The organism is Vreelandella zhaodongensis (genome assembly GCF_013415115.1).
GTDB lineage: Bacteria > Pseudomonadota > Gammaproteobacteria > Pseudomonadales > Halomonadaceae > Vreelandella > Vreelandella zhaodongensis.
On sequence record NZ_JACCDD010000007.1, the window covers coordinates 1 to 115,343 of the forward strand.

The window sequence follows — 115,343 nt, forward strand, 5'->3', positions numbered from 1 at the left end:
AGCGAGATAACGTTGCTTTCTTTTAAACTCTCTTAACTTCCTGACAAACCGAAGGTTTTTACCTTCAATCACCGCTGGTAACGCTGTGCGTCCCCGGCAGCGGATGCGTACTTTACGGATTCGCCGCCGTCTTGGCAAGGGCTATTTGAAAATAACTGTGAATAAAAATTCAAACAAGCGTCACGCGAGCGTAGCGCTTCTTACCCGCCTGGATAACATAGGCGTTACCCGTTGCCAGCATCGTGTCCTGGGCAACGACGTCGCCATCTACTTTTACGCTACCGTTTTTCAGCATGTCTTTGGCTTGGGCACTGTTCTTGGTAAGACCAGAGCGGTTGAGCACTGCCGCAATGGGCGCCTGATCATTACCTTCGAAATCCACCTCCACTTCAGGCAGGTCTTCCGGCAGTTCGCCTTCCGCTAGCTGATTACCCGCAGACTTGTGCGCATTAGCGGCCGCTTCATCACCGTGGTAACGAGCAATCAGCTCACGAGCCAATTCCATTTTGACGTCGCGCGGGTTCGCTCCCTGCTCAACGCCCTGCTTAAGCGCATCGATCTCTTCGTTGGATTTCAAAGAGAGTAGCTCAAAGTAACGCCACATTAAGCTATCCGGCATAGACACCAGCTTATTGAACATAGAGCCCGGCGCTTCATCGACACCAACATAGTTGCCCAACGACTTGGACATCTTCTGCACGCCGTCAAGACCTTCGAGCAACGGCATGGTAATCACGACCTGAGGCTCTTGACCGAAATGCTTTTGAATTTCGCGGCCCATTAACAGATTGAATTTCTGATCGGTGCCACCCAGCTCAACATCTGCCTCCAGCGCTACTGAGTCGTAACCTTGCACAAGCGGGTAAAGGAATTCGTGAATCGCGATGGACTGGTTGGCTTTATAACGCTTTTCAAAGTCATCGCGCTCCAACATACGAGCCACCGTACTTTGCGCGGCTAACTCAATCATTTTGGCCGCAGTGAGCTCACCAAACCACTCAGCGTTAAAGCGCACCTCAGTCTTCTCAGGATCGAGGATTTTAAACACCTGCTCTTTATAGGTTTCGGCGTTGGCTTTTACATCAGCCTCAGTGAGCGGCTTGCGTGTAACGTTTTTGCCGGTCGGGTCACCAATTCTCCCTGTAAAATCCCCAATCAGAAAAATAACCGTATGGCCAAGATCCTGAAACTGACGCATTTTCGTTAGCAATACACTATGGCCGAGGTGCAAATCAGGTGCTGTCGGGTCAAACCCTGCTTTAATACGCAGCTTACGGCCAGACGCCAGCTTTTTCTTTAGCTCATCCTCTACCAGGATTTCATGCGTGCCTCGCGACAGTAGTGCTAACGCCTGATCTACCTCACTCATTGCCACTCTCTCCATGTAATATATGCCGTTATAGGCGTCAGATATTGAATAGCGGGGATGTTACCATGCCCTATCGCCTTGGTTGAGCCTTCAACACGTTTTGGATGAGTCGCTTTATGAAAACATCCCCCCCTATGTCACCGTCGTATTATGTTGGCTTAATGTCGGGCACCAGCCTGGACGGCATCGATGCCGCTCTGGTTGCTATAGCGCCCCACTCGCCACCTGAGCTAATTGCCACTCATGTATCGCCGATGCCCCAGTCGCTTCATAACCTACTGCTGAACCTGTGTCACGCCGAGCAGGTCAACTTTGCAGAGCTTGCAGAAGCCGAAAGCGCGTTTTGCCAGCTACAAGCAAACGCCGTGAAAGCACTACTGATCCAAGAGGGTGTCACCGCCGAGCAAATTCACGCTATCGGTAGCCACGGGCAGACCATAGAGCATGCTCCTGACGGCCATAATGGAGGCCCCGCCTATACACTGCAGCTTGACAACCCGAGCCTACTAGCCGAGTTAACCGGCTGCACCGTGGTCGCCGACTTTCGTCGACGGGACTTAGCCGCAGGCGGCCAAGCAGCACCGCTAGCACCGGCATTTCATCAGGCATTGTTTGGCCATCAAGGCGGCGAGCAGCTTGTGTTAAACCTAGGGGGCTTTGCGAATGTAACGTGGCTACCCAGTAACGCTGTGGCTCAGGTAATCGGTTTTGATACAGGGCCCGCCAATGTACTGTTAGATGCTTGGTTTTCAAAACACCACAACGGACGCTTTGACCAAAATGGCACATGGGCTGCTGGTGGGCAGATCGATCAAACACTTTTACAACAACTACTTAACGAGCCGTTTTTCCATCAACCACCGCCGCGCAGTACGGGGCGCGAGCTATTTCATTTGGCGTGGTTAGAAAACAAGCTAACGGGTGATGAGTCAGCTGAAGATGTGCAAGCAACATTAGTAGAGCTAACAGCCATCAGCGTTGCCCAAGGAATTCAGCAGCTACCATCAAGACACAACGAAGTGACCTTAATTGTCTGTGGCGGCGGTGCCCATAACACTTATTTAATGGCGAGGCTCGCTGTGCAGCTACCCAAGGCGATATTTAAATCTCCTGCCGACCTAGGGTGGCCCGAAGACTGGATTGAAGCAGGTGCTTTTGCCTGGCTTGCCCATCAGCGCTTACACAACCTGCCCGGCAACCTACCTTCAGTTACCGGCGCCAGCGGGCTGCGAGTGCTTGGAGGTATTTACGCCCCTTAATTTATATTAGCAGCACGCATGGTAGGTAGATTAAGCCAACCACCAGCAACATCAGCACGTATTATGGATGGAAAACCGGCAGAATAAGGGGCATATCATATGCATTCTACTTTGCCGAGCATACCGGCAGTTCGGTAATATCCATCTCTCATTTTCCAGCTGCAGCAAGGTGCTTGAGCATGACAGACATCGCACTTGAGGAGTCACTCGTCCAGGCTCGCGAACGCCTGATGAATGCGCTAGAAAGGGCGAAACGCCCATTTGATAGCGCTGCGCTGCTGGCGGTTAGCAAAACCAAACCTGCGTCGATGGTTCGTCAAGCCTGGCAGCATGGGCAGCGTGAATTCGGCGAGAACTATCTTCAGGAAGCCCTGGAAAAACAAGCCGAACTGGCCGACCTAGACGGTATTGTTTGGCATTTCATTGGCCCACTACAGTCGAACAAAACCCGTGCGGCAGCGGAGAACTTTGCTTGGGTACATAGCGTTGACCGCTTAAAAATAGCCACGCGACTCAGCGAGCAGCGCCCAACGCACTTACCACCGCTCAATATTTGTTTGCAGGTCAATATTAGCCGCGAGGCCTCCAAGTCGGGCGTTCTACCTGAAGAGGCCGTGACGCTGGCAAAAGAGGTAGCCGCTATGCCACACCTAGTGCTGCGCGGACTGATGGCAATCCCTGCCCCTGCTAACAACCTTGAAGAACAGCGAACACCATTTGCAGCTCTGCGCCAGCTTCTAGCAGATCTCCAAGCAGCTTTACCTGATGCGCCTCTTGATACGCTGTCTATGGGGATGAGTGACGATTTAGAAGCAGCTGTTTTAGAAGGTGCCACACTGGTACGTTTAGGCACCGCCATTTTTGGCGCACGCACGACTCGCTAACGCTTCGAACTGCGTTTTAACGCTAAACGTTATTGAAGAGTGCAACGACAACTTACATCACGCGCTGCCACACGCAGCTATTTGCAAAAAAGGATGCCCTCATGGCGAGCAAGATCACCTTCATTGGCGCCGGAAATATGGCCAGCGCCATTATCGGCGGCCTCATCGATAGCGGTGTTTCCCCCAGCGATATCACTGCCACCGCACCGAACGAAAACGAGCTAGCGCCACTCAATGCACGCTTAGGCATTAATACCCATACCGATAACAATGAAGCGGTAGCCAACGCCGATGTAGTAGTGCTGGCTGTCAAACCACAGATTATGCGCGGCGTGTGCGAAGCAATGCGGGATAACGTGCAACAGCAGTCACCGCTTATTATTTCCATTGCGGCGGGCCTCGATGCTGCCACCATTGATCAATGGCTAGGCGGTAATAACGCCCTGGTGCGCTGCATGCCTAATACACCTTCATTGGTCGGTATCGGTGCTAGCGGCTTATATGCCAACAGCGCGGTTAGCGATGAACAACGCACACTAGCAACACAGCTTATGGAAGCGGTTGGCATTGTAGAGTGGGTTGAAGAAGAGGGGCTATTAGATGCGATCACCGCTGTATCAGGTAGCGCACCGGCTTACTTCTTTTTAATGTTTGAAGCGATGGAAGAAGCTGCGGTTAAGCTCGGCCTGCCTGCGGCTACCGCCCGCCGCCTTGCCATTCAAACGGCATTAGGTGCTGCCACCATGGCTCAGCGAAGCGACAAAGACCCCGCCACGCTCAAGAAAAATGTCATGTCGCCAGGGGGAACAACAGAGCGAGCCATTCAGCACATGGAAGATGCGCAGCTTCGCGCTACCATTGCAGACGCCATGCAAGCCTGCGCCCAGCGCGCAGAAGCAATGTCCAAAGAACTTAGCGCAAACTAATTACGTAATTTCGCAACGGAGACGCAGAAATGGGCAGTCAAGTGGGCAGCGCCGGATTAATGTTAGTTAACACATTGATCAACATTTACTTATTCTTATTGATGCTGCGCTTCTTGCTGCAGGCGTCAAGGGCCGATTATTACAATCCGCTTAGTCAATCGGTCGTTAAAATCACCCAACCTGTGGTCGGGCTCTTCCAAGGCTTCTTAGGCCCAGTCGCTGGGCGCTTTGACCTTGCTACGTTAGCAGCAGGTTTTGTGCTTAAAGTCGTCAGCATGGTCGCTATTTTTATGGTCGTTGGCGTTGGCATACCGCCGATGACAGGGCTGCTGATTGCCGGTGTTGCCGCCCTAGCCAACGCTATTCTCAAGATTTACTTCTTTGCTCTGATCGTGATGATCATTTTGAGCTGGGTCGCTCCGAACGCTAGCCACCCCGGCGCTCTGCTAGTCATGCAATTGGTCGAGCCTATCATGGCACCTGTGCGGAAAGTTATTCCGCCACTTGGCATGATCGATCTATCGCCCATCGTCGTATTCATTGCCATTAACGTGGTGGATGGATTAGTTGTGGGATCGTTGATCCGCGCTGCGGGCATCTCCGGCGCACTCGTTGGCCTGTAGCTTCGCTGCTTTTCCAGGGCTTATTCTTAGCAGGACTTATTCTTAGCAGGACGCGCGCTTTCGATGCCAGATTCAGACACGCTTGCTTTTGCTGATCGACCGACGGACTCCGTTGGCTTGGTCACGCCTCACATTACTAAGTTTGACACGCCGCTCCCACTTGCCTGCGGCAAGGTGCTGCCTGAGTACGAGCTTATCTACGAAACCTACGGCACGTTGAACGCAGATCGTAGCAATGCCGTACTGATTTGCCATGCACTATCTGGGCACCATCATGCGGCGGGCTACCACGGAGCCGAAGACCGCAAACCTGGGTGGTGGGATGCTCACATTGGCCCTGGAAAATCCATCGACACCAACCGTTTTTTTGTGGTGTCGCTGAATAACCTGGGCGGCTGCCATGGAAGCACAGGGCCGGTGAGCCATAACCCTGAAACAGGCCGCCAGTGGGGCCCTGACTTCCCAATGGTGACCGTCAGTGACTGGGTAGTTAGCCAAGCGCGCCTCGCTGATCACTTAGGCATTGAACGCTGGGCAGCAGCGGTAGGTGGCAGCCTGGGGGGTATGCAGGTACTGCAGTGGACCATGGTCTATCCTGAGCGCGTTGCCAATGCGGTAGTCATTGCAGCCACTCCCCGGCTTTCCGCACAGAACATTGCCTTTAACGAGGTCGCTCGTCAGGCGATCCGTTCGGATCCTGAGTTCTTCGATGGCTGGTACGCCGAACACGATACCGTACCTAAACGTGGGCTGAAGCTAGCGCGGATGGTGGGCCATATCACCTACCTGTCAGAAGATGCGATGGGCAGTAAGTTTGGTCGTGACTTACGTAGTAACGATCTAAATTTTGGTTTTGATGTCGAATTCCAAGTGGAGTCTTACCTGCGCTATCAAGGTGACACGTTCTCTACCGCCTTCGACGCCAACACCTATCTGCTAATGACCAAGGCGCTTGATTATTTCGACCCAGCAGCCGCCCACGCAGGTGACCTAGCCAGCGCACTTGCGCCAGCCCAGTGCCCCTTTTTAATTGTTAGCTTTACGACCGACTGGCGCTTTCCTCCATCTCGTTCACGAGAACTTGTCGACGCGCTCACGCGTGCGGGAAAATCCGTTAGCTATGCCAACATCGACTCCCCTCACGGACACGATGCGTTCTTACTACCTGAACCGCGCTACAAAGCACTGTTTGGCGCATTTATGCGTCGCGTTGCCCGCGAGTTGAGGATCGATGAAAAGGGTAAGGAGGAAACACCGGATGCGCGCTGACCTTGAATTAATTTACGACTGGGTGCCACAGGGGGCTCATATACTCGACCTAGCGTGTGGTGACGGCGCACTGCTAGAGCGCCTTGCTCAGGAAAAAAATGTCTCTGGATATGGTTTAGAAATCGACCCTGAAGGTATCACCCAATGTGTTGCGCGTGGCGTTAATGTGATTGAGCATAACCTGGATGACGGGCTGGGCAGTTTTTGTGACAACAGCTACGACCAAGTCATTATGACACAGGCGCTACAAGCCCTGCGCCGACCCGATAAAATGCTCGATGAAATGCTCCGCGTCGCCGAAGAGGGCATTATTACGTTCCCCAATTTCGCTTACTGGCGTCATCGTGTCCATCTTGGGCTGCGAGGCTATATGCCGGTATCTAAATCCCTGCCCCATGCGTGGTATGACACACCGAATATTCACCTATCAACCTTTAACGACTTCGAACACTTGTGCCGTGAGAAAGGCCTAGTGATCGTTGATCGGGCAGTAGGTGTTGGCGATCACAAAGGGCACTGGACATCAAAATGGTGGCCCAACTTATTTGGCGAAATTGCTATTTTTAGAGTTCGTCGCCGCTAGAATAGCGGCATAGACCAAGCACCAGGAGGAGCACCTCATGTTACGTCGCCTGCTTTTTAGCCTGCCCCTAATAGCAACACTGCTTGGCATCACTAGCGCTAAGGCTGAGCAGTTTGTCCGCGTTGACAACTACGAGATTCATTACAGCGCGGTGAGCACAGGGTTCTTAACGCCCGAGGTGGCCCAAGCACATAACATTCAGCGTAGCGCCAACCGTGGCTTGGTCAATGTCAGCGTGCGCGAGCGCATGGAGGACGATAGCACTCGCCCCGTGAACGCAGGCATACAAGGCTATGTTAGCGGCCTTACCGGCACCCAAGAGCCGCTTGCCTTTCGCACCGTGCATGATGGAGACGCTACCTACCACTTAGCACCGTTCACCCTGCGCCATGACGAAGCAATGCGCTTTGAGCTCGACGTTCGCTATGATCGAAATGAGGCGCCTGAATCGGTTAACTTCATGCAACGCTTCTACATCGAGCACTAAACCCGCACCGGTAGCGCTCGCGCCAATCGCACCGCTACCGGCGCATCGGCCCGCCACTCAAGAATAATGCCATAAGCCAGCACCTCCACCCCCGCGGTGACCGCCTCAGCTAGCGCGGCCGCATATACTGGATCGATATGGGCCGCGGGGGCCACATCGTCGATTCCTTCATGAGCCACGCAAAACAGCAGCACTGCCCTTTCCCCCTGCTGGGCGAGCGCTGTTAACGCCTGTAGGTGCTTTGTCCCTCTCGCACTCACCGAGTCTGGAAAATAGCCGCGTCCGTCAGCCTCTTTCAAGGTGGCCTGCTTTACTTCGATATAGGCTGCGCCCTTATCAGGATCATCGAGACGGAAATCAAGCCGAGCGGCGCTAACGCTCACCTCCCTCTTGAGGGTTTGGTAGCCTGCCAGCGGCGCAATATCGCCCGCCAAGATAGCGGCCTCTACGATACGATTGGCCCGCCCAGTGTTAACCGAGGCCAATGCTTGAGACCCATCCGGCTGCGGTAGCTCAATCCACTCCCACGTCCAGGCCAGCTTGCGCTTAGGGTTGTCACTGGGAGAGAGCCATACTCGACAACCAGGGACGTTGACCGCTTTCATTGACCCCGTATTAGGACAGTGGGCAACGACTTCCTCACCACTATCTAGCCGCACATCTGCCAAAAAGCGTTTATAACGACGCAGCAGCACGCCTGGCACCAGGCTGGGATAGCTTGTCATTGTCGGCTCACGAAGCGGGCAATACGCGTGACGGCTTCTTGCAGCCGTTCTACGTCGTTGGTGAAGGCAATGCGTACGTGATGCTCGCCGCCTACAACGGCAAAATCAATACCGGGGGTAATCGCTACATTCTCTTCAATCAGCAATCGTTCACAGAACGCCTGGCTGTCACGGCTGTAGCGAGAAATATCCAGCCAAAGATAAAACGCCCCCTGGGGCGGCAGGTCCGGCGCAAGCCCTAGCTGTGCTAACCCATCTAGCAGTACTTGGCGGCGCTGTTTGAGCGTCGCTCGGCGGGTTTCAAGGATATCTCGACACTCGGGGGTGAAAGCGGCCAGCGCTGCGTACTGAGAGGGGGTAGGAGCCGCCAAAAAGACGTTTTGCGCCAGTCTGGTTAAGGGTTCAACCGCATGCTCCGGTGCAACCAGCCAACCCAAGCGCCAGCCAGTCATGCCAAAATACTTAGAGAAGCTGTTGACCACAAAGGCTTGGTCGGAAAGCGATGTCGCCGATAACGGTACATCGTCATAATTTAGGCCTTGGTAGATCTCATCGACAATCACCTCACCACCTTTGGATGATACGGTGTTGAAGACAGCCTGCAGGGCATCTGCACTCAGCGTATGCCCTGTCGGATTAGAGGGGGACGCCAACATGGCTAATCGTGTACGGGCCTGCCAGTGCTGCTCTATCAATGGTGCGGTTAACTGCCAGCCACTGTGGCGCCCCACAGGAACAGCATCGACGTCTGCGCCAGCTAAAGCCATAAAGTGACGATTGCAGGGGTAGTTAGGATCCGCCATCAGCACCCGGTCGCCGGTTTCTACCAAAAGCTGACTGGCCAGTAGCAATGCGCCAGAAGCCCCTGGGGTTACCAGAATCCGTGCAGGGTCAACAGAGGCATTAAAATGCTCAGCGTAGTGGCACGAAATTGCTTCTCGCAGCGAAGCCAAACCTGCCGCTGGCGTATAGCGTGTTTTTCCCGTGGCCAGGGCTTGCTGCCCAGCCGCCACAATCGGCGCTGGCGTCGCAAAATCAGGCTCACCGACCTCCAGATGAATCACATCGTGACCTTCCGCCTCGCGGGCCTGGGCCATTTCTAACAAATGCATTACGCGAAAAGGCGCAACGTGACTCACACGCGAATTCCAGGCCATAACGGCTCCTTCAAACCTAGCGGTAACAAAAACATGACGCAGGTCGCATAAGCGGCAAGACCATGGTCGAAAAAACACTATTATGCTTGCAACGCACCTAATTTTCAGCTAAACAAGCATCCCTTTAGCGTGGCATTTTGAGACACGCTCATGGTCGATCTGCAGTCACATACGTAAGGGGCACTCCCATGCCAGTAGCGGAAAAGAAATCGGAAGCGTCCAAATCCTTCACCCCGTATGAAGCGGCACCGGGTGAAGAGTATATGAACGAGAAGCAGCTAGCGCACTTCCGCCAGCTGCTTCTGGACTGGAAACAAGACCTCATGGAAGAGGTGGATCGTACCGTACGCCACCTACAGGAAGACGCTAATAACTACGCTGACCCCGCCGACCGCGCCACCCAGGAGGAGGGCTTCAGCCTCGAGCTGCGCACACGGGATCGAGAGCGTAAATTGCTGAAAAAAATTAATGAAACCATCGAAAAAATCGATGACGACGACTACGGTTTTTGCGAAGCGTGTGGCGTCGAGATAGGCATCCGTCGCCTCGAGGCGCGCCCTACCGCCACGCTGTGCGTTGACTGCAAAACGCTGGCAGAACTGAAAGAGAAACAGCTCGGCGGCTAATCGTTGGCGCTAGTGCGCTGTACGCAATGGCGACATCCGGGCACCCTTGAGGTGCCCGTTTTTGTTTGCTATGTCACTGCATTAAGCCGCGCGACTTAACCAACTTTTCTTGCAACATTGACTCATCGTTACTGGTTGCCATGACCCATACCCTTCGCTACCGAGGACGCTTTGCCCCCACCCCCTCAGGCCCGTTGCACCTTGGCTCACTGGTTGCCGCCTTGGGCAGCTTTGTCGATGCCCATGCCGCTGGTGGCCAATGGCTGGTGCGCATTGAAGATATCGACCCACCCCGCTGCCCTGAAGGCGCAGCCGATACGATTCTGCGCCAACTAGAAGCGTTTGGGCTTCACTGGGATGAAGAGATTCGCTGGCAGCATCACCGCCATGAGGCTTATCAGCAAGCCCTGGACCAATTAGCTGCCAAAGGGTTAGCGTATCCGTGTAGCTGTTCGCGCAAACAGTGGCAGGCATTTTCGGTCTACCCTGGCTGGTGCCGCGATGGGCTAAGTGATACCACAAAGCCGGTTGCCTGGCGGCTGCGCAGCGACTTGGCCAAGCGCCCCATTGACTGGCAAGACAGGCTTTTTGGGTTTCAGCAGTTCGACCCCGAGGTACTCGGCGATGTTGTCTTGAAACGCAAAGACAACCTCTGGGCCTACCAGCTTGCGGTGGTGGTCGATGATGCCGAGCAAGGCATTACCGACATCGTACGCGGCTTTGATTTACTGGATAACACGCCTTGGCAGTGCCAGTTACAAACAGCGCTTGACCTACCCACTCCCCGCTACCTGCACCTGCCACTGGTAGTCTCCAATGACGGACAAAAACTCTCCAAGCAAAACAAGGCACCCGCATTGAAGGAAAACGCTGACGGCATTCGTCACCAACTGTTTCAAGCACTGCAACTGCTTGACCTAGCGCCACCCGATGCACTTGCCCAAGAGCCGCCCGAAACACAGCTAAACTGGGCAATTGCACACTGGTCGGTTGAACACCTCGTCGCCACCTCCCACCGCACCTTTCAGCCAGAGCCTTAATATGTACGTTTATCGAATTATGCTGTTTCTGGTATTTGGGGGTTACCTGCTCTCGCCCCTGTTGATGAACGGCTGGGGCGACCCTAACGTTGCTTGGTATCGCCCATTTGCTATTTGGGGTGGCCTGATTGCCCTCACGCTTTGGCTTGAGCAGAAGAGGAAATTGGATGAGCGTTGAGCTTTTTGGGGTGCTCCTGCTAGGTTTGGGCTACCTAGCCTTATTGTTTGGCTGCGGCACGGCGGTAGAACGTGGCTGGGTGCCCGTACGCATAACACGCCACCCTATTGTGTACACCCTGGCACTGGGCGTCTATGCCAGCGCCTGGGCTATTTATGGAAGCATTGAACTCGCCGCCCAGGCAGGGTTTGGGTATTTAGCTTACTACCTTGGCGCAGCAGGTGCCTTTTTACTGGCACCGGTACTGCTCGTGCCTATTCAACGCATCACTCGCACCTATCAGCTCTCCTCATTAGCGGATCTCTTTGCGTTTCGCTACCGCTCTCGCTGGGCCGGCACACTCGTCACGCTGATCAGCCTACTAGCCGTGATGCCGCTGCTCGGCATTCAAGTGCAAACCTTAAGCGATGCCATATATCTGCTCACTGGCAGCCGCTATAGCGCCGGTGTCGCTTTACTGTTTTGCGCCGTCATTGCCGCCTGCGCGGTGCATTTTGGGGCACGCCACAACCACCGGTACCGACACGATACGCTGCTTAGCGTGATTGCCTTTGAGTCAATCATCAAACTGCTTGCCATGCTGGGGCTTGGTGCCATTGCTTTATGGTGGGTGTTTGACGGCCCCCAAGACCTACAGCGTTGGCTGGAGGGTCCTGGAGCTGTCGCCCAGGCTGCCACACCTAAGCTGGAAGCCCCTCAGTGGCGCACACTGCTACTGTTATTTTTTGCCGCCGCCTTCATGATGCCGCACCTGTTTCAAATTACCTTTGCTGAGAACCTCTCTCGCCACACCCTCCTTCAAGCCAGTTGGACGCTACCGCTTTTTTTATTGCTGATGGCACTGCCGGTACCGCTGATTTGGTGGGCTACCCAATCAACCAACGATTCTATCCCTGTGGCCGCTTATGCTGCTTTTCTCATGTCGGAACATTGGTGGGTAGGTGCCCTGGCCTTCATCGGCGGGCTGGCAGCAGCAAGCGGCACAATGATGATGATCGCGTTAGCCCTCTCTGGCATGGTACTGAACCACGTGGTCTTGGTGGCCCATCCACCAGAAGCACGCAGCGACCTCTACGGGTGGTTACTGTGGCTAAGGCGTGGCTTGGTGGTCGCTGTGGTTGCCAGCGGATGGCTATTTGCTGAAAGCGTTGGCCGCTACCATTCGCTGACAAGCCTAGGGCTCGCCGCGTTTGTCGGTATGGCGCAGTGCCTACCCGGCATGCTCGCACTACTCTACTGGCCAGGCGCGAACCGCAAGGGCATGGTGACAGGGCTAATAGGCGGCATCATCATCTGGCTGTGGGGATTGTGGTTACCCCTGCTGTTCGACATTACAATGCCCAGGTTACCGTTTATTCCGTTAATGCCCGCGGATTCACCAACCTGGTACAACATCACACTGATTTCTCTCGCAGTGAATATTGTGCTGCTGATTGTGGTGTCACTGTTCACCCGACTTTCGGAAGGCGAACGATCCGCTGCGGAAGCCTGTTCTGTCGATGCGGTTATCCGCTCAAAGCGTTTACCCCTGGAAGCCGCGACCGCTGGAGATTTTCCGGCGTATCTCGCCCAAGCACTTGGGGAGGAAGCCGCCAGCCGTGAAGTCGACCGAGCGCTGCAGGCCATGAACCTGACCCCACAAGAACGCCGCCCCTATGCACTGCGCCGTCTACGTGACCGCATTCAGGCTAATTTATCCGGTTTAATGGGGCCGTCCGTTGCACGGGATATTGTCGATCGTTACTTGCCCTACCGCCATGATGATGCGCCAGTCACAGACGATATTCATTTTGTTGAAAGCCGCCTTGAAGCTTATCGCTCTCGGCTCACGGGGCTTGCACGTGAACTAGACGGATTACGGCGCCACCACCGACAAACGCTTGCTTACTTACCGGTAGGCCTGTGTGTGTTAGGCGATGACGACGAACTATTAATGTGGAACCAAGCGCTATCACAGCTTTCGGGCATTAGTGGCGAAAGCGTGATTGGTTCGCGTCGTGACAGCCTGCCAGCCCCGTGGCCCGGTTTACTAGGTAGCGTACTGAATGCCACGCACACACCACTGTACAAACAAGCGGTATCGCTGCATGGCAAAGACTACTTTCTCACCCTTCACCAAGCAGTGCTAAGCGGCCATGACAGCCGAGGTGGTAGCGTAATTTTGGTGGAAGACCACACTGAAATGAAGTGGCTAGAAGATGAGTTGGTACATGCCGCTCGCTTAGCTTCTATTGGCCAGCTCGCCGCAGGAGTTGCCCATGAAATCGGCAACCCGATTACAGGCATCTCATCACTGGCGCAAAACTTACGCTACGATACCGATGACCCAGCGCTGCTGGAAACGGCCGACCAGATTCAACAACTGACCCAGCGTGTCACCAAGATTGTTAACTCACTGGTCGGCTTTGCCCATGGCGGCCGACAGACCCTGCCACTGCCAACGTCACCGGCCGCACTTAAGACGATTAGCGAAGACGCCTTACACTTGATCCATTTAGCGCGTTCGGGGGAGGATGTAAGCTTTACCAATGACTGTCCGGATGACATCGTAGTGCTTGGCGACGCTCAGCGATTAACCCAAGTCATGGTCAACTTACTGAGCAACGCCAAAGATGCCTGTGACGCTCAGGGCACGGTTCAGATTGAGGCAGGCAAGCAAGCAAGCCACGCTTGGTGGCGAGTTATCGATGATGGTCACGGCATTGATCCAAGCGTGAAACACCGTCTTTTCGAGCCGTTCACCACGACTAAGCCCGCGGGTCAAGGAACGGGGCTTGGGCTCTCGTTGGCCTACCAAATTATCAATGAGCACCACGGCAAGATAGAGGTTGCGTCACCGCCTCCAGGAAAGCCTCGCGGCACTGCCATTACGCTTTGGCTACCGCTTTACCAACAGGATGATCACCTACCTCATGCCCAGGATACTGATTGTTGAAGATGAAGCGATTATTCGCAGCGCTTTAAAGCGTTTACTCGAACGTCACAACTACACGGTAAGTGAAGCGGCCAGCGCAGAGGAGGCGCGCGCGCTGACCCCTAGCGAGTTTGATCTAGTGATTAGCGACCTGCGATTGCCTGGCGATCCTGGCACTGCCCTAATTGAGGCCGCAGCCCCCGCGCCCGTGCTGATTATGACGAGCTATGCCAGCATGCGCTCGGCCGTCGACGCGCTTAAGCAAGGGGCTGTGGACTATGTCGCCAAGCCATTTGATCACACTGAGCTTTTAGAAACCGTCGAGCGCATCCTGCACAAACAGTCGATGCAGCAAGGCACACCGCCGGACATCACCGATGAGGGGGGTGGACGCCAAACCATGATCGGCGACTGCACCGCCATGCAACAGGTTTATACCCGCATTCGCAAAACAGCACCGGCCGACGTTACCGTTCTGATTCAAGGAGAGTCCGGCACAGGTAAAGAGCTCGTCGCCCGAGCCATTCATCAGCAAAGCAAGCGCGCAAAAGCACCTCTGATTTGTGTGAACTGCGCGGCAATACCGGAAACGCTGATTGAATCAGAACTTTTCGGCCACGAAAAAGGCGCGTTTACCGGCGCTAGCGCTGCTCGAACAGGGTTAGTCGAAGCAGCCGACGGTGGCACTCTGTTTCTAGATGAAATTGGCGAATTACCCTTGGATGCCCAGGCGCGGCTACTACGCGTGCTACAGGAAGGCGAAATCCGCAAAATTGGTTCCGTCGAAACACGTCATGTGGACGTCCGGCTCATCGCCGCCACCCATAGGGACTTGCGCGCACTGTCAAAAAGCGGGGAGTTCCGATTAGACCTCTACTATCGTCTCAACGTTATGCAGATTGAACTGCCACCGCTGCGCGACCGTGAAGAAGACGTATTGAAAATAGCCGACATCCTGCTAGATAAAGCCTGCAAACGCCATGACCGCCAAGGACTTCGCTTGTCACGAGCCTCCCGCCAAGATCTACGCGACTATCCATGGCCAGGTAACGTGCGGGAGCTTGAGAATGCCCTTGAGAGAGGTGTGATTCTCGCCGAAGGACATTTGATTCACCCAGATGACCTAGGCCTTGGCCCTGTTACCAACCGGCCCCACACTCCGGCAGGTAACAGCACCGTGTTAGCCAATGAAGCGTCAGCACCAACAGGAGATGACGACGACCTTTCTCTTGAAGATTATTTCCAGCATTTTGTGTTAGAGCACCAAGACCAAATGAGTGAAACAGAACTGGCTCAAAAGCTGGGAATCAGCCGCAAAAACCTGTGGGAACGCCGCCAACGCCTGGGAATTCCTCGCAAAAAAACGGCCCGCCGCCCAGGCTAGGCGGTAGCGCTACTAGCAGCACAATCTATTTATACACACATTGATAGCAGCGCCTACGACCAACGTCTAATATATTGATTTACATAATAAATATTCAAAAAACGTCACCCAGGCACTGTTACCTTCCCACACAAATCCTCTTAAAAACCGGCCAAAAACGGGTAACACTTTTTATTGACGTTAGTTCCAACACCTATCTCAAAAATCACAACCCACTGAAATTAATAAATTATTAAATGGGTGGCACGGCAGGTGCACTATATCTTGGTAAGAAGAATAAACTGGGCAGCGCGGAAGTCACCAACAAAAACAATATGACACCGCCCCGAACTGAGCCAAAACAAAAACAACACGGCCAGGCAGAGATCATAGTACTAACAAGAACAATAGGCTTGAGTCTCACACCTTGCTAGCGCAAAGCAGAATAAGCGCAGCGAACAATAACAACAGACAGCAAGAGCCCAAAAAGGACGCGACGTACACAAAGAATCTGCTTCCAAATAAAAATAATAGCAGCATATGTGTACACCCCGGATTCAATAACAACTCGCCGGGAGAAAAAGTTCGCGGTTGGATTATTGTTTTGAATACGAGGCGGTCGGAATCAGACTGGTTCTCACGCCTACCGACTGCGGTGCGTATTCAGGGCGATGTGCCATCATGAATAAAAACAGCAGCATGGACGCTGATTGTCTGCTTTATAGGGGAGGCTAATTTAGCCTCCCCTTTCTGCGTCTAAAGCAGTCGATTCTTACAAACCCGCTCTAGGTGCTTTGCAAGCTTGAAGGGGTCGGCTACACTCAGCGACTTACCGCCACCTTGCGGTTATTTTTTCGCTACGTTTTTCGATTCTGTTTTCGATACCCTGCGAGTCGATATCGCCGCATGTTTAAAGGATTTACCCGTTTATTACACAGCCCGGGAGAGCACTTGAAATCCCTGCTCGATTCCTCAGAGAGCACCACCAATGCTCTATGCCCCCGTATTATTCCGCGCTCCGAGCATCCTGTTTCTCGTCAGCAGATCAGTGAGGCCGCTTTAAAGGTACTCTATCGCCTGAATGGCGCTGGGTTTGATGCCTACTTAGTCGGCGGCTGCATTCGTGATGCATTACTGGGCAAAATGCCCAAAGATTTTGACGTCGCCACGAATGCTACGCCGGAACAAGTACGGGATCTTTTTCGCAATTCACGGCTCATTGGTCGGCGCTTTCGCATTGTGCATGTGCGCTTTGGCCGCGAAGTCATTGAAGTCACCACCTTCCGTGGCAAGCCCCAGGACGAGCACGGCGATCACATCGCTCAGCAGTCTGATGACGGCCTGCTGTTGCGTGATAATGTGTGGGGCAACATCGAAGAAGACGCCTTACGCCGTGACTTCACCGTAAATGCGCTGTACTACAACATCGCTGACTTTACGATTCACGACTTTGCTAACGGCGCACAGGACATTAAGTCGCGTACGCTGCGCCTCATTGGCGACCCAGTTACCCGTTATCGGGAAGATCCAGTGCGCATGTTGCGTGCCGTGCGTTTTGCAGCCAAGCTTGGTTTCACCATCGAGCCAGCGACTGAAGAGCCAATGTATGATCTGGCGCCGCTATTACTGCAAATTCCTCCCGCCCGCTTGTTTGATGAAGTACTCAAACTGTTTATGTCGGGACATGGTCTTATTACCTTCCGTCTGCTAAGCCATTACAACTTATTTGGCATGCTATTCCCTGAAGCAGAAGAAGCGATGGCAGATGCCGCCTGGGCTGAAGACCTGATTGAGCAAGCACTCGCCAACACCGACAAGCGCATTGCGGAAGATCGTCCGGTGACGCCCGCTTTCCTCCTCGCCGCCTTCTTATGGGCACCGGTAGCGCATCGTCAAGCAGAGCTTGAGAAAGATGGTATGCCTGCGATTCCCGCGCTACAGACCGCCGCACAGCAGGTCGTAACACGCCAGTTGCAGCATATTTCAATTCCCAAACGCTTTGGCATGCCGATGCGTGATATCTGGGAGCTGCAAGCTCGCCTCCCCTTGCGTCGAGGCAAACGGGCATTTCAAACCCGCGAGCATCCGCGCTTTCGCGCCGCTTATGACCTTCTGCTACTACGCGAACAGGCAGGTGAAATTCCACGCGGCCTAGGCGATTGGTGGGATGCTTTCCAGCAGGGTGACGAACATGAGCAGCGACGCCTGTTACAAAAGGTAGGCAGCGATCCAGCCAGCCAAGGCGACCGCCGTCGCAAAAAGCGCCGCAAACCACGCAAAACAGAGCAGTAATCAGTGAGCGATGCGATGACACTTGCTTACATCGGGCTAGGCAGCAATTTGGACGATCCTATTAGCCAGATACGCCACGCGCTGAGCGAGCTTGGCGAGCTGCCGCTTTGTCAGTTGGTAGCAACGTCATCCTTGTACACAACAAGACCTGTAGGGCCGCAAGATCAGCCCGACTTTATTAATGCGGTGGCCGCCCTCGAGACCAAGCTCTCACCGCTTGCACTGCTTGACCAACTTCAAGCACTAGAGCAGCGACACCGCCGTCGGCGACTGCAACACTGGGGGCCGCGCACGCTGGATTTAGACCTTCTGCTTTACGATCAAGAGATGATTAAGCGCCCTAGACTGCAGGTTCCGCACCCTTACATGCACGAACGCGCCTTTGTACTCGTTCCCCTTGAGGAACTGGTGTCTACTGCAAAACACAAGCCAATTATGCTTCACCATCAACCACTTACCTATTGGCTCACGCACCTGGATCAACATGAGATACAGCGATTAGACGACGCAGATGTTTCCACCAGTGCTACCGTCTGACACAAATCTCGACACCACGCCCTCATTCAGGTAACAATTGCCGGTTACGCCACTTAGCGCAAGCAAGGATGCAGCGTTAACAATGGCCGGCTGCCTATGTTGCATCGGCCCCACGTAGAAAATGAGAGCACGCCATGAAAACCGTCACCCTGAGCACTCTGCAGGCGTATAAACGCGCCGGCGAAACGTTCAGCTGTCTGACCGCTTACGACGCATCCTTTGCCCATGCTGCCAGCGATGCTGGCATTGATGTTCTGTTAGTAGGCGATTCCTTAGGCATGGTCTTACAAGGCCATAGCAGCACGCTTCCTGTGACCATTGATGACATTTGCTATCACACACGCTGCGCGGCACGTGGTAAAAGCCATAGCCTGCTAATGGTGGACTTGCCGTTTATGAGCAACGCCACCACGGAGCGCATGCTAGAGGACTCTGCCGCATTAATGCGCGCTGGAGCAGAGCTAGTAAAAGTTGAAGGCGAAGCGTGGATGGCTGACGGCATTCGAGAACTGACTCGCCGCGGCGTTCCGGTATGCGCACACTTGGGGCTAACACCGCAAACCGTTTACCAGATAGGCGGCTATAAAGTTCAGGGCCGTGAAGCAGCGCAGGCGGAGCAAATTATTAACGATGCCAAAGTGCTCGTTGAAGCAGGTGCCTCAGTGATTCTGCTTGAGTGCGTACCGGCAAGCCTTGGAAAGGCGGTTACTGACGCCTTAGACGTGCCAGTCATCGGCATTGGCGCTGGCCCTGATACTGATGGCCAAATCCTAGTGATGCATGACGTATTGGGCGTCACCCATGGCCGTACACCGCGCTTCGTCAAAAACTTCATGGCTGACGCTGACAGTATCCAGAGCGCCTTTGAGCACTATCATACGGCAGTCAAAACCCGCGCATTCCCTGCCCCTGAGCACTGCTTTTAAGCATGGCTTTCAAATTCAAAGCACTGTTTAAAGGTTAATGTAACGTCTGTGAGCAATAAAGAACCCTCTATGCGCACTTTGCGAGATATTAACGACCTCCGCAGTATGCTCCATGAGCACCGCCAGCAAGGCAAACGCATTGCCCTGGTGCCCACCATGGGCAACCTGCATAAGGGGCACTTGGCACTTGTCGCCAGTGCCCGACAGCACGCGGATATCATCGTTTCCAGCTTATTCGTGAACCCGATGCAGTTTGGTCCAGATGAAGACCTCGATGCCTACCCGCGCACGTTTGAAGCGGATCAAGCGCAGTTGAAAGACGCGGGCTGCGATATCCTGTTCGCCCCCACGGTGAGTGCGTTGTACCCTAATGGCTTGTCTGCTCAGACCCGCGTACATGTCCCCGAAGTAGGCGAAGGCTTATGCGGCGGTTCGCGCCCTGGACATTTTGACGGCGTATCGACCGTGGTCAGCATGCTGTTTAACCTGGTACAGCCGGATGTCGCCTGTTTTGGCGAAAAGGATTATCAGCAGCTTGCGGTCATTCGTAAGCTAGTAAGTGACCTGCACCTGCCAATTAACATCGTCGGTGTGCCCATTGTGCGTGCCGATGACGGGTTAGCGCTCTCCTCTCGCAATGGTTATCTAAGTGAGCATGAGCGCGCTATCGCACCGGTGCTTTATCGCACCCTGTGCGAACTACGCGATGCACTTGAGCAAGGCGCATCCGCCGAACAGGTACTACAACAGGGCAAGGCAGCGCTGTATGATGCCGGCTTTACGCCAGACTACCTGGAACTGCGTGACACAACGCTTGAGCCGTTAAGCAGCTCGACACGCAGTGCGGTGCTGTTAGCAGCGGCTAAGCTTGGCCCTGCTCGGCTAATTGACAACCTCAGCGTGCAGCTGCCAAACACTGCCTCTGACGCTAGCAAATAGGCTAGTCTCGTTATTTAGGAGCTTCTATGCACACCATCATGCTCAAAGCCAAGCTACATATGGCGCGCGTTACCCACGCGGTACTTAACTATGAGGGCTCTTGTGCCATCGACGGCGACCTGTTGGATATGGCAGGTATCCGTGAAAACGAACAGATCCAAATTTATAATGTGGAAAACGGAGAACGATTCACTACCTACGCGATTCGTGGCGAGGAAGGCTCTCGGTTAATTTCCATCAATGGTGCAGCGGCTCATTTAGCCTCACCGGGCCATCGCATTATTATTTGCAGCTACGCTCACTACTCAGAGGCAGAGCTAGAAAATCACCAACCTGCGCTGGTCTACCTGCAAGAAGGCAATCACGTTAGCCACACCAGCAATGCGATTCCTGTACAGTTAGCTTAAGCCAAGCAGTTGAGTAAGCAGCTATTTAACGGGCCGTTGATCGGCCCGTTTTTATTTGCCTAAAAAAGCGTATTGCCGCAACGCACAACCTTCCCCTATGCTGATAGGTAAGTTTGACACAACATGCTAATAATAATGGATAGGCAACTCCCTGCTGGAGCTTCTATCCTCACTAGGAACGTTGCGTTACTTACCCAAGGAGTCATCATATGCAAGACGTGGTTATTGTCGCAGCTCGCCGCACCGCCGTAGGAAGCTTTGGAGGATCACTCGCTGGCATTCCGGCAAGCGATTTAGGTGCATTGGTTATTAAAGACATTCTCGCCTCTACCGGCGTTGCCCCAGAGCAAATTGATGAAGTATTGCTCGGCCAAGTACTCACCGCAGGTGTCGGCCAAAACCCCGCCCGTCAGGCGGTTATCAAGGCTGGCTTACCAGAGTCAGTGCCAGCCATGACCATCAACAAAGTGTGTGGCTCAGGCCTCAAAGCTCTGCATTTAGCCACGCAAGCCATTCGCTGTGGCGACGCAGAGGTTATCCTGGCCGGGGGCCAGGAAAATATGTCCGCTTCCCCCCACATCCTGCCTAACTCGCGTAACGGCCAGCGCATGGGTGACTGGAAAGCGATTGACTCCATGGTTCATGACGGCCTGTGGGATGCGTTCAACAACTACCACATGGGTATTACTGCTGAAAATCTGGCGGAAAAATACAGCATTACCCGCGAAGCAATGGACGAATTTGCCGCTGCCTCACAGCAAAAAGCAGCACAGGCTATCCGCGATGGCAAGTTCAAAGGCCAGATCGTCCCCGTGGAGATTCCGCAGCGCAAAGGCGACCCAGTCGTGTTTGATACTGACGAGAATCCGCGCGAAGTAACAGCGGAGAAACTCGGTGGTATGCGCCCTGCCTTCAAAAAAGACGGCACTGTTACCGCCGGTAACGCCTCCTCATTAAACGATGGCGCGGCTGTGGTGATGCTTTGCTCAGCAGAAAAAGCCAAAGAACTTGGCCTAGAGCCACTGGCGCGTATTGCTGCTTATTCTAATGCTGGCGTTGACCCAGCCATCATGGGTATTGGCCCGGCACCGGCCACTCGCCGCTGCCTCGAAAAAGCTGGCTGGAGCTTGGACGACCTCGACCTAGTAGAGGCTAACGAAGCCTTTGCTGCTCAGGCACTTTCAGTCAATAAAGAGCTAGGCTGGGATGTTAGCAAAGTGAATGTTAATGGCGGTGCTATTGCACTAGGTCACCCGATCGGCGCTTCTGGCTGTCGTATCTTGGTTAGCCTACTGCATGAGATGATTGCGCGTGATGCCAAGAAAGGCCTCGCTACCCTGTGTATCGGCGGCGGCCAAGGCGTTGCGCTGGCGATTGAGCGCCCTTAACCACCCTTTCAATACGCTTAAACGTCATGCCCCCGCTAAAGAGCGGGGGCATTTTCTTAACGCCTCACCGCGATTTTTCACCAACCACACTGGCTGGCGTGCGTAGCACCAACAACGCGCCCAACATGAATAGCCCCGATGCGGCCCACATGGCAATCGGCAGGCTAGTGCCATCGACAACACGCCCACCCAGCATTGCCCCAAGACCAATCGACATATTGAAGGTAAACGCCATCAAGGCCGTGGCGGCCTCGGTATTCGGTGCTGTACGTAGAATCCAGGTCTGAATACTCACCGACACACTGCCAAAAACAGCCCCCCACATCATTAATAGCAGCACGCCACTGGTGGGCTGGACACCTAATAACGGAAACGCCGCAACGACCAGTAATAAAAGACTAGGAATAGCCAACACCGCGCGGTAAGGATGTCGTCCTGCAAACGCACCTGCCGCTATATTGCCCATGATGCCCGCTGCCCCGTATAGCAGTAGCAAGCTGCCAACATGGCGTTGAGCAACACCGCTAATATCCTGCAGAATGGGGCTAATAAAGGTGTAAGCAGCAAAGTGCCCCACGACAACAAATCCCGTAGTTAGCACCGCGACCCGCACACCACGATTGCTAAACTGCTGCGCTAGCACCCTCAACCTCACTGGCTCTCTTGGCGGCAATGGTGGTAACCAACACCACAGCGCAATGGCAGTTAAAAGGCTTAGCCCACCCAGCGCACCGAACGCCACACGCCAGTTGCTCAGGTCCCCTAGCAGGGTGCCTAAGGGCACTCCCAATACCGAGGCGGCGGCCACACCCCCGAAAATAATGGTCATGGCCTTGGCAACTTGATCGCTGGGCACCAGCCGCGGGGCAATACTGCCCGCAATGGCCCAAAATCCGCCAATGCTAATCCCCACCAATACGCGAGCTGCCAATAACAATCCAAAGCTACCCGCCACTGCTGAAAGCGCGCTCCCAATCACCATGACTATCATCATTAGCGTGAGCATGATGCGTCTATCTAACCGTCCTACCGCTACCGGTAACAGCGGTGCTGAAAAGGCTGCGACCACCCCTGGGACAGTGACCATCAGGCCGGCCACACCAGGTGTGACGTCCATCGATAACGCCACCTGGGACAGTAGCCCGATAGGGAGTTGCTCAGCAGTCACCAATAAAAAAATGCCGATCATCACGGCCACCACCGCCCACCAGCGCGGCGCTTGCTCCTGCTCCATGCTCTTTTCTCTTTTTTGGTTTACTGCCTACCAAACGACACCGCCCCCGCAACAAGAAGCTGCGGGGGCGGTTACTACGTCTGGATCACTAACTAGTCAGCGACATCCGCCTCGGCAGCGGCAAACGCTGCTTTCTCTTCCTCGGTGATCTCTTTGATTGAGAGCTTCACTCGGTTGCGGTTGTCGATATCCAATACCTTCACAATCACATCATCACCTTCATTTAAGAAGTCGCGCACGTTGTTAACGCGCTCGGCAACAATTTGCGATATGTGAACCAAGCCATCGGTACCCGGCATGATGTTGACGAAAGCACCGAAGTCCGCAATGCGCACGACTTTACCGTTGTAAAGCTTACCAATTTCCGCCTCTGCGGTAATTGCCAGCACGGTATCGATCGCTTTTTTGGCTGCGGCTTTATCTTCAGCGTAGATGCGAACGGTGCCATCATCATCCAGATCAATAGAGGCGCCAGTATCTTCGCAAATTTTACGAATCGTCGCGCCGCCTTTACCAATCACATCACGAATCTTATCCGGATCGATTTTGATCGTAGCCATGGACGGCGCATTTTCCGATACATCGGTACGGCTTTGACTGATCACATCGTTCATCTGAGCTAGGATACTAAGGCGAGCATCATGAGCCTGCTGCAGCGCCTTTTCCATGATCTCTTCATTGATGCCTTCAATCTTAATGTCCATCTGCAGGGCGGTCACACCCTCTTCAGAACCGGCAACTTTGAAGTCCATATCGCCCAGGTGATCTTCGTCACCCAGGATATCGGTCAATACTGCATAGCCGTCTTCATCTTTCACCAAGCCCATGGCAATGCCTGCCACCGGTGCTTTTAATGGTACACCAGCATCCATCAGTGCAAGCGAGGAACCACATACCGACGCCATGGAGCTAGAACCGTTAGATTCAGTGATTTCCGATACCACACGGATGGTATAGGGGAAAACGTCTTCTGACGGCAGCATCGCTTGAACGCCACGGCGAGCTAGACGGCCATGGCCAATCTCGCGACGCTTTGGACCACCCATAAAGCCTGCTTCACCAACGCAGTAGGGAGGGAAGTTGTAGTGCAGCATAAAGCGGTCTTTACGCTCGCCTTCCAGAGACTCGATCAGCTGCGAGTCACGCAGAGTGCCCAAAGTAGCAATGGCAATGGCCTGGGTTTCTCCACGGGTAAACACTGCCGAACCGTGTGTCTTAGGCAGTACGCCCACCTCAATCGCCAGAGGACGCACAGTGGCGTTGTCGCGGCCATCAATACGAGGCTCGCCTTTGACGACACGAGAGCGTACAACGCGCTTTTCAAGGCCAGCAAAGGCACCTTTCACGTCATCTTTGCTGAACTTACCTTCTACTTCTTCGCCTTCAGCGGCGGCCAACTGTGCAACCGCTTCATCTTTCAGCGCTGACAGCGCATCTTGACGAGCCATTTTGTCAGTAATGCGATAAGCATCGCCTACCTTGGCTTCAAAGGCATCGGCCATGGCGGTTTTCAGCGCTACATTTTCTTGAGCTGGCTGCCAATCCCAGCGCGGTTTGCCAGCTTCCGCGACCAGCTCTTTAATCGCGCTAACAGCTACCTGCATTTCCTGATGACCAAACAGCACGGCACCCAGCATTTCATCTTCAAGCAGCTCCTGAGCTTCCGACTCCACCATCAACACGGCGTTTTCGGTACCGGCAACCACCATGTCTAGCTCTGAGGTAGTCAGCTCTTCAACCGTTGGGTTTAGGAAGTAGCCCTGCTCTTCATTAAAGCCCACACGTGCCGCGCCAATCGGGCCGTTAAACGGCACACCGGCAATACCCAGCGCTGCTGAGGTGCCCAATAGGGCTGCGATATCGGGGTCATGATTACGGTCAGTCGACAGAACAGTACAGATCACCTGCACTTCGTTCATAAACCCTTTAGGAAATAGCGGACGGATCGGACGATCAATCAAACGCGAGGTAAGGGTTTCTTTCTCTGTAGGACGCCCTTCGCGCTTAAAGAAGCCACCAGGGATCTTGCCCACTGCGTAGGTTTTCTCTTGATAATGTACTGAGAGCGGGAAGAAAGGCTGGTTTGGATTCGCTTCTTTTTTCGCCACAACCGTACACAATACAACGGTTTCATCCATGGTCACCATAACGGCGCCCGTGGCTTGGCGAGCGATACGCCCAGTTTCTAGGGTGACGGTGCTACGACCGTATTGAAACGTTTTTTTTACCGGATTCACGGCGACTTCCTTTAACATTAATATCTACTTGTCTTTTCGCTTGGGTCGTTTTGACTCGCCACCATTCTAGGCGCTGTAGCGTCATACGGCTACCAGAAACAAAAAAACGGGCAGCCCACAAGGGGCTGCCCGTTTTTGATCGTTGCCGTTAACGATTAACGACGCAGGCCTAAACGCTGAATCAGAGACTGATAGCGTTCAAAATCTTTGCGCTTCAGGTAATCCAACAGCTTACGACGCTGGTTTACCATGCGGATCAGACCACGACGAGAGTGGTGATCCTGCTTGTTGGTTTTGAAGTGGTCCTGCAGGCCATTAATGTTGGCGCTTAGCAGTGCAACCTGAACTTCAGGGGAACCGGTATCGTTATCGCCGCGGCCGTATTCGTTGACGATCTCGGCCTTCTTCTCAGCGGTTAATGCCATCTGTCTCTCCAGTAAGCAATATGCCTAAAATTGAATGGGTGAGACCACGCATATTTGCAGTCTCATGCAACTATCTTCACGTACAATTTTCGCGCAAATCGCTACATCCTTGCAACGTTTTACGAGATAGCGACGGTACTTAACAATCGCTTAGGTGCCACTTCCTGGGCACTTTTTACAACGCCAAGGCCGATAAACGTCTCAGCGTAATAAAGTCTTGCCAGCGTATCGGGCGCGAGCGCACCGATCGTTAAGCTCGCCGACTGACCATGAGCAAGACGCCCATAAGCCGTTTCATCCACCGTCAGCGCGGGCAAATGATCGACCAGCACATCCGCGGGCATCAGTTCAGCCTCACGGTTGGCTTGACTTGCCAGTGCCTCAAGGCCTTCCAGTGTCCACATACTGTCGCCGCTAAAAGGTCCCGTTTTGAGTCTCCTTAACTGGCTAATGTGGGCACCACAACCTAACGCCTGGCCAATATCTTCAGCCAAGGTACGAATGTACGTGCCTTTGCTACAGCTGACCTCAAGTTCGAAAGCTGTGCCCTCGAAGGCAAGCAGCCGCGCATCATACACGCTTACTCGCCGCGCTGCACGCTCAACGTGCTTACCTTCGCGGGCCAGCTCATAGAGCTTTTTCCCCTGGTGCTTCAATGCCGAATACATTGGCGGCACTTGATCGATCTCGCCGCGAAAGCCGGTTAAGACTGACTCAACATCCTCGGCCGTTAAGCTAGGGACCTTGCGCTGCTCAATCACCGTGCCCTCAGCATCGCCGGTGTCGGTGATCACACCCAGCTCTACGCGGGTGTGATACATCTTGTCGGCTTCCAGCAGGTGCGCGGAAAACTTAGTAGCTTCACCCAGGCAAATCGGTAACAAACCTGTTGCCATGGGATCCAGCGTGCCAGTATGACCGGCTTTTTGCGCCTCAAACAAACGACGCACACGCTGCAGCGCATGGTTGCTGGAAATGCCCTTCGGCTTATCCAGCAGCAGTACGCCGTTAACCGGTAATCCACGGCGGCGACGTGCCATTAACGCGTCCCCTCACCATTTTCGTTTTCGCTACCCTCCTCATCATCCTGCTGACGAGCGCGGTCAGTTGATACCGCTTCCTCAATCAATGATGAGAGGTGCTGGCCGCGCACGACGCTTTCATCGTAATGAAAGCGTAGTTCGGGTACGTGACGCAGCTTAATACGTTTGGCAATTTGGCTTCTTAGAAAACCTGCAGCGCGCTTTAGCACTTGTAGATTTTCCTTGATACGCGCGGGATCTTGCTCACCCAATAAAGTGACATAGATATCGGCGTAGCCAAGATCACGGCTGACGGTTGCACCGCTTACCGTAATCATCCCCAAACGCGGGTCTTTCACTTCGCGTTGGATCAGTACCGCCAGCTCCTTTTGGAGCTGGTCAGCTACTCGGTCGGTACGCTTAAATTCGCGCATGATTGCTCCTCGCGGCCTTACAGGCTGCGCTCGACCTTCACTTGGTCGAAGACTTCGATCTTGTCGTTGACCTGAACATCGTTGTAGTTCTTCACGCCGATGCCACACTCCATACCGTTACGCACTTCTTGAACATCATCTTTGAAGCGGCGTAGCGATTCGAGCTCACCTTCGTAAATCACCACGTTGTCACGCAGTACGCGGATACGCTTGCTGCGCGATACGGTGCCTTCGACAACCATACAACCAGCCACCGCACCAATTTTCGGCGCACGGAATACGTCGCGCACTTCGGCCACGCCCACGATCTCTTCTTTCCACTCGGGAGCAAGCATACCGCTCATCGCCTGCTTGACCTCATCGATCAGCTGGTAGATGACGCTGTAGTAGCGCAGATCCAGACCTTCACGTTCGATGATTTCACGAGCAGCAGCGTCAGCACGGACGTTGAAGCCGACAACAATCGCTTCAGAAGCAAGCGCCAAGTTGGCATCGGTACCAGTGATACCACCAACACCCGAGGAGACCACGGCAACTTCAACTTCACCCGTGGAGAGTTCTTCCAAGGCACCTTTGATCGCTTCCAGCGAACCTTGAACGTCGGCTTTCAGAACAATGTTGACCTTGGCCACTTCATCTTGGCCCATCTGGCTGAACATGTTCTCCAGCTTGGCCTTCTGCTGACGCGCCAGGCGTACTTCGCGGTATTTACCTTGACGGAAGTTAGCCACTTCACGTGCTTTCTTCTCGTCGGCGACAACCATGAAGTCATCACCCGCATCCGGCGTACCATCCAAACCTTGGATTTCTACCGGCATCGCGGGGCCAGCGGTGTCCACTTGCTTGCCCAGTTCGTTGGTAAGTGCACGAACGCGACCATAATGCAGGCCAGCCAGAACGATATCGCCTTTCTTCAGCGTTCCGTTTTGTACGAGTACAGTGGCTACCGGACCGCGGCCTTTATCAAGACGCGATTCGACAACAACACCTTTACCGGGCGCCGAGGGCACCGCCGTTAGTTCAAGTACTTCAGACACTAGCTGAATGGCTTCCAGCAGCTCTTCGATACCTTCGCCGGTATGTGCGGAGACATGCACAAACTGAGTATCGCCACCCCACTCTTCGGAGATCACGCCGTGCTGAGAAAGCTCGTTCTTAATACGATCCAGATCGATGCCCTGCTTGTCGATCTTGTTCACCGCCACCACCATGGGTACTTCAGCAGCTTTGGAGTGCTCGATAGCCTCAATGGTCTGGGGCATCACGCCGTCGTCCGCAGCAACGACCAGGATAACGACGTCTGTCGCTTTAGCACCACGGGCACGCATCGCGGTAAACGCCGCGTGGCCGGGGGTATCCAGGAAGGTAACACCGCCGTGGTTGTCTTCCACGTGGTAAGCACCGATGTGCTGGGTAATACCGCCCGCTTCGCCAGTGGCGACTTTGGCGCGACGGATGTAATCCAGCAACGATGTTTTACCGTGGTCAACGTGACCCATTACGGTGACGACCGGTGAACGGGTGATCTCTTCGCCTTCATAGGAGATGCCTTCCAGCATTTCCGTTTCCAGCGCATCATCTTTCACCAGTTTGACCTTGTGGCCCATCTCTTCCGCTACGATCGCCGCTGTATCCTGGTCAATCGTTTGGTTGATGGTCACTGCCGCGCCCATGTTGAACATGGCCTTAATCACTTCATTGGCCTTGATCGACATTTTGTCGGCCAGATCAGCAACGCTGATCGACTCAGGGATCGACACTTCACGCACGATCGGCTGAGTCGGCTTCTGGAAAGCGTGCTTGCCGTTGCCACTCTGGTTGGCACCACCACGGCGACCACCACGGCGTTCGGCACGCTTCACTTTCTTACCGCCGCCACCGCGTTTACGCTCTTCGCGATCGCCACGGTCCTCATCGTCATTACGGCCTTTCTTCTTCGCCGCTGCTTTTTTAGGCGGCGCGGTACGACGATCAGTACGGCCTTCTTTCGGTGGTGCAGGCGGTAAGTCGTCAGGAGCCGGTGTGTCGTCGATCTGAAGTTCAGGCACGGCAATATTCGGCACTTCAGCCGCTTTTGCCTTGGCTTTTTCTTCCTCAGCTTTGCGTGCAGCGTCTTCTGCCGCTTTCGCTTTCGCCGCCGCAACCTTCTCTTCTGCTTCGCGGACATCACGAGCTTTACGCTCGGCTTCCGCTTCCGCCATGTCGCCTACCAGCTGACGTGGACCCGAATGCTTGGGCTCAGGAGCTTTCGGCTTTTCGTCTTCAGCACTCTTGACGTACGTTTTCTTCTTGCGCACCTGCACTTCGATGGTTTTACCACGTTCGCCGGTTTTAATACGGCTACGGGTTTTGCGGGTCAGTGTGATGCGGTTTTTGCTTGCATCACTGTCACCGCCGCCATGGCTTTTCTTCAAAAAGCTGAGCAATATTTGTTTGTCTTCTTCAGACACTGCGTCGCCTTCTGACGCGTGCTTTAAACCAGCATCTTTCATCTGTTCCAATAGGCGGGGCACATCACGGCCCACCTTTACTGCAAAATCTTTAACTGTCATATCTGACATAGTGACCCTCCTCAGCCCGTGACCTGTTTACTGTGTGTTCGAATCCGATACGCCATCGTCTTCAAACCAGGGCGCACGGGCAGTCATGATCAGTGCCGCTGCGCGCGCTTCGTCCAACTCCTCGATATCGACCAGATCGTCGACAGACTGCTCGGCGAGATCTTCCATGGTGACAATGCCCCGGCTAGCCAGAATGAAGGCCAGGTGGCGCTCCATACCGTCCATATCCAGCAAGTCTTGTGCTGGCTGAGCACCATCTAGCGCTTCCTCCGAGGCAATAGCCATCGTCAGCAGCTCGTCTTTCGCTCGTGCACGCAGCTCTTCCACCAAATCTTCATCGAACTCTTCGATTTCGAGCATTTCTTCCAGCGGCACGTAGGCAACTTCTTCCAGGGTGGTAAACCCTTCTTCTACTAATAGGCGGGCAACATCTTCGTCCACTTCTAGGTGCTGAACGAAGGAATCCACCAGGCTATCAATTTCCTGCTCACGCTTAGACTCAGCTTCATCTTCAGTCATCACGTTGATACGCCAGCCGGTTAGCTCAGAGGCCAAGCGCACGTTCTGACCACTACGGCCAATGGCCTGAGCCAGATTATCCTGAGCAACGGCGACGTCCATTGCATGAGCATCTTCGTCAACTAGGATAGACGCCACATCGGCAGGAGCCATGGCATTAATCACCAACTGAGCGGGGTTGTCGTCCCACAGCACGATATCAACACGCTCATTCTGCAGCTCTGACGACACCGCCTGCACGCGAGACCCACGCATACCGACACATGCCCCAACAGGGTCAATACGGCGGTCGTTGGTCTTAACGGCGATTTTGGCCCGTGAGCCCGGATCGCGCGCCGCGCCTTTAATTTCAATTAGCTGTTCGGCAATTTCCGGCACTTCAATTTTGAACAGTTCAATGATGAACTCAGGACAGGTACGTGACAGCTGTAGCTGTGCACCGCGCGCCTCTGGATCAACCTTCACCAACAATGCGCGTACCCGCTCATTCATACGGTAGCGCTCACCGTGGATCATTTCGTTACGCGGCAAGAACGCTTCGGCGTTTTCACCTAGGTCAATGATCAGGCCATCACGTGTCGTCTTTTTGACAATACCCGCAACCAATTCGCCTTCACGGTCGGCGTACTGACGAACGACTTCAGCACGTTCGGCTTCACGCACCTTTTGGACGATGACCTGCTTTGCCGTTTGCGCAGCAATACGGCCAAACACAGCGTTTTCAATTTTGTGCTCAACCACATCGCCAAGCTTAAGCGGCGGATCACGCTGCTCGGCAATGGTCTCTTTAATTTCGTAATCTGGCGTTTCGAATTCGTCGTCTTCGACCACGGTCCAATAACGAAACGTGTCATAATCGCCAGTACGACGATCAATATGCACGCGCACGTTGGCTTCTTCTTGATCAAAGCGCTTACGTGATGCGCTCGCCAATGCGGCTTCTACCGCTTCAAAAATAACATCGCGGGGGACGCCTTTTTCGTTAGAGATCGCGTCCACGACCATTAAAATTTCTTTACTCATGCGTTTGCCTCGCCAGAAAACCTGTCCTTTTGTGCATCATCCCGGCAGCCTGCCGGAAGGCGCCACCCGTTTATTCGTCGAACTGCGGGACAACATGCGCAGAATCGATGCTTTCAATAGGAAAGCAGTACTCTTCGCCATCCAGTTGTAGCAGTACTTCATCCCCTTCAACACCAGCGAGAAGACCTTGGTACTTACGCCGTCCGTCAAAAGCCGTGCGCAACTTGAGCGCAACATGATGGCCTTGATAACGAATAAAGTGATCCAGGGTATATAAGGGGCGCGCCATGCCGGGCGATGAAACTTCCAGTCGGTATTCACCGGGAATGGGGTCTTCGACGTCCATGATGGCACTGACTTGGCGACTAATATCAGCGCAGTCTTCCACGCTGACGCCGCTTTCGCGTTCGATATAGATCACCAGCCGCGAATGCTTGCCCTGGGAAATATGGTCGACACCCCACAGTTCAAACCCCATGGCGGCTACGACAGGTTCAATCAGCGCGTGAAGCGCAGCGTGTTTTGTGGCCACAGACAAAGCTCCTATAGCCGTTGCATCAGGCACCTGGCCAGGAGTTGAGTGAAAAGCTAGGTGGCTGATTGGCGTTACCCGGAAATGTGTCTCTGGCAACTCGGAAGACATCCGCTCTTGAGACACTCTTGGCTCGCGAAAAGCTACTAACAAAAAGCCCCTTCACAGGAAGGGGCTTTTCGAAAGAAACCTGTAATACCACTTTAGCAACATGCTGCGAGCGTATCGCTGGATGAATATAGGAAACAACGGTATATTCAATCACTTTCATGCTACTAGAAGATGGTAGCGGGGACCGGATTTGAACCGATGACCTTCGGGTTATGAGCCCGACGAGCTACCAGACTGCTCCACCCCGCATCAATCTAGGTCGACGATAATAGACACTTGAACCACTTTAGTCAAGGACTCTTTTTTCGTCTCAGGTGCCAACCCCTACTTTCTTTTACAAAAGCTTCTTTGGCTAAAACTCTGGGAAGCTGGCGAGCCAGCGAAACAGATGGTGCCGAAGGCGGGACTTGAACCCGCACGACCATACGGTCACTACCCCCTCAAGATAGCGTGTCTACCAATTCCACCACTTCGGCATCAGGGGAGACTAAAGGAAGCGACATCAATATGTTACTCGCTGCTTTCCTCTAGCACTGGCGCGGTATTATCCATACTTGCAGGACTGTCGTCAAGCGTTGGAATGTTGCGCTGCTGCTCGATAAGGAGAGAGTCTGGGATACCTGCTTCTGGGGCTTGGCCCGCCTGGGTTGCAAAGTACGCTAACGCCATTGAGGTAACGAAAAAGCTCGCCGCCAAAAATGCTGTCGTACGGGATAAAAAATTACCGCTGCCCCGCGACCCAAAGACCGTTTGCGATGCGCCGCCACCAAAGGCAGCACCTGCATCGGCTCCTTTCCCCTGCTGTAGCAGAATGAGCACAACCAAGGCGACCGCAATCACCACGTGAACCATAAGAATTGCAACTTGCATGGAATTATCCTGCTGACTGACAAATGGCGTAAAATTCATCGGTTTTGAGCGAAGCACCGCCCACTAAACCGCCGTCGATATCCGGCTGGGCGAGTAGCTCAGCCGCATTGCTTGCATTCATACTGCCGCCGTAAAGCAGCTTAAGCTGTTCGGCCAGCGTTTTATCAAACCCTGCTTGGTAGGCACGAATACCAGCCATGACTTCCTGGGCCTGCTCAGGAGTAGCGGTTCGCCCCGTACCAATTGCCCATACGGGCTCATAGGCAATGACCACCTTCAATCGTTGCGCTGGCTCTAAGCGCGCCATCGCATACCCCACCTGACGAAGCACGACATCCATGGTGCTGCCCGCATCTCGCTCTTCTAGGGTTTCGCCAACGCAAAGAATAGGCGTTAGGCCAACATCAAGAGCCGCTACCAAACGGTCAAACACCTGCTCATCACGTTCTTGATAAAGCTGACGACGCTCGGAGTGACCTGCCAACACATAGGACACACCAAACTCTTTAAGCATACGCCCACTAATTTCGCCCGTGTGTGCGCCCGAGTGTTGCGGATTGAGCGTTTGCGCCCCCAACTGCAGCGGCGTGTTTTGGAAGGCATTGCGTGCAGCTTCCAAATAGGGAAACGGCGGAATCACCACAACATCAACATTAGCAGGCAGCTTAGCCGCCTCGAAGGCGTCTCCAAATGCTTCAATCAACGCTGCGGAACCGTTCATCTTCCAGTTACCGGCAATTAATGGCGTACGCATCGATTATCCTCACTCAAGGTGGAGCGAAATGGTATAGGAGCGGCCTTGTCAAGACAACCGCTGTGATATACACAACGTCATTTGCAAGCCGCTTTATTAGACAGACTAGCCAAGCAGCTCTTTTACCTGCTCCGCAAGTTTACTGGCTAAGCGATCCACATCGAGGTGGGCGCGACCCTCGACCATCACACGAATAAGCGGCTCGGTACCTGATGGACGAAGCAGAACGCGCCCCTGATCACCCAGCTCTGCTTCAAGTGCTGCGACCGCTTCTTGTAGTGGCTGAGCCCCCATCACGTCCTTAGCATTCGTACCTGCAGGCAACCTTACATTAATTAATGACTGCGGCACTTTTTCCAGACCTTTGAGCAACGTAAGTAGCGGCTTTCGCTCACGCACCATCAGCGCCAATACCTGCAACGCTGACACAACGCCATCACCCGTCGTTTGAACATGCCCACAAACAATATGGCCTGACGATTCACCACCCAGCTCCCAGCCATTGGCAGCCATCATTTCCATCACAAAGCGATCACCTACCTTGGCGCGCTGAAAAGGAATCCCCAGCCTTTCTAGCGCCATGGCAAGACCAAAGTTACTCATCAACGTACCGACGACGCCACCCTGCAGCAGACCGCGCTCATGACGGTCTCTGGCAATCAAATATAAAATATCGTCGCCATCTACCTCTCGGCCATCGGCATCTACCAACAGAACCCGATCACCATCACCATCAAAGGCAATGCCTAGATCAGCACCCTGCTGAATTACTGCCGCACGTAGCGCGGCCGGATGAGTAGAGCCTACGTGGTGGTTGATATTTAACCCGTCTGGGGCCGCACCAATAACGCTAACATCAGCACCCAGCTCACGAAAAACGTTAGGCGCAATGTGATAGGTCGCTCCATGGGCACAATCCAGTACAACTTTTAACCCATGCAGACTCAAGCGATCAGGCAGTGTGGACTTACAAAATTCTATATAGCGCCCAGCCGCATCATCAATACGTGTTGCCTTACCCAACTGAGCGGCGCTGGCCGTGGTCAGCGGCGCATCGAGCATCGCCTCGATACGATCCTCAATTTCATCGGGTAGCTTTTTGCCCTCAGCAGAAAAGAACTTAATGCCATTATCGTCAAAAGCGTTATGAGACGCCGAGATAACAATACCGGCGTCTGCCCGAAAGGTGCGGGTTAAATAAGCAATGCCCGGGGTCGGCATTGGCCCCAAAAGCGAAACATCAACGCCTGCGGCGGAAAGACCTGCCTCAAGCGCGGACTCAAACATATAGCCTGAGATCCGTGTGTCTTTACCAATCAGAACCCGTGTACGGCCTTTTTCACGGCGCAGCACCTGACCTGCTGCCCACCCAAGCTTGAGCATAAAATCAGCGGTAATCGGCGATTGACCCACTGTGCCACGAATACCATCAGTACCAAAATAACGTCTTGTCATGAAGTGATTTCCTTATTCATTGGCGTTTCACAGCCTTCTTGAAGCACCGCCCAGGCCATATTAACGGCATCTACCGTAGGGCCAACATCATGGACACGCAAAATATTCGCACCGCGCTCTACGGCCATGGCCGCCAACGCCAGCCCGCCTGACAAACGCTCTTCTACAGGGCGGCCAAGCACTTTACCTATCATGCTTTTGCGCGACATACCAACCAATAACGGAAGCTCTAGCGCTTGTAAAGCATCCATATATTTCAGTAAGCGCAAATTGTGCTCTATGGTTTTACCAAAGCCAAAACCAGGATCGATAAGCAAACGGTGGCGACGAAGTCCCGCTGCGTCACAAGCTGCCACACGCTCTGCCAGGTAAGCGGCAACAGCATTTTCTACTGGCTGGTCGTAACTGGGCGACTGCTGCATATCTTGCGGCTCCCCCTGCCGATGCATCAAACACACCGGCAAACCACTGTTGGCCGCTGCACCAAGTGCGCCTTCGCGCTCGAGCGCGCGCACATCATTAATCATACCAGCACCTAACGCGCATGCTTCTCGCATCACCTCAGGACTACTGGTGTCGACCGAAACAAGCGCATCCAATTCGCGCACCAACGCCTCAATCACGGGCGCCACGCGATCTAACTCCTCTTGCGCAGACACAGGGCTGGCACCAGGGCGAGTCGATTCCCCCCCCACATCGATCATTGCGGCACCTTCAGCCAGCATACGCTCAGCATGACGCAGCGCGCTATCCAGCCCAATATGCTGCCCACCATCAGAAAAAGAGTCAGGGGTAACATTGAGGATACCCATTACCCTGGGGAACGAGAGATCTAGCGAGTGACGTCCACAACGCAAATGAAATGCGCTATCCGCGTCCCGCAATGAGGGTGAAAATTCATCGATCGGTTTCATGTTGCGGCCTGATAAAAAAGAAAACATGACGGCTTAATTTATACACAGCATAACAAAAAGGCGCCCCGTAATGGGGCGCCTGCAACGATGCGACTAGAGAAACTGCTAGCACGATTACGTCACCTCTAAGGTGGGTCATAAAGGTAGCAAGCCACCTCATGCTCCTTGGCAATCAACTGCCGCGTTGGCGATTGTTGAGCATCGAACTGTACAAGCAGGCACCTGTCTTGCGCATCGACTCGCGCCGCCTCCCAAAGAGAGGCATGCTTGGCCGAAAGCACCGCCTGTAACTCATCACGCGCGGCGGCTTCCGTGGCCTCTTCCGTCAGCGCCAACTGGGCCGACAACCCTGTCACACTGACACCCGCCAACTGGTGAAGCTCACCTCCTCGAATGCGCCACTCACTCATTGCCGTTGCCACATCACGTCCCTCCCAGCCACAGCAGGGCATCGCTTTGGGGCAGCGCGTATGAAAATGGCAGCCATTTGGCGGTTCTACGGCGCTTGGAATCTCACCGGCACTCTCTAGCGGGGCTTTGAATACCGAGGGGTCTGGCTCAGGACTAGCGTCCAGCAACAATTGTGTGTAGGGGTGTTTACGCTCACGAATCAGTGTATCCGTAGGGCCTACTTCTACGATTTCACCGAGGTACATGATGGCCGTTCGATCCGCCACATAACGAATCGTGGGCAAGTCATGGCTAACGTAGACAAATGAAATTCCCAGTTCATTGCGGAAGCGCCGCATCAGGTTGAGCACCCCGGCTCGAATCGACACATCCAGCATTGAGACCGGTTCGTCGGCCACCATAAAGCGCGGCTCCAGGACAATGCCTCGCGCAATGGCTACCCGCTGCCGCTGCCCGCCAGAGAGTTCGTGGGGGAAGCGTTCCTGATAGGCACTAGCCGGCTTTAGACCCGCGCGCTCCAGCGACTCAACCACACGTTTTTCTAACTCGTCACCCTCGGCAAGCTTATGAATAATCAGCGGCTCGGCGACAATATCGTAGATTGTAAAACGCGGATTAAGCGTTTGGTACGGGTCCTGAAAGATCATCTGGGCGCTGCGCCGGAAGGCTTTCAGCTCACTCCCTTTTAGCGTTGCGATGTTCTTACCATCAAAACGAATTTCGCCTGCGGTGGCATCCTGGAGACGAACCAGCATCTCACCCGCGGTCGTTTTACCTGACCCAGATTCACCCGCAAGCCCTAGGATTTCGCCTTCACGTAGCTCGAAGTCGATATCATCAACGGCATGCACCTTGCGCTCTTGGCGCTTGCGACCAAAGCCTTCAAAAAAGCCCTGCTCCACGGGAAAGTGCTTCTTTAACCCCTGCACTTCAAGCAGCGGTATCTCGCTCATACGCCGTTCAAGACTACCCGCGCCCTGCACCTGTTCGCCTAGACGCTCACCGGCGATTTGCCAAGTATCATTCTTGGCCGCCTGCTGACGAAACTCCGACGCCTGCTCAGGGTAATGGCAAGCAGCCTGCCGCCCCTCTCCTACATGCGTTAACACCGGGGTTTCCTCGCTGCAGTGCTGGGTGGCAAACGGGCAGCGCTCAGCAAAGCGACAGCCCGCAGGCGGGTTGAGCAAATCTGGTGGGCTACCCGGAATCGAGATCAACTCTTTCTGCGCCCCCTCCAATGTAGGAAAGGCATTTGTCAGCCCCATGGTGTAGGGATGAAAAGGTGACGCAAATACCTCTCGTACCGGCCCTGTCTCCATAATGTGCCCCCCATACATCACCGCCACTCGGTCACAGGTCTGAACGACCACGGAGATGTCGTGGGTAATAAAGATCAGCGCCAAGCCGCGCTCACGGCGTAGCTTCGTCAGGCGAGATAAAATCTGCGCTTGAGTCACCACGTCCAGTGCCGTCGTTGGCTCATCCGCCACGATCAGCTGAGGGTCCAGTGCTAGTGCCATGGCAATCACGGCACGCTGCTTCATACCACCACTCATTTCGTGTGGATAGGCAGAAAGCCGTCCAGGGTCAATCCCGACATCACGGAATAACTGCTCGGCGTGAGCCCAGGCTTCTTTGCGGTTAATCTTGCGGTGCGCGCTCATGGCCTCAAGAATCTGGTCACCCACAGTATAAACTGGGTCCAGGGCATTCATAGCGGCCTGAGAGATCCAGGCAATCTCATCCCAACGCACCTTGCGCATGGCCTCGGGGTCGAGATTCAACAGATCCCGGCCCGCAAAATCAATCCGCCCTTTGGGCACTAGGCCATTCGGTGGCAATAGGCGCAGCATCGCCTTGGCGGCGGTGGTTTTACCACACCCCGACTCACCCACCAGCCCCAGGGCTTCACCAGGTGCCAGATCAAAGCTTACGCCATCGACGGCCTGCACCGGGCCGGCCCCTGTTTGGTAGTGAATGGCCAGGTCATCGATGGTCAATAGTGGTTTTGTGGTCATCGACGTGCCCTCAATCGTGGATTAGCGACTAACTCGAGCGAGCGAGAGATGAAAAACACAGAGAGCACTGTGATCATAATCAGTAGACCTGGCGGTAGATTCCACCACCACGCGTCGCGCCAGGCACCAGATAAGCGGGCGTTATGTAAAATACCACCCCAGGAGATCGACTGCGGCGGCCCTAGCCCCAAGAAGGACAGCGTGGCTTCCGCAATAATCGATACGCCAACAATAATTGCCAGCTCAAGGAATACCAGCGGCATCACGTTGGGGAAGATATGCAGATACATAATGCGCAGATCGGACGCCCCTGCCACACGCGCCGCTTTCACAAAAGGCCTTTCACGCAGACTCAGCACCTGGGAGCGGATCAGCCGCGCGACAGTTCGCCAAGTAAGCAGCGACACCGCAAGAATCACAATGAAAAGACTAGGCTCAAACAGCAGCACTAAAATGAGCGCAAAAGGCTCGAAGGGGATACCGTACATGACATCCACTGTGCGCATTAACACTGTCTCAGTTCGGCCACGGAAGTACCCAGCCACTAACCCAACATTGGCACCAATCAAAACGACCAACGCCGCACCCAAAAAACCTACCAGCAGAGCAATCTGAGAGCCGTGGATGTTCTGGCTAAATAGGTCGCGCCCCAGGTGATCGGTACCAAACCAGTGCTCACCGCTCGGCGGTGCCAAGCGATTCACAAACCGATCGGAGCCGATAGCAAAGAAGCTATCTTCGGTGACCATTAATGCCCTTAAGTGGCGCTCTTCGTCACTGGGCACCAGCTGCCATTCGCCTCCTGGTTCACGCTCGAAGACAATACCGCTGCGGCCCACCGCGAACGCATGGCCCTCGTCGGTTATCCAACCAGCGCGCATGGCGCGGGAGTCCGGAGCACTCTGGCTCTGCCAGCGAGCCTGGGCACCCTCACGTACCAGCAAGGTTCCCCGCTCGCCAACAATCAGCCCCGCCCCGCTATCCGCAATATGGATATGATTGAGTTCACGATTGCCGGGCAGCCTCTCCAGGCTCAGGCTATCGTCCTGGGGGTCAAGGCGGAGCGCTATACCACGGTCGCCGACCAGCCAGGCGCTTCCGTCTGTGTCCAGCGCCACCGAATTGAGTTCGAAGCCGCGACCCACTGGGCTCTCCAACGATGTCACCTCTCCGCTGACCAAGTTCAATAGCCAGACCGTTTCGCCACCGCCCACCAACAGTGCTGTGTTGTCATCGCGCCAGGCGATGTCATTGACACTTAGCGGTTCGGGCATCTCAAAAGTCTGCCAGGTGTCGTCTGGGCTCCACAGCGCCACCGTACCTTGAGCGCCAGCCACCAGGGTTGCACCGTCTTCACGAATATTGACAGCGTTAAGCGTCGTGGTGATAGGTGTATCGAGAGGCGACCAACCATCACCCGCATAGCGCCACACCACACCGTCGCGGCCTACTGCCATGCCTAGCCCATCACGGTAGTCGGCAGCATTAAGGGTGACTTCGCCGAGCGGTGAAGATGCCAACCAATGTACTTGGTCACCGTCGACGCTACGCATGAACAGCGAGCCCTCCTCGCGCTCGTTAACCGCCAGCGGCTCATGGGTGGATAGAAACGGCGCAAATAGCGCCATAGCGATAATCGACAGCAGCACGAAGAGACCCACGAGCGCCAGCCGATCGCCCAGGATGGCCTTTACAGGCTCCTGAGCACTTTTCAGAAATCGAGATCGGTTCATTTGAAGCTCACCCTTGGATCCAACATGGTGTAAAGAATGTCGACCAGCAGATTAAGAGTGACCACGAAAGCGGCCATCACTAGGAAACTGGCTTGGGCAAGAGGGAAATCAGAGGTACGCACCGAATTGAGGATTTCTCGCCCCAACCCAGGCCACGAAAAGACCACCTCGACGACCACTTGACCACCCGCCGCCAAGCCAATCGTCACCGCTAACTGGGTGACCACTGGCAACAACGCATTACGAGCAGCATGAGCATAGAGAATGCGGCGTTCTGGCAAACCTTTAGCACGCGCCATTTCGATAAAGTCTTCGCCATAAACTTCCAGCATGGTGTTGCGCATAATCAGTAGCGGCGACCCTAAATAGTAGAGAGCTACCACCAGCGCTGGCAGGATCAGGTGATGCAGGAAGTCGAGGGTAAATATCTTGTCAAAAAACCCCGACGCTTCGTAGGGCAGCGTGCGCATCCCACTGGTAGGTAACCAGCCAAGCCCAATGCCAAAGACCAAGATAGCGATCATTCCTGTCCAAAACATTGGCGCAGAACGGAACATCAAGCCGACAAAAATACCGCTGGTATCTACCTTGCTACCACGACGCCAAGAGAGCCAGGCACCTAATGGCGCACCGACAGCATAAGCCAGCACAATCGCAGGCAGCATCAGCACCATGGTGTTTCCTAGCCGCTCCCAGATGATGTCTGCAACAGGGGCACGATAGTGAAAGGAGTAGCCAAAATCTCCCTGCAAAATATTGGCTAAGTAGATCAAGTATTGCTCCCAGATTGGTCGATCAAGACCAAAGCTGGCGCGTATGCGCTCACGCTCCTCGGGGTTTAGCCCCTCAGTAATAAGCGCTGCGGTGGGGTCAGGTAACCCTAAGCGGAAGAGAAAGAATAACAACGTGGCGATGATAAACAGCGCCATAAAACCGTGCAGAACACGGCGTATCAGATAACTGCTACGTGATGACATGACGGACTCGCTGTGAACGGCCGTTCACCCTGCACAGCCTTGTGGGCGTGCAGGGTGGTGGCACCTATATTAAGGAAGGATGTACCCAAAGCGCTTAGCGCATCAGACGACCATCCTCGTCCCAGGAGTAACCGGCCTCTTCCAGCTCGGCACGCGCCGCATCCATATCAAACTCAAAACGCTCGATAAAGGCGTCATGCCAGAAGGTGTTAACCGGCGCAATCACACTCGATCCGACTTCGCCACGGCCATCGAGCAGCACATTGACCATGCGCTCACGATCACTAGCCATGGTCAGAGCGCGACGTACAGCGCGGTCATCAAACGGCGGTCGACGTAAATTGAAGGTTAAATGGAAGTATCCAAAGTCGGGTACATTGACCACGGTGAGGTGATCCTGGCTTTCAGCCAAGCTAATCTGACCAGGCTCCATGCGCCAAGCTGTCACATCGATTTCGCCAGTCTGCAAGCCTGTGTAGACACCTTCCATATCGGCATAGATGATGAACTCCACACCATCAACCGCGATGTTGTCAGCATAGAAGTGCTCATCGAACTTACTGATGGCCATGAACTCCCCCCGGTCAAAACGCTCGAACTGGAAGGGCCCAGAGCCAACCGTGGGTGTCTCGCTGGGGCTCAGCGTAGACGCATCGTCTATCTCAGACCAGATATGCTCGGGCAGAATGGGAATCTGTGATAAAGAAATGCTTGCGAAGGAAGCAGATGGCTCTTTTAGGTGGAAGTGAATCGTCAGCTCATCGACTACCTCCGCCCGCTCTAACGCCGCTAGGTAGGAGTTGAAGTAGCTGTAATCCTGCTCAAGGTAGTAGTTCCAGGTAAAGGCAACGTCACTGGCCGTTACTGGCTCGCCATCGTGAAACGTCATGCCTTCCCGAAGCGTCACCTCAATCGTGGTGTCGTCAACTTGCTCTACCTTCTCAGCCGCCCAAGGGAGTGGCTCTACATCAGCGGACAGACGTACTAAACGATCATAGTAGAGGCGCATCCATTTCCAGCCCCATACTGAGGTGGATGCCAGTGGGTTAAGGTTGTCTGGCTCCTGCGGCCCACCGATACGCAGGGTGCTGCGCTCGCCTACCGGGACAGCTTCCATTGGCCCCCATTCGCTGTACAGCCCCTCACCGGCCATCGGCTCAAAACCTTCGAAGGCGTCATGGTTGTAGGCCACTACCTCATCGCGGAAGAAAAGCACGATCAACGGCGCATCGGGTTTATAGAGTTCCTGCATCTCCATGACCAGTTGCTGGCGCTCTTCTGGGTCGAAGGCTTGCGACTGTTGATCGAAGAGGGCGTCAAACTCAGGGTTATTATAACCACCAGGGTTATTGCCACCTGGCGAAGACTGACGAGAATCCAACGTGCTCAGGAAAAATTGCGGATCCAAGCGATCTGTACGACCACTCCAACCAAGAATCGTCGCGTCAAAATCTTGCTGATCATAGAAGCGCTCAAGCGCAGTACTAAATTCCGTCGGCGCTACCGTGACATCTAGCCCCAACTCTCTCCAGCGCTCAGCGACAATAAAAGCCGCCTCATAGCGGATTGGATCGTAAGACTCAGTCGTCGTTGTAAGCGTAATCGAAGGCAAAAGTTCTTGTTCTTGTGCCTGAGCCTGGGTAGCAAACACGCTCACCCCCAGTGCCACTGCCAGCACTCGTCCTGAGATCTGCGGCACGCCCAAAGCGCCTATTAGACGCTCTGTGATTGCTGTACTCATTTTCTCTCCCTAAGGTCACTGACCAAGTAGGTTTATTCATTTGTATTTTTAGTTACCCTACTAACTTAAGTGAACAACAATTAAATCGTCAAACGTCCTCTTAAACGCTGCTGCACGAGCCATTACGCATATACGTAGCTTTCTGGAATCGTCTATAAACGAATAAAGCGCCTTAAAAGGCGCTTTATTCACACAAACTAGCTAATTAAAACCAACAAGTTACGACCCAGCGGGACCGCCTAACGGATCAGAAGGACGGCGACGAGGCTCATCGTCATCTTCTTCACTATCATCGCCTGAAGCACCAGGAGGTGTGTCATCCGACTTCTCTTCAGTCTTTACTTCAGGCTTGTCATCGTTAGCGTGCGTACCACCACCAGATGAATCACCGTCGTTCCAACCTTCTGGCGGACGTGGCTCGCGCCCTTCCATGATATCTTTCAACTGGTCGGCATCGATGGTTTCGTACTTCATCAATGCTTCGGCCATAGCGTCCAACTTGTCACGATTATCTTCCAAAATCTGACGCGCTTGCTCGTAACATTCGTCGATGATCTTGCGCACTTCTTTATCTAGACGCGAGGTGGTTTCACCAGACTTCAGCTTACCGCCACTTTGACCAGGACCGCCAAGGAACTGATGAGACTCATCCTCATCGTACATGATCGGCCCCATTTCACTCGACAGCCCCCACTTGGCGACCATGTTATGGGCAAGCTCAGTAGCGCGCTTAATATCGTTTGAGGCACCGGTGGTCACACCGTTAGCGCCCAACGTCATCTCTTCAGCAATACGACCACCAAACAGCGAGCAAATTTGGCTGAGAATTTGCTGGCGCGACAGGCTGTAACGGTCTTCTTCTGGCAGGAACATCGTGACGCCTAGCGCACGACCACGCGGGATGATCGTCACTTTGTACACAGGATCATGCTCTGGCGCTACTAAGCCAATAATGGCGTGACCTGATTCGTGATATGCCGTGTTGAGCTTCTCTTTATCAGTCATGACCATCGATTTGCGCTCAGCGCCCATCATGATCTTGTCTTTAGCAAGCTCCAGCTCTTCCATGGCAACCAAGCGCTTGTTACGACGGGCTGCAAACAGCGCAGCCTCGTTTACCAAGTTCGCCAGATCCGCACCCGAGAAGCCTGGCGTACCGCGCGCAATCAACTGCGGCTTAACATCATCGGCCAGCGGCACTTTGCGAAGGTGAACCCCCAAAATGTGTTCACGGCCACGAATATCCGGCAGGCCAACCGTTACTTGACGGTCAAAACGCCCCGGACGCAACAAGGCAGGATCGAGAACGTCAGGGCGGTTAGTTGCTGCAATAACGATAACGCCTTCGTTAGCTTCGAAGCCATCCATCTCTACCAGTAACTGGTTGAGTGTTTGCTCACGCTCATCGTTGCCGCCGCCCATACCAGCACCGCGCGAGCGGCCAACGGCATCGATTTCATCGATAAAGATGATACAAGGCGCTTGCTTCTTGGCCTGCTCAAACATGTCGCGCACACGGGAAGCACCAACCCCGACAAACATCTCCACGAAGTCTGAACCTGAGATAGAGAAAAACGGCACCTTCGCTTCGCCCGCAATGGACTTGGCCAGCAACGTTTTACCTGTACCAGGCGGGCCTACCATCAAGACACCGCGCGGGATCGTGCCACCCAAGCGCTGGAATTTAGTAGGATCACGCAGGAAATCAACCAGCTCTTCTACTTCTTCCTTCGCTTCATCACAACCTGCGACATCAGCGAAAGTGGTCTTAATCTGATCCTGAGAAAGCAGCTTAGCTTTGGATTTACCGAAGCTCATCGGGCCGCCTTTACCGCCGCCAGCTCCACCCTGCATTTGGCGCATAAAGAACATAAATATGGCCAGGATTAGCAGAATCGGGAAGCTCGCAATCAGCAAACGTGTCCAGATACTTTGTTGCTCCGGCTCTTTGCCTATCACTGTTACGTTGTTGCTTAACAGATCATCGATCAGCTTAGGATCTTCGGCGGCAGGACGAATAGTCTGAAACTGAGAACCATCCGTACGCTCACCGGTGATGGTAAAGCCATCAATGGTGACGCTGCGTATCTGCTGATTTTGCACCTGTTGCACAAACTGAGAGTAGTTTGTTGCTTGTGGTGCGCTTTCCGTACTGAAATTATTGAACACTGTCAGTAGAACGGCCGCGATGACCAACCACAGAATCAGGTTCTTCGCCATATCGTTCAAGGGGCTACCCTCATTACAAGAATCCGTCAGTTAACCGTTAATACTCAGACCTTACACTAGAGCTTAACGTTCAACCATTGCCAAAGCACATTCGGCTTTGGGCCATCTGTGTCACGCTCGTCCAATGTGCATAATGTGACACACCTTACGACTGCCTGTCTGGCAATCGTGGTGATAAATCTTTGCTATTACTTGCTAGCACAGGGTCGCATTTCGTTATCCACGAAACCCTTCCGCTAGAAAATAGACTTCCCGTGAGCGCGCCCTCGAAGCATCCGGCTTGCGAGTCACGACACGGTCAAAACTACTACGGAGCTCTTTCAAGTAGGTATCAAACCCTTCGCCTTGAAAAACTTTAGCCAGAAAGCGCCCGCCAGGGGGTAGCGTTTCTCGAGCGAGCTCAAGTGCTAATTCTACAAGATACATTGCCTGAGGCTGATCAATCGCCGCCATACCACTCATATTGGGGGCCATGTCTGACATCACAAGGTCTACTTGGCGATTTCCTAGGCGCTCTAGAATCGCATTAAGTACACTTTCTTCAGTAAAATCACCTTGGATGAAGTCTACGCCTGCCAGGGCATCCATCTCTAATATGTCTGACGCTATCACGACCCCTTCAGGCCCCACCTTGTCTGCGGCAATTTGACTCCATCCGCCAGGCGCAGCCCCTAGGTCAATCACCGTCATGCCAGGGCGGAATAACTTATCTTTTTCATCTAACTCAAGCAACTTATAGCTTGCACGGGAGCGATAGCCATCCTGCCAGCTCTGCTTGACGTACTGATCGTCAAAATGCTCCTTCTTCCAGTTATTGCTGGTCTTACTTACTGAATGTTTACGGCTTGGGGGCTTTTGCTGCATGTAGGCATCTAACACTGGAATAGAAGATGGGCGCATTCACGCGATTGCTTTCACTTAGCGGCATTTCACCGTAAGATGGAGCGTTAAGCGCTAACTGGGATACCGCAAGATACCATGAGCTTGTCACAGGCACAAAAGAAAGCATTTCGTAGCATTGGCCACCACCTTAACCCGGTGGTCACCGTTTCTGAGAACGGCGTCTCCGAAAACCTGCTCGCAGAACTCAGCCGCGCGCTCAATGACCACGAGCTAATCAAAGTAAAACTTGCCCTGCCAGAGCGTGATGATCGTGCTGCTATGCTCAACGAGCTGATTGCCGACAGTAACGCCGAGCTGGTGCAAACCATTGGTAAAATGGCGCTACTCTATCGCCGCAATCCAAAGGTAAACCCCAAGCTTTCCAACATCACACGCTTTGAGAACCATCACGGGCGGCATTAACCCAAACGTGGCACTTGAATAAACGTGAATCTAAAAGGCCCGCGGTGGTTACATCGCGGGCCTTTTAGTGTGCCGCCAACTAAGGCAACAGGGTGCGAGCGCGATAAAGACGCCCACACCCCGCTTCACAGCGATAAATCAGAGATGCTCAACACTCTCAATTTCGTACTCAACATCGCCGCCGGGCGTTTTAACAACGACTACGTCGCCCTCTTCTTTACCAATCATCGCGCGGGCAATGGGAGAGGTCACGGATATACGCCCCTCTTTGATGTTGGCTTCATCTTCACCAACGATGCGGTAAGTAACGCTGGCGTCACTATCCAGGTTTAGCAACGACACGGTGACACCAAAAATCACTTTGCCGGTTTTGGGCAGTTTGGTGACGTCAATTACCTGAGCGCCTGAAAGCTTACTTTCAATTTCCTGAATACGGCCTTCAATAAACCCTTGCTGCTCGCGAGCGGCGTGGTACTCGGCGTTCTCTTTGAGATCACCATGTTCACGCGCTTCAGCAATAGCAGCAATGACTTGAGGACGGGCTTCGCCCTTCAAGTGATTAAGCTCTTCGCGAAGACTTTTTTCTCCCGCTACCGTCATCGGGACCTTGTTCATTGACTTGCTCCTGCATGCAGATCCTGAAGGCGCCGCACCGTAATCTCCCTACCGTACTCAAGCGCCATGCAAACAGCATTAGCACCCGCCAAGGTGGTCGCATAGGGCACCTTGCGCGCGAGAGCAGTACGGCGAATAATTGAAGAGTCGTTAATAGCCTGACGACCTTCAGTTGTGTTCACGATGTAGGCGATTTCGTCGTTCTTCAGCAGATCGACGATATGGGGACGGCCTTCGTAGACTTTATTGACGTGCTCCACGTCCAGTCCAGCAGCTTCAAGTGCCGCTGCCGTTCCGCGCGTTGCACATAATGTGAAGCCCAATGTTAGCAGAGAACGTGCCACTTCGATAATCCCCTGCTTGTCAGGCTCACGCACAGAAAGGAACGCTTTACGGTCGCCACTCAACGCTGGAATGGCTTCGCCAGCACCCAACTGCGCCTTAAAGAAGGCTTCTGCAAAGGTCTCTCCAGAGCCCATCACCTCACCCGTCGACTTCATCTCCGGCGACAGAATCGGGTCAACACCCTGGAACTTGTTGAACGGGAACACCGCCTCTTTGACGCTATAGAAGTGCGGGATAATTTCGCGCTCAAAGCCCTGCTCGGCCAGTGTTTTACCCGCCATGCAGCGCGCCGCAATCTGCGCCAACGAGGTGCCGATGCACTTAGACACAAACGGCACGGTGCGCGAAGCACGGGGGTTAACCTCGATGACATAGATCTCGCCATCCTGCCACGCCAACTGCACGTTCATCAGACCTTTAACACCAAGCTCGACGGCCATTTTCTTGACCTGCTCGCGCATTTCATCCTGCACATCGGCAGGCAGCGAGTAAGGTGGCAGCGCACAGGCGGAATCACCAGAGTGAACCCCCGCCTGCTCAACGTGCTGCATAATGCCGCCAATCACCACCTGCTGACCGTCAGATACGGCGTCGATATCAATCTCGATCGCCGCGCTTAAGAAGTGGTCAAGCAAGACGGGGGAGTCGTTAGACACCTTCACCGCATTGGTCATGTAGTTTTCAAGCTCGGAGGCATCATAAACAATCTCCATCGCACGACCACCCAGTACGTAGCTAGGGCGCACCACCAGCGGGTAGCCAATGGCCTCTGCCTTGGAAAATGCCTCTTCAAAGCTGCGAGCGGTGGCGTTGGGCGGCTGCTTCAAGCCTAGCTTGTCGATCATCACCTGGAAGCGCTCGCGGTCTTCAGCGCGGTCGATGGCGTCCGGCGTGGTACCAATAATCGGCACGCCTGCTGCCTCTAGCTCACGGGCAAGCTTCAACGGCGTTTGACCACCGAACTGCACAATCACGCCTACCGGCTTCTCTTTATCGGCAATTTCCAACACATCTTCCAGCGTTACCGGCTCAAAGTAGAGACGATCAGAGGTGTCGTAGTCGGTAGAAACGGTTTCCGGGTTGCAATTGACCATGATGGTTTCATAGCCGTCATCGCGCATCGCGAAGGCAGCATGAACACAGCAGTAATCGAACTCGATGCCTTGACCGATACGGTTCGGGCCACCACCCAATACCATAATTTTCTGACGATCCGACACATCCGCCTCGCACTCCTCTTCATAGGTGGAGTACATGTAAGCGGTATCAGAGGCAAATTCCGCAGCACAGGTGTCGACACGTTTATAAACCGGACGAATGCCCGCTGCCTGACGCGTTTTGCGGAACTCTTTTTCCGACACACCCAACAGCTTGGCCAACCGTGCATCACCGAAGCCCTTGCGCTTAAGCAGGTAAAGCTCACGGGCAGAGAGGTCAACCAGGGCGCGCTTGGCGACGGCATTCTCGGTCAGCACCAGGTCTTCCAACTGCACCAGGAACCAAGGGTCAATATTAGTGAGCGCAAATACCTCATCAACACTCATTCCAGAACGCATGGCGTCAGCCACATAGAAAATACGCTCGGCACCAGCGGCCTGAAGCTCGCCCTGGATGATAGCCATGTTGTCTGGCGTGAAATCGGTGATGATCGGATCAAGGCCATCGTTACCGGTTTCCAGACCGCGCAGCGCTTTCTGCAGCGACTCTTGGAACGTACGGCCAATCGCCATCACTTCGCCAACTGACTTCATCTGGGTGGTCAGGCGGTCGTTTGCCTGGGGGAATTTCTCGAAGGTAAAGCGCGGAATCTTAGTGACGACATAATCGATTGATGGCTCAAACGACGCGGGCGTGCGGCCACCGGTAATATCGTTTTGCAGCTCATCCAGGGTATAACCTACTGCCAGCTTGGCAGCGATTTTAGCAATCGGGAAGCCAGTGGCCTTAGATGCCAGCGCCGACGAGCGCGATACCCGCGGGTTCATCTCGATGACCACTAGGCGACCAGTTTTTGGGTCCATACCAAACTGTACGTTGGAGCCGCCGGTTTCTACACCAATCTCGCGCAGTACCGCCAGGCTAGCGTCACGCATGATCTGGTACTCTTTGTCGGTCAGCGTTTGCGCTGGCGCGACGGTAATCGAGTCACCGGTGTGAACGCCCATCGGATCGAAGTTTTCAATCGCACAGACAATGATGCAGTTGTCATTCTTATCCCGCACCACTTCCATTTCGTACTCTTTCCAACCCAGCAGCGACTCATCAATCAACAGCTCGTGGTTGTTGGAAAGCTCGAAACCACGCGTACAGATCTCCTCGAACTCTTCTTTGTTATACGCCACGCCGCCGCCGGAGCCGCCCATGGTGTAAGAAGGACGAATAATGGTCGGGAAGCCTAATTCAGCCTGAATTTCCCAGGCCTCGTCCATGGTGTGCGCCACTTTCGCTTTCGGGCACTCCAAACCAATACGCTTCATAGCTTGATCGAACAGGTCGCGATCTTCAGCCATGTTAATCGCATCGGCGTTGGCACCAATCATCTCGACGCTGTATTTCTCCAGCACACCATGCTTTTCAAGGTCAAGCGCACAGTTCAGCGCTGTCTGGCCACCCATGGTGGGCAGAATCGCGTCCGGGCGCTCGGCCTCAATAATCTTCTCAACCGCCTGCCAGGTAATCGGCTCGATGTACGTTGCATCGGCCATGGCTGGGTCGGTCATGATGGTGGCCGGGTTGGAGTTAACCAAAATAACTCGGTAACCCTCCTCGCGCAGTGCTTTACACGCCTGGGCGCCAGAGTAGTCAAATTCGCAGGCCTGGCCGATGACAATCGGGCCAGCGCCAATGATAAGAATGCTGTTGATATCGGTACGCTTAGGCATAACGGTTCCCGCAAAATAGGTGACGATGAGCGACAAAAAACGGCGTTACATGGCGGCCATTAAGGGCAGCGTTAGCGGCGTGCCTGCATCATGGCAATAAAGCGATCAAACAGCGGCGCCACATCGCGCGGGCCGGGGCTGGCTTCCGGGTGCCCCTGGAAGCTAAACGCCGGGCGGTCAGTAAGCTCAATCCCTTGGAGCGTGCCATCAAACAGCGAACGGTGCGTGGCCCGCACGTTAGCCGGAAGAGTCGCCTCATCGGCAGCAAAGCCGTGGTTTTGGCTGGTAATCATTACCGTGCCGGACGCTAAATCTTGCACCGGGTGGTTGGCGCCGTGGTGGCCGTGGCCCATCTTGATAGTTTTGGCACCCGAGGCCAGCGCCAGCAATTGGTGACCAAGGCAAATGCCAAATACCGGCGTGTTGGTTTCCAGCACTTCTTGAATCGCCTTAATGGCATAATCACAAGGCTCGGGGTCACCCGGACCATTAGCCAAAAAGACACCATCCGGGCTCATTGCCAGCACGTCAGCAGCAGGCGTTTGTGCCGGTACAACCGTCAACCGGCAGCCGCGCGCGGCCAGCATACGCAAGATGTTAAATTTCACACCGAAGTCGTACGCCACCACGTGGTAAGGACGCTCACCTTTCGTAGTATCAGCGTAACCCTCGCCCAGGGCCCACTCGCCTTGCGTCCATTCGTAAGCCTCTTTGCACGAGACTTCCTTGGCCAAATCCATCCCCTTCAATCCAGGAAACGCCTTCGCCGCCGCCAGTGCCCGATCTACCGCATCATCGCCCTCTGCTTCTGCGCCCGCCAGAATCGCGCCATTTTGCGCCCCTTTATCACGCAGAATGCGCGTTAAACGGCGAGTATCGATATCCGCAATGCCCAGCACATTTTGGCTTTTCAGATAATCAGAGAGTGTTTGCTCAGAGCGGAAACTGCTGGCCAACAAAGGGAGATCACGAATTACCAAGCCCGCTGCCGCAATAGACGCGGACTCCACATCTTCGGAATTAATGCCGGTATTGCCGATATGGGGATAGGTCAGCGTGACGATTTGGCGGGTGTAAGAAGGATCAGTGAGGATTTCCTGGTAGCCGGTCATGGCTGTATTGAACACCACCTCACCGCTTGTGACTCCATCCGCGCCAATAGCAGTTCCGTGAAACACACTGCCATCTTCCAGGGCCAATATCGCGGGTTTGCTCAATGCGGGGTTATTCAAGACAAGTTCTCCCATGCTGGTGGGAGCCTGTGGGCGCAGGCTCGGCGATCCGGTTTGTCGGCGTTTGCGTGCAAACGTCGGGTCGTAAAAAAGCGGGACGAAGCCGATAGTAAAAAACCGGTTTCATCCCGCTTGTTGTTCTCTTCCGTGGCTAATGGCCATGGTGCAGCGTTTAGCTGACTATTCTCTTACCTAAGGCCAGTGCAACAAGCGCGGTGCTTACCCTACAGAGATTCGTTCGCTGCAGATATTTTGCTGCTTTTTTGCAGCCACTGGGCCAAAATTTTTGGAATGTTACAGGATTTATCGACCTTAGGCTAGGCCTTTGTTGCCAAGAAAGTGCCAGGGATAGCCCTGGCTGCGAGTCAGCTTAGCTCTAACACATCCTGCATATCGTAACGGCCATGCGCTTTGCCAGCGACCCAGCGTGCAGCGCGAACCGCGCCTTTAGCAAAGGTCATACGGCTGGAGGCTTTATGGGTAATTTCGATACGCTCGCCTTCGGTGGCAAACATCACTGTGTGTTCGCCAACAATGTCGCCAGCGCGCACGGTGGCAAAGCCGATCTCTTTGTCGGTGCGCGGACCACACTGACCTACCCGTTCATAGACGCCATGCTCTTTTAGCGTGCGGCCGATGCTCTCTGCGACCACTTCACCCATCTTTATCGCCGTGCCGGAAGGCGCATCCACTTTATGACGATGGTGCGCTTCGATGACTTCAATATCGTAGCCTTCATCGCCGAGGGCTTTTGCAGCCGTCTCAAGTAACTTGAGGGTAAGGTTAACGCCGACGCTCATGTTGGGCGCGAACACCATAGCGACTTTATCGCGGTAACTATCCAGCTCGGCCAATTCGTCATCGCTCATCCCTGTGGTGCCAATCACAATGCGCTTGCCGTGCTCGGCGCAGAACGCCAAATTTGCCAAGGTTACCTGCGGCGCGGTGAAATCGATCAACACGTCGAAGTCGCCCACAATCTCGTCGAGAGAATCTACCGCCACTACACCACGCTTGCCAACACCTGCCAGCTCACCGATATCAGTACCTGCCAAAGAACTACCCGGCTCAACAATACCGCCTGCTAGCGAGGCATCCGCCTGCTGATCTACCGCATTTACTAATGTGCGGCCCATACGGCCAGCTACGCCTACAATGGCAATTCGGGTCATGAAAACTCCTGCGCGTGCGTCGTTCGGCATCAAACGTGATTTAAAAAAACCAAGGATAAAAAGTGACCGCGATTATAACAGACCCCCCTTAGTGATGCGGGGCTAAAGGTAGCCGCGCGTACCATCCCAATTAGTTTTCCCAAACGATTTCTAGCGGCTCGTCTTTGGCCATACGCACGAGGTGACTTTCCACCACGCCCTCCAATTGGTCTAGGTGTTCCTCTTCAAGCGTTTCGATGGACACCAACAATCGTCCCGCTTCGACATGCATTAGGCAGGTGCCGTTGGTAAATACAATTTTGGCATCCTGCTCGTTATGCTCGACCTCAAGCTTATGCGCCCAGTGCTTGCACAAGCGATTGATCAAGCGCTCGCCAGAAGGCGTTACGATTTCGGCACGGGATAAAGGCATCGTGTTTTCTCCATAAAGTTAGCAAGTTAGCTCTTACTAGCGTAATTCTCACAATAGAAACCGCAAAGTAAGAAATAAGAATTCCTTGCAACAACATGTTTCTGTTCATCGAAACGCCCACTTGCAACCCTGAACCACACGCCGGAAAGACCCCGTAGCCCAATGCCCCACCCAGGGCGAGATGCCTCATCCGCTAGCATTTGCCCTCGTCCTTGCGTGCAAATAATCCACTTTTTAAAAGGGTATCGAATAGCCAGCAAACGATAGGCCCATCACGCTAGCTATTTTACACCAAGCAACTCAGTGCTTTGGCAATACGTAACCTACAAAAACGCCCCAGCACTTGAAGGTGCTGGGGCGCTGATGTGACGCGAAGAAAATCGCCGTTACGGCTTCATCTCTTCAAAAAACTTCTTCACGCTGTCGAAGAACCCTGTCTTCTTCGGCGAGTGACTATGGCTGTTACTACCATCGAAGCTTTTTTGCAGCTGGCGTAGTAGGTCTTTCTGCTCGTCGTTAAGGTTGACCGGCGTTTCCAGTACCACCTTACACAACAGGTCACCCGCTGCGCCGCCGCGTACCGGCTTCACGCCTTTGCCGCGTAGCCTGAAAAGCTTGCCGGTTTGGGTTTCCGGCGGAATCTTTAGCTTCACGCGACCATCAAGCGTGGGTACTTCCAACTCGCCACCCAGGGCAGCATCAACAAAGTTGATTGGCACGTCACACTGCAAGTGCTTGCCTTCGCGCTGGAAGATGTGGTGCGGCTTGATAGACACTTGGACGTACAAGTCACCAGGCGGACCACCATTAATACCACTTTCGCCTTCGCCATTCAGGCGAATCCGGTCACCTGTATCAACACCCGGCGGAATCTTCACAGAAAGCGTACGCGTTTCCCGCACGCGACCTTCGCCATTACATTTGTGGCACGGCACTTTAATCTGCACACCGGTGCCATGACAGGTCGGACAGGTCTGCTGCACAGCAAAGAAGCCCTGCTGCATACGCACCTGACCGTGACCATGACAGGTGGGACACGTCACTTTACTGGTGCCTGGCTCGGCGCCTTCACCATCGCAGCGGTCACACTCAATGTGACGAGGCACGCGAATATCTACGGTAGTGCCCGCAACGGCACTTTCCAGATCAAGCTCTAGGTTGTAGCGCAGATCAGAGCCACGAGCGGGGGCATTAGGGCCACGACGACGGCCACCGCCGCCACCGAAAATGTCGCCAAACACATCGCCGAAGATGTCGCTAAAGTCACCAGCGCCACCGCCGCCGAAACCACCGCCGCCAAAGCCACCGCCCTGACCGTCAACACCGGCATGACCAAACTGGTCATACGCTGCGCGTTTTTCGCCATCGCTTAAGACTTCGTACGCTTCAGACACCTCGCGGAATTTCTCCGCTGCAGTGTTATCGTCCGGGTTTCGATCAGGGTGGAATTTTTGCGCCAAGCGGCGGTAGGCCTTTTTGATCTCTTTCTGATCGGCCCCTTTTTCGACACCCAGGACTTCGTAATAATCGCGTTTGGACATGGGTCCTACGCCTCCTGGTTAGCTACGCACTTAATTAGGCGTCTCTGCTACGGAAACAGCAACGCGGGAGTTGCCTCCCGCGTCACCGCATTCCTTAGCAGAAAGAGGTGGGTTATTGCTTTTTCTGGTCGTCGTTGACTTCTTCGTACTCAGCATCAACCACATCTTCCTCCGGCTTGGCGCTGGCATTTTCAGCACCTTCGCCGTCCGCCTGCTGAGCGGCTTCTGCCTGCTCGGCGTACATTTTTTGTGCTAACTGGCCAGACACTTCGGTCAGCGCATCCAGTTTCTGCTGGATGTTGTCCGGATCGTCAGTCTTCACCGCTTCTTCCAGCTCGCTGATAGCAGTCTCGATGGCTTGTTTCTCGTCATCGGTCGCTTTATCGCCCGCTTCCTGTACAGTTTTGCGCGTGGCGTGAATCATGCCGTCTGCTTGGTTACGCAGCTGTACAAGCGCTTCGAACTTTTTGTCCTCGTCAGCGTGAGCTTCCGCGTCGCGTACCATTTGCTCGATCTCTTCATCAGAAAGACCGCTGGACGCTTTAATGACAATGGACTGCTCTTTGCCAGTGGCTTTGTCTTTCGCCGACACGTTCAAAATGCCGTTGGCATCCAGATCGAAGGCCACTTCGATTTGCGGCACACCGCGCGGCGCCGTAGGAATATCAGCGAGATCGAAACGTCCAAGCGACTTATTCTGGGATACCTGTTTACGCTCACCCTGCACGACGTGAATCGTCACCGCCGTCTGGTTGTCATCCGCCGTGGAGAAGGTTTGCGTCTTCTTCGTGGGGATGGTGGTGTTTTTGTCGATCAGCGGCGTCATTACGCCACCCAGGGTTTCGATACCTAAAGTTAGCGGCGTTACGTCCAGCAGCAGCACATCTTTGACATCACCGCCGAGAACACCGCCCTGAATCGCCGCACCAACAGCAACCGCTTCATCAGGGTTTACATCTTTACGTGCTTCTTTGCCGAAGAAGTCAGCCGCTTTCTTCTGCACCATTGGCATACGTGTCTGACCACCGACCAGAATCACTTCGTCGATTTCAGACGCAGACAAACCAGCGTCTTTCAATGCAACTTTGCAAGGCTCAAGCGAGCGCTGTACCAGATCTTCAACTAGCGACTCCAGCTTAGCACGCGTCACCTTCACGTTAAGGTGTTTCGGGCCAGTGTTGTCAGCGGTAATGTACGGCAGATTCACATCGGTCTGCTGGGCGCTGGAAAGCTCAATCTTGGCTTTCTCGGCGGCTTCTTTCAGACGCTGCATCGCGAGGTTGTCGCCAGACAGGTCAATTCCGCTATCGGTTTTGAACTGGTCAACTAAGTAGTTAATCAACGCCAGGTCGAAGTCTTCACCGCCCAAGAAGGTGTCACCGTTAGTGGCCAACACTTCAAACTGGGTTTCGCCGTCAACGTCGGCTACTTCGATGATAGAAATATCGAAAGTACCGCCACCCAAGTCGTATACCGCAATGGTTTTGTCACCACGGGATTTGTCCATACCGTAAGCAAGCGCCGCTGCGGTTGGCTCGTTAATGATGCGCTTAACATCCAAGCCGGCAATACGACCCGCATCTTTGGTGGCCTGACGCTGACTATCGTTGAAGTAGGCAGGTACAGTGATAACCGCTTCTGTTACTGCTTCGCCAAGATAGTCTTCGGCGGTTTTCTTCATTTTCTTTAGCACTTCCGCGCTGACCTGCGGTGGTGCCATTTTTTTGCCTTTTACTTCCACCCAAGCATCACCGTTGTCGGCTGCGGCGATTTTGTACGGCACCATTTTGATGTCTTTTTGTACAACGTCGTCTTTGAAGCGACGGCCGATCAGGCGCTTGATTGCGTAAAGCGTGTTTTCAGGGTTAGTCACCGCCTGGCGCTTAGCCGCCTGACCAACCAGTGTTTCACCATCGTCTGTGTAGGCGATGATAGAAGGCGTGGTGCGGCCACCTTCAGCGTTTTCAATGACTTTAGCGCTGTCACCATCGAGCACGGCCACACAAGAGTTGGTGGTGCCCAGATCGATACCAATAATGCGTCCCATAGCGAGAACCTCGAATTCGGTTGTTACTAAACTAAAAATGTAATTTTTTAAAACTAATTCTTAAAAACTAATTCTTAGAAGCGTCATCTTTTGAAAAGACCGCCTTCAGAAAAGTAGTTTTTAGAAATGCTGCGGAGTTATCCGCGGGTTGCCCTTTATCTGGGGGCCGCTTGCAGCATTTCAAGGTTTTTTTCTGCTCTAAGCCTACCTTTTTGTTAATTCGCTTTTTGACTGACGATAACCATCGCCGGGCGAACAAGGCGGCCGTTCAACAAGTACCCCTTCTGCATCACTTCCATGACGGTATTGGGTTCAAGCTCGGGGTTCGGCACCATGGCCATTGCTTCATGAACTTGAGGGTCAAAAGGCTCGCCCTGGGGCTCAATGCTTTCAACGCCAGACTTAGTGAGTGCGTCCAACTGCATTTTCAAGGTCATGGAGACGCCTTCACGGTGGGCGTCAGATGCGCCTTCCTGCATGCTCTCAAGCGCTTTTTCCAAGCTATCAACCACGGGCAGTAGATCTTTAACAAATTTCTCTAAGGCAAACTTACGCGCTTTTTCAGCCTCTTGTTCGGCCCGGCGGCGCACATTCTGTGCTTCGGCCGCAGCCCGCAGCGCTTGATCTTTAGCTTCCGCCAAGCTCTGTTCAAGCTCTTCTACCTGGGCGGCTAGCATATCGGCTTCAGGATTACCTACGCTGCCTTCTAGTACCGCTTCATCGTTAATCAACCCGTCTAGCTCATCTTCTACCAAGCGCTCTTCAGCGGACTGCTCGGAGACTTCTGCCTCTTGCTCTTGGCGGGCCAGCTCGTCTTCCAATGGGGTTTGCGACTCTTTTGCCATGCTTTGCTCCTGAAATATGCAACGGTGGCGTCAACATCCACCTTGGTTAAGTAGAGAGTATTAACCACGTATGAACGCTATATGGGGGTCATAAAAGCCATCTCAAGAGGGGCATTGAAGTGAGTTATCGACTACTGTATAAAACAACAACCATTGGACAAGTATCCAGCTTCTGTGCCGCACCGCCTCAGGAGGCCCTATGCTTACGCAGCTAGCGATCCAAGACTACGCTATCGTTGACCGCCTTGAGCTCGACTTAACTCACGGAATGACTGCTATTACCGGGGAAACTGGGGCTGGCAAATCGATTTTGCTCGGCGCCCTTGGCTTATGCCTGGGTGAACGCGCCGATGCAGGCAGCGTGCGCCACGGTTGTGAACGCACTGACCTTTCCGCCCGCTTTGACATTCAACGCTTGCCCGCCGCTGCTGAGTGGCTTACTGCCCGCGAGCTACCTGCGGAAGAGTGCTTACTGCGTCGAGTAGTCACCGCTAGCGGTCGCTCTAAAGCCTGGATCAATGGCCACCCTGCCACCATCGCTGACCTAAAATCGCTCGGCGAACAGCTGATTCAAATCCATGGACAGCATGCTCATCAGGCACTCATGCGTGAAGAAACCCACCTCGCCCTGCTAGATGATTATGCCGGGCTACGTGAGCGTAGCCAGCAGTTGGCCGAAACCTTCCGCGAGTGGCGCAGCGCCCGGCGGCGATTAAAAAAACTCAGCGAAGAAGGCAGTGAAGTTGAGGCAAAGCGGCAACTGCTGCGCTACCAAGTAGAAGAATTAGATCAACTGGGATTGGCAGAGGGTGAGCTGCAAACGCTAGAAGAAGAGCAGCATACCCTCGCCCATGCGGAAGAGACGCTGCGTGAAACCCAGTTTGCCGCCGACTGCTGCGCGAGCGATGAAGGTGGCGCTCTGTCGCTGCTAAACCAAGCCTATACCCATTTAAGCGCCCTGCCTGGCAGCGATAAAGGCACGTTAGCCAATACCTTGGCCATGCTTAGCGATGCGCGCATTCAAGTAGAGGAAGCCTCCAGCGAGCTTAGTCGCCTTGCCAGCACTACCGAACTTGATCCTGAACGCTTGGCTTGGGTGGAAGAACGGCTGGGCGATGTCCACCGTATTGCCCGCAAGCACCACGTTGCCCCGGAAGAGATTTGCGCACTCCACGCCCAGCTAAGCCAGGAAGTAGCTCAGCTGGAAGCCAGCGACGACGATTTGGAATCATTAAGCAACCAAGTCGTCGACTGCCGCGAACGCTACCGCAGTGATGCTAAGCAACTAAGCGAGGCGCGACAAAAAGCCGCAGCACGCTTGGGTAAAGATGTACAACAACAGTTGGCGTTCCTAGCGATGGGAAAAGCTCGCTTTGAGGTCGCGGTCACGCCTCGTGAGACACCTACAGCGGAAGGCCTGGACCACGTCCAATTTCTGATTAGCGCCAACCCCGGCCAGCCCGCTAGACCGCTCACCAAAGTTGCATCGGGTGGCGAACTGTCGCGCATCAGTCTCGCCATACAAGTCGTCGCGGCCTCACACTCAACGATTCCAAGCCTGGTATTCGATGAAGTCGATGTGGGTATCTCGGGAGCAACAGCCGAAATCGTTGGCCAACTGCTGCGTAAGCTCGGTGAAAACGGTCAGGTAATGACGGTCACTCACCTCCCCCAGGTCGCCGCCCAGGCGCACCAACACCTGCATATCGAAAAACGCGCCAAACGAGATAGCACACTTACCCATATGGCACTGCTGGATGAACAGGGGCGCATTAGCGAACTCGCCCGCATGCTTGGTGGCGTGACGCTCTCAGACCAAACACTCGCCCACGCCCGCGAAATGCTGCACGCCAGTCAGCGCCCACCACACTGAGCTGCCAAAAAGCACCCATTTAGCAACATCCTTAAGCAAAACACCCCCTGAGCACCAGTGAACATTCACTCGTACTCAGGGGGTGTTTTGTAGAGCGCGACAGACTATTTCTTATTTGTGGGGCCACTATCCTGGCGCGTTACATCCGACCCACGGGGGCGTACGTAAAGCACCAAGGCATGGTCCACTAGCTCGTAGCCGTGCTCTTCAGCAATCTCTTGCTGGCGACGCTCGATGATGTCATCAACAAACTCGATGATTTCACCGCTCTCCAAACACACCATATGGTCATGGTGTTCTTCTTGAGTCATCTCGAATACCGCGTGGCCACCATCAAAATTATGACGGATCACCAAGCCTGCTGATTCAAACTGAGTCAGCACGCGGTAAACGGTAGCCAAGCCAACATCCTCGCCCGCATCAATCAGTGTTTTATACACTTCTTCTGCGCTAAGGTGGTGTTGACCCGAAGCATTTTCGAGAATCTGCAGGATCTTGACGCGCGGCAGGGTCACTTTCAGCCCGGCTTTGCGTAGTTCATGGTTCTGATCGGCCATGGTTGCTCTTCGCAGTAACAGGTTAGGTCGGGTATGATCGACCGAAACCACGATAGTGAAGAACAGGCTCAAATGCAAAAATTGACTCGTATCATTACTCTTTCCGTTGCCCTGACCGTTGTTAGTGGCTGTAGTTACGTTGGCGTTTACAAGCGCGACATCCCCCAGGGCAACCTGGTGACCCAGGATATGGTCAGCCAGTTACAGCCCGGAATGACGCAGCAGCAAGTCACTTATGTGATGGGACGCCCACTGCTCGAGGCACCTTTCGACACACGCCAGTGGGACTACGTCTACCGTCTCGACAAAGCCTATGCGGGTGTCGAGCAGCGGCGAGTGACGTTGACCTTTGACGACATGGGGCGTTTGATCAACGTTGCACAAGAAGGCGATTTATCCGGCGACCTACCCGTCAGCACCGAGAGCGGCCCAGGCCCAGCAGTCGAAGGCGCTGATCCGCTAGATGCGATGCCAACGCCCACACAGCAATCACCAGGCACCCCAACTCAGCAAGCACCGGTGGGAGGCGCGCCTGCCCAGCAGGCACCAACGGGCGGCGCACCTGCTCAAACAGCACCTACGTCAGACAATGCCCAAGAAAGCCAGTCAGTCATCATGACCGACTAAGGCGATTAACCGCTTGCCTGGCGCTTGGCACGCTCCAGGCGAGCGGCTTTTGGATCGATTTGCAGCGGACGATACACTTCGATGCGATCGCCAGCTCGCAGCGTTGTGCTTTCCGGATGGCGTAACGCCTTGCCAAAAATACCCAGCGGTGCCTGCTCAAACGTAGTACTGGGTATTTCGGGAAACAGGCTCGAAAGGTTCGCCAACGCGACCGCCTGACGCGCAGTGGTGTCTTTATGCACCTCAACGGCTACCAATCGCTGTTTATGAGGAAGTGCAAAAGCCACCTCGACAGTAAACGCATCAGCGGCCATATAGTTCGTTGGCGCGCTTCGTGAAGGCATCGACAAGCTGCCCTGCAATTTGCTGGAATAGTTTACCAAAGGCCATACCGAGCAATCGGTTGGCGAACACGAACTCCATTTCCAAGCTTACTTTGCAAGCATCTTCTCCCATAGGAATAAACAGCCAGCGCCCTTTCAGCTGTTTAAACGGACCTTTCACTAGCGAAAGCTCAATCCGTTCCGGTGCGTACAAGTCGTTACGAGTGGTGATGGTTTGCTCGACGCCCGCACGCCCAAGGGTCATCTCGCCAATCAGGTGTTCGTCATCGCGCTGTAACAAACTCGCTCGGCGACACCCTGGCAAGAACTCGGGATAGCGTTCGAAGTCGTTGACCAAATCGAACATTTGTTGGGGGGTGTGCCGCACCAAGGCGGTACGATTAACGGTTGGCATTGACCTCTCCGCTGACTTCACAGTGCCCAAAGCGTATCATGGGAAACATTTTTGTAGACCTTGAATGGTATCACGCCTCCCCACATAACGAAGGGGGTGCTACTGACAGATCAATGATGAGGTTCCATGGCCACTAAGAAAGGTAACAGTAAGGGCTCCAGCAGCAGCGTTATTGCCCAAAACAAGAAGGCTCGATTTGAGTACCATATTAACGAAACCTTCGAGGCAGGCCTGGTACTCGCTGGCTGGGAAGTAAAAAGTCTACGCGCTGGTAAAGCGCAGCTCACCGACACCTATATTTTGGTTCGCCACGGCGAGGCTTTCTTACTGGGCAGCCATATCATGCCCCTGAACACGGCAAGCACCCACGAGATCGCCGACCCTACGCGCACTCGTAAGCTGCTATTGCATCGTAAAGAGATCGCCAAAATCTTTTCGATCACTCAAGACAAAGGGCATACCTGCGTGCCCCTTAAGCTCTACTGGAAACGCAACAAAGTGAAGTGTGAACTCGCACTGGTGACCGGTAAGCAGCTGCACGATAAACGCGCCACCGAAAAAGATCGCGACTGGAGCCGTCAAAAAGGCCGGATTATGCGGGAACATAACAAGGCATAGCTGGTCATTGGAGTGTGAGCACGTTAGAATACTCACCTGTAATAAGGGGGCGACATGGTTTCGACGCCGGTGACAACCCTTGCGGTGCATGCCGAGAGCGTGATGTATCTCGTAAATCCCACATCACGAAAAATAGTCGCAAATGACGAAAACTACGCTCAAGGCGCGCTAGCAGCTTAAACTGTTAGCTTCTTGTCTGGCCCCAAGGTGATGTGCCTATTCATCGCTAAGGGGATACGAGCTAAAGCTGATAGGACCGCGGTTGTTGGTGTCTTCTCATCAACCGTTAAACTTTAGAAGGCTCGTGTGGCTGAATCCTGATCGTCGGAGTCAGTCACATTAAAGCAAATGACGAAATCTAAGCATGTAGAGCCAATAGGCGAGTGCTGGCGGACGCGGGTTCAATTCCCGCCGCCTCCACCACCTTACTATACAAATCAAGCACCTACGGGTGCTTTTTTTGTTTTCTTCACCTGAGTACCCGGCAAAGGAAACCGTGCTCGCCACCCTACATTCATCGGCGGCGAGTGCTTGCCCTATTCAATCCCACAACATAATCACCGGTGAGGTTCCGCTCATCGAGTATCGGCTGATTTCCCAAAACACCGTACAAGGCTCGTTTAAATCCCGCGTAAATTCATAGCAGTGATGGGTAGAAAACTCCGATAAACTCAATTAAAGGGGTTGTCTGAATAAAAGAGCCATAGCTTCGCTGCTAGCCACCTCTTAACCATCTTCAAGTTAGACACTTATAACAACAACGGTAACTTTCTTCGAAAGGGACTTTACTTGAGAGAACGTGCATGTCGAATGATCATCTTTATGACAGTGCGCCGTGGACACAATTTTATGACACGGCACAAAACGCCATAAAAGGCTCAGCCCAAGCGCAGGAACACCGTTTCCCCAGTATCCCCGCAATGCTAGTGGCGGCGGCGAACAATTTTGGACCCAACACTGCCTTTACGACCTGCATGCCAAACGGCATGAACGGTCAGCTCACTTACCAGCAAGCAGATGAGCTGTCCGATGCGTTTGCGATTTACCTGCGCGAAACGTTGAGCCTTAAAAAAGGCACCCGAGTGGCAGTGCAAATGCCGAACTGTCTGGCCCTGCCGGTGGCAATTTTTGGCATCCTGAAAGCGGGCTGTGTGCTGGTCAATGTGAACCCACTGTACACTCGCCGAGAAATGGAGCATCAGTTCAATGACGCGGGCGCACAAGCGCTGGTGATCATGGATATGTTTGCCGATAAGCTGGAAGATATTCTGCACAACACGCCAATCAAGCACGTCGTAATAACCTCCGTCTCCCAGTGGTTTTCGCCGGTGGTTCGCAGCGTATTGAATGCGGTGCTGACGTACTGGAATAAAGCCATTCCCAAACACTCACTTAATGCCACCCTACTCAGTCACGCCATTCAAACCGGCAAAACCATCCAGGCCGAACAGGGGATTGATGTGGCGAGTTACTGGCAGGATCTCACACGTGAAGACACCGCCCTGTTGCAATATACGGGAGGCACCACCGGCGTAAGTAAAGGGGCTGAGCTGATCCACGGCAACCTGCTAAGCAACCTGGAGCAGGTTGACTCAGTTGTCGGTAGTCATATAGAGACCGGTAAAGAGTGCGTTCTCACCGCGCTACCGATCTATCACATATTCGCGTTCACAGTGAATTTGTTAGCGTTTTATAACAAAGGGGCGCACAACGTTCTGGTGCCAAGCCCCCGACCTATTCAAAACTGCCAACGGGCTTTTGATAACTACCCGATCTCCTGGATATCGGGTGTTAACACGCTGTTCAATGCCTTGCTGAACGAAGAGTGGTTTACGGTGTACCCGCCAAAGAGCATGAAAGTGGCTATGGCTGGCGGCACCGCCCTGCACAAGTCAGTAGCAGATCGCTGGCGCAGCGTGGTCGGCTCGCCGATTGCGGAAGGCTACGGCCTGACCGAAAGCTCGCCGGTCATCTGCTTTAACCCAATTGGACATGAGCGAGCTAATAGCATCGGCATTCCTGCGCCGTCTACGGAGGTGCGCATCGTCGATGAACAGGGCGTAACGGTACCACTGGGTGAGCCTGGGGAGATCATCGCACGCGGCCCGCAAATCATGAAAGGTTATTGGAATAACTCTGAAGAGACGGCGAAGGCTTTGAAAGACGGCTGGTTGTACACCGGCGATATCGGAACCATGTCGGAAGATGGGCATTTCCATATTGTAGACCGCAAGAAAGACATGATTTTGGTCAGCGGTTTTAACGTCTATCCGAACGAAGTAGAAGACAGCATTGCGCGCTTGCCGCAAGTACAAGAGTCTGCGGTTATCGGCGTACCAGACGAGCAAACGGGCGAGGCGGTGCATGCCTATGTTGTCCTGCGCGAACAGGGGCTAACCGCACAAGATATCATTCAGCACTGTAAAACAGAGCTGGCATCCTACAAGGCGCCAAAGAAGGTGGTGTTCTGGGATGAGTTACCGAAAACCCCGGTCGGGAAGGTGTTGCGTAAAGAAGTTCGCGCCACCGTGCTGAGCAATCAAGCAGCGGCTAAACAACAATAAGTACTTGGCCACGGAGTTAAAGCACTATGTTAAGTCCATTGGAAGAAAGTTTATTGTCGATCATGATGGTGATCATTATGTTCGGCATGGGAGCCTCGCTGACCTTTAAGGACTTCAAGCTCTCCATGCGCCACCCCCAGGCCATCGGCGTTGGCTTTTCATCACAATACTTGCTGATGCCATTTATTGCCTTTGCCTTAGCGCGCCTACTCAATCTAACGGTTGAGCAAACGGTCGGCTTAGTATTAATGGGCTGTATGCCCGGCGGCACAACATCCAACATTTTTGCGTATTTTTCCCGGAGCTTGCTCAGTCTCAGCATCATGATGACCATCTGCTCAACACTGGCAGGCTTTATACTGGTGCCGTTGTGGATGGAGTTTTACACCCAAGGTATTGATGATGCCTTCCGTATTCCACCAGATCAGATTGCACGCTTGTTATTTGTATTGTTAATCCCGACGCTACTGGGCATGTGGTTACGGCGTAAAAACGCCAATATTGGCGCAGTGATCGAGTTGATGGGAGGAGTACTCGGCGCCGTAGTGATTGTGTTCCTGGTCGTTACATGGGCACCGCGTAACTGGCGCCTACTGATGGAAACCAGCTGGCAAGTGTATGCCGCGGTTATCCTACTGGGACTGGTTGGCTTCTTATTTGGCTACTTGTTCTCGCGCATTCTTAAGTTGAACCCACAGAAAGCACGGACAGTGTCTCTTGAAACTGGTATCCAAAACGGTCCTCTGGCCGCGTTAATTGTCATCATGACCTTTAGCGGCGAAACACAGCAGTTGATTCTACTGATTCCCGTCATGTACTCCTTGTTTATCGTGCTGAATTCTACCTGGGTCACGGTACTTTATCGTAAGTGGACCAAGCAGGAAGAGTTGGCCCGCGACCAAGCAAAGGTCGAACCATCGTAAACGAACATTTCGGTTGCAAGCGGAGCTGACGCCAGCTCCGCTGTTTTCGATAACCACTGACTATTTTAAGCTTGTAACGAACGGAGCCCCATTAAGATCGTACCGTTACATGCAATATCGTTAACCTATTAAGCGTTCGATCAATAGATGGTAAAGCGGTATACCCAGCATGACATTGAGAGGAAAGCTAATGCCTAACGCTGCCAGCATGGCAAGACCAATGTTGGCTTGCGGAATAGCAGCACGCATGGCTGCGGGCGCAGCAATATAAGAGGCACTGGCCGCCAACGCAGCAAGAATCACGACAGAACCAACCGGCAGCCCCAGCGCCACACCAACAGCAATGCCTAGCAATGACAGTACGAGCGGCGTGATCAGCGCGAACGTTACCAGACGCCAATGGTGCCACGGCATTGGGCGTAAGGTTTGTGCTGCAGTTAGCCCCATTTCCAACAGAAATAACGCTAATACGCCTTTAAATGCACCGGTAAACAGCGTCGTAACTTCATCTCCTTGAAAGGGGCCGTAGAGCGTGCCAATCACCACGCCGCCTGCCAGCAGAATGACACCTCGGTTAGTTAACGTTTCATGCCAGAGCTTGCTAGTGCTTTCTTTGACAGCCGCCCCTTGGTAGCGCCTAAAGAGTGCAATCGCCACCATAATCGCGGGTAATTCCATAGCAACGAGATAAAGCGTCACTTCACTGCCCACCACCAATTGTCGAGCCTCAACATACGCCAGAGCGACCGCAAAGGTACCTGCACTCACCGAGCCATAATGAGCGGCAATACTCGCGCTATCAGCGGCGGAAAGGCGCACCCAACGCCGCAGCACTGGCATCAGCATCAGTGGTATGAACGCTGACAACAGCGCGACTCCTAACAACTCTGGCACCAGCCCCCAATGTATGTTGCCGTGCAGCGCCATCCCCCCTTTCAAGCCAATGGTTAACATCAACAACAGACTAAGGGTGTCGTAAGTGGCTTTGGGAACCTGCAGGTCTGACTTCACCGCCCCTGCAATGAGTCCTAATAGGAAAAACATCACCACAATATCTGGCATCACAGCAGCTCCCGAAAAGTTAACAGAGGCTGCATTCTGCGAGCGGTGTCACGAGATAACTAATAATATATACAAAGAAAAGCATAGATAATTATCTATTCACACTGCTTATTACTTTGCTTGGGAGCCTGCACTACAGTGAATATTCGCCATCTAACATTTAGATTATTACAGGTATACGTGACCACCGTTCGCTGCGGCTCTATCAGCGAAGCCGCACGCCAGCTTCACCTGACACAGCCAACGGTGTCACAACAGCTTAAACGTCTCAGCGAAGCGGTAGGCAGCCCTTTGCTGGAGCACCATGCTCAACGATTAACAATGACGGCCACTGGCCAAGCGTTGTATCAAGCCAGCCGCGACGTACTGGGGCGCTTTGATGATTTCGCTGATCAGCTAAGTGATTTACAGCACGGCAGCAAAGGTCGCTTTAGCATCGCCCTTGTGAATACCGCCCAATACGTGCTGCCACGCCTACTAGGCCCTTTTAGCCAAGCGTTCCCAGACGTGGACGTCACGGTACATATTGGTAATCGCCGCCAGGTATTGGCACGCTTTGAGCGCCAGGAAGACGACTTATACGTATTTAGTCATCCACCTGCACTCGCCCATGCGGTCGCCGCGCGCTTTATGCGGAATCCCCTAGTCGCTATTGCCGCCGCAGACCACCCTCTCGCACAGCACTCAACCATGACGATGGAGCAGTTGTTAAGTGAACGCTTACTCCTGCGAGAACCAGGCTCCGCCACGCGTATGCTGCTGGAAAGCTGGCTCCAAGAGCATGGCCTGACAATGCAGAAAACACTACAGATGGCCAGCAACGAGGCAATTCGTGTAGGCGTTGCCGCCAATATGGGCGTTGCTGTGTTATCAGAGCACGTTTTGCCTCATGAGCATCCTGATCTGGTGGTTTTACCCGTTCAGGGACTGCCTATTGAAAGTCACTGGCAATTTATCGTGCGTAACGATCAGCGCCTGCCCCAGTCGGCCCAGCGTTTCTTGCATTATGTTCACGACCACCTAAGCCACTGGATTGAACCACGTTTTGTGTGTAACGAATTAGATACTCTATTGAACGCTTACCCGACGTTTCCCTTGCGGGGATAGGACTTTGATAAATTGACTTGCAGACCCAGAGAGCCCCGCTAATGTTTGTAGCTTACGGTTGGGATAACGCCCAAGTGAACACCAGAAGAGAGTAGATAGCATGCTGTATGGAATAAGTTTACTCGTTGGTATCGTACTATTAACGCTGGGGGGCGAAGCTCTCATCCGTGGCGCTGTCGCCGGTGCTAAACGAATGGGGATATCTCCGCTGTTAACAGGCCTCGTAGTCGTTGGCTTTGGTACATCTTTCCCCGAGCTGGTGGTTTCCATTGATGCAGCCATTCGCCAGCAGCCAGATATTGCCATTGGCAATATTGTGGGTAGTAACATTGGCAACATACTGCTAATTCTTGGCCTTTGCGCGGTCATTTTCCCCATGTCCGTACAGCCGCTAGCACTAAGACGCGACGGTGTTGTGGTCGTCGGTGCTAGTCTGCTATTTATTGTTCTGGCTTGGAGTGGCGCCCTGGGACGCTGGGATGCGGCAATATTGCTAGCCGCGTTAACGGCTTATCTTATTTGGGCATATCGCACTGAACGCAATCAGCCACTTCCAGCGACGGAAATGCACAGCGCAGAAGCAGAGGAGCTCACTGCCATTCCAAGCTCAACAGCCATGACAGTTATGGCGCTTATTGTGGGGCTTGCTATGTTGATCGGTGGCTCACAGCTCTTACTTTATGGCGCCATTGGCTTAGCCCAAGCCATGGGTATTTCCGAAGCAGTGATTGGCCTAACGATTGTCGCGGTGGGCACTTCGTTACCCGAAATGGCGGTTTCAGTGATTGCGGCGCTTCGCCGCCACGCCGATGTTGCAGTCGGAAATATTCTGGGCAGCAACATTTTCAACCTTTTGGGCATTCTGGGCATATCAGCTTTTCTACAGCCCCTGCCTATTGCCGAGCGAGTAAGTCAGTTTGACCAATGGGTAATGCTGGGTGCAGCAGGCGTATTGCTACTGTTTCTCTATACGGGAATGCGGCTTTCTCGCTGGGAAGGCGCAGCCCTACTGGGCGGCTATGCAGCCTACCTTGCGTTAAGTTTTACAATCTTCTGAGGAATTAGCTGTGCAGATTGCTACCCTTGGTCCTAGCGGCAACAATCATGAATTAATCACCCTGCGCTATTTAGCGAAGCATGGTCAGCCATCCACGAACCTTCATCTTTTCGAACAGTTTGAAGAGGCGTTTGAAGCGCTGATTGAGGGCCAAGTGAGCCACGTGCTCCAGTGCAGCGCCCACTTTTCCCACAGCGATTGCGTAGGCTACTATATGCACCGCGCCTATCCGGTCGATGTCTTTATTGCAGGTAGTAAGCCTCTGGCGTTAGTTGCCCAGCGCAGCATTGCCACACCCCGCCACGTAGCTATTCAACCAGCTACCCGCCACTACGCGGATTTAAGCGGCTTTGGCAACATTATCGAGGCACCCACGACGGTTGCAGTGGCAGAAGGTTTGCTAGCGGGTACCTTTGAGGCAGGCATTTGCGCTGAAGAGATAGCGATTCAAGCACCTGAGCAGCTGAAGCTGGTGCAGTCGCTGGGGCCTGCGCTAGATACCTGGGTGGTGTATTCCACCACCCCGTTACCGGCCACGTCGCCGTTGCTTTTAAACCATGCGCCATTAAACGAGAAAGATAACAGCCGCGCCCGCCACCACTAATATTACGCGAAACCAAATGGCTTTACGGGCAATGACGCCAAACGAAATAGCCGTTAATCCAGCGGCTATTTTTAATCCATCGAGCAGAGCGCCCGTTGGATTAAAAGCAAGCCGGATAACCTCTGGGTTCGCGACCATCGCCAGCGGAATAATGTACAGTCCTATCCCAAGGGCCATGGCTTTAAGCGCTACCTTCAGCCAATTTTCCCCCACCATTCCAGCCGCGATAAACACCCCGCCACAGACAGGCGGCGTAATCGTTGAAAGCAGCGCGTACCAAAACACAAACAGGTGCGCCAGCAACGGCTCTAGTCCGAGTGATATTAGCGCTGGCCCCGCCACCGACACACAAATCACATAGGCTGCGGTTGTCGGTACTTCCATTCCCAAAATCAGGCAGGCAAGTGCGGTTAAAAGCAATGCGGGCCATAGTAGGTCATTTGAGAACGCTAAGATGCCCGACGTGATCTTTACGCCAAGGCCAGTTAACGAAAGCACACCAATGACGAGTGACGCACAAATAATAATCGAGCCAATGACCGCAATTTGCCGCCCAGCAGTAACAACCGCTTCTGCTAGACGGTTCGCAAAATTGGGCAGTGAAAAACGAAGTGTTACGTCAAATAGTAACAATACGACCCCTGCGAAAATTGCGATGCTTGCTGCATACTGAGGCGTATACCCACCATGAAAGATCCGCTCCAACAGCAGTACGAACGGCACCGCAAAAAACAGCGATGTAATAAGCACTTCCTTGGCACTAGGACGCTCACTGGCATCTACCGGCTTCAGGTCATGGTGAGTCGCATAAGCGTTAATCCCCACCCATACCGTTAAAAAATAGAGCACGGCGGGCAGCGTCGCTGCTGCCATGATCTGGGTGTAGGGCGTACCGGTCAGCTCGACCATGACAAACGCCCCAGCTCCCATCAGCGGTGGCATTATTTGCCCGCCTGAAGACGCCACTGCCTCTACCGCGCCAGCAAAGGAACGCGGGTAGCGCAAACGCACCATAGAAGGAATCGTAATTGCCCCAGTAGAGGCTACATTCGCCGAAGCGGAACCTGAGATTGACCCCATCAGCGCCGACGAAATCACCGATACCTTCGCCGCACCACCGGTTAAACGCCCAGCAACCGCACTGGCCAAGTTCATAAAGCCTTGGCCAGCCTCACCGGCATTGAGCACCGCGCCAAAAATAACGAAAATGGCAACGACACCGACGCTTACCCCGGTCAGCGAGCCCCATAGTCCCCCTTCCGCAATCGTCAATGACCCCACCATGCTTTGCAGCGGCAAACCTGGGTGACCAAAAGCCCCCGGCACATACTGCCCGAAAGCCCCATAAAAAAGCGCCAGTAGCGCAACCGATGGCAGTGGCCAACCTATCGCACGCCTTGCTGCCTCCAGGGCAAGCATGATTAGGAAAAGCCCAATCGCCATCTGTAGATGGGTATCAATAAAGCCATACTGATTCGCAAGTGCTGCTTCGTTAAACGCGATGTAGGCGCAAGCAGCGATCCCCAACAGCGTTAACCCCCAGCCGCTAATACGCTGAAAAGGGGTTTTGGCCATATAAATCAGCACCCAAGGCAGCAGTAACGCCATATGCAATGGCCTGCTCACCAGGGCGGGCGTTAAACCATAAAAAATAAGCCCTAAATGAAACCCAACACTAATGACACCTAACACAATCCAACCAGGAGATGCCGTCGCATTAGGTATCGCGTTATCAGCCGTCTGAGACGAAGAAAGAGCATGCATGCCGAGTTGCCTATCCCTATAAAACAACGCAACGGCCTACAGACCGTTGCGTATCACCAATACCAAAAAGCACTGCTAAGGCAGCCTTTATCGAAGATCGTCAGGCACATCGACTCCCGCTTCTTCATAATAACGCAGCGCACCTGGGTGCAGCGTACCCGTCATATTACTCAGCATGTCTGGCGTGATACTGCTCCACCAAGCCGTTTCTTCCGCCATAGTATCGCGGCGCTCCCAGAAGGTTTTGGTTAAGGTATACGCGGTATCGTCAGCCATTTGTGTGGTTGTATAAGCGATGACGGGTAGTGACGTGGTTTGTACATCCTGCTCCACACCTGGGTACGTGCCGCCAGGAATCGTCTGGCGAGCAGCACCTGTTTGCGCTATCTGCTCATCGCTAAAGCTGACCAGGGTGATCGGCATGCTGGCAGCCGTTTCAATAACGTTAGGTGTTGGGAAAGAGCTAGCCGTCACAAAAGCATCAATTTGGCCATTTTTTAATGCATCCGGCCCACTCCCAATGGATGCATCAGCAATACGTACTTGCTCTTCCAACCCAAACAACTCTAGGTATCGAGTGGCTTCCCGAGCACCAAAGGTGCCGCGGCCGATTAAGATGTGCTTACCTTCCAACGCAGCCATATCAGTCACGCCGTCATCGCCAGCGATCACAAAATGCATGGTGATTGAGGGGATAGGAAATAGACCGCGAATTTCTTGGAAGCGAGGATGCTGACGCTCGGCAAAAGGCCCTTCCCCTGCCATTGCTTGCTCGACTAAGGCAGGCGGCGTAGTGAATACATAATTACCTTGCCGGGCCATTACCTCCATAACATTCTGCACCGAGCCCTGACTCTCTTCTAACGTCAGGATAATGGCATCGTCAGTACCCTGGCGTACTGCCTCAGAGAGTTCAACGCCCATCTGGTAATAGGCGGTTCCTGCCGATGCTGATTTATAAGTTACTCGTGTTTCTGCTTGTGCTGTCATTGCAGAAGCGGCAAGGGCTAGCGCAGCGGCCGTTACACCTAACGTGCGACGCAGGGGGCGAATTGAGCAAAGCATATAAGTTCCTTAACGTGTCCAGTGGCCGACTATGCGGCCTCATTTTTATTAGAGAAAGCAAGTGCCAAGCTGCCTGCTCGGCGTTACTAACATATCACGCTGGCGCATGCAGCTGTACAGCCTCTAGATGTTGAGTAGCCTTAACTAGTTGCATCAGCGTCCTACCCGTAACGTATCGCCTACTCCGTTTTTAAAAAATTAGCATTAACTAAAATAATAGCTTCTAAAAAAAGACTTAATGGGCGGATTATTGGCGGTTTTCATTCGGTTTAATTCCATATTGCACTGCAAAATAGCTTGTTAGAATTAGCGCGCTAATTTCCCTTCCCTTCCGATGCTTATAAGGAAAAACATACCATGTTGACGTTGCACGACGAACCTGGCCAGCGACGAGTTTCTCGTTGCTGGCTTTTTTTGTCAGCGGCCTTGCTACTCTGCGTTAGCCCTGCCGCCTTCGCTGTCACCGGCGATATTGATTTAACTTCTTCAGCCGTTGGTTTTTTTGCAGTCGCCGTCTTTATCTTGGCTTATGCCCTCGTTATGGCTGAAGAAAAAATCCATATGCGAAAATCCAAGCCTGTACTTGTGGCCGCTGGCATTATTTGGGGACTCATTGGCTGGGTGTATGTCCAAAACGGCATGTCGGAAACGTCGGAACATGCGTTTCGCGTGACGCTGTTGGAGTTCACCGAGCTAATGCTGTTCCTGCTAGTGGCCATGACGTATATCAATGCCATGGAAGAGCGTCGGGTGTTTGACGCACTACGCTCCTGGATGCTGCGCAAGGGTTTTAACTACCGCAAACTATTCTGGCTAACGGGGGGGCTCGCCTTTTTGCTCTCACCGATTGCGGATAACTTAACAACAGCACTGCTCATGTGTGCCGTGGTCACAAAAGTGGCCGAGGGCGATCAGCGCTTTATTAATCTTGCCTGCGTTAACATCGTAGTAGCCGCTAACGCTGGCGGTGCTTTTAGTCCGTTTGGCGATATCACCACGCTAATGGTGTGGCAGGCAGGACTTATCCAATTCCAAGAGTTCTTTATTCTATTCTTGCCGTCTTTGGTTAACTTCTTGATACCTGCCATCATCATGAGCGCATTTATTAAAGATCAGAAGCCAAGCAGCGTTTATGAGGACGTTTGGCTAAAGCGCGGCGCCCGTCGCATTATCGCGCTCTTTCTACTCACGATTACGACTGCCGTCATGTGCCACACACTCCTGCACTTACCGCCTGTTTTAGGCATGATGACGGGGTTAGGTTATCTGCAGTTTTTCGGCTACTACCTACGGCGCAGCCTTCCCCGCTCCATTGAACGCAAGCGTGAACGCTACAGCCGCCGGGGCGATAATAGGAAGCTTGAACAGCTGGGCAGTGTCGTGCCGTTTGACGTTTTTAACCGCGTTGCACGGGCAGAGTGGGACACGCTACTGTTTTTCTACGGTGTCGTCATGTGCGTGGGAGGCCTGGGGTTTATGGGCTATCTTGGGCTGCTGTCTGAGGCGCTTTACGTTGGCTGGAACGCTACGTGGGCCAATATCGTGCTTGGCGTTGTTTCCGCTGTGGTGGATAACATCCCCGTCATGTTCGCTGTTTTAACCATGCAGCCGGAGATGTCCCACGGACACTGGCTGCTCATTACGCTAACCGCTGGCGTGGGCGGTAGTCTGCTTTCGATTGGTTCAGCAGCCGGAGTGGCGGTTATGGGGCAAGCGCGCGGTGCTTATACCTTCATGGGTCACTTACGCTGGTCACCGGTCATTTTTCTGGGCTACATTGCCAGTATTCTGGTGCATATGTGGCTCAATGCCAGCAGTTTCACCCAGTTTGGCTAATATAATTTAACTAAGCTGCCATTTATCCTGAGCGCAGGCAGCAAGCTGCTTGCGCTCAGTCACTAATACACTTCGAATAAGTACTCAATGGGCGTTGGCCTCCCAAATAGGTACCCTTGGTAACGGTAGCAGCCATGGCCCTTCAACCAATCTAATTGCTCTTTTTTCTCGACGCCTTCAGCCACGACAGTTAAGCCAAGGCTTACCGCCAGCAAAATCGTGGTGTCCACAATCGCTGCATCCGTTTTATCAGTCAACAACTCACGCACAAACGATTGGTCGATCTTCAACTCATCTAACGGCAGCCGCTTTAAGTAGCTTAGCGATGAATAACCAGTGCCAAAATCATCTAACGCAAAACGAACACCTTGGGCACGTAGCTTCAACATGGTGTTACGTACCCGCGTCGGTTCACTCATCAGCAGGCTTTCCGTCACTTCCAATACCAAGCGGTTGGCTGGCGCTTGGGTCTGCGCCAACAACTCCTCTACTTCACGGACAAAATCAGGCTGCTGAAACTGCACTGAACTCACGTTAACTGAAATAGTCAGCGCGGAATATGTTGGCTGGCGTGACCATTTTGCCAATTGTTCGCAGGCTAATCTGAGCACCCAATAACCAATGGGGATGATGAGCCCGTTCTCTTCTGCGATTGGAATAAAGGTGCCTGGTGGAACCCAGCCTCGCTGGGGGTGATACCAGCGTAAGAGTGCTTCAACGCCTGTAGTAACGCCTTGGTGATCTACCTGAACTTGGTAATGCAGCGCCAGCTCGTTATGCGCTAATGCTTGGTGTAAATCTTCCTCCAGACTGGCTCGCTCAAGCACGCTGGTTTGCATGTCCATATTAAAGAATCGCAGCGTATTACCCCCTGCTGTTTTTGCTTGCTGCAGCGCTAGATCCGCCTGCTGCAACACGCTGTTCATACTTTGCCCCGATCCATTAAATAGTGAAATGCCTATACTGGCACTAATTGGCAAAGCTCGATCAGCTCGCAGCGTAGAGATCCCCTCCAAGAGCTGTCGAGCAATGCGCTCAGCGCCTAATGCTGCTTCCTCCGGCTGCTCACCCACTACGGTTAGTAACACAACAAACTCATCACTACTGAAGCGCGCGACAGTAGCTTCCTCTGGCAGTTGTCGCTGTAGCAGATCCGCTACATTGATCAATAGCTGATCGCCACTTTCATGACCTTGTATATCATTCACTAATCTAAAACCATCTAAATCGATGATAAATATGGCACTTAAAGCTATTATGCTACTGTCTTTTTTGGTAAGTTCTGCTAAAGACTCCATTAAAAGACGACGATTTGGCAGACCTGTTAATGCATCATAAAACGCTAGGCGGTGCGTTCTTGATTGCATTTCAAGATACTCAGTGAGCTCTGTGGAAATTCCACACAAGCACGGTTTTTCGCCTGACGTCATCGTGAGCGGCATCTTAATTGAAAGAAAGGTGCGCATCTGCTTTTCACCCTGAAGAACGCTATGTTCTTCGATAGTGACCTTCTTTCCAGAGTTTAAAACATTTTGGTCAATTTTTTTGATGGCAGCAGCGCTGGTGGCATCTAAGAAATCATCGTCACACTTCCCAATAATGTCTTCGGCTGGCCGATTAAACAACTCACTTATGCGACGATTTACGTAACGATATTTAAGTGAAGGCGACTTAATATAAATATAGGCATCAACACTATCGAGAATAGTCGTTAGCAGTGCTTCATTAGTATTTAACTGCTCTCGATTGATGGATACCCGACGCTTAAGTAGTACATTAGCGCCCAATGCTAAAACCAGCAGAAGACAAAGTGCACTAATACTCCACCATAGCCATAGAGGTATTAACTGAGATGAGCTTGACTGACCTTTCCAGGCTCGTAATGTATCAAAATAAATAGAGTCGTTGTCCTGCTTCCAACGAATAAGGGTGTCATCAATGCGCTCGAGTATCTCCTCAGACAGCATAGGTGACGCCGCATAGAAAAGCCGAGCGGGCTGAAAGATAACAGACGTTTCATGTAAGCCATAATCATCCGCTCGCCAGTCACCGAACAGATGATTAGCGGCGACCAAATCCGCTTCACCGTTGGCAACGGACTGAAAACCTTCCGCAAAACTACTTACTGAAAGCCATGTTACGGTGATGTCAAACCGGTTAGTCACCGCAGCTAAATAACTTTGTTGGACAGACCCTTCCACGACAGCAATACGATGCTGCTCAAGGTCAAAAATAGCGTCAACCTCAATATCCTCGCGCTGGTAAAGTTGCGACCAGCTATGCATCACAGGCTCTTCGTGGAAGGACAAGCGCTGTGCACGCTCTTCGCTCCAGGCAACATCAGGCAATAGGTCTATTGCCCCTTGCTCTAACAGGCTAAGGCAGTGCTGAAACTCACATTGAAAGCTGGTCAATTGCCACTGCTCTTCTTTGGCGATTGCCTGTAACAGATCGCCCAGCATCCCTCTTGGCTGCCCCTGATCATCGGCAAAAAGCTTCGGAGGGTTGTGATATACCCCTATCGTCAACGTTTCCGCCAGCAAGTGCGTTGGCATTAACCACCCGCCAACTAAGCTCGCCCTAAAAACCAAACGAGTTATATCGCGAAAAACTCTCTTTCGTGAGGCAGATGAGTGAGTACTCGTAGATGTCAGCATCTGCGCCATAACTAAACCTACCCGCCCGGCATGGTAAGAGGGCCAGCACGCTCAACAACCCGCTGCCACGCAGGGTCGTTTTCGATACGCGCCACGAAGGCAGCAATAGCAGTATAAGATGCAAGCGACTGCGTTGCAGCGATGGCTTGTAACGGAAAACTCATTTGTATATCGGCACCACTAGGCCAAACACCCGCAAAATTACCTCGTTCGGTTAGATGTGCTTCAATCAGTTCTAAATGCTGCTTTAGTTGGGGATTAATGAAACGCTGCTGCACCGTTGAGCTAATGCCTTTTGCCAGAGGCTTAATCAACCATGGCGACTGCTTAGGTATCTGACTAAATACCAACCCCATCACCAACAGCGGCATTAATGAGCCTTCTGCATAGTGCAACCAATAGCGATAATTGATCCACTCGCTACGCTCATTAGCAGAGGGCTGCATTTTTCCTTCGCCATAACGGCTGACGAGATAATCAATAATTGCCCCTGACTCTGCTACGGTCAGTTCACCATCACTAATGACAGGAGACTTACCCAACGGGTGGACTTTTTTTAATGATTCAGGGGCTTGCTGGGTTTTAGCATCTCGTTGATAAACCTCAATATCGTAATCAACACCCAGTGTTTCCAGCAGCCATAAAATGCGGTGAGAGCGTGATTTTTCCAAATGATGAACGCGGATCATAACGACTCCATGGGGCGACTTGGTACGCTAGTGTTGCGCCACTGTCAGTTATCCTTTTACTGCAAGCGTATTTAGCTTAGCACTATTGCAGCGTTACCCCCCATGGAGAAGCTTAAGAATCATTTGTCTTATTGATCAAACTTTAAACGCGCGCCTATATTACGTCCTGTGCTCATGTCGCCAGCGAGCCACTATGTCTAATAGTGACCACTTTCCCGCTAGCCAGGGGGCTAATAAACGCATTGACAGTGGAATAAATACAAAGACCATCACAGGCGTCAGCATCAACGTGCTGGCTAGCACGCGTGGAAACATCGGCCAATCGGCTAACGCGTTGCCAAACACCCATTGAAACACGAGTGAAATCGGAAAAAAGGCGAGCCACACAGCAACTGCTTGTTTCCAACGCGGCGGGGCTGTACCAGAACTCGTTTGGAACCAAGCATCTAATCCAGTCGCGCGATGTTCATGCGGAGCGTTATAAAGCCCTTTACCGCGCTGTAGCCAGGCATTTCGTGAAGCCGAATGCTCCCACGCGTTTAACGTATCACTGCAGCTAAAGCGGAAAATAATCTGATATTCGTCATCGTCCTTGGGCGGTGCCAAAACACCTGAACCAAGATAACCAGGAAAATCAGCCGCCAAGTCGCGGCCCTCGTTCAACCAGCGATTAAAATCGTGATAACGGCCACTCGCCACTCGACGAGCGACCATTAATGTGACAGGTGAGGCAGACATGATATATCTCCTAATGTGGTCACAGCTGTTTGCCGGGTAAGCAAGCTGTACGCTTTCAGGTGGGTAAACCCAAAAGCTGCGTCCACATTATACAAGCAATGATGATGCCATGTGGTAGCAAGGTGCGATTACTCACGCATTCTGAGCTTTATAACTCAGGTATCACGGAATAAAAGAGGTCATGACACGTTATCGCTGCATAACAATGGTGCATATGGCAAATGGAGCACTTGAGAGACTAAGCCCTTAAGAGCGGCTGAATGCTGACAAAGCGGCCTTGCTCGGAAAACTCCAATCGAAACACGCCATTCACACCGTCTTGTCCCACCACGCGGCGTAACGCCTCAGCAGGAAAAATAACCCAGCGGCCATCAACACTGCGTGTGCGCACGTTGGAATAACGCCCTTCGTAATGGGCTAGGCACTCATTTTTCGAAAGATGAATAATCACATCGATAGTTGGCATAGGAGTGATAAACCGAAGGTACCTGAGACAATCGTTCTGAGTCGATCCACCTGAATCAACCGCTACGTGCTGCGATTCGCTTATGGATGCTCTATGCTAACGTAAACGACTTATCCTTCGGTAATAACTTATGGATCTCTCCACACTGCCCCCTTTTTCTGCTTCTACACCCTCCTCGTGGCCACAGCCCACGGTCAGCAACACCTATGCTAACCCGGTGAACACCGAGGGACAGCGTGCTCATTCATATGAGGCGCCTGTACAAGCAAGTGAAGAGACGGATTCTTCAGCAAACAACGAACCTGTCGGCCCCACTCGCCCAGACGGCACACCGCTAACGACCGACGAGATTCAGTACCTAGAGCAGCTTAAGCAGACAGACCGCGCCGTACGCCAACATGAAATGGCCCACCAAACGGTAGGCGGCCAGTACACGGGGGCCGCTAGCTATGACTACGAAGTCGGGCCCGATGGTAAGCGCTATGCGGTTGCAGGCGAGGTACCTATTGATTACGGCCCAGTGCCAGGCGACCCAGCGGCCACTATCGAAAAAATGCAAACCGTCATTGCTGCGGCACTAGCGCCTGCCGACCCTTCTTCAAAAGATCTACAAGTGGCAGCTCAGGCTAGGCAATATTTATTGGAAGCCAGGCTGGAAGCCGCCCGCGAGCGAAGTGAGATGAACACAGCGCGTGACGCTGGCGAAATGCTTGGGCAACCTAGTGACAAGGTTGCCTAATTCAAATAGTTTCAAAGACTTATGGAGCAGGCCCAGCCGCTCCTAAAAAGCGCTGATTCCAGTAGTCAATATCCAACGGTACGCTGACCACAGCACGACCACTACCAGGGGCGTGGATCATCTGCCGGTTACCGCGGTAAATCCCCACATGGGTGGCTTTGCCACCAGCGCCGAAGAACAGCAGGTCTCCTGGGCGGGGAACATCCACTTGGGGTAGTCCGCGAAACTGGGCGTCAGCGGTTCGCGGTACGCGAATACCTGCGGCGCGATAGGTCATTTCCACCAAGCCAGAGCAGTCGAGGCCTCCCGGTGCGTTGCCACCGAGACGGTAGGGAGTCCCTATCGCTTGTTGAGCATGAGACAGAATCAGCGCACGTTCCAACGATATTCCCGCTTGAGAGCTTGGGGCAGGCGATGTGGTTATGTCTTTGCTAGCGCACCCTGCTAACAACATGAGCAGGGTAAGCATCGTCAACAGTGGGAAAAGGCGGGTAAACGGCATAGAACACTCCGGCTCAGCGCGTTAGCAATGCCTTTATCATGGCCTATGAGCGTCAGTCTCGCTACTGATTCATGTGTGTTACTAACCCCCGATCCACTCAACAAAGGTGGTTTCTCCCAGCGCATGGCGCTCATGGCGTAGGCGGCTCATCGCGGCATAGGGCAAATCCATGACTAAGCCATTACTGAGCGGCTGCCCCAGCACTTGACGCAGCAATGCGTTACATACGAAAAGATGGGCTACCACCAGCACATGCTTACCTGGTGGGTTTACCAACAGCCGCCGCCAGACGTCACTGACCCGAGCATCCAATGCCTCCAGTGTTTCCCCTTCGGGGGGAGCTGCCTGGGAGGGGTTGTACCAAAATGCGTTCATCTGCTCACTACCCTCTTCAGCAAACACTTGTGCATGAGTTTTGCCTTCCCAGCGCCCCAAGTGAAGCTCAGCCAGGTCATCCTCAACCTGTACCGGCAGGTCGAACTCTTCGCCTAGCCAAAGCGCAAATTCACGGCAGCGCAGCAGCGGTGAACTGAGAACGGCATCATAAGGCATCCGTCCTTCCACGCTATGTTGCATCACGGCATCGGAGACCTGCTGCCAGCCAGCTTCGCTGAGTGGATGGTCGGTACTACCACGCAGCATGCGCCCGCCTACTGGTTCACCGTGGCGCATAATATCGATGGTCGTAATCGTGGCATTTGGGAAACGCATGGTCGCTCCTTACCCTGGCTGTCTGGCTAGATAATGGCGTGGCGCACGCGGGCAGAGACCCACTCAGAGACCAATACCGTGGCAAAAATCATCACAAAGATAACGCTAACCTGGTTCCAGGCGAGGCTGTTAATCGAAGCGTTAAGCTGCAAGCCGATACCGCCAGCGCCAACCAGGCCTAGCACGGTAGACTCACGAATATTGATGTCCCAGCGATACACGCTGATACCCGCGAAAGCTGGCATGACCTGGGGCAGCACACCGTAGTTCATCACCTGCAGGCGGCTGGCGCCGGTGGCGCTAATCGCTTCAACGGGGGTGGGGTGAATCTCTTCAATGGCTTCATAAAGCAATTTTCCCACAAAGCCAATTGAGCGCAGTGCAATAGCGATAATGCCCGCCAATACCCCAGGGCCAAGAATAGTGACCAGCAGCATGGCCCAGATCAGCGAGTTGATTGAGCGTGATGAGACGATAACGGTGAGCGCCAGGCTGCGTACCAACGGGTGCGGCGTGGTGTTGCGAGCGGCTAAAAATGCCACGGGAAATGCCATGGCAATACCCAGCACGGTGCCTAACGTAGCGATGTTCAGCGTATCCCACATGGGTTTCCATAGCACGCTGGCATACTCCCAACGCGGCGGCATCATACGGCTTATCAGATCACTACCTTGGCGACCCGCATCTTCAACAAACACCCACATGGTGTTATCAGAAATCACTTTCCAGCACAGCAGAAATAGACTGATACCTAAAAGCCAGGCGGCGTACTGCAGCCACTGGGCGCGGGTAGTGCGCCGCTGCCACAGCGGCGCACCCTGGGGAGTGGTTGAAACTGGCATAGCGTTTCCTCTTAAAGACAAGCGGCGTGGGGCTATTGCGTCCAGCGACGAACGTAGCTGGAGGCGTACTCACTCATCAGTACAATTGCGATGATAATTAACAGGATGGCGGCGGAGGTACCGTACTCGTAACGGCTAAGTGAGGTGTTGAGGGTAGCGCCAATTCCACCCGCACCGACAATGCCAATCACCGATGACTCACGAAAGTTGATATCCAGCCGGTACATAGACAGGCCAATTAAGCGCGGCATTACCTGGGGCTGAATGGCATGGTTCATGGTTTGCCACCAGCTCGCCCCGGTGGCGCGTACGGCTTCTACCTGCCGCCAGTCGAGATCTTCAATATCTTCTGCCAGCAGCTTTGCCATAAAGCCAATGGTGGCAAACGCCAAGGTCAGCATCCCGGCAAACGGCCCAAAGCCGAACATCACCACAAACAGAATGGCGATGATAATTTCCTGAAAGGTGCGCGAGACGGCAATAATGGCGCGGCATACCGTGTAGATTGGCAATGGAGAGATATTTCGCGCGGCCCCCAACCCCACCGGAATCGCCAACAACACGCCAATCACCGTAGAGGTTAACGTCATGGTGAGGCTTTCCAGCAGGCCCGCCATAATGTCGTTTTGACGACTAACAAAGTCGGGCTGCAAAAATGCCCCAAGAAAATTCAGTGCGCGTCCAGAGCCTTCCGCCACACGCGCCCAATTCACTTCGACAGACGCTAATGCAAGTACCAGGTACACGACTCCGCCCAGTACCAACCCCCAGCGCACACGCGGATTATCAATCAGCGGTAGCCGCCGCCAGTATCCTTGGCGAGCACCCTGCTGACGCGCCAGCGTATCAACACCGCTCATAGCGCGCCTCCACTGGCGACACTGGCCAACGGCCGCTGCGTGTGGGCAGCATAGGGTTGGCTAGTGAATGTATCGCCCACCGTTTGGACATCATCACTCTCAGCAGACTCGGGCGACGTATCCCAGTCCTCTTCACCGTATATCGTGGTAAGAATCTCGCTGGTTAGCTCGCAGGGCTTACCATCAAAGACGATCTCCCCAGCCCGTAGCCCGACAATACGGTCGGCAAACTGCTTCGCCAGCGCCACATCGTGAATATTAATAATTGCCGCGAGCTCTCGTTCGGCGCATAGCTCACGAATCAGTCGCATGATTTGCCGCGATGTTTTCGGGTCAAGGCTAGCGGTGGGCTCGTCGACCAGTAGCAATTTGGGGCTTTGTAGCAGCGCACGGGCTATCCCTACCCGCTGGCGCTGGCCGCCAGATAGCGCATCGGCGCGCTTATCGATGGCATGGGGAAGACCGACCCGTTCAAGTAGCCGAAACGCCTCAGCCACGGCTTCCTGAGGGTAACGACGCAGAAAACTACGCCAGAACCCTACATAGCCCAACTGACCCGACAACACGTTCTCCATCACGGTTAAACGATCCACCAAGGCGTATTCCTGAAAGATCATCCCCATGGAGCGGCGCGCTTGGCGTAAACGATTGCCCGACAGCGTCGTCAGTTCGGCGTCTTCCAGCCGAATGCTGCCTTGGGTGGGCTCCACCAAGCGATTTACACAGCGAATCAGGGTGCTCTTACCCGCCCCAGACGGCCCAATCAGCGCCATGACCTGACCTTTGGGAAGTGACAGTTCGATATCAGTGAGCGCACGATCCCCGGTTGGGTAACGTTTGCCAACGCCGGTAAGTGTCAACATGGGTTTACCTCATCTTCATAACGGTTCGGCCAGAAGGTTGCCCTCCTGGCCGATGGGGTTACACAGCTACCAAAGGGTTAATCGCAGTCGTAAGTCACGCCGTTGGCATCGGCAATGGTGCGGATCACAGACCAATGCTCTGCATAGGTAATCGGGATAAACTGTGCTTCACCGGAATTGGCAAACTCAGCCTCAAGGGCAGTGCCTTCCCAGTCGTAGCTGAAGAACGCATCTTGAATTTGCTGGGCAAGCTCAGGCGTTAAGTTGTGAGCCACGCCGTAAGCCGTAGTGGGGAACGTTTCCGAGGTATAGATAATCTCGTAATCGCCTTCGCTTACCACACCGCGAGAGATCATTCGATTGGACACCGAGTTGGCAATGGCGGCGGCTTCGTAATCTTTATTCACAACCCCTAAAATGGAGTTGTCGTGGGAGCCAGAAAACGCCGTTTCAAAATCCTCGCCTGCCTCTAAACCGTACTCAGAACGCAGCAACGCAGAGGGGGCACGGAAACCAGAGTTAGAGGTCTCTGAGGTAAACGCCAGCTGGCGACCCTCAAGATCTTCCACGGACTCAATACCGCTACCAGGGTAAGTGATAATTTCCATCTCATAGCCATAGCTGCCATCTTCACCCGCCATAATGGCAAAGGGACGGAAGCCACCACAGTTCACAGCAACCGGCACACCACCGGTGTTGAAACCCGCAACATGCAGACGACCTGCACGCAGCGCCTCCTGCTGGGCAGCATTCGACTGCACTGGGAAGAACTGCACACGCTTACCGGTTGCTTCACTTAAATGCTCCAGAAAACCGGACCATACATCCGCATAGACAGCAGGGTCTTCAACGGGCGTATAGGCAAAAACTAAGGTGTTCGGGTCGACCCACTGAGACTCATCAGTCGGCGCATCGGCAACCATATCGCCATCGTTGTCTACGTAGCGCGAAGAGAGATCGGCGGAGGCGTTAACCGCTGCCAACGCAAACGCGCTTGCAACGGCGGCACTCATCAAGGTGCGAGGAAGCGAGTTAGAAAGACGGAGGGGCTGCATACATCACCTAAGTGGGCTGTTCAAAGATGACGCTATGCTGCCAAGCCTGCATGACAGGCACAGGTCACTCCTATGACAACCCCATGACATATCAGTGACATAGATGTGACACTGCCACCCCTAAGGCAGCACACAGGCTAAAGGCATGGCCAATGTTGAGCGAGCGGCATTGATGAGCGTGGGCTAATGAAGACGTTAGCGACAATCCTGGCAGTTTCCCCGCGCCATAATGGCTTCGGCAATGCGCTCTATCCCCTGACGGTAAGCGGCTTGACGATAAGTGACCTGCTCTTGCTCAGCCCGCGCCAGTACGCTTTGAGCCTGCTCACCTAGTAGGCAGTCAAGGCGTTGATTAACATCCTCTTCGCGCCACTTTTCGCCCGCACGATTTTGCAGCCACTCAAAATAGCTAACAATGACCCCGCCGGTATTGACCAAGACATCAGGTAGTACGGGAATCTCGCGCTTGGCTAACGCAGAGTCTGCATCACAGGTCAGCGGCCCATTGGCAATTTCAAGAATCGCCCCCGCCTGCACATCATCAACGTTATCGCAGTGGATCTGATTCTCTAGCGCCGCTAACGCCAACACATCTACCTCAAGCGACAGCAGCTTATCACCTGCCAACGGCTTGCCTTGTTTGCACTTGGATAGCGAACCATGTTTGTTTTTATCCTGCTTCGCAGCGTCCACATTTAGCCCATCAGCGTTGTAAATAGCACCGCTTGAGTCTGAGACCGCGACGACTTTGTAGCCTCGCTCACTCGCTAGCCGAGCAAAATGATAAGCAGCGTTGCCAAACCCCTGCACGGCAATCGTGGTTTCTTCGGGTTTACGCTCTTCGCGCTCAGCCCACAAATCCAGCACTTTTAATGCGCCGCGCCCAGTCGCTTCTACCCTGCCAGGCGAGCCGCCCAGTGAAAGAGGCTTACCGGTAATGGCGGCAGGCGCTTGGGCACGTACGATGTGTTCATACTCATCAATCATCCAGCCCATTACCGTGGCGTCGGTGTTTACATCCGGTGCGGGAATGTCCCTGTCAGGCCCCATAATATCGGTAATGGCACGGATATACCCCCGAGCTAAGCGCTCTCGCTCAAGTGACGAAAGCGCCTTGGCGTCCACCTGGACGCCACCTTTTCCGCCACCATAGGGTAAGTTGACAACCGCACACTTCACTGCCATCCAGAAACTTAGCGTGGTGACTTCATGTTGGTTCACCTCCGTATGAAAACGCACGCCGCCTTTGGCGGGCCCTAAGCTGGTGTCGTACTGCACTCGCCAAGCAGGAAACACCTTCAGGCGACCATCATCCATGCGTATCGGCACACTGACCTGCAGCGACAGGCTGGGCTGCATCAGGCGAGCCTGAGCGTCGGGGTGAATAGCCAACGCCTCGAACACGGCCTCCAGCCGCGAGCGAGCATCCTCAAACAGCGCCGCCCCTGTATCGGGCGTTAATGCTTGGGGAGCTTTTTGTTCAGCTTGAGGCGCGCGTACCTTGGACGATTTACGCTTTGTTTTCTGCTTTTTCAGTTTCGCATTGGCCATGTAGCACTCTCCTTCTGCTGGGTAGGCGTCAGCGTCTGCTAACAAGGAATTTAGCACTGTCTAAGCGTAGCAGTTGGATATGAATAAGCGCTTTTACTTGCGAAATCGCTGTTTTTTCTCACACTTAGGTTATACGCATGGATGCCTAGGGAGACCATAGTGAGCCCAATAACACGCAGCGCCCTAGGATGGGGCAGCCTCTACTGCTTGCTTGCACTACTGCCAATAGGCTGGTTACTGCTCTCCCCGCCTGCTCCACGCAGCTGGCTTGGTGAGACGGCCGTTTTGCTCGGCGCACTGGCACTAAGCATTATGGCGCTGCAGGCATTAGTATCAGGTCGGCATGCTTGGTTTGCCCATCCGGTGGGGTTTGATAACGTATTACAGTTTCATCGTCAGGTCGGTATCGGAGCGCTTTTCCTGGTCATTGCCCATCCCGTTGCGTTGTTTATTGCCCACCCTTCATTACTCCACTTTGTTGATCCACGGGATGAAACGCTGCGCGCTTTGATGTTGATGGCACTGCTGGGCGCCAGCGTTATTCTGATTATCAGCTCACTTTGGCGAAAACGTTTTGGGCTGTCCTACGAGCGGTGGCGGCTGATGCATGGCGGCTTAGCGCTGTTTATCGTGTTTGGAGGATTGGGACACGCCTTAATGGCTCAGCGCTACACAGAAGGCATAGTCACATCGGCTGGCTTGGCGCTGCTAATTCTGCTGCCCGCCAGTTTAGTGTTAGAAACTCGCCTGTTAAGGCCGTGGCGTATGCGCCGCCATCCCTGGCGCGTGGTAAACACAACGCTTGAGCGCGGTGACACCACCACATTGACACTTGAATCCACTGGCGCGCACCGCTTCGCTTTCCAGCCTGGACAGTTTCTCTGGATAACCCTGGGCGATACCCCTTGGTCGCTGCAACAACACCCCTTTTCACTCTCATCAAGCGCTGCCAACAGTGGCCGGATAACCTTCAGCGCTAAGCGCCTGGGTGACTTTACTCGGCAATTACCCAACGTCACCACCAATACCCTGGCATTTATAGAGGGTCCTTTTGGTGCCTTTACTCCTCGCTCCAATAACTCCTCTGGGCTGGTGATGATCGCCGGCGGCATCGGCATTACCCCCTTTATGAGCATGCTGTACACCTTCCGCGACCAGCAAGACCGCCAACCGATCTGGCTGATTTATGCCAACCCCACCTGGCAGGAAGCCACCTTCCGTGACACCCTGGACGACTTAGCGAAACACCTTAACCTGACGCTGATTCATGTTATTTCAGACCCCCACGACGGCTGGGAAGGGGAAGTGGGTTACGTCGACCAGAGCCTGCTGGCTCGCAGCTTGCCCCAGGACACTGGCCAGCGCGACTACTTTATTTGCGGGCCAGACCCTATGATGGACAGCGCCGAACAGGGATTAATTGCCCAAGGCGTCGCCCCCACGAATATTTTCTCCGACCGCTTCGACATCGTTTAGGGGGGTTTATGCTGCACAACTATGCAAAATACGCAGGCGTACTGGTATTGGTGCTGCTCGTGGCCGCTGTACTCTTGGCCGCGTATGTATTGCAATGACGCACAGGCAGTTTTAATGATGGATAGCCCCACACATGAGAAGCAGCCTGGCTGCCTCAGCTCTCAAACTGCGCGCGACTTAGCTTGGCTACTCATGACACCTGACGTCATTGAATTACCACCGCCCATGCCCAGTGGCGGCAGGCCAACATGCCAGGAGCTTGGTTTGTCGGAAGGCGTTGATGAGTGGCTAGCGCGACTTGCGTCAAAGATGAGCGCTCTGGATGGCAAGCGCGCTACCCGCATGGGGCACTACCACGAGAGGCTATGGCACCTGCTACTCGACAACGCGCCCAACACCCGGCTGCTTGCTAGCAACATAAAAATCACGCATAAGCGCAATACTCTGGGCGAGCTGGATATGCTCTACCGAACGCGGGACAATCCCACCCCCATCCATTTGGAAGTGGCAATTAAGTTCTATCTAGGGTTAACAGAAGGGCCAGGAGATGCCACCAGCCAAAGCCGCTGGATTGGCCCTGGCGGGCTAGACAGTCTAGCGCTGAAATGCAGCCACCTGCGCCATCATCAACTGCCGATGTCGAGCACCGCCACCGCGCAAGCGGCCATCTCTCAGTGGCTAGCACCCAGAGATATAGGCCCCGCCCCACCACCCAATCATCCGCTGATTCAGCGCCTAGCCATGCCCGGCGTGCTGTTTTATCCCTGGCACACGGCAATGCCGCCGCCTATAGGGGCAACAGCCAATCATCGGCGCGGCATGTGGTGTTATTTAAACGATTGGCCGACGCTTGCGGCCGAAAGAAGTGAGTTACTACACATGGCGTGGCTAGAGAAACCTCACTGGCTGGCGCCTCCCCAGCAGTCTGCTTTTCAGCCAGCCAACAAAGAGATGGCTATAGTGAGGCCGCTGATTGACCGCTACGGACCACAGCAGGTGATGCTCTACGACCCAGAGGCAGAAATAAAAACAGACACAAAGGAGCAGCAAATGGAGCGCCTTATCATTGTCCCCAATGACTGGCCACGCCAAGTGCCGCTCCCGCCTCGTGCTCGCGGTTAAACAACCACCTCGTTAGACAACCACCAAGTTATCGCGATGGATTAGCTCGTGAGCCTCCACGTAACCCAGGATTGCTTCAATCTGGTGGCTCGGCTGGCCCGCTAATTGGCGGGCTTCATCCGCGCCGTAGTTAACCAACCCTTTAGCCACGCGTACACCCTGCTCATCCACACACAGCACCATATCACCGCGCTTAAAGCTGCCCTGCACTTCACGCACGCCCACCGCCAACAGACTAGAGCCTTTGCCACGCAGTACGTTCACGGCCCCGGCATCCAGCACCAAGGTGCCACGCACCTGCAACTGGCCAGCCAGCCAGCGCTTGCGAGCAGCGATTGGCGCTTGGTCTGGCCGCAACAAGGTTCCCAGCATCTCGCCTGCCATGATGCGGGAAATAACGTCCGGCTGGCGACCGCTGGCAATCACGGTGACCGCCCCAGAACGGGCAGCCAGCTGTGCAGCGCGTATTTTGGTGCTCATGCCGCCGCGACCTAAGGCACCACCACTGCCTGCGACAGCGGCTAAACGCGGATCATCGGCACGGCCTTCAGCAATCATCTGAGCGCTGGGGTCGTGGCGAGGATCAGCGTCAAACAGCCCTTCCTGATCAGTGAGCAGCAGCAGCGCATCGGCTTCTAACAGGTTGGCAACTAGCGCACCGAGCGTGTCGTTATCGCCAAAGCGAATCTCGTCGGTGACGACGGTATCGTTTTCATTGATTACCGGTACCACGCGCATCCCAACCAAAGTGCGCAGCGCCGACAACGCATTCAGGTAACGCTTGCGGTTGGAAAGGTCATCGTGGGTGAGCAGAATCTGAGCCGTTAACATGCCGTGGCGAGCAAAATGCTGCTCGTAGCACTGGGTAAGGCCGTTCTGACCTACCGCTGCGGCAGCCTGAAGCTCATGAACAGCACTGGGGCGCGCTTGCCACCCCAGGCGCACCATGCCGGCCGCCACGGCCCCCGAGGATACCAGCACGACCTCTTTGCCCTGCTGATGCAGTGTAGCAATCTGGTCGACCCAACCACCAATGGCCGACTCATCCAAGCCACGACCATCGTTGGTGAGCAGCGCGCTACCAATTTTAACCACCACCCGGCGGGCGTTACTTAACGCCTCACGGCCGGGCAACTGCTCATTGCTTTCCACGTCGCGACTCTCCCAAGCCATTCCGCTAACCCCGCTGACGCTTCCCATTCGACCGACGGATCGGTTATGGGGCGTACTCTACCTCGACATCGTAATCATCATCGTCAAAGTCGTCGTCATCTTCATCGTCATCACGCTTACGGCGACGGCCAAGACGCGCTTCAGTACGGGCCACCGACTCCTCTTCCATGCGGCGGCGCATTTCCTGCTCGCGGGCATGGGCTTCTTCATCTTCATTTTCCAGGCGCTGCTGCTCAGTCAGCCAGCGATACGCTGCCTGTACCAGCTTGTCGGTGCCCTCGCTGCTGATGGCAGAGATACGGAATACCGGGCCATCCCAGTTCAGCGCTTGGATAATCGCCTGGGCGCGGGCTTCGCGCTCATCTTCCGGCAGCAGATCAAACTTATTCAGCACTAGCCAGCGCGGCCGCTCAGAAAGTGCCGGTGAGAACTGACCTAGCTCGTGAATAATCGCTTGCGCCGCTTCCACTGGGTCCGACTCGTCAAACGGCGCCACATCCACCACGTGGAACAGCAGACGTGTACGAGTAAGGTGTTTCAAGAAACGCAGCCCCAGGCCCGCGCCATCAGAGGCACCTTCAATCAACCCTGGCACATCGGCCATCACAAAGTGCTCGTGCATACCCAGCTTCACAACACCCAAGTTAGGCACCAGGGTAGTGAACGGATAGTTCGCCACTTTGGGCTTGGCCGCGGATACCGAACGAATCAGCGTCGACTTGCCCGCATTCGGCATGCCCAGCAGGCCGACATCAGCCATTACCTTCATTTCCAGACGCAGGTTGCGGCGGTCACCTTCGGTGCCCGGCGTGGTGCGGCGCGGCGCTCGGTTGGTCGAGGATTTAAAGTGAATATTGCCCAGCCCACGACGACCACCTTCGGCCACTAATACCACCTGACCGATATCGGTGACATCAGCGATTACCTCAAGGGTATCTTCATCAATCACCGTGGTGCCCACTGGCACTTTGACGTGCAGGTCTTCACCGGCTTTACCGCTCATCTGGCGGCCCATGCCACCCTGGCCGTTTTCAGCTTTGTAAAAACGCTGAAACTTGAAATCAATCAAGGTATTCAGTGAATCGTCACCAATCAGGTAGACGCTGCCACCATGGCCACCATCGCCACCATCGGGGCCACCTTTGGGCACATATTTTTCGCGGCGAAAGCTCAGACAGCCATTGCCGCCTTTACCTGCCTCAACAATAATCGAGGCTTCATCGACGAACTGCATTGGATTCTCCCGGCCGCTTCCGCCGCCCTAACTGCAATATCCCGCCCATTAATAACAGGCAAAAGGGATCGAAAAGACAAAAAAGCCCCGCCATGGCGGGGCTTTTATTTCGTCATCTTCGTTCTGCGCAACAAATGTTGCTTAGGCAGAAACGATGCTAACGAATTTACGGTTGTTCGGACCTTTAGTCTCGAACTTCACGAAGCCGTCGTTCAAAGCGAACAGCGTGTGATCACGGCCCAGGCCAACGCCAGTGCCTGCGTGGAAACGAGTGCCACGCTGACGAACAATGATGCTACCCGCGCTGGCTGCTTGGCCACCGAAGAGTTTTACACCTAAGCGTTTGGACTCGGAATCGCGACCGTTACGCGTGGAGCCGGCTGCCTTTTTATGTGCCATTGCAAAATCCTCCTTAAGGGAATCGACTGCTTACGCAGAAATTCCGGTAATTTTGACTTCAGTGAACCACTGACGGTGGCCCTGACGCTTCATGCTGTGCTTCCGGCGACGGAACTTGATGATCGTTACTTTATCGCCACGGCCGTGGGAAACGATTTCAGCGGACACTTTGGCACCGCTGACTAAAGGAGCGCCAACGTTGACGTCATCGCCGTCTGCAACCAACAGCACTTCATCAAACTCAATCGTTTCGCCGGTAGCGACTTCGATTTTTTCGAGTTTGAGGGTTTGACCTTCTTGAACGCGGTACTGTTTGCCACCGCTTTTAATAACTGCGTACATGTCGCTCTCCGGACTTGTCGTTAATGCCGATTACGCCCCGCGTAACCAACGCTCATCGCCTTCCGCTCTTATCGACCTGCTGCGAGTGGCGCCCCTTTTGGCAGCCATCTGACAGGGAGCATGATGAGTGGGTCGCGAATTATAGCGACTATCGCTGTCTACCACAAGACTACAGGGCGTTGTCAATCACACATCGCACCACAAACGTCTATCGCTACCTTGACGCCTCACAGACAGCCCCATAGCATGACCCCCACTATCCCACCTCCCGCGATGAACGGAACCCATGACAGCCAACGTCTCTCAAACCCCGCCTGCCAGCCCAACGCCTTCACCGCTGCACGCCGTGGTGGCCGATGACTTTGACGCCGTAAACCGCACCATTGTCGCGCAGCTGAATTCCAAGGTGCCGCTGGTAGAAACCATCGGCCAATATATTATTGAAAGTGGCGGCAAGCGCCTGCGCCCTTTACTCGTGCTGCTGGCCGCCCGGTCACTGGGCTATGAAGGCGACAAACACATCACCCTGGCCACGCTGATCGAATTTATGCACACCTCCACGCTGCTGCACGACGATGTGGTCGATGAATCGCACATGCGGCGTGGCAAAAAAACCGCCAACGATGCCTGGGGCAACGCACCATCCGTCTTGGTAGGTGACTTCCTCTATTCGCGTTCGTTTCAAATGATGGTGGACGTAGGATCGATGCGCATTATGGCGATTCTGTCCGGCGCGACCTGCGTCATTGCCGAAGGCGAAGTACTGCAGCTCACCAATATCGGTAACCCCAGCATTTCTGAAGCGGATTACTTTGAAACCATTCAAGGTAAAACAGCGATGCTGTTTGAAGCCGCCTCCCACAGCGGTGCTGTGCTTGCCGATGCCACCGCTGAGCAAGAGCGGGCCCTGCAGTATTACGGCCGCTATTTAGGCCTCGCCTTCCAGCTCATCGACGACCTGCTGGATTACCAAGGCGACGCCGAGGCCATGGGCAAAAATGTCGGCGACGACCTGGCAGAAGGTAAACCGACTCTGCCGCTGATTCATGCCATGGAACGTGGCACACCAGAACAAGCCAAGCTAATTCGCCAAGTGATTCGCAAGGGCGGGCTGGAACAGCTCGACGACGTGCTTGAAATTATCAGCGCCACCGGCGCGCTGGAATACACCCGCGCACGCGCCGTTGAGATGGCCGATAAAGCCCTGGCTGAACTTGATGCTCTGCCACCCAGCCCCTACCGCGACAGCATGGCTAACATTGCTCGGTTAGCGGTTGATCGCAAAGCATAAAACTTGCCTGACAAAGCACGCCAGCGCGTAAAAAGGGACTTGAAAAAAACCCTTCGCCTGCGTATGATTCGCTCCCTCGATTGTTGGGAACTGTTAAGCACTGCTTAGCACGCTTTTAATAGCATCGTTGCAACAATATTCGGAATATAGCTCAGCTTGGTAGAGCGCTGCCTTCGGGAGGCAGAGGTCGTAGGTTCGAATCCTGCTATTCCGACCAAAGAATTCAAAAAACGGCCACTTAGCTAATACAGCAAGTGGCCGTTTTTTTGTTGGGCGTTGTTGGGTGAGCACTCACTAACCTGACGCTGAAAGCCAGTAGTTTGTTGTTACCAGCGCAATGAAAAGAAGGTAACCCGCTACGATACCCACCGTGGCACGACCACTGCGGCGCCCAATGACCGCGCCACACAGCCCCAATACCAACCCCATGAACATAAAGCCTAACCCTGCCGTCACCCCTGTTGGCGTAAATCCTGGCGTTAACAATAGCGCATACAAGAACGCACCCAGCCCATAGATACCCAGCAATGACGCCCACTCTTGGCGATTAAACATAAACGCTCCGTAACAAAAAGGCTGAACACACTGCTAGAGAGTATGCTGAAACGCTCGAAACGCGTCTACGCTTCGGGCCAGTGTACTTAACATTTTGCCCAACTCTTCTCACATGCAACTGCCCCCCTACCCTGGCGGGTAGATCAGCCCCACCATGCTGACCAAAATCAACACGGCACCCAGCACACGGAAGAACAGCCCAGTGTCCGCCTTTAACATGTAGCGGTGGGCTTTTTCGCCTAGCAAATGACCGATAAATGCGCAGGGCAGTAGCCATAGTTGATGAACTAGTTGGAGGTCGACCCCGGCGATGATGAACGACGCCATTTTGATCACCACCAGGATAAACCACAGCACGAACATGGTATCGCGCAGCTGCTCTTTAGCAACGTGAGTGGCGAACACCGCGACAATTAGCGGTGCGCCAATCAACGAGGTGCCGCTGACATAGCCACCGAGAGCAAGCAGCACAACATCCACGTATTTGTTATTACTTCTAAATGGCCTATTCAGCACATAGCCAATGGCGTAAATGATCACAATGCCGAAAATGATGTTGGTCATGATCTGTGTGGGCAGCGTTAACAGCCCCACCACCCCGATCAACTTGGGCACGATCATGATTTTCAGAGCTTTGGTTAAATAGCCCCAATCGATATTACTTTCCGGCGATGTACTTCCCACGCCTGCTTTTTGCACTTGGCGATGGCCATTCCAGGCAATCCAGCTGGAAAAAATCAGCAGATGAATGGCCACAATTGGCAGGAAAACCAACGGCTCGTTTACCACCAGCAGCAGAAAAGGCAGCGCCAGCACGGCGCCACCAAAACCAAGGCTGGTGCGAACAAAGCCGCTCCAGGCAAAAATAAGCCCAATGAGAAGGTACTGGTACCAGAGTAAATCCGTCATTGCTCGTGCATGGCCTTTAAGAAGATGAGTGGTTGCTTAGCCTCCGCCAGCGTGGCAGCAATGCGCGCACCTTGGTCTGGGCAAAACCGTCGTCCATTAATATCACACCCCCTTCATCCTCGGGGCTGCGAATCCCCCCTGGTCAAGGTCGCCCTCCCGTGCAGTGAAATCACACAGCGTGCGCACCGCTATCCGGTAACGGCTCATTCGGCATCTTCTCGTCCAGGCCCTTCTGGTTCAGGCCCTTGTGCTTCAGATGCTGGCTGCCAGCGTACATGGCACACCTCAATGGGCATGCCATGGCGGCAAAAGAAGTCGATCCAACGGCGCTGGTTATCTTGCAAACGATCCCCAGGCCCTTTCACTTCTATCATTTTGTAGCGTGGTTCGCCGGGCGGTGCATCCGGCATCAACTGAATCAGGTCAGGTAGACCTGCACGGTTATGCTTAAGATCATCTAATAGCCGCATAAAACAGGCACGCAAATGGGCAGGTGGCAAACACCTGAGAGCAAGCGTTAGCAGCTCTTCACTGACAATTCCCCAGTGAACAAAGGGCGATGCGATGCCCTGTTTGGCGTGCCACGTGCGAAGGATCGTGTCCTGATAGCGGCCGTCATCCAGCTGGGCCAGGCAGGCGTCGATATCGGCCTGGCGCTGAGGGACAAAATCCTCGCGGTGTAAATCCGCAGGCCCGCTGTGAAACGGGTGAAAAAACGCCCCTGGCAGCGGTTTAAAAATGGCCGGCCAAAGCAGTAAGCCAAACAGCCCCGTCAGCAGGCCATTTTCAACGTAATACACCGGCGCGTTAGGGGTCGCCATGTAGTCAGCAACGGCACGCTCGACTGGCTGAGGGCCAGGTAAATGAAGCACATAGGTAGGCGCTTGGGCAACTTGTTGATCAGACCGTGCCAAGCGCTCAACCTGTTGGGATAATTTGCGTGCCAAGCGCGGTAACAGCCGCATGAGCGCTTGGATTTCGCCTTCATTTGGCTGCGCGTCCAGCGCGCTGACTGTGAGTTCATAAGCATCTGAATAACGGCCCAAACGCTCTAACACGCGCAACCTGCGAATACGCGCATCGCTGTTATTGGCATCGGCATAAAGTGTTAACGCTAACTCTGCGTCACCGCCACGCTCGGCCGCGCGGCCAATGGCAAGCAATAGCCGCGCCCGCCGAGAGGCTAGCCAACGGTTGCTGGAAGCAGGTGGCACCTGTGTGGAAAACGCCTGGGGCGGCTCGCCGTCGTCCAAGCGTTCGCGCAAGCGGTGAAGCGTTAAGTAAGTAGTCACGTCAGAGCGGCTTTGGAACGCGCGCGACTCCACAGTAAGCGGTACCTGCTCAAAGCGCTGTAGGCCCAGTTCCGTCAGCACGAACTCTGCCCAGTCCTGGCGCAGATTGCCGAAAAACATCAGCCGTAGGCGGTCGCAAAGCGCCATTACCGTTAGCCGCACAATTTGCGTCGTCGCCGTTGGCCACCACTGTTGAAGAGGGGCGGACGCCTGTAGCGACGCTTCCAGTGCCGTTTGAAGCGCACCTTTAGTGCTGTTGCGCGCTAGGCCTGCGTTGGTGATTTCACCTACCAATGCCTGACGCAGCTCACTCAGCCGCAAGAGGCGAAAGAGCTCGCGGCTGTTTAACTGCGGTGCGTTATCTACCCAACCAAGCGCTACCAATGGTTCTAAGGCTTGCTCGGAATCACCGATTTCCGCATAGGTCAGTTTGTCCAGGCGAAACAGCTCACCTTTGCGCATCACCATGCGCACCAATAGCGCTTGGGAGGCTTGGGGTAACGTTTCAAAATGACTAATAGCGTCGCGTTCGGAAGCACTTAATAGGTCGTAGTGGCGGGCTTCTACCCACGCCAGTACATAACGAAAATTCGTCAGGTAATAGAAAGGGTCATCTAAGGAAGCGGTCGCTGACGCGACAGGAGCACTGTTCATTTATCCATTGTAACAGTGCTTGATGGAGCAGGTTAACCCACCCGGTGTTGATAAAGTACGTCCAGCGCATCGTCATCGGCAGCAGGAGATGACGCCTTTGATTGCGCAACGGGCTTGCGGCCCCCCACTAGCACATACCATTCCGCTTCTGTCAGATAATGCTGGCACCAACGGCTTAAGCCCGCGGCCACGTCATCGCGAATACGTTCGCCGCTACGAAAAGCGTGGGCGAGATGCAGCAAGTCCTGGCGAGCAGTGCGGGCACGTGCGTTGCCGCCGTGCACTTTGGAAAGTGGGCAGCGTCGATCATAGGCTGCGTTGGTTAATGCATTTAACCAACGCTCCAATTCATGCGCCTGAATACCGCCGTAAACTGCCACACTGCACTCCATGCTGAATGGTGATGGAAATTTAATGGGCTTTGCCCATTAGAACTTGCTAAAAGGGCCGTTAGATTGCCCGATTTTGAGATAACTGTCATCTTACTGCTATCGTCGCCGTTTACTGGCTAATCCAAGACGTAACGTCCTATGCCTCTACTATACCTGCTAATCGATCGAAATGATTTTTTAACGTTAGTAATTCATTAGCGTCGCTGCACTGTTCGGGCTAGTCGCCAGCATGCTATAGCATAGCTCCTGACTATTATCAGCCAAAGGGACACATCGTCGTAGGCCAAATAAGAAAGCCTGTTGGTCGATGAGTCACGTTTAGGGAGATTCTGATGCTTGACGCCACCGAACAACGCATCATTGCCTGCTGCAATGCCTTGATGGACGACACCCTGGAGCTGACTAGTGATCTGGTGCGGGGCTATAGCGTCCTCGGCCAGGAACGGGGCGCGCTGGACACCATGGAGCGCCACCTTGAACGCCTGGGCCTACCAGTGACCCGCGTGCCATTGGATGCCCCCGGCTTTGAGGAGCACCCCCATCGTGCTCCCGCCGAATGGCCCAGCACTGGCCGCTACAATGTCATTTCAGACCTTAACCCCGGCGCGCCAGGATCACATTTAGTGTTCAACGGCCACCTCGATGTAGTACCTGCCGAGCCTGTCGATATGTGGACCCGCCCCCCCTGGGAACCCTGGCAAAAAGATGGCTGGCTGTATGGCCGTGGCGCAGGGGACATGAAAGCGGGCATTGCTGCCATGGTAATGGCAGTTGAGGCCGTGCGTCAGGCGGGGGTAGAGATCAACTTTCCGCTCACCCTACAAACCGTAATTGAAGAAGAATGCACCGGCAACGGTGCGCTGGCCTGCCTGCATCAAGGTTTTAGCGGCGATTTCGTACTGATACCGGAACCTTTCGGCGCTCAGATCTACGCTGGCCAAGTGGGTGTGCTGTGGTTCCGGATGCGCCTGGATGGCGTGCCCGCCCATGTGCTTGACCCCAGCGCCGGGCGCAATGCGATTGAATCCCTGCAGGAATACCTGCCCGCGTTGAAGGCGCTGGAAGCCGAAATGAACGAGCTTCCCCGGCCTGCGCTGTACGTCGACCACCCTCACCCGTTCAACCTTAGCGTTGGCCGCGTGGATGCAGGCAACTGGGCCTCCAGCGTACCGGCCCATGCCATTCTTGAAGGCCGTGTTGGTTTTCCGCCTGGCATGTCACCAGAGGAGGCCATGCAGCGGGTCCGCGACACCCTGATGGCCCGCCACGCCGAGCTTGACGACGCCACACCGCCACCCACGATCAGCTTCCACGGCTTTCGTTCCGAAGGGCATGTGGTCGATCTCGATACCCCGGGCATCCGGCTTCTCTCGGAGTGCCACGAAGCACTGCTCGGCGAACCACCTGCCCACTATCTATCCACCTGCACCACTGACCTGAGGGCCTTCCACGTTTCCGGTGAGATCAACGGCACCTGCTATGGCCCGATTGCCCAGCGCATTCACGGCGTAGATGAGTGCGTCAACATCGACTCGATCCGCCACGTGCTGACCACCTATGCCCTGTTCATCCATCGCTGGGCGCGCATAGCAGACAACCAGGAGACCCACGCATAAGAGACGTGTATCTCGCCGACTATGCGCGTAGCGCCTTCAGCCGAGCTCACCCCCGCAGCGATGCCCTGCTGGCCAGCGTGCTCGATGGCAAGGAGGATATTCGTAAGAAAATTGGCGACGAGCACTACGATATTCATGTTGTGGAAGGCTCCACCGCCTTAAATGTTGTGCGCCAGGCAGCGTGTACCGTGACGGTGGTTCGGTAGATCGACCCAGCGTAGCTTACGTATCCAGCGCTGGATCGGAAAAGCCGTGAATGGGCCACTGAGTGGCCCATTGACGTTTTCGACTTGGCGTTTGACGCTTCAGCGCATATTCAGCGCGGCTGGCCTCGGCGCGATCTGCGAAAGGTTGCGCGCCGAGCAGTGCCAGCGGCGGGTTGGCTCGGGTATAGCGTGCACCCTTACCGTCGCAGTGCGCTTGGTAACGTTTCGCTAGGTTATTGGTAATCCCCACATAGGTGCCGCGTTTGCACTCAAGCAAGTAGAGGTACCATTGGGTATCGGTATTGATACTACTCACCGCAACAACTCTTTATTTTTCGACCGCTGCCACATAGGCAGCGTTCGTTTCGCCGTGGCTTGAGGCGCTCAATAGTCGGCACGCCATCCACATACCACCAGCGCCCATCTTCAAACACAAACCGCGAGCTTTCTTCCAGCACATGCCAGCGGTTTTGTTCACGAAAGTAGGCTAAAAAATGTACCGTGCCCTGCCCCTCTTTTGCGGACGGCGCGGCAACAATCGTGAGCGATTTCCATTGGGAGTCTGGGTCGGGCGGTAGCTGTGCTGGCCGCGTTGACGCATGCCAAGTGGCAAGTAGGTAATCGCGGCTATTCAACGCAAATGCCGTATAACGTGAACGCATTAGCGCTTCCGGCGTAGGTGCCGTTGCACCTTGGTGATAAGGCTGGCAACACGCCGTGAATGCAGCACCACTGCCACACGGGCAGTTGCCTGACGGTGAGACTGGCGTTGAAAGCGTCATATTGAAGGCTCTGTATTCTTTGGTTTATAGACTTGGTATACGTTTTGTTTCGGTATTGGCACAGAGTTAGGTATAGTACCAGAGCTACATCATCAGACAGACGGAGTACGTAACACGATCGATCATTCTTTCCAAACGCAGTGGAGGTTCTCCTATGAAGGTTTACAAACCCGAATGGCAGTGCACGTTTAGCGTAAACGAAGGCGCGGTAGAATCAGCAACCTGGAAAGAGCGAATCGCGTGGCGGCTTAGACAAATCGCCGACCGACTAGAGGGCGGTGGCCGTACGGTAAAAATCGACTACAACGTCTCTCCGCACGTAAGCCGAGACGAAGTTGATACCTGTTTGGGGAAAGGGTTTGAGGTGACTCAGCGGCTGCTGACCCAACTTGCCCGCCAACAGGCCTGCGAAGATGTGATGCGCCACGTGAAAGCAGAGCTTTACGAAGAGCAACATCAGCATTAATTGCAATAAGCACCATAGAAACGTTTCAGAAAAACACCCGCCCGTTTAACCATTGGCGGGTGTTTTTTATTGCGTGCTATTTATCACGTGTTATTTCTTAAGTGCTACTTAGCAGTCATCAACCCGAAAAGGGTGTTTCTAACGCCTGTCCTAATCGCTGCATAAACGCCGTGCACTCATGCAGTTGAGCCGTTTCAATATACTCATCGGGTTGATGCGCCTGAGCGATACTGCCCGGTCCTAAAATAATGGTTTGCAGCCCCTGGCCTTGGAACTGCCCTGCCTCGGTGGCGTAAGCCACCGCATGATGACAGCAGGCGTGTGGCAGGTGGTCTTTGGCTAAGCGAAGTACCTGATCGTTATCGCGGTCGGCAAGCCCCGGCACCGTGACGTTTAAGGGTTCCGTAACAATCTCAACCTGCTTGCCTTTAGCCTGTAACTCAGCAGTTAGCTGCTCACAAAACGCCTGATAACGCGCGTAAATCTCGTCAAATGACTCCGTGGGCAGGTGGCGAATTTCCCACTCGAACTGGCACTCCCGCGCCATAATATTGATCGCCGTGCCGCCCTTTATTTTGCCAACATGCAGGCTGGTATGAGGCACATTAAAGGCATTGTCGACTCGGCCCTCTTCCACCAATGCCGCCATGGTGTCTTCAATAAACGTGACCAGCCTTGCCGCAACGTGGATGGCTGACGTTCCTTGATTCACTTGGCTACTGTGGGCCTCTCGCCCAATCACGGTGGTGCGCAAATTCGTCGCGCCTTTTTGGGCGACCACTGGCTGCATGTCGGTAGGTTCACCAACAATCACATGGGCAGTGGTGGAGTAGTGCTCGTAGAAGCGCTTAATAAGACTGGGGGCCCCCACACAGCCAATTTCTTCGTCGTACGAAAACCCGAAATAGATAGGCTGCTTCAGCGATGCATTGACCCAGGTAGGCACCATGGCCAACGCACAGGCAATAAAGCCTTTCATATCACAGGTGCCACGCCCGTAAAGACGGCCATCTTCACCCTCGCGTAGAGTAAACGGGTCGCTCGACCATGGCTGACCAGCCACGGGCACCACATCGGTATGCCCAGAAAGCATCACGCCGCCAGGCACATCAGGACCAACCCGAGCAACCAGGTTGGCCTTGGTGCCACAGGGGCTCATCACCCGCTCTGAAGATACGCCGTACTTTTCCAAATAGCGCTCAACAAATTCAATCAAGGCCAAATTTGATTCGCTGGAGGTGGTATCAAACGACACCAGCTTCGCCAGTAACGTAGTCGCGTCAGTCATACTGCTCTCGTTAGTTAGTCTCTTAATAACACCCTATCACCGCCATTCGCCTTTTCCTACTTGACGGGCTTGCTGGCAACATTACGTTAACCGTCACGTCAAGTTCATCGTGCATTCATGAAAACGTCATCTACACTTTCTATTGTTCAGTGCACCCAAAAACTTAACAAACGTACTGCGCACGACCCACAAGGAGCTGTTATGTCACGTTTCACGCTGCACGCGCTTGCCCTCGGTGTGGCTACCGCCACGTTCAGCCTTTCCGCTCACTCTGCAACCAACGTAAATTGGTGGCATGCCATGGGCGGCCAGCTTGGTGAAATTCTTGAGCAGATGACCGAGGATTTTAACGCCTCACAGGAAGACTACCGCGTGACACCCAGCTACCGCGGCAACTATACCGAAACGATGACCGGTGCCATTGCAGCCTTCCGCGCCGGTGAGCAGCCGCATATTTTGCAAGTGTTTGAAGTCGGCACCGGCACCATGATGAATGCAGCTGGCGCTGTTTACCCTGTTTATCAACTCATGGAAGAACACGGTCGTGCGTTTGATCGCGAGGACTTCCTACCCGCCGTGGTTGGTTACTACACCGATGCCAACGGCAATCTACTATCGTTTCCGTTCAACTCCTCAACGCCAATTATGTATTACAACCGCGATGTGTTTGAGGAAGCAGGGTTAGACCCAGAGCAGCCACCGCAAACCTGGGAAGAAATGGCTGAGTACGCAACTCAAATGACTGAGGCAGGCGCGGCTCGATGTGGTTTTACTTCCTCATGGCCAAGCTGGGTGATGCTGGAAAACTTCTCGGCCATGCATAACCTGCCCTTGGGCACACTGGAGAATGGCTTCGGGGGCCTAGAAACCGAACTGAACTTCAACAACGAACACGTAGCCCGCCACTGGGATAATCTAAAAGCGTGGCAAGAAGAGGGCCTATATCGTTGGGGTGGCCCTGGCCCTGGTGATGATGCGTTACCAATGTTCTATTCTGGAGATTGCGCCATTTTCTTCGGCTCTTCCGCTTCGCGGGCAGATATTGCCGCTAACGCAGACTTTGAGGTTGGCTTTGGTATGCTGCCCTACTACGCTGACGTAGACGGCGCGCCGCAGAACTCGATTATTGGTGGCGCTACCCTATGGGCACTGCAAGGCCACAGCGATGAAGAGTACGAGGCCGTTGCCGCCTTCTTCGAGTATCTCTCGCAGCCCGAGGTGCAAGCTGAGTGGCACCAAAAGACCGGCTACCTGCCCATTACCCAGGCGGCCTGGGACCTAAGCGCAGAGCAGGGTTATTACGACGAGAACCCAGGTGCTGATACCTCCATCAAGCAAATGACGCTAAACGAGCCAACCGAAAACTCGAAGGGTCTGCGCTTTGGTAACTTCGTACAGATTCGCGACATCATTTCTGAAGAGATGGAAGCCGTGATGAGTGGCCGCAAGGATGGGCAGAAAGCATCTGACGATGCTGTCCGTCGAGGCAACAACTTATTGCGCGATTTCGAAGCCGCTAACCAATAAACCAAAAAACCTTTCGCCGTCTACTGATCGGTAGGCGGCGCATTCGTTTGTTGTAAGGTGAGCTTCAATGCAGACCAAACGCATGACCTTCCCAGGGCGTTTTTTGCCCTATGCCCTGTTGGCTCCCCAGGTCATTATTACGCTAATCTTCTTTATTTGGCCGGCCGGCAAAGCAATGTACCAGTCATTGCTTCGCGAGGATGCATTCGGCCTGCGTACGACTTTTGTTGGGTTGGAAAACTTTGCCCGACTGTTCCGTGATGGGGACTATCTCAACTCGCTATCGGTGACTGCTGTCTTCGCCGTAGGTACTACGCTGATTTCTATGTCAGTGGCGCTGCTGTTGGCCAGCACCGTTAACCGTATGATTCGCTCACGCAGCACTTACACCACGCTACTGGTATGGCCCTACGCCATCGCCCCCGCCATTGCTGGGGTATTGTGGTGGTTTATCTTTAATCCCTCCATTGGCATCGTGCCCTATCTGCTGGATATGGTCGGCTACAACTGGAACCATCGAACCTCGGGAAATGATGCAATGCTACTGGTGGTATTAGCGGCTGCCTGGAAACAGATCTCCTACAACTTCTTGTTTTTTTTAGCCGGTATGCAATCTATTCCTCAGTCACTTATCGAAGCGGCGGCCATTGACGGCGCTAGCCCAATGAAACGCTTCTGGACCATTGTGTTCCCGCTACTAACGCCCACCACCTTCTTCCTAATGGTCGTCAACGTGGTCTACGCCATGTTCGACACCTTCGGCATTATCCACGCCACAACCCAAGGCGGCCCATCACAAGCCACCAACACTCTGGTCTATAAGGTTTACGCCGACGGTTTTATTGGCCTTAACCTAGGCTCTTCAGCCGCTCAGTCGGTCATTTTGATGGTCATTGTGATTCTGCTCACCGTGGTGCAGTTCCGCTTTATTGAACGACGAGTAAATTACTAATGCCGATTTTCCAGACACTTACTAACCAGAGAGCCTTGTGATGGTTGAAAACCGCCCCTGGGCCAATGTGTTTGCCCATACCATCCTAATCATTGGCGTCGCGCTAGTGGTTTTCCCGGTATACATCGCAATTGTCGCCTCGACTCATGGGCCGGGAGAGTTTTTGCGCGGCACACTGCCCCTATTGCCAGGCCCACATGCCATCGATAACTACAAAGCCATGTGGAATACAGGCCTTTCTCGGGCTGGCGCACCACCGGCTGGGCAGATGCTGTGGAACAGTTTTGTAATGGCGATGGCAATTACCATAGGCAAACTGTCAATTTCGCTGCTATCAGCGTTTGCGATTGTTTACTTCCGCTTCCGCTTCCGGATGTTCTTTTTTTGGATCATTTTTATCACCCTGATGCTACCGGTGGAGGTGCGTATTATTCCCACTTTTCAAGTCGTGGCAGACCTGAAGATGCTCAACAGCTTCGCGGGACTTTCAATACCACTGATTGCGTCGGCAACGGCGACGTTCCTATTTCGTCAGTTCTTTATGACGGTACCGGAAGAGATGTTAGAGGCGGCACGGGTGGATGGCGCAGGCCCGCTGAAGTTTTTTAAAGACATCTTAATGCCACTTTCCATTACCAATATCGCGGCGCTATTTGTGATCATGTTTATCTACGGCTGGAACCAGTATCTCTGGCCACTACTGATCACCACTGACCCCGACTACTACACCATTGTGATGGGCATCCAACGCATGACCACCGCCGCCGATGGCGACCCCCAGTGGCATTTGGTAATGGCTGCTGTCGTCATGGCGGCTCTGCCTCCAGTGCTAGTCGTACTCTTCATGCAACGCTTGTTTGTGAAAGGCCTGACCGAGACGGAGAAATAAGATGGCCAGTATTACCTTGGAAAGGCTCAAGAAAACCTACAGTGGCAACGTCGATGCAGTGAGAGGCATTGATTTAGCCATCGAAGATGGTGAATTTGTTGTCCTCGTTGGACCATCCGGTTGCGGAAAATCCACCCTGCTGCGCATGGTCGCTGGGCTTGAAACCATCACCGATGGCACACTAAAAATTGGTGACAAGGTGGTCAATCACTTGGAGCCTGCCGAACGCGATATCGCCATGGTGTTCCAAAACTATGCGCTCTACCCACACATGACGGTATACAACAACCTAGCCTATGGTTTGAAAAACCGTGGCTTTAAAAAAGACGATATTGAGAGTCGCGTTAATACCGCTGCTAAAATGCTTGAAATTGAAGATTTTTTGCAGCGCAAGCCACGCCAACTGTCCGGCGGCCAGCGCCAGCGCGTGGCCATGGGGCGGGCCCTAGTGCGCGAGCCCGCCGCTTTCTTATTCGATGAACCGCTTTCCAACCTCGACGCCAAACTGCGCGTGCAGATGCGGGTAGAGATCAAACAGCTGCAGCGCCGCCTAAAAACCACCAGCCTTTACGTCACCCACGATCAATTGGAAGCAATGACCCTTGGTGACCGTTTGGTGGTATTAAACGCTGGGGAAATTGAGCAGGTGGGCACGCCAATGGAGATATTCGCCCGCCCGGCTACGATGTTCGTAGCGGAATTTATTGGCTCACCGGCCATGAACATGCTGCCGCTGGAATATCTACACGACCAAAAAAGTGGCGGTGTGCTAACTAATTTACCCGAAGGCACCGATACCGTGGGCGTTCGCCCTGATGATATGCACCTCACCCCGCCAGATATGCCATATTTGACGATTGAAGGGACATTAATGCTCTTCGAAGCTGCCGGGGCGGAGAGCCATCTTTACGTCAACCTAGCTAGCAGCGAGCAGCCCACGGTGATTCGCACAGCAGGCCAACCACCCGTGCGTGAAGGTGAAACGCTACGCTTCTATGTGACCCGCGATGCGCTTCACCCTTTTAATAGTACCACCCGAAAGCGCACCGGTAGTTGAGTTGGTAGCCTATGGATAAAGAGCGTTATCGCCTCGACACCCTATACCGTGAACATTCCCGGCGCGTACAGGCCACACTGATCCGCCTATTAGGAGATTTCGAGCTTGCCGAAGAAGCAATGCAGGATGCCTTTGTGGCGGCGGTTCAGCAATGGCCTTTGAACGGAATACCCGATAACCCACAGGCATGGCTGATTCGTACTGGCTACCATTGCGGAGTTAATCAGATTCGTCAGCTTAGTACGGCACGTCGCCGAGCCCATCTTCTGCTCCCCACCGACGATGCGCTGGATCTCGAACCCGCAACTATTCAAGACGATGCACTACGACTGTTGTTCACCTGCTGCCACCCAAGCTTAAGCATGGAAGCACGCATAGCCCTCACTCTGCGGGAAATGTGTGGTCTTACCACCGAGCAGGTGGCCAGCGCGCTACTTATGAAACCTTCGACACTGGCGCAGCGCATCGTGCGTGCTAAACGCAAAATTCGTGATGCCCGCATACCTTATGCTGTGCCTGACCAGGAAGCGCTTCCTGAACGCCTGCCGGATGTACTCCAGGTTATTTATTTAGTGTTTAACGAAGGCTACTCACGCAGCATGGGCTCCCATGTCGTCGATGTCAGCTTGACGAAGGAAGCCATCCGCCTTGGTGAGGCATTAGCGGCGCTGCTGCCCAAAGGCGAGGTATTTGGGTTAATGGCACTGATGCGACTTAATGATGCCCGCCGCGATGCCCGCCAAGATAGCGCTGGTGACTTAGTCACCCTGGACGAACAAGACAGAGACTTATGGCACCAAGAGGACATTCGTAGTGGCATAAAATGGCTTGAGCAAGCATTGGCACTTACTCCAACTGGGTATTACACACTCCAAGCGTCAATTGCCGCCGAACACTCCCAGGCTAGCAGCGCCGAACAGACCGACTGGGGGCGAATCGTAAGACTCTACGACGCCCTATGTCGTCGCAATGACTCCCCCATTTTGGCACTCAACCGCGCAGTAGCCATTGCCATGAATGGCGACCCGACAACCGGCCTGCAGCTTCTCGACGACTTAGCCCATCACCCGCAAATGGCCCGCTACCATTTATTTTATGCGGCGCAAGCAGATTTACTGCGCCGCCTGGGTAAGCAAGATGACGCTTGCAGCGCCTACCAACAGGCACTGCTACTGACCACGTTGGATCCTGAGAAACGTTTTCTGCTAAAGCGATTAAACGACCTAGAGCAATCGGCATAAAAAAATAATAACGCCATGTCGATTTAAAGCCCCGCCAAACGACTAGTGAGAGTAACTACCCTGAACTACCCAGGAGGCTCTCAATGAAATTCATGCTAATACGCCGTGCCGACAGCAATACTGAAAATGGCACGCTACCGTCCCAAAGCATGCTATCGGCCATGGCCGACTATAACGCACGCATGATTCAAGCTGGGGTGCTGGTCAGCGGCAATGGCTTACGCCCAACCAGCGATGGGTGCCTGATCCATTTTGATAATGGTGCTCCCACCATTATTCCAGGGCCTTTGTCTCCAGCCAGTGAGCGCATTGCTGGCTACAGCGTACTGGAAGCCCCTTCCCTTAAGGATGCCATTGAGTGGGCAAAGCAGTGGCCTACCATGGACGCCGACGGCAAAGTCACTCTTGAGCTACGGCGTTACTTCTCGCTGGAAGATTTTGAGCCCGGCGATGGCCTGGAGCAGCATCGTCACCACGCTCGCATTCCGGATGCCATGAACGTTTACGTTGGCTTTCCCGGCACCTGCCGGGAAGCCATGGCGTTTTATGCCGATGTGACCGGTGGTCATTTGGAGTGCCTGCTGACCTACGCTGAAACGCCTGCCGCCGAACACACACCGCCCGCTCTCCATGATCGCATTATCCATGCCTCGCTTAATCTGCGTGGTCGGCGCTTGATGGGTGCCGATATGGCAACTGAAACATATACCGCACCTCAAGGTGTACAGGTACAGCTGGAGTATCAGGATATCGACCAGGCCGCCACCACCTTTGCCCGGCTAGCAGACGGAGGAAAGATCATTATGCCGTTCGAAGCTACCTTCTGGTCATCAGGTTTCGGCATGGCAACTGATCGCTTTGGCATTCAGTGGATGATTAACGTTGCATCAGATAACCACTGCCCGCTGGCAACTGAAGGAGATGCCCCATGAAATACGTTGCACTGGTGTATTACCAAGAGCAAATCATCAACGCCATGAGTGAACAGGAGTGGCACGACCTCAACCAGGAGTGTATCGCTGGGGTCGAGCGCTTGAGCGCCAGCGGCAACTACCTCGCTGGGCAGCCATTACAACCGACAGAGACCGCCACCACCGTCCGAGTTCGTGATGGCGAGACATTGGTCTCCGACGGCCCCTTTGCCGAAACCAAAGAGCAATTGGCCGGTTTCTACTTACTGGAAGCCCACGACTTGAATGAGGCGCTGCAGCTCGCTAGCCGCATCCCGCCTGCTCGGTTTGGCAGCATTGAAGTACGCCCCGTTCGAGAACTCCCACCCAAAGCAGACGCTGGAGAAATATCATGAACAACACTAACACCGCCTATGTAGATGGCTTCGTCGCTGCTGTGCCAACCGCTAATAAGAGCCAGTTTATTGAGCATGCCCGCGCCGCCGCCGAGGTGTTCAAAGAGTACGGCGCACTGCGAGTGGTAGAGTGCTGGGAAGACGATGTCCCCGAAGGAGAGGTCACCTCATTCTCCATGGCGGTTAAGCGCAAAGATGACGAAAGCATTATTTTTTCATGGCTAGAGTGGCCGTCCAAAGCGGTGCGTGATGACGCTATGCCAAAAGTCATGGAAGACCCACGTTTACAAATGGACGTTAACCCGATGCCGTTTGATGGCAAGCGGCTCATCTTTGGCGGCTTTGAAAGCATCATTAATATGTAAGTACGCTGGGCCGTTTCACTTAGGGAACCTCTGATTAATGTGATGAGCGCAGACCAGACAAGGCAAAAATCAACGAAAAAGCGCAGTTTACGGGGTGTAAATGAGCATTTTGATCGGACTCGCGCACGAGGCGATTTTTAACGCAGTATGGTCAAGCGCAATAGTTAATCAGAGGTTCCTTAGTAGAAACGGCCCGAAGGCTCTTCGTTGCAAAGACGTCTTTCCAGGAGCTTCATTTCACTTAGTCTCTTTCAGCAAGATCTACTATCCGTCCTTCCACTTGGTAGGTTACCTCCCCAAGCGACACCATGTAGTCACGCAGCATTTCCCAATCGGTGTTACCAACGATAGTGTTACGACCATCTTCATAAGCGGCGCCTAACACTGCGTGGCTATCGCCACCGGTCGCCGTAAAGTTGTTGGTCGCGACCGTGTAAGTGTGCTCTGGGTCAATGGCCTGCATGGCAGTATCTTCCCGCGCTATCTTCAAGCTGACCACGCGCTCTCCGACTGGCTCTCGGCTGTCATACACCAGCTCAACGCCTGTCGATACTTGTAAAAACCCGCCGTTCTCATCGGGGGCATTGGCTAATGCGATTTCAAAAGTTTCCAACAACTCAGCGCCGGTAACATCGAGCAGCGTCAAACGATTGCCAAATGGCTGAACGGCGATCAAGTCGCCCACGGAGACATCGCCAGCGCTCATCGCCTCACGGATGCCGCCGCTGTTTTGGATCGCCATTACCGTTTCCGGCGCTACTTTGCGCGCAGCCGACAGCTGAGCATCGGTGACTAAATTTCCCAGTGCAGTTTCATCAGCACGCACGCTTCGTGAGTCGCCGCTCCCATGGCGTGGATTGGGCAGTGCCGACATTACCGTGGCGCCGACCTGGGTATCGCGTAATTCTTCAATCGCCGCCGTGTAAGGTGCCAGTTTTTCTAACGCTGCGGGCTCTGCATCACGCTCATCCGTGGCTAACAGTTCTCCCGACACTTCCTGCACTACGCCGTCGGCATCAAACGTCACCTGCATAACACCTAAGTGCTGACCATACTCACCCGCCTGCCCAATGACTGTTGGTGCTTGGGGCTCTCCTGCATGATTTTCAGTCATTAGCGTAGGCGGCGACACGCGGGTATGGCTGTGGCCGCCAATGATGATATCAATGCCCGCCACGTGCTGAGCGAGCAGAAGGTCGTTGCCCACGCTGGGGTCGCTATCGTAGCCAAGGTGAGTCAGGGCAATAATCTTATTAACGCCTTGCTCTTCAAAACTTGCCACCATGGCCTCAGCCGCTTGGCGATAATCGCTGATCGTAATTTGGCCAGGGCTAGAGATGGTTTCACTATCCTGCGTACTTAGCCCAAAAATGCCGATTTTCTCGCCTTGATGCTTAACAATAATCCCGTCATAGAGCATCCCCGCCTGCGGGTCGGCGCTAATCGACTCACCGAGCATGTCAGCAAACTCAGGCGCCGCCGAGAAATCCAGGTTGGCGCCCAAAATAGGAAACTCGGCGCCTGCAAAAAACGCGGCTAACGCTTGATGCCCTGTTTCAGGGTCACCCAAATCAAACTCATGATTGCCGGGCACAAAAGCGTCGTACCCCATCACATTCATGAATTCCAGCGCGTCCTGCCCCTGAAACTCGTTAAAATAAAGCGTGCCGGAGAAAATATCCCCAGCCTCAAGCAACAGCCCTTCGCCATAGCTAGCACGCGCTTCTTTCAGCGTGGTAACCAGCTGTGGGTATTGGTCGGTTCGCCCATGTAAGTCATTGGTATGAAAAAGAGTGAGTGTGTAATTATCTGCAAACGCGGGGGAAGCGGTGACTAGGAAGGCTGTCCCTAGCGCAATACCACAGCGATTAAAACGCATCTTGATGACTCCTTTCATATTGATGTCATGGTTCACCGTTAGCGTGCCATAAAGGCCTGACAAAATGGTGACAATAATGACAAACCAACCACGTCCGCCGCTTAGCGATGAAGAAATTGCCTACCTAGTGGAACTGGCGAACAGCAATGCCTTAGCCAAACAACGACGCCGTGAGAAAAAACGCCAAGCGTCAGTGGCTAAGAAACTTTCAGAATAGAAGCTCACTACCAGGGTAGTCGTTCACCATTGGAGTGCCAGAAGCTACCGCTATTTTCGAGCGTTAACGCCTCAATGCGTGCCACGATGCCAGCCGCAGCTTCTTGGGGTGAAATATGGCCACCAAAGTTAACCATACGGGTTTGGACATAGCCTGGATGTAGCTGGGCCACGGCAATGCCTTGCGGTTTAAGATCCATCGCCAGCGATTTTCCAAACGCATTAAGGGCTGCCTTGGAAGCGCGGTAGCCGTAACGCCCGCCGGAATCGTTATCCGCAATAGAGCCCATTCGGCTGGTGATGTTGGCAATTTTGCTGCCCTTTTTCAGCAACGGCAACAGCGCTTCACAGACCCGCAGCGGCGAGTAGGCGTTGATCTCCATCTGCGTTCGAATGCTGTCAAAATCCAGCTGCCCCAGTGACTCATCCTGCAAAAGCCCCGCATTATTGATCAGCACATCCAGGGATTCGCCCTGCAATGCACTGGCCAATGCAGCGACGCTTGCTGGCTGTGTCACATCAATGCCTTCGATGATGCGCTCCGCTGCCACCTGCAAAGCATCCGATGACTCACGGCAAACACCGATCACCCGCCAACCGGCCTGATGATACTGCTCGGCTAATGCAAGGCCTATCCCTCGGTTAGCGCCAGTGATGACAACAGTAGATGTCATGGAAATCTCCCTAATGAGTGCCAATACAGCTACCTAGCGAAACTGAATTCAGTGTGTAGGTCAAATACCAACGTAAAGGAATTCGCCGCCTGTCATCCCCTGTTCACCGTGCTGTCTTAGCAGTGTCATGCTAACCACGCATAGTGACCTGAAACGTGATAAAGGGATGAATCGCTCATGCGGCTTTGTATCGTTAGCGAAACATGGTCACCAGAGATCAACGGCGTCGTCCATACCTTGAATAGGTTATGCCGTGAACTACAGCAGCTGGACATAACAGTGGATGTTATCCGCCCAGCCCCCAAAGTGCCTGGCAGCGCCGCCTACGCGGTTCAAGAGCTTCAGGTACGGCGCTATGCACTACCCGGTTATAGCGATGTGCATATTGGCCTTGCCAGGCCTGTCAGGCTACGTCGTTTTTGGCAACAGCAGCGGCCGGATACAATTTATCTGGCAACGCAGGGGCCTCTAGGCTGGGCAGCTCGGCAGGCGGCGCGCCAGCTGAACATCCCCTTGGTGGCAGGCTGGCATACGAATTTCGACCACTATTGCCACGACTATGGCGTTTCCTGGCTATCGGCAGCCACCCGCCGCTATTTGCGCTACTTCCATAACGGTTGCGACCTGACCCTTGTGCCCACCCAGCAGCAGGCAAAAGCGTTGCGCCACCAGGGAATTAAGGGTGTTCAGGTGCTTTCACGTGGAATTGATGGTGAACAGTTTTCACCCGCACTGCGCGATGACGCACTGCGCAAGCGCTGGGGGGTTAGCGAGCATCAGCCCGTTGCACTGTATGTGGGTCGCTTAGCGCCCGAAAAGAATTTAGCGCTGCTACAAGAAACGCTGCAAGCCATGCGCGATGTGCGTCCTGATATAGCACAAGTCATCGTTGGCGACGGCCCCAGTCGAGCCCAGTTAGAAAAAGCGCTACCTGATGCCCATTTCACGGGCTTTGTGAACAGACAGGAGTTAGCACGCCACTACGCCAGTGCCGATATGTTTATTTTTCCTTCACTGTCGGAAACATGGGGGAATGTGGTAACTGAGGCCATGGCCAGCGGGCTCGCGGTAGTGGCCTATCGCCATGCCGCCAGCGCTGAACTGATTCAAAGCGGGCACAATGGCATTACCGTTCCTCCCGGCGACTCGCATACCTTTCAGCAGGCAGCCGTGACGCTATGCCAGCACCCCGCTGACTACGCACGGTTAGGAAGAGTTGCTCGTTTACGCGCTCTGGAACAGAGCTGGTCGGGTATTGCAGAGCAGTTTTCAAGCTATTTACACCATGCCCAGGAGGCCCACCATGCCACGTCCGCTTGCCGTATTCGATCGTCTTGATGTACTGGAATGGCAGCTTTGTCAGCGGGTAACACACTTTACGCTTTACCGCCCATGGCGGCTGACACTGCAAACGGCCAGCAAGCTGGGGGATTGGCCTGTGTGGGTGTTATTAATAGCCGCTCAGCCTTGGTTACAGCCTAATGGCGCTTGGCGCATCATGCAGTACAGCGCTATTGCTCTGGTCGCGGTGGCTATCTATAAATTGGTAAAAACTCGGCTTTGTCGTGAACGCCCGTTTATCACCTACCTAGGTGGCGTCCACTGTGGCGAGCCTGCCCGTGACCGCTATAGTTTTCCCAGTGGTCATACGATGCACGCAGTGATGTTTAGCGTGTTGGTAGCCGCCCACACCCCATGGCTATTGCCCATTGTGCTTCCCCTGAGCTTGTTGATCGCAATTTCACGGGTAGGACTTGGGCTGCACTACATTAGCGATGTGATTGCTGGCGCAGCAATGGGCTATGGGTTTGCACTACTGAGCCTTATGCTGATGGGTTAACGCCGCTTCAAGTGGAAAAGAGACCATCGGCATGATCAGATTTTCCCAACGCATGCCATGAGCATGGGCAATCGCTAACGCAAACATTGCTTCACGCAAACCAGTTTCTCCCAAGGCATCGCTGAGATAGCCCAGCACATTGACCGACAACAGCGGCTTCTCGTGGCTACCTTGACATGCCACTATCCAGCGCCCCCCCTGGTGCAGCGCAATGGTAAGCCCCTCGCCTCCTTTTGCACGATGAGCCACTAGCGCAGGGTTGTCCGCGGCCATGGACACCAACACCGATTGGCAACCTGCGGGTACATATTTGCACAACGCCAGCACGTCCTCTGAATCTGCATTGATCACCGCTGAATGACCAGCACGAGCCAGGCAGTCTGTCACATCGTTGCTGAGTAATGCGTCCATTTCGTATAACGCCAGCACGTCATAGCGATCGCAAAAGTGGCCGTATTTGTCCAGTAATCTCGGCCAAAGCTCAAAAAATGCGGTATCTACAGTGGCATCACATAGCGCTGCGGGCACTTTTCCAGAAGCGATAGCACTTTTAGCGCTGATTTGCTCACTGTTGATGAAAACACCTTGTGATGTTGTAGTGCCAGGGCAGCCATCATTAGCAACAAACAGATGATGTAGCATCCGGCAGATTCGCGCGGCGGGATTTTCCCAACCATCGTGGGTCACCCCCAGTACCGCAGCGGTAGGAATTCTTAGCTGATGTTTGCCGAGACTTTGGTCAAGAATTTCGCCGTTAAGATCCCGCGTCGGATTACCCAGCCAATGCAAACGCAACCCTGGGCCGCCGTTAACTTCAATGATATGTCCATCCACCTCGCGCCATGAGCGCTCGATATCCGAAATCAGTAAGTCTACGCCCGCAATACTTAAGCCAATGGCACGAGCAGCACGAACGGCCAGCAGGGCATTATCTGGATGTACCCGCTCCGTCACATCCTCTACCGTGCCACCAGTAGAAAAGTTGGCGATCTGGCGCAAGAGAACTTTCTCGCCGCTTGCCGGAATGGCATCCACCTCAAAACCTTGCTGGGCCAGCACGTCAAGGGAGATATCATCCAGCGCTAACTTAATCAGATAGCTGCGGCTTGAGTCACCTCGTCGCGGATCTTGATTGGCGATATCCACCAACTCCTTGATCGTATGTTCACCGTCTCCAATCAACGCTGCCGGGTCGCGACGTGTCACCACCATGCATTTCCCATTGACGACAAGCAGGCGGTAATCCTCACCCTGTACATGGCGCTGAACAATAATGTTCTGACTAAACTCAGTCGCTTTTTTAAAAGCACTAACCAGTTCAGCCGAGCTATATAAGTTAGAAAAAACACCCTCGCCACGATCATTATTCAGGGGTTTCACCACAACCGGATACCCCAACGTCTCGGCAGATTGTTCGGCCGCCTCTTGGGTGGTGACCACGTAGGTACTTGGCACCGGTATCCCCACCTGCTCAAGCCGCTGGGTGGAAAGGTGCTTAAAGTTGGCCATTCGCCCAGCCACCATGGAATCCTGGAAGCAAGACCCCTCCCAGTGCATCTGAGCACTCCCCCAGCCTAATTGAAAGGCATCAGGTGACAGCCGAGTCACCGGCAACTGACGCTGCCGTGCTGCCATGATAAAACCTTGGGTAATGATATTATTGCCACCTCGTTGGGCGTTATTTAACCACCGCTTGAAGTCATCATGCCACGGCTCGGCATCCGCAGGCTGGCCACTAGCCGACCAAGCAATTAAGTGTTGTGCCGCCCAACGCAAAGCGTCTTTAGCCGTCCTTAAGCGCATCCAAGGCAGGGCTATCAAAACCGTATTCTTCTCAACGGCCAATACCTGCCCCTGATAAGTCGACTCATAGGCAGTGCGCTGCAAGGCAACCGTCAAGGCAACCAGCCACTCCCCCAGTGCCCAGATAGCGTCATGCTTGGTTTCATTACCTGACGATTCCTGCGCTAACGTCACAGGTGCGTTAGCGGCGATGAAGTGCTGCGGCCAAACCTCAGCCGGGGCTTCCATAATCGGCTGGCTGGGCCACAGCGTGGGCACCAAGCGGCGCAATCGTGTATGCAGCACCTCAGCGCGCACCATGTTGCCGGTTATCTTGACCTTACAGGTAATCGTTGGCTCCACCAGTCGCCCCCTTGCCCCCAACGTGGCACGCAAATCACTAAGATCCAGGCGAATATTGCATAACGATTTAGTAGACGCAGGAGTGGGGTTGGGTGGTTTCTGAGACATAAATACTTACCTAAAGATCAGCGAGCAGGCACAACAGCACAGCGATGTGGGCCACCCTTATAACATAGCGTCTTGAGGTATACAGCGAAGCAAAGACAAGTTTACTTTGTTTAATTTTTGAAGCACGGGGCTCTAAAAAGATGATGAAGTATCGCCGTCATCGATCAAATGCATATGGAGAAGAAACGCCCGCAAGCGCGGGCGTTTCTAGAAGAAGTGGGGATCAATCGTCTACATCTCACATATCGGGCGGCATATCTTCTTGGTCTTCTGCCGTCACCATAAACGATGTTTTAAACATCATGTACAGCCCAAACCCCGAGAACCCTAGAAATAGCACAAACATACATAGCATTAGCACCATCGCCATAACGCTTTTCCCTGAAAGTGT

The 115,343-nt window shown here is 53.8% G+C and carries 107 protein-coding genes, 3 tRNA genes and 1 other RNA gene; 48 read left to right on the top strand and 63 right to left on the bottom strand.

Going from position 1 to position 115,343, the window contains the following annotated elements:
- Positions 1–169: 169 nt before the first annotated feature.
- Positions 170–1,369, bottom strand: coding sequence for a tyrosine--tRNA ligase (gene tyrS / locus HZS79_RS12650; RefSeq protein ID WP_162218831.1), 1,200 nt, complete (start codon positions 1,367–1,369; stop codon positions 170–172).
- 116 nt (positions 1,370–1,485) lie between these two features.
- Here tyrS and HZS79_RS12655 point away from each other — a divergent pair, with 116 nt between their 5' ends.
- The 7 genes from HZS79_RS12655 to HZS79_RS12685 all read left to right on the top strand — a co-directional run bounded on the left by HZS79_RS12655 (position 1,486) and on the right by HZS79_RS12685 (position 7,400).
- On the top strand, positions 1,486–2,628 hold the full coding sequence (locus tag HZS79_RS12655; RefSeq protein ID WP_179928069.1) for an anhydro-N-acetylmuramic acid kinase: 1,143 nt from the start codon (positions 1,486–1,488) through the stop codon (positions 2,626–2,628).
- 179 nt (positions 2,629–2,807) lie between these two features.
- Positions 2,808–3,512 (top strand): YggS family pyridoxal phosphate-dependent enzyme, encoded by a 705-nt coding sequence (locus HZS79_RS12660; protein ID WP_179928070.1) that lies wholly within the window; start codon positions 2,808–2,810, stop codon positions 3,510–3,512.
- A gap of 101 nt (positions 3,513–3,613) precedes the next feature.
- Complete coding sequence (gene proC / locus HZS79_RS12665) at positions 3,614–4,438, top strand: pyrroline-5-carboxylate reductase (RefSeq protein WP_179928071.1); 825 nt, start codon at positions 3,614–3,616, stop codon at positions 4,436–4,438.
- 29 nt (positions 4,439–4,467) lie between these two features.
- A complete protein-coding gene (locus HZS79_RS12670) occupies positions 4,468–5,061 on the top strand; it encodes a YggT family protein (RefSeq protein ID WP_179928072.1) in 594 nt (197 codons plus the stop codon).
- 63 nt (positions 5,062–5,124) lie between these two features.
- Complete coding sequence (gene metX, locus HZS79_RS12675) at positions 5,125–6,330, top strand: homoserine O-succinyltransferase MetX (protein ID WP_179928073.1); 1,206 nt, start codon at positions 5,125–5,127, stop codon at positions 6,328–6,330.
- Positions 6,320–6,913, top strand: coding sequence for a methionine biosynthesis protein MetW (gene metW, locus HZS79_RS12680; RefSeq protein WP_162218825.1), 594 nt, complete (start codon positions 6,320–6,322; stop codon positions 6,911–6,913). Before metX ends, metW begins: the two co-directional genes overlap by 11 nt.
- 37 nt (positions 6,914–6,950) lie before the next feature.
- Positions 6,951–7,400, top strand: a complete 450-nt coding sequence (locus HZS79_RS12685; RefSeq protein WP_179928074.1) for a DUF4426 domain-containing protein — start codon at positions 6,951–6,953, stop codon at positions 7,398–7,400.
- Here HZS79_RS12685 and sfsA read toward each other — a convergent pair.
- The gene (gene sfsA, locus HZS79_RS12690; RefSeq protein ID WP_162218823.1) at positions 7,397–8,125 is read right to left on the bottom strand and encodes a DNA/RNA nuclease SfsA; all 729 of its coding nucleotides are present in this window, start codon (positions 8,123–8,125) and stop codon (positions 7,397–7,399) included. The two genes, HZS79_RS12685 and sfsA, sit on opposite strands and share 4 nt — an antisense overlap.
- Entirely contained in the window at positions 8,122–9,282 is a 1,161-nt protein-coding gene (locus HZS79_RS12695) for an aminotransferase class I/II-fold pyridoxal phosphate-dependent enzyme (RefSeq protein ID WP_179928075.1), read from the bottom strand. Before HZS79_RS12695 ends, sfsA begins: the two co-directional genes overlap by 4 nt.
- Before the next feature lie 188 nt (positions 9,283–9,470).
- On the opposite strand from HZS79_RS12695, the gene dksA reads away from it, so the two are divergent.
- The 11 genes from dksA (at position 9,471) to HZS79_RS12750 (ending at position 21,892) form a co-directional block, all read left to right on the top strand.
- On the top strand, positions 9,471–9,908 hold the full coding sequence (gene dksA / locus HZS79_RS12700; protein ID WP_162218821.1) for an RNA polymerase-binding protein DksA: 438 nt from the start codon (positions 9,471–9,473) through the stop codon (positions 9,906–9,908).
- 140 nt (positions 9,909–10,048) lie between these two features.
- Positions 10,049–10,948 (top strand): tRNA glutamyl-Q(34) synthetase GluQRS, encoded by a 900-nt coding sequence (gene gluQRS, locus HZS79_RS12705; RefSeq protein ID WP_162218820.1) that lies wholly within the window; start codon positions 10,049–10,051, stop codon positions 10,946–10,948.
- 1 nt (position 10,949) lies between these two features.
- Positions 10,950–11,126 carry a hypothetical protein gene (locus tag HZS79_RS12710; protein ID WP_179928076.1) on the top strand — a complete coding sequence of 59 codons (177 nt, stop codon included), beginning with the start codon at positions 10,950–10,952 and terminating at the stop codon, positions 11,124–11,126.
- Positions 11,116–14,061: an ATP-binding protein gene (locus tag HZS79_RS12715; protein ID WP_179928077.1), complete on the top strand. Its 2,946-nt coding sequence runs from the start codon at positions 11,116–11,118 to the stop codon at positions 14,059–14,061. Before HZS79_RS12710 ends, HZS79_RS12715 begins: the two co-directional genes overlap by 11 nt.
- Complete coding sequence (locus tag HZS79_RS12720; protein WP_179928078.1) at positions 14,039–15,424, top strand: sigma-54-dependent transcriptional regulator; 1,386 nt, start codon at positions 14,039–14,041, stop codon at positions 15,422–15,424. The genes HZS79_RS12715 and HZS79_RS12720 overlap by 23 nt, the downstream gene beginning before the upstream one ends.
- An 885-nt stretch (positions 15,425–16,309) precedes the next feature.
- The gene (gene pcnB, locus HZS79_RS12725; RefSeq protein ID WP_179928079.1) at positions 16,310–17,695 is read left to right on the top strand and encodes a polynucleotide adenylyltransferase PcnB; all 1,386 of its coding nucleotides are present in this window, start codon (positions 16,310–16,312) and stop codon (positions 17,693–17,695) included.
- A gap of 15 nt (positions 17,696–17,710) precedes the next feature.
- Positions 17,711–18,232 carry a 2-amino-4-hydroxy-6-hydroxymethyldihydropteridine diphosphokinase gene (gene folK / locus HZS79_RS12730; RefSeq protein WP_179928080.1) on the top strand — a complete coding sequence of 174 codons (522 nt, stop codon included), beginning with the start codon at positions 17,711–17,713 and terminating at the stop codon, positions 18,230–18,232.
- A 134-nt stretch (positions 18,233–18,366) separates the two neighbouring features.
- A complete protein-coding gene (gene panB / locus HZS79_RS12735) occupies positions 18,367–19,158 on the top strand; it encodes a 3-methyl-2-oxobutanoate hydroxymethyltransferase (protein ID WP_179928081.1) in 792 nt (263 codons plus the stop codon).
- Between the two features lie 69 nt (positions 19,159–19,227).
- Positions 19,228–20,097, top strand: coding sequence for a pantoate--beta-alanine ligase (panC, locus tag HZS79_RS12740; RefSeq protein ID WP_179928082.1), 870 nt, complete (start codon positions 19,228–19,230; stop codon positions 20,095–20,097).
- A 26-nt stretch (positions 20,098–20,123) separates the two neighbouring features.
- Positions 20,124–20,504: an aspartate 1-decarboxylase gene (gene panD, locus HZS79_RS12745; RefSeq protein WP_058578292.1), complete on the top strand. Its 381-nt coding sequence runs from the start codon at positions 20,124–20,126 to the stop codon at positions 20,502–20,504.
- 209 nt (positions 20,505–20,713) lie between these two features.
- Positions 20,714–21,892 (top strand): acetyl-CoA C-acetyltransferase, encoded by a 1,179-nt coding sequence (locus HZS79_RS12750; RefSeq protein WP_162218812.1) that lies wholly within the window; start codon positions 20,714–20,716, stop codon positions 21,890–21,892.
- Between the two features lie 64 nt (positions 21,893–21,956).
- Here HZS79_RS12750 and HZS79_RS12755 read toward each other — a convergent pair whose 3' ends face one another.
- From HZS79_RS12755 to rlmE, 20 genes are all read right to left on the bottom strand, one after another.
- Complete coding sequence (locus HZS79_RS12755) at positions 21,957–23,126, bottom strand: MFS transporter (RefSeq protein ID WP_162218811.1); 1,170 nt, start codon at positions 23,124–23,126, stop codon at positions 21,957–21,959.
- A 92-nt stretch (positions 23,127–23,218) separates the two neighbouring features.
- On the bottom strand, positions 23,219–25,381 hold the full coding sequence (pnp, locus tag HZS79_RS12760) for a polyribonucleotide nucleotidyltransferase (protein ID WP_162218810.1): 2,163 nt from the start codon (positions 25,379–25,381) through the stop codon (positions 23,219–23,221).
- A gap of 137 nt (positions 25,382–25,518) precedes the next feature.
- Positions 25,519–25,788 (bottom strand): 30S ribosomal protein S15, encoded by a 270-nt coding sequence (rpsO, locus tag HZS79_RS12765; protein ID WP_009723734.1) that lies wholly within the window; start codon positions 25,786–25,788, stop codon positions 25,519–25,521.
- A 119-nt stretch (positions 25,789–25,907) separates the two neighbouring features.
- Positions 25,908–26,828 (bottom strand): tRNA pseudouridine(55) synthase TruB, encoded by a 921-nt coding sequence (truB, locus tag HZS79_RS12770; protein ID WP_162218809.1) that lies wholly within the window; start codon positions 26,826–26,828, stop codon positions 25,908–25,910.
- On the bottom strand, positions 26,828–27,244 hold the full coding sequence (gene rbfA, locus HZS79_RS12775) for a 30S ribosome-binding factor RbfA (protein WP_162218808.1): 417 nt from the start codon (positions 27,242–27,244) through the stop codon (positions 26,828–26,830). Before rbfA ends, truB begins: the two co-directional genes overlap by 1 nt.
- A 17-nt stretch (positions 27,245–27,261) precedes the next feature.
- A complete protein-coding gene (gene infB, locus HZS79_RS12780) occupies positions 27,262–29,805 on the bottom strand; it encodes a translation initiation factor IF-2 (RefSeq protein WP_162218807.1) in 2,544 nt (847 codons plus the stop codon).
- Positions 29,806–29,832: 27 nt separating this feature from the next.
- Complete coding sequence (nusA, locus tag HZS79_RS12785) at positions 29,833–31,347, bottom strand: transcription termination factor NusA (protein WP_162218806.1); 1,515 nt, start codon at positions 31,345–31,347, stop codon at positions 29,833–29,835.
- Between the two features lie 70 nt (positions 31,348–31,417).
- Entirely contained in the window at positions 31,418–31,879 is a 462-nt protein-coding gene (rimP, locus tag HZS79_RS12790) for a ribosome maturation factor RimP (protein ID WP_162218805.1), read from the bottom strand.
- Positions 31,880–32,162: 283 nt separating this feature from the next.
- Positions 32,163–32,239: transfer RNA gene (locus HZS79_RS12795), tRNA-Met, on the bottom strand.
- 140 nt (positions 32,240–32,379) lie between these two features.
- Positions 32,380–32,466 (bottom strand) — tRNA-Leu (locus tag HZS79_RS12800).
- A gap of 34 nt (positions 32,467–32,500) precedes the next feature.
- Positions 32,501–32,860, bottom strand: a complete 360-nt coding sequence (secG, locus tag HZS79_RS12805) for a preprotein translocase subunit SecG (RefSeq protein WP_162218804.1) — start codon at positions 32,858–32,860, stop codon at positions 32,501–32,503.
- A gap of 4 nt (positions 32,861–32,864) precedes the next feature.
- Positions 32,865–33,614, bottom strand: coding sequence for a triose-phosphate isomerase (gene tpiA, locus HZS79_RS12810; RefSeq protein WP_162218803.1), 750 nt, complete (start codon positions 33,612–33,614; stop codon positions 32,865–32,867).
- A 105-nt stretch (positions 33,615–33,719) separates the two neighbouring features.
- Entirely contained in the window at positions 33,720–35,069 is a 1,350-nt protein-coding gene (glmM, locus tag HZS79_RS12815; RefSeq protein WP_162218802.1) for a phosphoglucosamine mutase, read from the bottom strand.
- Entirely contained in the window at positions 35,066–35,983 is a 918-nt protein-coding gene (gene folP / locus HZS79_RS12820) for a dihydropteroate synthase (RefSeq protein WP_202932395.1), read from the bottom strand. The genes glmM and folP overlap by 4 nt, the downstream gene beginning before the upstream one ends.
- Before the next feature lie 125 nt (positions 35,984–36,108).
- Positions 36,109–38,412 carry an ABC transporter ATP-binding protein gene (locus HZS79_RS12825; protein ID WP_179928083.1) on the bottom strand — a complete coding sequence of 768 codons (2,304 nt, stop codon included), beginning with the start codon at positions 38,410–38,412 and terminating at the stop codon, positions 36,109–36,111.
- Positions 38,409–40,145: an ABC transporter permease subunit gene (locus HZS79_RS12830; RefSeq protein ID WP_179928084.1), complete on the bottom strand. Its 1,737-nt coding sequence runs from the start codon at positions 40,143–40,145 to the stop codon at positions 38,409–38,411. Before HZS79_RS12830 ends, HZS79_RS12825 begins: the two co-directional genes overlap by 4 nt.
- Complete coding sequence (locus tag HZS79_RS12835; protein WP_162218799.1) at positions 40,142–41,122, bottom strand: ABC transporter permease; 981 nt, start codon at positions 41,120–41,122, stop codon at positions 40,142–40,144. Before HZS79_RS12835 ends, HZS79_RS12830 begins: the two co-directional genes overlap by 4 nt.
- Before the next feature lie 94 nt (positions 41,123–41,216).
- Positions 41,217–42,863: an ABC transporter substrate-binding protein gene (locus HZS79_RS12840; RefSeq protein ID WP_162218798.1), complete on the bottom strand. Its 1,647-nt coding sequence runs from the start codon at positions 42,861–42,863 to the stop codon at positions 41,217–41,219.
- 219 nt (positions 42,864–43,082) lie between these two features.
- Positions 43,083–45,092 (bottom strand): ATP-dependent zinc metalloprotease FtsH, encoded by a 2,010-nt coding sequence (ftsH, locus tag HZS79_RS12845; protein ID WP_162218797.1) that lies wholly within the window; start codon positions 45,090–45,092, stop codon positions 43,083–43,085.
- A 216-nt stretch (positions 45,093–45,308) separates the two neighbouring features.
- Positions 45,309–45,956, bottom strand: a complete 648-nt coding sequence (rlmE, locus tag HZS79_RS12850) for a 23S rRNA (uridine(2552)-2'-O)-methyltransferase RlmE (RefSeq protein ID WP_162218838.1) — start codon at positions 45,954–45,956, stop codon at positions 45,309–45,311.
- A 114-nt stretch (positions 45,957–46,070) separates the two neighbouring features.
- On the opposite strand from rlmE, the gene yhbY reads away from it, so the two are divergent.
- Complete coding sequence (gene yhbY, locus HZS79_RS12855) at positions 46,071–46,397, top strand: ribosome assembly RNA-binding protein YhbY (RefSeq protein WP_162218796.1); 327 nt, start codon at positions 46,071–46,073, stop codon at positions 46,395–46,397.
- A 138-nt stretch (positions 46,398–46,535) separates the two neighbouring features.
- Here the strand turns inward: yhbY and greA are convergent, their stop codons facing one another.
- From greA to grpE, 8 genes are all read right to left on the bottom strand, one after another.
- Positions 46,536–47,012 (bottom strand): transcription elongation factor GreA, encoded by a 477-nt coding sequence (gene greA / locus HZS79_RS12860; RefSeq protein ID WP_009723748.1) that lies wholly within the window; start codon positions 47,010–47,012, stop codon positions 46,536–46,538.
- Complete coding sequence (carB, locus tag HZS79_RS12865; protein ID WP_162218795.1) at positions 47,009–50,239, bottom strand: carbamoyl-phosphate synthase large subunit; 3,231 nt, start codon at positions 50,237–50,239, stop codon at positions 47,009–47,011. Before carB ends, greA begins: the two co-directional genes overlap by 4 nt.
- Positions 50,240–50,310: 71 nt before the next feature.
- On the bottom strand, positions 50,311–51,456 hold the full coding sequence (gene carA, locus HZS79_RS12870; protein ID WP_179928172.1) for a glutamine-hydrolyzing carbamoyl-phosphate synthase small subunit: 1,146 nt from the start codon (positions 51,454–51,456) through the stop codon (positions 50,311–50,313).
- A gap of 380 nt (positions 51,457–51,836) precedes the next feature.
- Positions 51,837–52,643, bottom strand: coding sequence for a 4-hydroxy-tetrahydrodipicolinate reductase (gene dapB, locus HZS79_RS12875; RefSeq protein ID WP_162218793.1), 807 nt, complete (start codon positions 52,641–52,643; stop codon positions 51,837–51,839).
- 130 nt (positions 52,644–52,773) lie between these two features.
- On the bottom strand, positions 52,774–53,055 hold the full coding sequence (locus HZS79_RS12880; protein WP_179928085.1) for a DUF2218 domain-containing protein: 282 nt from the start codon (positions 53,053–53,055) through the stop codon (positions 52,774–52,776).
- Between the two features lie 386 nt (positions 53,056–53,441).
- Positions 53,442–54,596, bottom strand: coding sequence for a molecular chaperone DnaJ (gene dnaJ, locus HZS79_RS12885; RefSeq protein WP_162218791.1), 1,155 nt, complete (start codon positions 54,594–54,596; stop codon positions 53,442–53,444).
- Positions 54,597–54,708: 112 nt separating this feature from the next.
- A complete protein-coding gene (dnaK, locus tag HZS79_RS12890; RefSeq protein WP_162218790.1) occupies positions 54,709–56,643 on the bottom strand; it encodes a molecular chaperone DnaK in 1,935 nt (644 codons plus the stop codon).
- Between the two features lie 215 nt (positions 56,644–56,858).
- Positions 56,859–57,488 (bottom strand): nucleotide exchange factor GrpE, encoded by a 630-nt coding sequence (gene grpE / locus HZS79_RS12895; RefSeq protein WP_162218789.1) that lies wholly within the window; start codon positions 57,486–57,488, stop codon positions 56,859–56,861.
- Between the two features lie 199 nt (positions 57,489–57,687).
- Here grpE and recN point away from each other — a divergent pair, with 199 nt between their 5' ends.
- Entirely contained in the window at positions 57,688–59,361 is a 1,674-nt protein-coding gene (gene recN / locus HZS79_RS12900) for a DNA repair protein RecN (protein ID WP_179928086.1), read from the top strand.
- Between the two features lie 104 nt (positions 59,362–59,465).
- Here recN and fur read toward each other — a convergent pair whose 3' ends face one another.
- Complete coding sequence (gene fur, locus HZS79_RS12905) at positions 59,466–59,918, bottom strand: ferric iron uptake transcriptional regulator (protein WP_162218787.1); 453 nt, start codon at positions 59,916–59,918, stop codon at positions 59,466–59,468.
- A 33-nt stretch (positions 59,919–59,951) separates the two neighbouring features.
- Between fur and HZS79_RS12910 the strand changes: the two genes are divergently transcribed.
- Positions 59,952–60,545, top strand: a complete 594-nt coding sequence (locus HZS79_RS12910) for an outer membrane protein assembly factor BamE (protein ID WP_371829573.1) — start codon at positions 59,952–59,954, stop codon at positions 60,543–60,545.
- A gap of 5 nt (positions 60,546–60,550) precedes the next feature.
- Here the strand turns inward: HZS79_RS12910 and HZS79_RS12915 are convergent, their stop codons facing one another.
- Together HZS79_RS12915 and HZS79_RS12920 are read right to left on the bottom strand one after the other, a co-directional pair.
- On the bottom strand, positions 60,551–60,859 hold the full coding sequence (locus tag HZS79_RS12915) for an RnfH family protein (RefSeq protein ID WP_162218786.1): 309 nt from the start codon (positions 60,857–60,859) through the stop codon (positions 60,551–60,553).
- Positions 60,849–61,283, bottom strand: a complete 435-nt coding sequence (locus tag HZS79_RS12920; protein ID WP_162218785.1) for a type II toxin-antitoxin system RatA family toxin — start codon at positions 61,281–61,283, stop codon at positions 60,849–60,851. Before HZS79_RS12920 ends, HZS79_RS12915 begins: the two co-directional genes overlap by 11 nt.
- Positions 61,284–61,409: 126 nt before the next feature.
- Between HZS79_RS12920 and smpB the strand changes: the two genes are divergently transcribed.
- From smpB to HZS79_RS12940, 4 genes are all read left to right on the top strand, one after another.
- Entirely contained in the window at positions 61,410–61,901 is a 492-nt protein-coding gene (smpB, locus tag HZS79_RS12925) for an SsrA-binding protein SmpB (RefSeq protein WP_162218784.1), read from the top strand.
- Positions 61,902–61,946: 45 nt separating this feature from the next.
- Positions 61,947–62,324, top strand: a transfer-messenger RNA (tmRNA) gene (gene ssrA / locus HZS79_RS12930).
- Positions 62,325–62,704: 380 nt separating this feature from the next.
- Positions 62,705–64,465, top strand: a complete 1,761-nt coding sequence (locus tag HZS79_RS12935) for an AMP-binding protein (RefSeq protein WP_179928087.1) — start codon at positions 62,705–62,707, stop codon at positions 64,463–64,465.
- Positions 64,466–64,491: 26 nt separating this feature from the next.
- Complete coding sequence (locus HZS79_RS12940) at positions 64,492–65,388, top strand: bile acid:sodium symporter family protein (protein WP_162218768.1); 897 nt, start codon at positions 64,492–64,494, stop codon at positions 65,386–65,388.
- A 120-nt stretch (positions 65,389–65,508) separates the two neighbouring features.
- Here the strand turns inward: HZS79_RS12940 and HZS79_RS12945 are convergent, their stop codons facing one another.
- Positions 65,509–66,450: a sodium-dependent bicarbonate transport family permease gene (locus HZS79_RS12945; RefSeq protein ID WP_162218767.1), complete on the bottom strand. Its 942-nt coding sequence runs from the start codon at positions 66,448–66,450 to the stop codon at positions 65,509–65,511.
- Between the two features lie 138 nt (positions 66,451–66,588).
- Here HZS79_RS12945 and HZS79_RS12950 point away from each other — a divergent pair, with 138 nt between their 5' ends.
- From HZS79_RS12950 to HZS79_RS12960, 3 genes are all read left to right on the top strand, one after another.
- Positions 66,589–67,557, top strand: a complete 969-nt coding sequence (locus HZS79_RS12950) for a LysR family transcriptional regulator (protein WP_162218835.1) — start codon at positions 66,589–66,591, stop codon at positions 67,555–67,557.
- Between the two features lie 100 nt (positions 67,558–67,657).
- Positions 67,658–68,614, top strand: a complete 957-nt coding sequence (locus HZS79_RS12955) for a calcium/sodium antiporter (protein WP_179928088.1) — start codon at positions 67,658–67,660, stop codon at positions 68,612–68,614.
- Positions 68,615–68,624: 10 nt separating this feature from the next.
- The gene (locus HZS79_RS12960) at positions 68,625–69,218 is read left to right on the top strand and encodes a hypothetical protein (protein WP_162218765.1); all 594 of its coding nucleotides are present in this window, start codon (positions 68,625–68,627) and stop codon (positions 69,216–69,218) included.
- Here the strand turns inward: HZS79_RS12960 and HZS79_RS12965 are convergent.
- Both HZS79_RS12965 and HZS79_RS12970 read right to left on the bottom strand, forming a co-directional pair.
- A complete protein-coding gene (locus tag HZS79_RS12965) occupies positions 69,180–70,982 on the bottom strand; it encodes a TRAP transporter permease (RefSeq protein ID WP_179928089.1) in 1,803 nt (600 codons plus the stop codon). The two genes, HZS79_RS12960 and HZS79_RS12965, sit on opposite strands and share 39 nt — an antisense overlap.
- An 87-nt stretch (positions 70,983–71,069) precedes the next feature.
- The gene (locus HZS79_RS12970; RefSeq protein WP_162218763.1) at positions 71,070–72,047 is read right to left on the bottom strand and encodes a TAXI family TRAP transporter solute-binding subunit; all 978 of its coding nucleotides are present in this window, start codon (positions 72,045–72,047) and stop codon (positions 71,070–71,072) included.
- Positions 72,048–72,404: 357 nt separating this feature from the next.
- On the opposite strand from HZS79_RS12970, the gene nhaD reads away from it, so the two are divergent.
- Positions 72,405–73,883, top strand: coding sequence for a sodium:proton antiporter NhaD (nhaD, locus tag HZS79_RS12975; RefSeq protein ID WP_162218762.1), 1,479 nt, complete (start codon positions 72,405–72,407; stop codon positions 73,881–73,883).
- A gap of 62 nt (positions 73,884–73,945) precedes the next feature.
- On the opposite strand, the gene HZS79_RS12980 is transcribed toward nhaD, so the two are convergent.
- The 4 genes from HZS79_RS12980 to HZS79_RS12995 all read right to left on the bottom strand — a co-directional run bounded on the left by HZS79_RS12980 (position 73,946) and on the right by HZS79_RS12995 (position 78,433).
- The gene (locus HZS79_RS12980) at positions 73,946–76,438 is read right to left on the bottom strand and encodes an EAL domain-containing protein (protein WP_246311474.1); all 2,493 of its coding nucleotides are present in this window, start codon (positions 76,436–76,438) and stop codon (positions 73,946–73,948) included.
- Positions 76,439–76,557: 119 nt separating this feature from the next.
- Positions 76,558–77,229, bottom strand: a complete 672-nt coding sequence (locus HZS79_RS12985; protein WP_179928090.1) for a glutathione S-transferase — start codon at positions 77,227–77,229, stop codon at positions 76,558–76,560.
- A 159-nt stretch (positions 77,230–77,388) separates the two neighbouring features.
- The gene (locus HZS79_RS12990) at positions 77,389–77,967 is read right to left on the bottom strand and encodes a putative antibiotic biosynthesis monooxygenase (protein ID WP_162218760.1); all 579 of its coding nucleotides are present in this window, start codon (positions 77,965–77,967) and stop codon (positions 77,389–77,391) included.
- A gap of 238 nt (positions 77,968–78,205) precedes the next feature.
- Positions 78,206–78,433, bottom strand: coding sequence for a DUF2835 domain-containing protein (locus tag HZS79_RS12995; RefSeq protein ID WP_162218759.1), 228 nt, complete (start codon positions 78,431–78,433; stop codon positions 78,206–78,208).
- Positions 78,434–78,563: 130 nt separating this feature from the next.
- On the opposite strand from HZS79_RS12995, the gene HZS79_RS13000 reads away from it, so the two are divergent.
- On the top strand, positions 78,564–79,172 hold the full coding sequence (locus HZS79_RS13000) for a putative metalloprotease CJM1_0395 family protein (RefSeq protein WP_179928091.1): 609 nt from the start codon (positions 78,564–78,566) through the stop codon (positions 79,170–79,172).
- A gap of 19 nt (positions 79,173–79,191) precedes the next feature.
- On the opposite strand, the gene HZS79_RS13005 is transcribed toward HZS79_RS13000, so the two are convergent.
- The 7 genes from HZS79_RS13005 to HZS79_RS13035 form a co-directional block, all read right to left on the bottom strand.
- Positions 79,192–79,674 (bottom strand): C40 family peptidase, encoded by a 483-nt coding sequence (locus HZS79_RS13005; RefSeq protein ID WP_162218757.1) that lies wholly within the window; start codon positions 79,672–79,674, stop codon positions 79,192–79,194.
- Between the two features lie 81 nt (positions 79,675–79,755).
- Positions 79,756–80,385 (bottom strand): histidine phosphatase family protein, encoded by a 630-nt coding sequence (locus tag HZS79_RS13010; RefSeq protein WP_179928092.1) that lies wholly within the window; start codon positions 80,383–80,385, stop codon positions 79,756–79,758.
- Between the two features lie 26 nt (positions 80,386–80,411).
- On the bottom strand, positions 80,412–81,227 hold the full coding sequence (phnE, locus tag HZS79_RS13015) for a phosphonate ABC transporter, permease protein PhnE (protein WP_162218755.1): 816 nt from the start codon (positions 81,225–81,227) through the stop codon (positions 80,412–80,414).
- Between the two features lie 32 nt (positions 81,228–81,259).
- The gene (phnE, locus tag HZS79_RS13020; RefSeq protein WP_162218754.1) at positions 81,260–82,087 is read right to left on the bottom strand and encodes a phosphonate ABC transporter, permease protein PhnE; all 828 of its coding nucleotides are present in this window, start codon (positions 82,085–82,087) and stop codon (positions 81,260–81,262) included.
- On the bottom strand, positions 82,084–82,950 hold the full coding sequence (gene phnC / locus HZS79_RS13025) for a phosphonate ABC transporter ATP-binding protein (protein WP_179928093.1): 867 nt from the start codon (positions 82,948–82,950) through the stop codon (positions 82,084–82,086). The genes phnE (HZS79_RS13020) and phnC overlap by 4 nt, the downstream gene beginning before the upstream one ends.
- 77 nt (positions 82,951–83,027) lie before the next feature.
- Positions 83,028–84,005, bottom strand: a complete 978-nt coding sequence (phnD, locus tag HZS79_RS13030) for a phosphate/phosphite/phosphonate ABC transporter substrate-binding protein (protein WP_179928094.1) — start codon at positions 84,003–84,005, stop codon at positions 83,028–83,030.
- A gap of 195 nt (positions 84,006–84,200) precedes the next feature.
- Positions 84,201–85,556 carry a Glu/Leu/Phe/Val family dehydrogenase gene (locus HZS79_RS13035; RefSeq protein ID WP_179928095.1) on the bottom strand — a complete coding sequence of 452 codons (1,356 nt, stop codon included), beginning with the start codon at positions 85,554–85,556 and terminating at the stop codon, positions 84,201–84,203.
- A 159-nt stretch (positions 85,557–85,715) separates the two neighbouring features.
- Here HZS79_RS13035 and HZS79_RS13040 point away from each other — a divergent pair, with 159 nt between their 5' ends.
- Complete coding sequence (locus HZS79_RS13040; protein WP_179928096.1) at positions 85,716–87,032, top strand: ferric reductase-like transmembrane domain-containing protein; 1,317 nt, start codon at positions 85,716–85,718, stop codon at positions 87,030–87,032.
- Between the two features lie 114 nt (positions 87,033–87,146).
- On the top strand, positions 87,147–88,154 hold the full coding sequence (locus HZS79_RS13045) for a DUF1853 family protein (protein WP_246311475.1): 1,008 nt from the start codon (positions 87,147–87,149) through the stop codon (positions 88,152–88,154).
- Between the two features lie 12 nt (positions 88,155–88,166).
- Here the strand turns inward: HZS79_RS13045 and proB are convergent, their stop codons facing one another.
- The 4 genes from proB to rplU all read right to left on the bottom strand — a co-directional run bounded on the left by proB (position 88,167) and on the right by rplU (position 91,302).
- Positions 88,167–89,327, bottom strand: coding sequence for a glutamate 5-kinase (gene proB / locus HZS79_RS13050; RefSeq protein WP_202932391.1), 1,161 nt, complete (start codon positions 89,325–89,327; stop codon positions 88,167–88,169).
- Positions 89,328–89,370: 43 nt separating this feature from the next.
- A complete protein-coding gene (gene cgtA, locus HZS79_RS13055) occupies positions 89,371–90,561 on the bottom strand; it encodes an Obg family GTPase CgtA (RefSeq protein ID WP_162218749.1) in 1,191 nt (396 codons plus the stop codon).
- Between the two features lie 141 nt (positions 90,562–90,702).
- Positions 90,703–90,960: a 50S ribosomal protein L27 gene (gene rpmA / locus HZS79_RS13060; RefSeq protein ID WP_009097313.1), complete on the bottom strand. Its 258-nt coding sequence runs from the start codon at positions 90,958–90,960 to the stop codon at positions 90,703–90,705.
- 30 nt (positions 90,961–90,990) lie between these two features.
- Positions 90,991–91,302: a 50S ribosomal protein L21 gene (gene rplU / locus HZS79_RS13065; protein ID WP_009723801.1), complete on the bottom strand. Its 312-nt coding sequence runs from the start codon at positions 91,300–91,302 to the stop codon at positions 90,991–90,993.
- Positions 91,303–91,588: 286 nt separating this feature from the next.
- Here rplU and ispB point away from each other — a divergent pair, with 286 nt between their 5' ends.
- Both ispB and HZS79_RS13075 read left to right on the top strand, forming a co-directional pair.
- The gene (gene ispB / locus HZS79_RS13070; protein WP_162218748.1) at positions 91,589–92,593 is read left to right on the top strand and encodes an octaprenyl diphosphate synthase; all 1,005 of its coding nucleotides are present in this window, start codon (positions 91,589–91,591) and stop codon (positions 92,591–92,593) included.
- Positions 92,594–92,733: 140 nt separating this feature from the next.
- A tRNA-Pro gene (locus HZS79_RS13075) sits at positions 92,734–92,810 on the top strand.
- 77 nt (positions 92,811–92,887) lie between these two features.
- Here HZS79_RS13075 and HZS79_RS13080 read toward each other — a convergent pair.
- From HZS79_RS13080 to HZS79_RS13095, 4 genes are all read right to left on the bottom strand, one after another.
- Complete coding sequence (locus HZS79_RS13080; RefSeq protein WP_162218747.1) at positions 92,888–93,148, bottom strand: hypothetical protein; 261 nt, start codon at positions 93,146–93,148, stop codon at positions 92,888–92,890.
- A gap of 126 nt (positions 93,149–93,274) precedes the next feature.
- Positions 93,275–94,057 carry a sulfite exporter TauE/SafE family protein gene (locus tag HZS79_RS13085; protein ID WP_162218746.1) on the bottom strand — a complete coding sequence of 261 codons (783 nt, stop codon included), beginning with the start codon at positions 94,055–94,057 and terminating at the stop codon, positions 93,275–93,277.
- A gap of 203 nt (positions 94,058–94,260) precedes the next feature.
- Positions 94,261–96,003 carry a VRR-NUC domain-containing protein gene (locus HZS79_RS13090; RefSeq protein ID WP_179928097.1) on the bottom strand — a complete coding sequence of 581 codons (1,743 nt, stop codon included), beginning with the start codon at positions 96,001–96,003 and terminating at the stop codon, positions 94,261–94,263.
- Positions 96,004–96,035: 32 nt separating this feature from the next.
- Positions 96,036–96,383: a hypothetical protein gene (locus HZS79_RS13095; RefSeq protein WP_009723813.1), complete on the bottom strand. Its 348-nt coding sequence runs from the start codon at positions 96,381–96,383 to the stop codon at positions 96,036–96,038.
- A 344-nt stretch (positions 96,384–96,727) separates the two neighbouring features.
- Between HZS79_RS13095 and HZS79_RS13100 the strand changes: the two genes are divergently transcribed.
- Together HZS79_RS13100 and HZS79_RS16840 are read left to right on the top strand one after the other, a co-directional pair.
- Positions 96,728–98,011, top strand: a complete 1,284-nt coding sequence (locus HZS79_RS13100; RefSeq protein WP_179928098.1) for an ArgE/DapE family deacylase — start codon at positions 96,728–96,730, stop codon at positions 98,009–98,011.
- A 5-nt stretch (positions 98,012–98,016) separates the two neighbouring features.
- Positions 98,017–98,217 carry a hypothetical protein gene (locus HZS79_RS16840; RefSeq protein WP_246311476.1) on the top strand — a complete coding sequence of 67 codons (201 nt, stop codon included), beginning with the start codon at positions 98,017–98,019 and terminating at the stop codon, positions 98,215–98,217.
- A 16-nt stretch (positions 98,218–98,233) separates the two neighbouring features.
- Here HZS79_RS16840 and HZS79_RS13110 read toward each other — a convergent pair whose 3' ends face one another.
- Both HZS79_RS13110 and HZS79_RS13115 read right to left on the bottom strand, forming a co-directional pair.
- Entirely contained in the window at positions 98,234–98,533 is a 300-nt protein-coding gene (locus HZS79_RS13110; RefSeq protein WP_179928099.1) for a GIY-YIG nuclease family protein, read from the bottom strand.
- Positions 98,526–98,999, bottom strand: coding sequence for a YchJ family protein (locus tag HZS79_RS13115; RefSeq protein ID WP_179928100.1), 474 nt, complete (start codon positions 98,997–98,999; stop codon positions 98,526–98,528). Before HZS79_RS13115 ends, HZS79_RS13110 begins: the two co-directional genes overlap by 8 nt.
- A gap of 154 nt (positions 99,000–99,153) precedes the next feature.
- Here HZS79_RS13115 and HZS79_RS13120 point away from each other — a divergent pair, with 154 nt between their 5' ends.
- The gene (locus HZS79_RS13120) at positions 99,154–99,465 is read left to right on the top strand and encodes a hypothetical protein (RefSeq protein ID WP_179928101.1); all 312 of its coding nucleotides are present in this window, start codon (positions 99,154–99,156) and stop codon (positions 99,463–99,465) included.
- Positions 99,466–99,583: 118 nt separating this feature from the next.
- Here HZS79_RS13120 and argE read toward each other — a convergent pair whose 3' ends face one another.
- Complete coding sequence (gene argE / locus HZS79_RS13125; RefSeq protein ID WP_179928102.1) at positions 99,584–100,753, bottom strand: acetylornithine deacetylase; 1,170 nt, start codon at positions 100,751–100,753, stop codon at positions 99,584–99,586.
- A 201-nt stretch (positions 100,754–100,954) separates the two neighbouring features.
- On the opposite strand from argE, the gene ugpB reads away from it, so the two are divergent.
- The 8 genes from ugpB to HZS79_RS13165 all read left to right on the top strand — a co-directional run bounded on the left by ugpB (position 100,955) and on the right by HZS79_RS13165 (position 108,090).
- Positions 100,955–102,280: a sn-glycerol-3-phosphate ABC transporter substrate-binding protein UgpB gene (gene ugpB, locus HZS79_RS13130; RefSeq protein WP_179928103.1), complete on the top strand. Its 1,326-nt coding sequence runs from the start codon at positions 100,955–100,957 to the stop codon at positions 102,278–102,280.
- Positions 102,281–102,347: 67 nt separating this feature from the next.
- The gene (gene ugpA / locus HZS79_RS13135; RefSeq protein WP_016915848.1) at positions 102,348–103,232 is read left to right on the top strand and encodes a sn-glycerol-3-phosphate ABC transporter permease UgpA; all 885 of its coding nucleotides are present in this window, start codon (positions 102,348–102,350) and stop codon (positions 103,230–103,232) included.
- A 40-nt stretch (positions 103,233–103,272) separates the two neighbouring features.
- Positions 103,273–104,121, top strand: a complete 849-nt coding sequence (gene ugpE / locus HZS79_RS13140) for a sn-glycerol-3-phosphate ABC transporter permease UgpE (protein ID WP_162217839.1) — start codon at positions 103,273–103,275, stop codon at positions 104,119–104,121.
- Position 104,122: 1 nt separating this feature from the next.
- Entirely contained in the window at positions 104,123–105,178 is a 1,056-nt protein-coding gene (gene ugpC / locus HZS79_RS13145) for a sn-glycerol-3-phosphate ABC transporter ATP-binding protein UgpC (RefSeq protein ID WP_162217840.1), read from the top strand.
- A gap of 11 nt (positions 105,179–105,189) precedes the next feature.
- Positions 105,190–106,419, top strand: coding sequence for an RNA polymerase sigma factor (locus tag HZS79_RS13150; protein ID WP_179928104.1), 1,230 nt, complete (start codon positions 105,190–105,192; stop codon positions 106,417–106,419).
- Between the two features lie 83 nt (positions 106,420–106,502).
- Positions 106,503–107,351 carry a YciI family protein gene (locus HZS79_RS13155; protein ID WP_179928105.1) on the top strand — a complete coding sequence of 283 codons (849 nt, stop codon included), beginning with the start codon at positions 106,503–106,505 and terminating at the stop codon, positions 107,349–107,351.
- On the top strand, positions 107,348–107,725 hold the full coding sequence (locus tag HZS79_RS13160; protein WP_162217843.1) for a YciI family protein: 378 nt from the start codon (positions 107,348–107,350) through the stop codon (positions 107,723–107,725). The genes HZS79_RS13155 and HZS79_RS13160 overlap by 4 nt, the downstream gene beginning before the upstream one ends.
- Positions 107,722–108,090 (top strand): DUF1428 domain-containing protein, encoded by a 369-nt coding sequence (locus tag HZS79_RS13165; RefSeq protein ID WP_162217844.1) that lies wholly within the window; start codon positions 107,722–107,724, stop codon positions 108,088–108,090. Before HZS79_RS13160 ends, HZS79_RS13165 begins: the two co-directional genes overlap by 4 nt.
- A 241-nt stretch (positions 108,091–108,331) precedes the next feature.
- On the opposite strand, the gene HZS79_RS13170 is transcribed toward HZS79_RS13165, so the two are convergent.
- The gene (locus tag HZS79_RS13170; RefSeq protein WP_179928106.1) at positions 108,332–109,969 is read right to left on the bottom strand and encodes a bifunctional metallophosphatase/5'-nucleotidase; all 1,638 of its coding nucleotides are present in this window, start codon (positions 109,967–109,969) and stop codon (positions 108,332–108,334) included.
- Between the two features lie 76 nt (positions 109,970–110,045).
- Here HZS79_RS13170 and HZS79_RS13175 point away from each other — a divergent pair, with 76 nt between their 5' ends.
- On the top strand, positions 110,046–110,186 hold the full coding sequence (locus tag HZS79_RS13175) for a hypothetical protein (RefSeq protein WP_179928107.1): 141 nt from the start codon (positions 110,046–110,048) through the stop codon (positions 110,184–110,186).
- Between the two features lie 7 nt (positions 110,187–110,193).
- On the opposite strand, the gene HZS79_RS13180 is transcribed toward HZS79_RS13175, so the two are convergent.
- Positions 110,194–110,859, bottom strand: a complete 666-nt coding sequence (locus tag HZS79_RS13180) for an SDR family oxidoreductase (RefSeq protein WP_179928108.1) — start codon at positions 110,857–110,859, stop codon at positions 110,194–110,196.
- A gap of 177 nt (positions 110,860–111,036) precedes the next feature.
- Here HZS79_RS13180 and HZS79_RS13185 point away from each other — a divergent pair, with 177 nt between their 5' ends.
- Positions 111,037–112,197 carry a glycosyltransferase family 4 protein gene (locus HZS79_RS13185; protein ID WP_179928109.1) on the top strand — a complete coding sequence of 387 codons (1,161 nt, stop codon included), beginning with the start codon at positions 111,037–111,039 and terminating at the stop codon, positions 112,195–112,197.
- Positions 112,163–112,699 (top strand): phosphatase PAP2 family protein, encoded by a 537-nt coding sequence (locus HZS79_RS13190; RefSeq protein WP_162217848.1) that lies wholly within the window; start codon positions 112,163–112,165, stop codon positions 112,697–112,699. The genes HZS79_RS13185 and HZS79_RS13190 overlap by 35 nt, the downstream gene beginning before the upstream one ends.
- Here HZS79_RS13190 and HZS79_RS16980 read toward each other — a convergent pair.
- Positions 112,673–114,952, bottom strand: coding sequence for an ATP-grasp domain-containing protein (locus HZS79_RS16980; RefSeq protein WP_162217849.1), 2,280 nt, complete (start codon positions 114,950–114,952; stop codon positions 112,673–112,675). The two genes, HZS79_RS13190 and HZS79_RS16980, sit on opposite strands and share 27 nt — an antisense overlap.
- 238 nt (positions 114,953–115,190) lie before the next feature.
- Positions 115,191–115,322 (bottom strand): hypothetical protein, encoded by a 132-nt coding sequence (locus tag HZS79_RS16895; protein WP_274380150.1) that lies wholly within the window; start codon positions 115,320–115,322, stop codon positions 115,191–115,193.
- Positions 115,323–115,343: the final 21 nt, after the last annotated feature.

Excerpts from the sequence above, each read along its gene's own strand:
- tyrS (WP_162218831.1), bottom strand. The coding sequence starts at position 1,369 with ATGAGTGAGGTAGATCAGGCGTTAGCACTACTGTCGCGAGGCACGCAT.
- HZS79_RS12655 (WP_179928069.1), top strand. The coding sequence starts at position 1,486 with ATGAAAACATCCCCCCCTATGTCACCGTCGTATTATGTTGGCTTAATG.
- HZS79_RS12660 (WP_179928070.1), top strand. The coding sequence starts at position 2,808 with ATGACAGACATCGCACTTGAGGAGTCACTCGTCCAGGCTCGCGAACGC.
- proC (WP_179928071.1), top strand. The coding sequence starts at position 3,614 with ATGGCGAGCAAGATCACCTTCATTGGCGCCGGAAATATGGCCAGCGCC.
- HZS79_RS12670 (WP_179928072.1), top strand. The coding sequence starts at position 4,468 with ATGGGCAGTCAAGTGGGCAGCGCCGGATTAATGTTAGTTAACACATTG.
- metX (WP_179928073.1), top strand. The coding sequence starts at position 5,125 with ATGCCAGATTCAGACACGCTTGCTTTTGCTGATCGACCGACGGACTCC.
- metW (WP_162218825.1), top strand. The coding sequence starts at position 6,320 with ATGCGCGCTGACCTTGAATTAATTTACGACTGGGTGCCACAGGGGGCT.
- HZS79_RS12685 (WP_179928074.1), top strand. The coding sequence starts at position 6,951 with ATGTTACGTCGCCTGCTTTTTAGCCTGCCCCTAATAGCAACACTGCTT.
- sfsA (WP_162218823.1), bottom strand. The coding sequence starts at position 8,125 with ATGACAAGCTATCCCAGCCTGGTGCCAGGCGTGCTGCTGCGTCGTTAT.
- HZS79_RS12695 (WP_179928075.1), bottom strand. The coding sequence starts at position 9,282 with ATGGCCTGGAATTCGCGTGTGAGTCACGTTGCGCCTTTTCGCGTAATG.
- dksA (WP_162218821.1), top strand. The coding sequence starts at position 9,471 with ATGCCAGTAGCGGAAAAGAAATCGGAAGCGTCCAAATCCTTCACCCCG.
- gluQRS (WP_162218820.1), top strand. The coding sequence starts at position 10,049 with ATGACCCATACCCTTCGCTACCGAGGACGCTTTGCCCCCACCCCCTCA.
- HZS79_RS12710 (WP_179928076.1), top strand. The coding sequence starts at position 10,950 with ATGTACGTTTATCGAATTATGCTGTTTCTGGTATTTGGGGGTTACCTG.
- HZS79_RS12715 (WP_179928077.1), top strand. The coding sequence starts at position 11,116 with ATGAGCGTTGAGCTTTTTGGGGTGCTCCTGCTAGGTTTGGGCTACCTA.
- HZS79_RS12720 (WP_179928078.1), top strand. The coding sequence starts at position 14,039 with ATGCCCAGGATACTGATTGTTGAAGATGAAGCGATTATTCGCAGCGCT.
- pcnB (WP_179928079.1), top strand. The coding sequence starts at position 16,310 with ATGTTTAAAGGATTTACCCGTTTATTACACAGCCCGGGAGAGCACTTG.
- folK (WP_179928080.1), top strand. The coding sequence starts at position 17,711 with ATGACACTTGCTTACATCGGGCTAGGCAGCAATTTGGACGATCCTATT.
- panB (WP_179928081.1), top strand. The coding sequence starts at position 18,367 with ATGAAAACCGTCACCCTGAGCACTCTGCAGGCGTATAAACGCGCCGGC.
- panC (WP_179928082.1), top strand. The coding sequence starts at position 19,228 with ATGCGCACTTTGCGAGATATTAACGACCTCCGCAGTATGCTCCATGAG.
- panD (WP_058578292.1), top strand. The coding sequence starts at position 20,124 with ATGCACACCATCATGCTCAAAGCCAAGCTACATATGGCGCGCGTTACC.
- HZS79_RS12750 (WP_162218812.1), top strand. The coding sequence starts at position 20,714 with ATGCAAGACGTGGTTATTGTCGCAGCTCGCCGCACCGCCGTAGGAAGC.
- HZS79_RS12755 (WP_162218811.1), bottom strand. The coding sequence starts at position 23,126 with ATGGAGCAGGAGCAAGCGCCGCGCTGGTGGGCGGTGGTGGCCGTGATG.
- pnp (WP_162218810.1), bottom strand. The coding sequence starts at position 25,381 with ATGTTAAAGGAAGTCGCCGTGAATCCGGTAAAAAAAACGTTTCAATAC.
- rpsO (WP_009723734.1), bottom strand. The coding sequence starts at position 25,788 with ATGGCATTAACCGCTGAGAAGAAGGCCGAGATCGTCAACGAATACGGC.
- truB (WP_162218809.1), bottom strand. The coding sequence starts at position 26,828 with ATGGCACGTCGCCGCCGTGGATTACCGGTTAACGGCGTACTGCTGCTG.
- rbfA (WP_162218808.1), bottom strand. The coding sequence starts at position 27,244 with ATGCGCGAATTTAAGCGTACCGACCGAGTAGCTGACCAGCTCCAAAAG.
- infB (WP_162218807.1), bottom strand. The coding sequence starts at position 29,805 with ATGTCAGATATGACAGTTAAAGATTTTGCAGTAAAGGTGGGCCGTGAT.
- nusA (WP_162218806.1), bottom strand. The coding sequence starts at position 31,347 with ATGAGTAAAGAAATTTTAATGGTCGTGGACGCGATCTCTAACGAAAAA.
- secG (WP_162218804.1), bottom strand. The coding sequence starts at position 32,860 with ATGCAAGTTGCAATTCTTATGGTTCACGTGGTGATTGCGGTCGCCTTG.
- tpiA (WP_162218803.1), bottom strand. The coding sequence starts at position 33,614 with ATGCGTACGCCATTAATTGCCGGTAACTGGAAGATGAACGGTTCCGCA.
- glmM (WP_162218802.1), bottom strand. The coding sequence starts at position 35,069 with ATGACAAGACGTTATTTTGGTACTGATGGTATTCGTGGCACAGTGGGT.
- folP (WP_202932395.1), bottom strand. The coding sequence starts at position 35,983 with ATGAAACCGATCGATGAATTTTCACCCTCATTGCGGGACGCGGATAGC.
- HZS79_RS12825 (WP_179928083.1), bottom strand. The coding sequence starts at position 38,412 with ATGACCACAAAACCACTATTGACCATCGATGACCTGGCCATTCACTAC.
- HZS79_RS12830 (WP_179928084.1), bottom strand. The coding sequence starts at position 40,145 with ATGAACCGATCTCGATTTCTGAAAAGTGCTCAGGAGCCTGTAAAGGCC.
- HZS79_RS12835 (WP_162218799.1), bottom strand. The coding sequence starts at position 41,122 with ATGTCATCACGTAGCAGTTATCTGATACGCCGTGTTCTGCACGGTTTT.
- HZS79_RS12840 (WP_162218798.1), bottom strand. The coding sequence starts at position 42,863 with ATGAGTACAGCAATCACAGAGCGTCTAATAGGCGCTTTGGGCGTGCCG.
- rlmE (WP_162218838.1), bottom strand. The coding sequence starts at position 45,956 with ATGCAGCAAAAGCCCCCAAGCCGTAAACATTCAGTAAGTAAGACCAGC.
- yhbY (WP_162218796.1), top strand. The coding sequence starts at position 46,071 with ATGAGCTTGTCACAGGCACAAAAGAAAGCATTTCGTAGCATTGGCCAC.
- greA (WP_009723748.1), bottom strand. The coding sequence starts at position 47,012 with ATGAACAAGGTCCCGATGACGGTAGCGGGAGAAAAAAGTCTTCGCGAA.
- carB (WP_162218795.1), bottom strand. The coding sequence starts at position 50,239 with ATGCCTAAGCGTACCGATATCAACAGCATTCTTATCATTGGCGCTGGC.
- dapB (WP_162218793.1), bottom strand. The coding sequence starts at position 52,643 with ATGACCCGAATTGCCATTGTAGGCGTAGCTGGCCGTATGGGCCGCACA.
- HZS79_RS12880 (WP_179928085.1), bottom strand. The coding sequence starts at position 53,055 with ATGCCTTTATCCCGTGCCGAAATCGTAACGCCTTCTGGCGAGCGCTTG.
- dnaJ (WP_162218791.1), bottom strand. The coding sequence starts at position 54,596 with ATGTCCAAACGCGATTATTACGAAGTCCTGGGTGTCGAAAAAGGGGCC.
- dnaK (WP_162218790.1), bottom strand. The coding sequence starts at position 56,643 with ATGGGACGCATTATTGGTATCGATCTGGGCACCACCAACTCTTGTGTG.
- grpE (WP_162218789.1), bottom strand. The coding sequence starts at position 57,488 with ATGGCAAAAGAGTCGCAAACCCCATTGGAAGACGAGCTGGCCCGCCAA.
- recN (WP_179928086.1), top strand. The coding sequence starts at position 57,688 with ATGCTTACGCAGCTAGCGATCCAAGACTACGCTATCGTTGACCGCCTT.
- fur (WP_162218787.1), bottom strand. The coding sequence starts at position 59,918 with ATGGCCGATCAGAACCATGAACTACGCAAAGCCGGGCTGAAAGTGACC.
- HZS79_RS12910 (WP_371829573.1), top strand. The coding sequence starts at position 59,952 with ATGATCGACCGAAACCACGATAGTGAAGAACAGGCTCAAATGCAAAAA.
- HZS79_RS12915 (WP_162218786.1), bottom strand. The coding sequence starts at position 60,859 with ATGGCCGCTGATGCGTTTACTGTCGAGGTGGCTTTTGCACTTCCTCAT.
- HZS79_RS12920 (WP_162218785.1), bottom strand. The coding sequence starts at position 61,283 with ATGCCAACCGTTAATCGTACCGCCTTGGTGCGGCACACCCCCCAACAA.
- smpB (WP_162218784.1), top strand. The coding sequence starts at position 61,410 with ATGGCCACTAAGAAAGGTAACAGTAAGGGCTCCAGCAGCAGCGTTATT.
- HZS79_RS12935 (WP_179928087.1), top strand. The coding sequence starts at position 62,705 with ATGTCGAATGATCATCTTTATGACAGTGCGCCGTGGACACAATTTTAT.
- HZS79_RS12940 (WP_162218768.1), top strand. The coding sequence starts at position 64,492 with ATGTTAAGTCCATTGGAAGAAAGTTTATTGTCGATCATGATGGTGATC.
- HZS79_RS12945 (WP_162218767.1), bottom strand. The coding sequence starts at position 66,450 with ATGCCAGATATTGTGGTGATGTTTTTCCTATTAGGACTCATTGCAGGG.
- HZS79_RS12955 (WP_179928088.1), top strand. The coding sequence starts at position 67,658 with ATGCTGTATGGAATAAGTTTACTCGTTGGTATCGTACTATTAACGCTG.
- HZS79_RS12965 (WP_179928089.1), bottom strand. The coding sequence starts at position 70,982 with ATGCATGCTCTTTCTTCGTCTCAGACGGCTGATAACGCGATACCTAAT.
- HZS79_RS12970 (WP_162218763.1), bottom strand. The coding sequence starts at position 72,047 with ATGCTTTGCTCAATTCGCCCCCTGCGTCGCACGTTAGGTGTAACGGCC.
- nhaD (WP_162218762.1), top strand. The coding sequence starts at position 72,405 with ATGTTGACGTTGCACGACGAACCTGGCCAGCGACGAGTTTCTCGTTGC.
- HZS79_RS12980 (WP_246311474.1), bottom strand. The coding sequence starts at position 76,438 with ATGCCAACGCACTTGCTGGCGGAAACGTTGACGATAGGGGTATATCAC.
- HZS79_RS12985 (WP_179928090.1), bottom strand. The coding sequence starts at position 77,229 with ATGATCCGCGTTCATCATTTGGAAAAATCACGCTCTCACCGCATTTTA.
- HZS79_RS12990 (WP_162218760.1), bottom strand. The coding sequence starts at position 77,967 with ATGTCTGCCTCACCTGTCACATTAATGGTCGCTCGTCGAGTGGCGAGT.
- HZS79_RS12995 (WP_162218759.1), bottom strand. The coding sequence starts at position 78,433 with ATGCCAACTATCGATGTGATTATTCATCTTTCGAAAAATGAGTGCCTA.
- HZS79_RS13000 (WP_179928091.1), top strand. The coding sequence starts at position 78,564 with ATGGATCTCTCCACACTGCCCCCTTTTTCTGCTTCTACACCCTCCTCG.
- HZS79_RS13005 (WP_162218757.1), bottom strand. The coding sequence starts at position 79,674 with ATGCCGTTTACCCGCCTTTTCCCACTGTTGACGATGCTTACCCTGCTC.
- HZS79_RS13010 (WP_179928092.1), bottom strand. The coding sequence starts at position 80,385 with ATGCGTTTCCCAAATGCCACGATTACGACCATCGATATTATGCGCCAC.
- phnE (WP_162218755.1), bottom strand. The coding sequence starts at position 81,227 with ATGCCAGTTTCAACCACTCCCCAGGGTGCGCCGCTGTGGCAGCGGCGC.
- phnE (WP_162218754.1), bottom strand. The coding sequence starts at position 82,087 with ATGAGCGGTGTTGATACGCTGGCGCGTCAGCAGGGTGCTCGCCAAGGA.
- phnC (WP_179928093.1), bottom strand. The coding sequence starts at position 82,950 with ATGTTGACACTTACCGGCGTTGGCAAACGTTACCCAACCGGGGATCGT.
- phnD (WP_179928094.1), bottom strand. The coding sequence starts at position 84,005 with ATGCAGCCCCTCCGTCTTTCTAACTCGCTTCCTCGCACCTTGATGAGT.
- HZS79_RS13035 (WP_179928095.1), bottom strand. The coding sequence starts at position 85,556 with ATGGCCAATGCGAAACTGAAAAAGCAGAAAACAAAGCGTAAATCGTCC.
- HZS79_RS13045 (WP_246311475.1), top strand. The coding sequence starts at position 87,147 with ATGATGGATAGCCCCACACATGAGAAGCAGCCTGGCTGCCTCAGCTCT.
- proB (WP_202932391.1), bottom strand. The coding sequence starts at position 89,327 with ATGGCTTGGGAGAGTCGCGACGTGGAAAGCAATGAGCAGTTGCCCGGC.
- cgtA (WP_162218749.1), bottom strand. The coding sequence starts at position 90,561 with ATGCAGTTCGTCGATGAAGCCTCGATTATTGTTGAGGCAGGTAAAGGC.
- rpmA (WP_009097313.1), bottom strand. The coding sequence starts at position 90,960 with ATGGCACATAAAAAGGCAGCCGGCTCCACGCGTAACGGTCGCGATTCC.
- rplU (WP_009723801.1), bottom strand. The coding sequence starts at position 91,302 with ATGTACGCAGTTATTAAAAGCGGTGGCAAACAGTACCGCGTTCAAGAA.
- ispB (WP_162218748.1), top strand. The coding sequence starts at position 91,589 with ATGACAGCCAACGTCTCTCAAACCCCGCCTGCCAGCCCAACGCCTTCA.
- HZS79_RS13080 (WP_162218747.1), bottom strand. The coding sequence starts at position 93,148 with ATGTTTAATCGCCAAGAGTGGGCGTCATTGCTGGGTATCTATGGGCTG.
- HZS79_RS13085 (WP_162218746.1), bottom strand. The coding sequence starts at position 94,057 with ATGACGGATTTACTCTGGTACCAGTACCTTCTCATTGGGCTTATTTTT.
- HZS79_RS13090 (WP_179928097.1), bottom strand. The coding sequence starts at position 96,003 with ATGAACAGTGCTCCTGTCGCGTCAGCGACCGCTTCCTTAGATGACCCT.
- HZS79_RS13100 (WP_179928098.1), top strand. The coding sequence starts at position 96,728 with ATGCTTGACGCCACCGAACAACGCATCATTGCCTGCTGCAATGCCTTG.
- HZS79_RS13115 (WP_179928100.1), bottom strand. The coding sequence starts at position 98,999 with ATGACGCTTTCAACGCCAGTCTCACCGTCAGGCAACTGCCCGTGTGGC.
- HZS79_RS13120 (WP_179928101.1), top strand. The coding sequence starts at position 99,154 with ATGAAGGTTTACAAACCCGAATGGCAGTGCACGTTTAGCGTAAACGAA.
- argE (WP_179928102.1), bottom strand. The coding sequence starts at position 100,753 with ATGACTGACGCGACTACGTTACTGGCGAAGCTGGTGTCGTTTGATACC.
- ugpB (WP_179928103.1), top strand. The coding sequence starts at position 100,955 with ATGTCACGTTTCACGCTGCACGCGCTTGCCCTCGGTGTGGCTACCGCC.
- ugpA (WP_016915848.1), top strand. The coding sequence starts at position 102,348 with ATGCAGACCAAACGCATGACCTTCCCAGGGCGTTTTTTGCCCTATGCC.
- ugpE (WP_162217839.1), top strand. The coding sequence starts at position 103,273 with ATGGTTGAAAACCGCCCCTGGGCCAATGTGTTTGCCCATACCATCCTA.
- ugpC (WP_162217840.1), top strand. The coding sequence starts at position 104,123 with ATGGCCAGTATTACCTTGGAAAGGCTCAAGAAAACCTACAGTGGCAAC.
- HZS79_RS13150 (WP_179928104.1), top strand. The coding sequence starts at position 105,190 with ATGGATAAAGAGCGTTATCGCCTCGACACCCTATACCGTGAACATTCC.
- HZS79_RS13155 (WP_179928105.1), top strand. The coding sequence starts at position 106,503 with ATGAAATTCATGCTAATACGCCGTGCCGACAGCAATACTGAAAATGGC.
- HZS79_RS13160 (WP_162217843.1), top strand. The coding sequence starts at position 107,348 with ATGAAATACGTTGCACTGGTGTATTACCAAGAGCAAATCATCAACGCC.
- HZS79_RS13165 (WP_162217844.1), top strand. The coding sequence starts at position 107,722 with ATGAACAACACTAACACCGCCTATGTAGATGGCTTCGTCGCTGCTGTG.
- HZS79_RS13170 (WP_179928106.1), bottom strand. The coding sequence starts at position 109,969 with ATGCGTTTTAATCGCTGTGGTATTGCGCTAGGGACAGCCTTCCTAGTC.
- HZS79_RS13175 (WP_179928107.1), top strand. The coding sequence starts at position 110,046 with ATGACAAACCAACCACGTCCGCCGCTTAGCGATGAAGAAATTGCCTAC.
- HZS79_RS13180 (WP_179928108.1), bottom strand. The coding sequence starts at position 110,859 with ATGACATCTACTGTTGTCATCACTGGCGCTAACCGAGGGATAGGCCTT.
- HZS79_RS13185 (WP_179928109.1), top strand. The coding sequence starts at position 111,037 with ATGCGGCTTTGTATCGTTAGCGAAACATGGTCACCAGAGATCAACGGC.
- HZS79_RS13190 (WP_162217848.1), top strand. The coding sequence starts at position 112,163 with ATGCCACGTCCGCTTGCCGTATTCGATCGTCTTGATGTACTGGAATGG.
- HZS79_RS16980 (WP_162217849.1), bottom strand. The coding sequence starts at position 114,952 with ATGTCTCAGAAACCACCCAACCCCACTCCTGCGTCTACTAAATCGTTA.
- HZS79_RS16895 (WP_274380150.1), bottom strand. The coding sequence starts at position 115,322 with ATGGCGATGGTGCTAATGCTATGTATGTTTGTGCTATTTCTAGGGTTC.